Source organism: Micromonospora sp. LZ37, assembly GCF_059359015.1.
On sequence record NZ_JCADBL010000001.1, the window covers coordinates 225,817 to 335,869 of the forward strand.

Below are 110,053 nucleotides of genomic sequence, written 5' to 3' on the forward strand. Positions count from 1 at the left end.
GACCCCGTCCGTCGGGCAGGCCGGGCCGGGCCGCCACGCCGGCAGGTCGACGCGGGCGGCGGCCAGCTGCTCCCGGCTGATCCGCCCGTCCGGAGCCGTCCGGCTCGGGCTGGCGGTCGTCGGCGAGGGCGCCCCGGTCGGGTTCGGCGAGCCGCTGGGCGTGGGTGTCGGGCTCGCGCTCGGCGTGGGGCGTACCGGCTCGGGTGGTGGACCGGAGCGGTCCAGGGCCGCGTACCCGACGGCGGGCCCGCCGAGCAGCGCCACGGCCGTCGCGGCGGCCGTGGCGAGATGGTGGCGCCGCCGGCGCCGTACCGTCCGACGGACCTCCGCCGGCCCCGGCACCTCGACCTCGGCCAGCATCGTCCCGCGGTACCGGGTGAACTCCCCGGCGAGGTCGACGTTCCCCGACTCAGACATCTCCCACCTCCTCGGCGCTGTCGCGCAGGTGCGCGGCGAGCGCCAGTCGACCCCGGTGCAGCCAGGACTTGACCGTGCCCTCGGCGACCCGTTCCTGGGCGGCGATCTCGGCGACCGAGAGGTCGGCGAGATAGTGCAGCACCACGGCCCGGCGCTGCCGGTCCGGCAGCTTCGCCAACGCGGTGTCGATCGCCACCCGGTCCGGCGTCGGTCCGGCGACGTGCGTCTCCCGCTGCCGCAGCAGGTACGCCTGCGCGGTGCGCAGCCGTCGCCACCGGTTGTGGCCGAGGTTCCAGGCGACCCGCCGTACCCAGGCCAGCGGATCGTCGTAGCCGGCCACCCGGTCCCACCGCGCGAACGCCTTGCAGAAGGCCTCCTGCACCAGGTCCTGCGCATGGCCGCGGTCCCCGGTGTAGGCGGCGAGCTGAACGACCAGACCCCGGAAGTGGGCGTGGTAGAAGTCGTCGAAGATCAGCTCGGACCGGTCGGACGCCGCCTCCCGAAGTGGGTCCGGCGGCGGCTCGCCCACCCGCACGTCTTTCGTCACACTCATTCGTCCTCCCCGTGGCGGTCGCGGCGCCGTGCACCTCGACGAAGGTCAGACAACCGGACGGTGGGGAAGGTTGCGGGCTCCTGCCGTCGGACTCGGGCTGTCCCTCCGCGCGACCCACTGCGCGGAGAGGGTGCGGCAGCTGTGATTGACTGTCCGTGAGGGTCAGGAAGGGGGCGGTCGTGCAGGTGCCGGGAGTGCTCGGCGAGCCGATCCGGTTCGTGCTGAACTGGGGCCGTCGCTACTCGCTCTGGGTGTTCAACTTCGGCCTGGCGTGCTGCGCGATCGAGTTCATCGCGACCAGCATGGGCCGGCACGACTTCATCCGGCTCGGCGTGATCCCGTTCGCGCACGGCCCCCGGCAGGCCGACCTGATGGTGGTCTCCGGCACGGTGACCGACAAGATGGCGCCGGCGATCAAGCGGCTCTACGACCAGATGCCCGAGCCGAAGTACGTGATCTCCTTCGGCTCCTGCTCCAACTGCGGCGGCCCGTACTGGGACTCGTACTCGGTGACCAAGGGGGTCGACCAGCTCATCCCGGTCGACGTCTACGTGCCCGGCTGCCCGCCCCGGCCGGAGGCGCTGCTGCACGGCATCCTCAGCCTCCAGGAGAAGATCGCCGCCGAGCAGTCGGGCGTCGGTGGGGTGCCCCGCCCCGACCCGCTCGCCGCGCCGGCGGACGTCGCCCCGGCCGACGGCGCGCCGCGCCCGGTGGAGTCGCTGACCGCCCCGCCGGTACGCCCACCCGCTGGCTGAACCGCCGTACCCGACCTGCCTGCCGACCTGCCCGCTCGGCGGAGCGCCACGGTGGCGGGCGGGGGTTAGCCTGCGCTCCATGACCCAGCCCGCGGACCGGCGGTCCGCCCACATCGTCGACGTGCTCACCGAGGAGTTCGGTGAGTCGATGGCGCTCGACCCGGCGGCGTTCCGCCGCAAGTTCCGCAAGATGGCGGCCTCCCCGTTCGCCTTCTACCGGGGCAGCGCGGCGCTCTTCTACGCCGACCAGCGCGGCGACTTCGCCGACGACGCGTTCCTCGACGAGCGGACCAGCCGGGTGTGGATCCACGGCGACCTGCACGCGGAGAACTTCGGCACCTACATGAACGCCTCCGGGCAGCTCGTCTTCAACGTCAACGACTTCGACGAGGCGTACGTCGGGCCGTTCTCCTGGGACCTGAAACGCTTCGCCGCCAGCGTGGCGCTGCTCGGCTACGCGAAGGCTCTCTCCGACCGGGCGATCAGCGACCTGGTCGACGTCTTCGCCCGGTCGTACCTGGCGGAGCTGCGGGGGATCGCCACCGGTGGGGACGACGCGATCGGCTCGATCACGCTGGACACCGCCGACGGCGTGCTGCTCCGGGTGCTCCAGCAGGCCCGGCTGAACACCCGGGTCGAGCTGCTCGCCACGCAGACCACGATCGACAACTACGAACGCCGGTTCTCTCTGGTCGAGGGCGTATTCGAGATCGACTCCGAGACCCGGGAGCGGGTCTGCGCCGCCTACCGGGACTACCTCGCCACCCGGCCGGAGTCCGCCCGGCGGCTGCGCCCGGTCGCCGCCGTCATCAAGGACGTGGTGCTGCGCAAGGGGGTGGGCATCGGCTCGGCCGGGCTGCCCTCGTACAACCTGCTGCTGGAGGGGCACACCCAGGCCTTGGAGAACGACGTCGTGCTCTACATGAAGCAGGCGCAGGTACCCGCGGTGGCGCGGCACATCGACGACGAACGGGTCCGCGGCTACTTCCGGCACCAGGGGCACCGCACGGCCGAGTCCCAGCGGGCCCTCCAGGCGTACGCCGACCCGTGGCTGGGCTTCACCGAGCTGGACGGGGTCGGCCAACTGGTCGCCGAGATCTCCCCGTACGCGGCCGACCTGGAGTGGGCCGACGTCAACGAGGCGGAGGAGCTCAGCGGCGTGCTGTCGCACCTGGGTCGGGCGGTGGCCCGGATGCACTCGGTCGCCGACGACGAGTCCAGCCACGACCTGGTCGACTACTCCACGGAGGAGGCGATCGTCGCGGCGGTCGACGCCGACAGCGACGGCTTCGTCGCGCACCTGGTCGACTTCGCGCACGCGTACGGCGTCCGGACCCGGGAGGACCACCAGCTCTTCGTGGACCTGTTCCGCAACGGCCGGCTCCCCGGCATCTGAGCGGCCCGACGCGGCGGCTCAGGCGGTGAAGTCCAGCACCACCTTGATGTCGTCGCTGGCGTGGGTGTACGCGTCCAGGTACCCCGACACCGGCACCCGGCGGGTGACCAGCGCGTTCAGCCAGGACTGGTCGCCCTGGGCTAGCGCCTGGGCGGCCAGCTCCCAGTGCCGGCGGTTGGCGTTGACCGAGCCGAAGACGACGCTGTTCTCCAACACCATCGAGCGGCTGAACGCACCGGCGTCGAAGTCGATGGCCCGGCCGCCGCTGGAGACGCCGGTCAGGCAGACGATGCCGGTCGGCCCGACCTTGCACATCGCGTCCAGCACCACGACGGGGGCGCCGGTGCACTCCACCACCACGTCCGGTTGGAGATCCAACTCGGCCACCGGCACCGTGTGGTACGTCGCGCCGAGCCCCCGCACCAGGTCCGGCTTCGGCCCGGTGGTGTTCCGGTCGAGCACGTGCACGGTCAGCCCGCGCTGGGTGGCGAGCAGCGCGGCGAGCAGGCCGATCGGTCCTGCCCCGGTGATCAGCGCGGTCTGCGGCTGCCACAGGGCGCGGGCGCCGATCTGATCGATGTGGTCCCACGCCTTCGCCACCACGCTGGTCGGTTCCAGCAGCATCCCGACGGAGGCGAGGGCCGGGTCCAGTGGAATGGCGTACTTCGGCTGGATCCGCCACCGGTCCCGGACGAAGCCGTGGAGGCCCTTGATGCCGTGCTCGGTGTACTGCCCGTTGCGGCACATGTCCCACTCGTCGACCGCGCAGTTCGGGCAGGGGACCGGGTCGGGGCGCCGCACCACGCCGGCGACCAGGTCGCCGGGTTGCAGGGTGCCGGTCGGGTCCTCCAGCACGCGGCCCAACGCCTCGTGCCCCAGCACGAGGCGGTCCTGGTCGGGCGGGGCCTCCCCGTAGGCGCCGGAGACGATCTCGAGGTCGGTGCCGCAGATCCCCACCGCCAGGGCTTCGACCAGGATCTCGCCCTCCTCGGTGGGCGGTTCCGGCCAGTCCTCGACCAGCCGCAGCGAATCGGGCATGCCGGGAGAGACAGTCACAGCTCGCACGCCCTCATCCTTCCCGGTCGGGCGGTCGCCCGCCGGGCAAAGCGGCAGATGCTCCCGCCGGGCGGCCCGACCCGGTCCCGGGCCGTCGGCCCTAGGATCAGCGGCATGACTCCGGAAGAGGTCGGCCAGCGGATGGTCGCGCTGCTCGCGCCGGTGGAGGCCACCGCGTCGGTCTCCGGCGGCCAGGGGTACGCCCGCGCCACCGTCGACGTACCCCCCGCCGCCTGGGCGGACGCGCTGCGCGCGGCGCGCGACGACGCCGAGCTGGGCTGCGACTTCTTCGACTGGCTCTCCGCCGTCGACGAGCTGGCCGCCGGCTTCGACGTGGTGGCGCACCTCTGGTCGACCACCCGCCGGCACGGGGTGCTGCTGCGCACCCGGGTGCCCCGCGAGTCGCCGACCGTGGCGTCGGTGGTCGACGTCTACCCCGGCGCCGCCTGGCACGAGCGGGAGACGTACGAGATGTTCGGCATCGACTTCGCCGGCCACGGCGACCTGGCGCCGCTGCTGCTGCCGCCGGAGTTCGAGGGGCATCCGCTGCGCAAGGAGTTCGTCCTCGCCTCCCGGGTGGCCAAGCCGTGGCCGGGCGCGAAGGAGCCGGGCGAGTCGGAGGCGGGCGGCGGTCGCCGCCAGATCCGGCCGCCGGGCGTGCCCGCACCCGGTGAGTGGGGTGGCACGCCCACCCCGGCCGGCGCGGCGGGGGTGGGCGAGGGGCCGCGCGGCGGCGCCCCGGCCCGCCCGGCCCGGGAGCGGCCCGCTCGGCCCGCCCCGGGGGCGGCGCGTACCCCGCGCCCCGCGGCGACCGGCGACGGCCCGGCTCCCGACGGCGGCCCGGCCGGGGAACGGCCGGCGGGCGACGAGGGGGGTGCGGCCTGATGCCGCTGTGGTTGGAGCTGGTGATCCGGGTCGGCGGCGTGCTGGTCGCCTTCCTCACCCTGCCGCTGCTGGTCGGCCAGGCCGAGCACAAGGTGATGGCGCACATGCAGGGCCGGCTCGGTCCGATGTACGCCGGCGGCTTCCACGGCTGGGCGCAGCTCATCGCCGACGGGGTGAAGTTCGTGCAGAAGGAGGACGTCACCCCGCGCGAGGCGGACCGGGCGGTGTTCCGGCTCGCCCCGGTGGTGGCCCTGGTGCCCTACCTGCTGGTGCTGCTGGTGATCCCGCTCGGCCCGGACGACCTGGTCGGGCAGCCGCTGGACATCGGCCTGTTCTTCGTGCTCGCCGTGGTGGGCGTGGGCGTGGTGGCGGTGCTGATGTCGGCCTGGGCGTCGGCCAACAAGTACAGCCTGCTCGGTGGCCTGCGCGGGGCGGCTCAGCTGCTCGGTTACGAGCTGCCGCTGGTGCTGGCCGCCGCCTCGGTGGCGATGGCGGCGGGCACGCTCAGCCTCTCGGGCATCGTCGAGGCGTGGCAGCCGTGGTGGCTGATCTGGCAGGCGCCGGCGATGTTCGTCTTCTTCGTGGCCGGGCTGGCGGAGATCCGGCGACCCCCGTTCGACATGCCGGTCGCCGACAGTGAGCTGGTCTTCGGCTACATGACCGAGTACACCGGCCTGCGCTTCGCGTTCTTCCTGCTCGCCGAGTACGTCGGCATCGTGGTGATCGCCGCGCTGACCACGGTGCTCTTCCTCGGTGGCTGGCAGGGTCCGTTCGCCGACGGCCAGCTCGGCTGGCTCTGGACGCTGCTGAAGGTGTTCGCGGTCTCCTTCGTGATCATCTGGCTGCGGGTGTCGTACCCGCGGCTGCGCGAGGACCAGCTGCAACGCCTCTGCTGGCTGGTGCTGGTGCCGCTCTCCCTCGCCCAGCTGGTCCTCACCGCCGCCGTCCGCGTGGCCCTCTGACCGGTCCCGCCCCGCCCGCTGGCCCGGCCGGCGGCCCGCCGCACCGCGCCCGAGATCCACTCGCCTTGCGGCGGGTCGGGGTGTCCGAGCGCCCGGACACCCCGACCCGCCGCAGAGCGTGCGTGCCGGCAACGCGCCCCGCGCCGCCGTCAGCGCAGCGGGGTGTGGGCGGGGTCGACCCGTTCGGCGGGCGGCGGGGGCGGCGGGGGAGTGCCGTCGCCGAAGGGGCGGCCGCCGAGGGTCTCCCGGCCGTGCGGGGTGAGCCAGTTCGACAGGTCGGGGCCGAGCGGCACCACGCCCGTCGGGTTGACGTCCCGGTGCACCTCGTAGTAGTGCCGCTTGATGTGGTCGAAGTCGACCGTGTCACCGAACCCCGGGGTCTGGAACAGGTCCCTCGCGTACGCCCAGAGCACCGGCATCTCGCTGAGCTTCTGCCGGTTGCACTTGAAGTGGCCGTGGTAGACCGCGTCGAAGCGGACCAGCGTGGGGAAGAGCCGTACGTCCGCCTCGGTGATCGTGTCGCCGACCAGGTACCGCTGCCCGGCCAGCCGCTCGGTCAGCCAGTCCAACCGGTCGAAGAGCCGGTGGTACGACTTCTCGTACGCCTCCTGGCTGCCGGCGAAGCCGCACCGGTACACGCCGTTGTTGACGTCCCGGAACACCACGTCGTTGACCTCGTCGATCTCGGCGCGTAGCGGCTCCGGGTAGAGCTGCGGCGAGCCCTGCCGGTGGTGCTCGGTCCACTCGGTGGACAGGTCGAGACTCATCTGGGCGTAGTCGTTGGTGACCACCTGCCCACTCGGCACGTCCACGATCGCCGGCACGGTGATGCCCCGCTCGTAGCCCGGGAAGCGTTTGAAGTACGCCTCCTGGAGGCGTTCGATGCCGAGCACCGGGTCGCGCCCGCCCGGGTCGAGGTCGAACGTCCAGCTCCGGGCGTCGTGCGTGGGCCCGGCCACCGCCATCGACATCGCGTCCTCCAGCCCGAGCAGCCGCCGGACGATGATCAGCCGGTTGGCCCACGGGCAGGCGCGGCTGACCACGAGCCGGTACCGCCCGGTCTCCACCGGCCAGCCGTCCCGGCCGTCGGCGGTGACCCGGGTGGCGATGTAGCGCTGGTCGCGGGTGAACTCCTTACCCGGCTCGACGTACTTGCCGCCGGTCGTCGTACCTGTTTCCTCGCCCACGTCGCCCCCTTGTTGTGCCGGTCTCTCCCGCCCATCTTCGCGGATCACCGGCCGCTTGGTCCGGGGAGTGCCGACTAGGCTGCGCGGATGGCGGACGTGGAGGCGGCGGCGCGGCGGTTCGTCGCCGACGTGTGGAACGGCGGGCGGGAGGAGTCCGCGTACGAGCTGGTCGGCGAGGAGTGCCCGGGGCTGGGCGGGACCGGCCCGGAGGCGACGCTGGCCTGGCACCGGGACCGCCGGGCGGCCTTCCCCGACCTGCGCTACAAGCTGGTGGACGTGGTGGCCGCCGGGGACCGGGTGGCGCTGCGCTGGCGGGCCGCCGGCACCCAGGTCGGCCGGTTCGGGCCGGTGCCGCCGACCGGCCAGGTGGTCAGCTACTCGGGCGCGACGTTCCTGCGCTTCGACGGGCGGGGGCGGATCGTGGACGTGTGGAGCGCCAACGAGCTGTTCCAGCTCCTCCAGCAGCTCGGCGTCGAGCTGCTTCCTCCGCTCAGCGGCCGCGCGGAGTGAGCCGACTCAACGGGATGTCCATCTCCCACGGCTCGGGCAGCAGGATGCCGTCGGTCATCCGGGCCCGCTCGACGTAGACCCGCTTCATCGGATCGAGCTTGTGCGCGTGTACGACGATGCCGTTCTCGGTCTCGATCCGCCAGAAGTACGGGATGTCCGCCTCGGCGTACAGGGCGGGCTTGAGGACCCGGTCGACACTGCGGGAGCCCTCCGACACGATCTCGACCACCAGCAGCACCTCGTGCGGGCGGTAGTGCGACGGATTCCGCGCGGCGGCGTCGAGCTCGGTGACCAGCACGTCCGGGATGAAGGACCGGGTCCGGGAGAGCCGCACCTCGACGGCCTGGGTGACGTCGAGGTCGGCGGGGCAGCTCTCTTGCAGGGCTGCGCCAAGCTGCAGCGCGATGGACTGGTGGAGTCGCGTGGGGGAGCGCGACATGAGCAGGGTTGCGTCCAGGAGTTCGTGACGGCGGCCGTCGACGGGCAGGCGGTCGAGGTCGTCGGTCGTCCACTCGCCCGACGGCGGAAAGTCGTCGTGCAGCGCGGCGGTCATCGACGGGCCCTTCCCGGTCGGTCGTTCTCCCCGTCCGTAGGGTACCGCCGCCAAGAGGTGGGTGGCGCTCGCGCGCGCCGGGGTCACAGGGCAGGATGAGCGGCATGACTGAGCGCAGCGGCTTCCCCGGCGAGGGGCTGGTGAAGGGGCTGGCGGTCACGTTGAAGACGATGACCAGCCGGTCGACCACCCAGCAGTATCCGGACGTCGCCCCCGAGCTGCCGCCCCGGTCGCGCGGCGTGATCGCGCTGTTGGCGGAGAACTGCACGGTCTGCATGCTCTGCGCCCGGGAGTGCCCGGACTGGTGCATCTACATCGACTCCCACAAGGAGGAGGTGGCGGTGCCCGGCGCCGCCCGCCCCCGCCAGCGCAACGTGCTCGACAAGTTCGACATCGACTTCTCGCTCTGCATGTACTGCGGCATCTGCGTCGAGGTCTGCCCCTTCGACGCGCTCTACTGGTCCCCGGAGTTCGAGTACGCCGAGTACGACATCAAGAACCTCCTGCACGACAAGGACCACCTCGGCCAGTGGATGGGGACCGTTCCGCCGCCGCCGGCGCACGACCGTAACGGCGAGCCGGCCAAGGAGGAGGCGACCGCCGCGCGCAAGGCCGGGGCCCCGACCAGCTCCGCCGCCCGTCCCACCGTGGTACGCCCCGAGCCCGGCCCCGCCGCCGACGGAGGTACGACCCCATGACGGGTGCGGACGTGCTGCTGCTCGCGCTCGGCGTGGTGGCGGTCGGGGCGGGCGTGCTCGTGGTGAGCACGAAACACCTGGTCCGGGCGGGCCTCTACCTGGTGGTCTGCCTCGGCGCGCTGGCCGGCGACTACCTGGTGCTCACCGCCGAGCTGGTGGCCTGGGTGCAGGTGCTGATCTACGTCGGCGCGGTGGTGGTGCTGCTGCTCTTCGCGGTGATGCTCACCCGCGCCCCGATCGGCGCCTCCGACGACCTGGACCGCCCCGGCTGGCCGGCCGCGCTGATCGGTGGGGGCAGCGGGCTCGGCCTGGCGGTGCTGCTGGTCGACGCGTTCCGCTGGTCCCGGGTGGAGCTGCCGGCCGCGGGCACCGCCGAGCGCCTGGGCGAGCAGGTCTTCCGCTCCTGGGTGCTTCCCTTCGAGGTGCTCTCCGTGCTGCTGCTGGCCGCCCTGGTCGGGGCGATCATCCTGTCCCGCCCCGACATCGGCCGCCGCCCCGACCGGGCCGCCACCGAGCAGGGCGGTCGCCGGTGAGACCGGTCATCCCGTACGTCACCGCCGCGCTGCTCTTCGGCCTCGGCGGGTACGGCGTGCTGCGCCGCCGCAACGCCGTGCTGGTGCTGATGGCCGTGGAGTTGATGCTCAACGCGGTCAACCTGATCCTGGTCACCGCCGACACCACCGTCCGGGCCCAGTTGCCGCACGGCGGGCAGGTCTTCGCGCTCTTCGTGATCGTGCTGGCCGCCGCCGAGATCGGCGTCGGCCTCGCCATCGTGCTCCAGCTCTACCGGCTCAAGGCGAGCGTGGCGGTGGACGAGGTGCCGCTGACCGAGGCGCCGACCCCGGCGCTGGCGGCGGCCGGGGACGCCGACCGGGCGGAGGGGGAGCGGTGACCGGGCTGCTCGGGGCCGCGCTGCCGGTCGTACCCCTGCTCGCCGGCCTGATCGGCCTGCTGCTGCCGCCGTCACCGCGCGGCGCGACCACCGGTGAGGACCGGGCCCGGCGGGCGGCGATCGCGCTCGGCGTGACCGGCGCGGCCGGCGCGCTGCTGATCGCGCTCGCCCTGCTGGCCCGGGTCGGCGACCCGGTCGACACCGCCACCACCTGGGTCGACCTGGGCGGGCTGCGGGTCACCCTCGGGGTGCGGCTGGACGGCGCCACCGCCCTGGTCGCGGTCGCCGTGACCACGGTGGCCCTGGCCGTGCAGGTCTACTCGACCGCCTACCTCAGGCGCGGCCCGCACGACGACGTCGAGGTCGACCACCGCTACCCGCCGTACGCGGCGCAGATCAGCCTCTTCACCGCGGCGATGCTGCTGGTGGTGGTCGCCGGTGACCTGGTGCTGCTGCTGGTGGGCTGGGAGGTGATGGGTCTCTGCTCCTACCTGCTCATCGCGCACGACCGCCGGCTGCCCGAGGCGCCGGCCGCCGCGATGAAGGCGTTCCTGGTCACCCGGGTGGGTGACGTCGGTTTCCTGCTCGGCATCGCGCTGCTCGGCGTCTCGGCGGGCAGTTTCCGGATCGCCGACGTGCTCGCCCACGACCACGCCGCCGGCACCCTCACCGCCGCCTGCCTGCTGCTGCTCGCCGGGGTGGCCGGCAAGAGCGCCCAGTTCCCGCTGCACACCTGGCTGCCGGACGCGATGGCCGGTCCCACCCCGATCTCCGCGCTGATCCACGCCGCCACCATGGTCGCCGCCGGCGTGTACGCGGTGGCCCGGCTCTTCCCGCTCTTCGCGGCCGCCCCGACCGCGCTGGCCGTGCTCGGGGTGATGGCCTCGGTCACCCTGCTGCTCGGGGCGTTCGCGGCCACCGCCCAGGACGACCTCAAGCGGGTGCTGGCCTGGTCGACGGTCTCCCAGATCGGCTACATGACCGGGGCGCTCGCGGTGGGCGCGCCCGCCGCCGCACTGTTCCACCTGCTCACCCACGCGGCCTTCAAGGCGCTGCTCTTCCTCGCCGCCGGCGCGGTCATCCACGCCGTCGGCACCACGCTGATGTCCCGGATGGGTGGGCTGCGCCGCGACATGCCGGTCACCTTCTGGTGCACGCTGGTCGGTCTCGGGGCGCTGGCCGGGGTGCCGCCGCTGTCCGGCTTCTGGAGCAAGGACGGTGTGCTCGCCGTCGCGGAGGCCGCCGCGCTGGATGGCGCCGGCCCGGCCCCGGCCTGGGTGGGCTGGCTGGTCTGGCTGGCCGGGCTGGTCGGCGTCGCCGTCACCGCCTGGTACGCCACCCGGCTGCTGCTGCGCACGTTCCTCGGCGAGGCCCGGACACCGCTGCTCGCGCCGCACGACCCGCCGGCGGCGATGCGCTGGCCGGTGCTGCTGCTGGCGGTTCCGGCCGCGCTGCTGGGGCTGGCCGCCTTCCTGCCCGCGTTCGCCGATCGGCTTCGCGCCCCGGCGACCGGGACGGAGAGCGACGTCGAGCTGGTGCACCTGGGGCTCGCGCTGCTGCTGCCGACCCTGCTGCTGCTGGTCGGGGCGGGGCTGGCGTGGGCCGGCTGGCGGCGCGACCCGGCCGCCGACCCGGCCCGCGCGCTGGGCCCGCTGCGGCCGGTCCTCGCGGCCGCGTTCCGGCTCGACGACGTCCAGCACGCCCTGGTCGTACGCCCGGCGACGGCGCTGGCCCGGGTCACCCGTACCGGTGACGAGGTGGTGGTGGACGGCGCGGTGGAGGGCAGCGGTCGGGGTGCTGTCGGCCTCGGCGGTGGCCTGGCCGCGCTGCACCGCGCGGCGCTGCCCCGCGCGGCGGCGGCGGTGCTGGCCGGCGCGCTGCTGGTCGGCCTGGCCGCCGTCCTGATCGGAGGGCAGCCGTGAGCGCGAGGAGTGAGCCGGGTCTGCGAGCCCCGCAGTCGCGAACGAAGGTGGCGCCGTGAGCGCGAGGAGTGAGCCGGGTCTGCGAGCCCCGCAGTCGCGAACGAAGGTGGCGCCGTGAGTCTCGGAGAACTCCTGCTGGTCGCGGTCCTGGCGCTGCCGGCGGTCGGTGCGGTGCTGGTGGCCGCCACGCCCCGGGACCGGGCGGCCCGGATCGTGGGCACGGCGGTGGCGGCGCTGACCCTGGTGGCGGCGGTACTGCTGCTGGTCGGGGAGCACGGCTGGTTCGGCTACGGCCCGGCCCCGGCGGTGCGGCCCTGGCACCGGCTCGACCTGCCCTGGGTACCCGGCCTCGACCTGCGCTTCCACCTCGGCGTCGACGGGATCTCCTGGCCGTTGGTGGCGCTGACCGCCCTGCTCACGCTGCTCTGCTGCGGCTACACGGTGTGGAAGGTGCCCGCCGGCGGGAGAGGGCGCACCCTGGTGGCGCTGCTGCTGGTGGTCGAGGTGGGCATCCTCGGCACCTTCCTCGCCCTCGACCTGGTGCTGTTCTTCCTCTTCTTCGAGGTCGTCCTCCTGCCGATGTACGCGATCATCGCGGGCTGGGGCGGCGGGGACCGGCGCCGGGCGGCCCGGAAGTTCGCGCTCTACACGCTCCTCGGCTCGGTGCTGCTGCTGGTCGGCGTATACGTGGTGGTGGCCGCCGCCGGCACCGCCGACATCGTCGCGCTCACCGGCGGGACGGGGCTGTCCCGGGGCACCCAGTTGGCCGCGTTCACCCTGCTGGGGCTCGCCTTCGCGGTGAAGGCCCCGCTCTGGCCGCTGCACTCCTGGCTGCCCGACGCGCACACCCAGGCACCCACCGTCGGCAGCGTGATCCTCGCCGGGGTACTGCTCAAGATGGGCACGTACGGCCTGATCCGGGTCGCCGTCGGGGTCGCGCCCGAGGGCGCCCGCTGGGCCGCGCCGGTGCTGGGTGTGCTCGCCGTCGCGGCGATCCTGATCGGCTCGCTGGTCTGCCTGGCGCAGGACGAGTTGAAACGGCTGATCGCCTACTCCAGTGTCGGGCACATGGGCTTCGTGCTGCTCGGAGTGGCCACCCTGACCGCGACCGGCATCCAGGCGGCGCTGATCGGCAACATCGCGCATGGCGTGATCACCGGTCTGCTCTTCTTCGTCGCCGGGGCGGTCAAGGACCGTACCCACACCGGATCGCTGGCCGAGCTGTCCGGGCTGCGGGAGACCGCGCCCCGGCTGGCCGGTCTGCTCGGCTTCGCCGCGGTCGCCTCGCTCGGCCTGCCCGGGCTGGCCGGGTTCTGGGGGGAGGCGTTCGCCGTGTTCGCCGCCGTCCGGCGGGGCGGACCGCTCTGGACCACCCTGGCGGTGCTGGCCGCGGTCGGCGGAGCGCTCACCGCCGCGTACTTCCTGCGGCTGCTGCGGCAGGTCACCCACGGCCGGCCCAGCCCGGCGGTGGGGCGGCTCACCCCCGGCCTGGCCGGGGCCGAGCTGACCGCCTGGGCCCCGCTGGTGCTGCTCGCCCTGGCGGTGGGCCTGGCGCCGACCCTGGTGCTCGGCTTCGCCACCGGCCCGGTGGACGCCCTGGTGGAGGTGCTCCGGTGAGCGCGAGGAGTGCAGCGCAGCGGAGCCCCGCAGTCGCGAACGAAGGTGGGCTTCCAGTGAGCGCGAGGAGTGCAGCGCAGCGGAGCCCCGCAGTCGCGAACGAAGGTGGGCTTCCGGTGAGCGCGAGGAGTGAGCTTGCGAGCCCCGCAGTCGCAAACGAAGGTGGGCTCCGGTGAGTCTCGTGCAGAGCGTGGACAGCGTGGCGTTGCTGCCGGCGTACCTGGCCGCCGGCACCGCCGTACTCGTGCTCCTGGCCGACCTGCTGGTCGCGCGGGCCGGCGCGACGGTGGCGGTGGCCGCCGCGGGCGCCACCGCCACCGCGATCGGGTCGGCGCTGGTGGGCGCGGGGGGGACCCGGCGGACGTTCTGCGTCGGGGGCGACTGCTCGTGGATGTTCGACGGCCGGGCGGCCCTCGTCGCCGTGGTCTTCGCGTTGCTCACCCTCGGCGTGCTGGGGCTCTCCGGTCCGCTGCTGCGCCGTGGACCGACGCCGGTGGGGGAGTACTGCTTCCTGCTGGCCTGCTCGATGACCGGCGGCGTGGTGCTCGGCGCGGCCGGGGACCTGATCACCCTGATCGTCGCGCTGGAGACGCTCACCCTGCCGATCTACGTCCTGGTCGGGCTGCGTCGGGGCAGCCTGGCCAGCGCGGAGGCCGCGGTGACGTTCTTCGTGGTGAGTGTGGTGGCGACCACCCTGACCCTGCTCGGGGCGGCGCTGCTCTACGCGGCCACCGGCGGGCTGCACCTGGACCGGCTCGGCGTGCTTCTCGCGCCCCGGCCCGACCTGCCGCTGGTCACCGCCGCAGTGGTGCTGGTGGTGCTCGGGCTGGCCTTCAAGGTCGCCGCGGTGCCGTTCCACGCCTGGGCCCCGGCCACCTACGACGGCGCTCCGCTGCCGGTGGCCGCGTACCTCTCCACCGCCTCCAAGCTGGGCGGGGTGGTGGCCCTGCTGGCGGTCGTCCAGCGGGCGCTGCCGGCGGATATCACCGGTCCGGCGCTCGCCCTGCTCGCCGTGCTGACCATGACCGTCGGGAACCTGGTGGCGCTGCGCCAGCGGCGGACGGTCCGGCTGCTCGCCTGGTCGTCGGTGGCGCAGGCCGGCTACATCCTCGCCCCGCTCGGCGCGCTGGCGCTGACCGCCGGACGCACCGAGGAGGCCCGCACCGGGGCATACGCGGCCGCGGTGGCGTACGCGGTCTTCTTCGTCCTGCTGGAGCTGGCCGCCTTCGCGGCGCTGGTGGCGCTGCGCCCGGCCGGCGCGGACGGCGGCACGGTGGACGACCTGCGCGGCGCGGCCCGCCGGCACCCGTGGGTGGGCGCGGCGCTCGCGCTGGCGTTGATCGGGTTGGCCGGGCTGCCGCCGGGCCTGGCGGGGCTCTTCGCCAAGGTGACCGTGGTCCGCTCGCTGCTGGACGGCGGTGCCGGCTGGCTGGCCCTGGTGGTGGCGGTCAACGCGGTGATCGGCCTGGCCTACTACCTGCGCCTCACCGCCACCCTCTACGCCGCCCCCGACGGGGCTCCCGCGACCGACCCGGCCGGTGCGCCGGTCCCGGCCGTCGGTTCGGCCGTCGCGCGCCCGGCCTGGACGGTCACCGTGGCCCTGGCCGCCGCGACGGCGGTGGCCGTGGTGGTCGGCTTCGCTCCGCAGCTCGTGCTGGACCTCGCCGCCCGCTGACCCCGTCCCCACCCGATCTGCCCCGCCGCCCCGGTTTGCGGCGTGTCGCGGTGTCCCGGGGGAGGGATACCCCGACACGCCGCAAATGGCGCCCGCCAGCCGCGCCCGCCTGGCGCCAGGGCGGTGCTGGCAGCGCGCCCGCAGCGACCTCCAGCCAACTCACAGTCATGAGCAGGATGGTTGCCGGGTACCGGAGTGTTGGACCGGTCAGCGGACCCCGCGTGGTTCGCGCACCGAAGGAGCGATCGTGCATCACAACCGTCTGAAGACCGCAGCCCTGCTGGGCCTGCTGACCTCGCTGATCATCGCGGTCGGCTACTGGTTCGGTGGGAGCGGCGGCCTCGTCATCGCCGTCGTCGTCTCGTTGCTGATGAACGGTGTGACCTATTTCTTCTCCGACAAGCTCGCGCTGCGCTCGATGCGGGCGCAACCGGTCAGTGAGGCGGAATTCCCCGAGCTGTACCGGATGGTCCGCGAGCTGGCCACCGAGGCGCGGCAGCCGATGCCCCGCCTGTACGTCAGTCCGACCGCGCAGCCCAACGCCTTCGCGACCGGGCGTAACCCGGCGCACGCGGCGGTCTGCGTCACCCAGGGCATCACGGAGATTCTGGACTACCGCGAGCTGCGCGGGGTGATCGGTCACGAGCTGTCGCACGTCTACAACCGGGACATCCTCATCTCCAGCGTGGCGGCCGGTCTGGCCGGCATCGTCACCGCCCTGGCGAACATCGCCTGGTTCATCCCGCTGGGCGGCGGGGACGACGAGGACGCCCCGAACCCGGCGGTGCTGCTGCTCACCCTGATCCTCGGTCCGATCGCGGCCACCGTGATCCAGCTGGCGATCAGCCGGAGTCGGGAGTTCCAGGCCGACGCCTCGGGCGCCCAGCTCACCCGGGACCCGCTGGCCCTGGCCAGCGCACTGCGGAAGATCCACATGGGTACCCAGAGCCGGCCGCTGCCCGCCCAGGGCCAGCTGACCAGCACCGCCCACCTGATGATCGACAACCCGTTCAAGCGGGGCGGCGGGGTCGCCGCGCTCTTCTCCACCCACCCTCGAATGGAGGAGCGGGTGGCCCGGCTGGAGCAGTTGGCCGGCAACACCGGCCCCGTGCAGTTCCAGCGCTGACGCCCCACGCACGACCCGTCCGCCCGTGTCCGGTCCGCCGGACACGGGCGGATCCCTGTGTACGGGGTGGACGTCATAACCGTTTTCCGCGCGTACCCGTGCGGCATTAGGGTCGGATTGTCTCCCACCCGTCACATCCTCCGGAGGTCGACCGTGGCCGCACTGCGCCAGTACCTGACGGTCTGGCGGATCCCCGGCGCGCCGATGCTGCTGATCCTCGGCATGGTCGGGCGGCTCGGCATCGGCATGACCCCCCTGGCCCTGCTGCTGGTGGTCGAGCAGGTGACCGGCCGGTACTCGCTCGCCGCGGTCGCCGGCGGCATCTACGCGCTGTGCGGCGCGGCGCTCAGCCCGGTCGCCGGCCGGATCGCGGACCGGGCCGGACCCAGCCCGGTGCTGCTCGCCACCGCCGTCGCCCACCCCCTCGCCCTGCTCGGACTGCTCTGGGCCAGCCGCGCCGAGGCGGGCAACCTCGGCCTGATCTACCTGGCCGCGGGTGTCGCCGGGGCCACCTTCCCGCCGCTGACCGCCGCGATCCGGGGCACCTGGAACGACCTGACCGGCCCGGCCTCCGGGCGGTACCACCTGCGCAACACCGCGCTGGCCGCCGAGACCTCGCTCTTCGAACTCGTCTTCGTACTCGGGCCGCTGCTGGTGGCCGCCTTCGTGCTGGTCGCCGACGCGGCGGCCGCGCTGGTCGGCGCCGCCGTGGTCACCCTCGTCGGCACCGGCGCGGTGGCGCTCGGCCGGGTGATGCGCGGTTGGCGGCCGCACCCGCACGGGCACCACACCAAGGGTCTCGGTCCGCTGCGGGTGGGTGGCTTCCCCGCGCTGCTGGTCTGCGTCGCCAGCCTCGGTATCTCGTTCGGCGCGGCCGGGGTGATCGTGCCGGCGTTCGCCGGCGGCCAGCCCACCGACGACCCGGAGAGCCTGGCCGGCCTGCTGCTGGCCGTCTGGGGCGTGGGCAGCGCCGCCGGGGGCGTCTGGTTCGGGGTACGGAAGCCGGCGGCGAACATGACCCGTCAGTTCGCGGTGCTGCTCGGCGGGGTGGCCGGCAGCTTCGCCGTCTTCGCGGTGATGCCCAACGCGTGGGGGCTGGGCGTCGCGCTGCTGATCGGCGGGGCCACCATCGCGCCCGCGCTGATCCTGGAGAACACCCTGGTCGGGCGGATCGCCCCGACCAGCATGCTGAACGAGGCGTACACCTGGGTGGTCACCATGTCGGTGGCGGCCAGCGCCGCCGGCGGCGCGGTGGCCGGCCTGATCGTGGACCACGCCGGTGGCGTGCCGTGGGCGTTCCTCTTCGCCGGTGCGGCGGTCGCGGTCGGCGCCGCGGTCGCCGCGCTGCCCGGCGGCCCGATCACCCGCGCGGAGGCCGTCGCGGTCCGCGCCGAACAGCCCACGCTCGTCTGACCGTCACCGTCGTCCCGGGTACGCGTCGAGCGGCCCTCCCCGACCGGGGAGGGCCGCTCGACGGGTGATCGTCGCCACCGGGTGCCTCATCCGCGGCGGGGTGGGTACAGCGCTGTCATGTTCCTCTTCTTCTCGAACCGGGTCGGATGCCTCGGCTCGATCCTGATCAGCGTGATCCTGACCGTGGTGCTGCTGTTGATCTTCGCGACCTGAGCTGCGGGGCGGAGGGGTGTTCCGCTCCGCCCGTCCCGCGCTACCTGTAGTTGGTGAACTGGAGGGATACCGCCCACTAGCAGCCACATCGCCACCATGATCGCCGCTAGGCCGTCGCCAGGCCGTCCGAGGATGACCCGAGCATCTTGTCCACAGCCCGTCGCGTGCGGTCCTCACTGGTGGGCATCAGGTGGGTGTAGGTGCGCGGGCTCGGTGGCTCCCCGCTGTCGCGGGGCGGCCGGAGAGGCTGGCGGCGCGGACGGTTCCCTGGGATTAGCGTTCGTTGTACCGACTGGGCAAGCCGCCTTGGGATGCTGCCCAATCACGGCTGGGCGCAAGGGGCCGAGCGTACCGCGCTCACCCGCCCGCGTTGATCTATGTCCTGTCGGTTCCCGACACGACGGCGCGTCCTTGTCGCCATGCCGGCGAACCTCTTACCTCTAGTCGAGGGCGGTGTTCGGCAGATCGCACTCGCCTAGACCAGCGTCGTGATTTACTGCACGCATGGAGTGGCGCCGGTCACGGGATGTGGGGGCAACTCCTCGGGAGATTCTCAACATCGAGACCCTACCCGCAGATCGATGATGGAGGCAGTGCCCGGATCCGGCGGAGACGCCACGAAGCGTAAACGCGGTCCCTTCGCCATCATTTTGACGCTTGGTGGTTTGGCGACCGCCGTGGCCGCCATCGTTGGGCTGGTCTTCCTCCTTAAGCCCGCTTGGAAACCTGGCTACTCCCCACCACCAAAGTCCGGCGAGGTAGGACTGGTCACCGTCGCACGAGGAAATCCTGCGACGATGCACGTTCGCCTTCAAATAAAGGGATTCCACAGGGAGAAGTGCAAGCTGCACTACTCGGTCCTCTATAAAGATCCTATGGGAGGGGTGCCAGTCGAAGGCTTCAAAGAGTTGCCGGGAGCAGAGGTGACGCCCAAGAGCGACGATGACAGCCGCACCGTGGCGTTCAAAATTAGTCACCCAGGCGTGAAGGGCGCGTACAGGACATTCGTTCAATTGCGTGATCCTGACGGTGGTGTGCTGGACCAAGATTACGGTCCTGATCTTTGGGTCTACTAGCTCAGGTGACCCGCTCCGGGAATCGTCGTATGGGCGGCTTGCTGATCAGGCTTTGTCTTTTTATACCGCGCCCTTGCGGCGTGACCATGTTGGTCCTGACCGACAAGGATCAGCGTCACCTAGCACTAAGGCAAGGTGCGACTCACCGCCATTGAGGCGCCGTGACAAGACGTCCTAACGTGCCGCTGACCGCGCCTCTGACGAGCCATCGTGTCCGCCCGGCTGAGTAGTAGCTCGATGTAACAGCGGCAGTCCATCGAGCGGAAACCCGTAACGCGTCAAGTGGAACCAATCTGTCACGCATCTAGTGGACGACAGCCGGCTGCCGGCGGAGTTGTTCAAAGTTTCTGTACGTCTTCAAGGCGGCCCTGAACGGGCCGCACGCGCCGCCGCCTGGGCGCGCGTCCGACGCTCCGCTGTCGCTCCACGCCGGCCACGCAACACGCCCGGCGGCTGGCGCGGGGAGCGGAAGCCCGGAGGGGCCGCCGCAGACGGAGTGGCTCAGAGAGTGGTGGAGGTCCGTCGCCGGCAGCCGGCCGCGCCGCGCCCGAGCAGCGCGGCGCACAGAGGGCGCGCGCCGGGTCCGCGCGGCAAGCCCCAAGCATGGGGGCGGTGTCCGCGCGGCGGCATGCCGGTCGCCCAGGAGCCGGCTCCACAGCCGCTCAGGGTCAGGTCAACTGCTCACCTGGGAGGGGGAGGGGTGGCCGCCGGTGGCCACCTCCGACCCCAGGAGCCGGGTCCGCGCCTGGCGAGGTTAGGTCAACTGCGCCACTGTGGCGGTGTCCGCGGGGGGCGCGGTCCGCGACACGAGAGCCGACTACTCAGTCTGTTCCGGCAGCGTCCGTACGTGCGTCAAGGTCCGCTTGACGTCGCAGGCCGGGCGGCGGCCCGCTCCATGGGAGGGCGGATCGGCGGCAGACAGGATGGGGACATGGCCGGACTAATACTGGGGGTGTGGAGATGAGCTCGTACGCGGACGTGAACGTGGTCTGGGCGGGAACGTCGCCGACCTCGGGGCGGTTCCTCCTGGCCGAGATCAAGTCGACGGCGGCTGAGCTGTTCGACCGCTTCGGGGAACTCAGGTCCCGAGGGGAGGGGTATCTGGAGGTCCGGATGCCTGATCGAGACTTCCCACTGCTCACCGTGGGCTTCCGGGGGGAGCATGCAGTGATCCACCTTGCTGATGCGCCAGAGTCAATGTCGCTCCTTCAGGGGGATAACTCGGTGCCCTTCGATGAGGCTGTCGAGGTCCCCGTCATGGACGATCCCGTCGAGTTCACCGGCCATTTCGTGTCATCGGTGGACCATGCGTGCTGGATCTTGCAGGAGTTCGTGCGAACCAGTGGGTGCCCAACTGGGTGACGATCGGTGCGAACAACGACGGACGACCTTGGACGACAGCGGACCCTTGCAGCAGGTCATCCGGCCTTGGGATGCTGTTTGCCGCCCGTGGTGGTTCGTTCACACAGAACGGGTCAAGACACACCCGGCTGCCCTAGCTCATGCTTGCGCGCCATACTCCCGGGGTGAGTTACGACTTGGCGGTGTGGGAGGGTGAGCGGCCCACGGACGACGCAGCTGCGGCCCTGAGACGCAGCTGCGGCCCTGATCTTCGAGTAGCTGTACAGCAAGTACCTTGAGGATGAGTGGCAGACGCCGCCCACGCCCCGCATCGCCGCTTACGTAGAGGCGTTGCTCGAACGCTGGGTGGATCTGACCCAGGACGACGAAGAGGACGCAAGCCCGTTCGCTGCAGGCCCCGTCCGGGACGAAGCCTCCGGCCCGATCATCTACTTCGCCATGAGCTACAGCCGCGCTGATGAGGTGTCGGCTGACGCCGCACGGCTGGCAGCCGAGCACGGACTCATCTGCTTTGATCCTCAGTTCAGTCGATTGCGGCCCACGCCTGACGCGGGCTGAGTGACTAACTGGGTGACGATCACGACGGACGCCGGTGGACATGCATGCACTGCCGGGGACCATCGCAGCGGCTCGGGCGGGGCACCCCCGCTGGTCAACGGGCTGTGTTGGTTGCCTGGGGGTCAAGGAGTCGGTGGCTCTGGTGCTAGGTCGGGGCAGGCCAAGAGGTAGCGTGACGCCTCGCCCGATGGTCGCAGGGGCGACGCTGTTTGCTTAGGGGAAAAATAAATCAACCGCCATCGACCAAAGGGCATGCAATGGTCCAGCGTCACCATGATGACCCCGAAGTGACGATCTCCCTCGACCGTGCCATCGAGATCGCCCGCGACCTGGAGTGCATCGTCGTCTCGCTCGACAGAATCGGATCCCGCCAAGCAGGCGGCGTGGCTGACGCGGAGACGGTGGACCGCTTTCTCACGGATTGGCGAGTTGCGCAGCGCCTTGCGCGGGCACGTGGGGTCATGTGGGACGCCATCGCAACGGTAGTCGGTGAAGAGGTCGTTGAGGAGATCGCCGGTAGGGTGCTGCGGTTCCCAGGGCAGCCTCCGTACGACGAAGGGCTGAGCTCCCGATCCAGTCACGGCCAACATGCCAGGCCGTCGCCAGGCCGTCGAGCGCCAAACAAGAGCGACCAATGACGACCAGTGGCGACGGTGTCTGCCTAGGTGACAAGGCGTGGCCGGCCGATGACCAGGCCGGCCGGGGCCTGCTTACCTGTAGTTGGTGAACTGCAGGGCGACCCCGAAGTCCTCGCCCTTGAGCAGGGTGATGACGGCCTGGAGGTCGTCCTTCTTCTTGCCGGTGACCCGGAGCTGGTCACCCTGGATCTGCGCCTGGACGCCCTTCGGGCCCTCGTCGCGGATCTTCTTGCTGATCGCCTTCGCCTTGTCCGTCTCGATGCCCTGGATCACCTTGGCGTCGATCTTGAAGATCTTGCCGGAGGCGCGGGGGTCGCCGGCGTCCAGCGACTTCAGCGAGATGTTCCGCTTGACCAGCTTCTCCTTGAAGACGTCCAGCGCGGCCAGGACCCGCTCCTCGGTCTCCGCCTGGAGGCTGATCGCCTCCTCGCCCGACCAGGAGATCTCGGCGCCGGTGCCGCGGAAGTCGAACCGCTGCGCGAGCTCCTTCTCCGCCTGGCGGAGGGCGTTGTCGACCTCCTGGCGGTCGACCTTGCTCACGATGTCGAACGACGGGTTCGCTGCCATGCTCATGCTCCTGCTGTCCGGCGGTCAAGGCTGTTCCGTCGTGCGCTGACCAGCGGCACGACCCCCTGACGGTACCCGGTTGCGACGCCCCGGGGGGCGACCGCTATCCTTGCTTCCGCTGCCGCGTTGCGACGCGGTGGTGACGCCCTGGCGGGTTGCCCGAGCGGCCAATGGGAGCGGACTGTAAATCCGTCGCGAAAGCTACAGAGGTTCGAATCCTCTACCCGCCACCAGGTGCGAAAGCGGCCCCTGATCAGCAGAAATGCGATCAGGGGCCGATTTTGTTGAGTCCTTCGTAGAGGCCTCCGACCACGCGGAATCACCCACGAGTGGCGAGAAGTCGCAGCCCGGGCTTGCAGCTGGTACCCAGGTACAGGCTTACCGTCGGGGTATGGGTGACCACCACACCACGACGGACGACGCCTGGGCGCCGGATGCCTGCACGCTGCCGACGGCTGAACGGCCGCTGCGGCTCGCCGAGTTCGATCAGTTCTTCACCGAGGCGGTACGGGGCGTCGACCGGCTGTCGGCGCGGCATCTGCGGTTGCAGCTCGACGGCGCGGAACAGGTCGAGAAGACAGCCCGGGATCTGACGGAGCGGGAGTCGTCCTGCTGCTCGTTCTTCGCTTTTGACCTCTCCCGGTCCGGACCGGATGCGCTGGCGTTGGACATCCGGGTACCGGCGGCCCACGTCGACGTGCTCGACGCCCTCGCCGAGCGGGCGGTGTCTGTTCGGAATCAGAGGTGACCGGGTCGGGACTGCGGAGCGGCCAGCTCGCCGACGCCGCCGGGGTCAACCAGCAGACGCTGCGCTACTACGAGCGCCGGGGCCTGCTCGACCCACCGCCGCGGTCGCCGGGTGGGCACCGGCTCTACCCGGCCGAGTCGGTCACCCTGCTGCGGGTCATCAAGACCGCGCAACGCCTCGGCTTCACCGCCAACGAGGTCGCCGACCTGCTCGACGCCGGCCGGCACCAGCATCGCGGTCGGCCGGACAGCGGCCTACCGGCGAGTGCCAGGGAAAAGCTCGTCGAGGTGGAGCGGAAGCTGGCCGACCTGACCGTCATCCGTGACACCCTGCGGGCCGCCATCTCGGCCGGTTGTGACGACCTGACCACCTGCGCCGGCAGCTCCTGCTGCCCCCTGCCCTTCGCTGAACTCGGGTGCGCCGAAGTACCGGCCGGCCAGGGTGTCGAAGACTCCGCCTGATCGCCGATGATCTCCACGGGTCGGGAGATGGCATGGTTGACGCCGCATGAACGACCGATCGGCCATGCGCTGGGGTGACCCGTGGCGGTGAGGAGCGGTGGGGCTCACGGCGGGGTCACCTGAAGCCCCGGAAGACACCGTCGCTGCGGTGCGCTGCCCTCGCGAACTCGAAGAAGTCCATGTTGGCGATCGACAGGTTGTTCTCTATCGAGTGCAGCTCCTCGGGCACGACCCGGAACGGTTCCGCGGCGTCCCGCTCGTTGAGGCCGATGGCGAGGATGGGATGTTCCGGTGACGAGACGGTCACCGCGTCGACGACGAACACCACCGGGTGCTCGTACTCGTGGGGGTATGCGCGGGGGAAGGCGCGGACCAGCGCCGGCACGTCGAGGCGGACCAGCGTCCGGTCCTCGACAAATTCGACGTTGGCGGCGAAGCCTTCCTCCGTCTCCTCGGAGATGTCCTCCTGAAGTCGGGCCCAGAGCGCATCGTCGCTGAAGTCCGCACGGATCACCGGAACGCGGTCTGTGTCGGGCAGGCGGGCCATGGAGGCACTCCAAGCTGGTCGGGGTGGGTTCGACCTACGCCGCGACCGCTGATGCCCGCGGTTCGCGCCGGTCTCCGGGGAGGGTCGGGGTTCAGGGTTCGGGAGACTGAAGAGTTCGCAGGTCATGTTGTAGTACCGGTCGGTCGCCTCGTGGTGTCTCATCTCCAGCCGGCGGCAGACGCCCTGCGAGGCGACATTGTCGGGGTGGGTCACGGCGAGGACCGTCTGCAACCCGGCCTCGAAAGCGTGGCGCAGCACCAGCGCCGCCGCCTCACTGGCGTACCCGTGACCCCACGGCGAAAGTGTCGCGGGTGCGGTCTGGCGTTCTTGCCGTCACCCGAGGCATGCTGATGGCCGCGATTGTCGCCGGCTGCCCGCCGCTGGTGACGGTTCGTGACCGGCTGCGCTGTTCCGGTCCGGTGTCGCCGACCTGCTAGAGGGCGTCGTCCGGTGAGGGGAGATCAATCCGATCCGACCCGTTGCGTTGGCCGTCGAGGTGTCTGCGGCAATAGCCCGGCTCGCCGGTCCGGGAGGGGATCGCGGCTAAAGGCCGAACCCGCAGCATCTGTCTGCTGGTCGTACTACAGGGCCGCCCGTCTGGAGACCTGTCACCCGCCGTGTGATTCGGTCCGTGGGGGCTGTCCTGATGGGCCGTCCGTCCGCTTTGCGGGTCAGTCCGGTTGTGGCACCATCGTGGAATCTCCACCTCGCCGTGACACCCCTTTTGTCGACAGGAGTACCCATGTCTGGTCGAATGCTTGGCCGGCTGCTTGGCTCGCTTCTCGTGCTGGCCGCCCTCGTCGGCGGCTTCGGCGGTGTCGACCTGGGCGTTCCGGCGGAACCGCAGACGCTCGACATCATCTGGAACTGACCGGTTCCGGCCCCATCCCTTGCCTCGGGCGTCAGGGCGACCATGCGTCGGTGACGCCGCGTCACGACGCGAGACCCAAGGAGTTGGATGACCGGGCGTGACCGCTCACGACGCAGGTCCTCAGAGGACGCCTGGATCATCACGGCTCCACTGGCCCTGCTGGCGGTCGTGTGCGCCACGGTGACAGGGATCACCGCTGACCGACCGTTCGGTGAGTGGCCGTTGGCGGCTCTGCTGCTCGTTCTGATGATCGCGGCGGGGCTCCCGCTGCTGAGCCTGGTCGTCCGCCGGCAGACACTCGCCGTCACATTGACCGAGTTGCCACTCGTCTTCGCCCTCTACTACCTCCCGCCGCTGACGGTCGTGACCATCTACGCGGTGGCCTCCTACGCGACGTCCATCCGGCACGGGATGTCCGCGCCGAAAATCTGGTTCAACGTCGCGCGGTCCGCCGCCGGTACGTCCCTGGCCACCCTGGCCCTCCAGGCGTTCCCGCCGTTGGAGGGGGTGGGCCCACGCACCTGGGGCAGCATCTTCGCCGCGATCAGCCTACTGCTGGTGGTGAGCATCACCGCCGTTGCCGCGGTGCACACTCTGCTGGGCGGTTGGGAGACCGGTCGTGGAGCGCTACGGACGGCAAGGCCGGGAGTGCTGACTGCGGCGATCAACACCTCGGTCGCCCTGATCGTGTTGATCGTGGTGCAGAGCACCTGGTGGTCGCTCGTGCTGCTCGTCGCACTGGCCGCCGGGCTCGCCCTGGTCTACCGCTCGTACGCGCAATTCTTCCGCCAGCACCGCACCCTCGCCGATTTGTACGACCTGACCCGGGCGGTGATGGAGAGCGGGCAGAGCGGGGCGATCGCCGACGCCCTGCTCGGCCGGGTCCGCGCCTTGATGCAGTCGGAGTACGCCACTCTCTGGCTCCCGGCCCAGGGGCCGTACCCCGAGACGCTGCTGACCGCGAGGGTGGACGATCCGGCCCTGCTCGACATCGCTCGCACCCCGTCGAGCATCAGGCACCGTGCCCGGGAGACCGGCCGTACCATCGCCGTGGGTCGAGGGGTCACCAGCGATCCCAAGTTGCGTGGTGAACTCGCCGAGCACGGCATCAAGGACGCCGTGGTCGTGCCCCTGCGGTCGGGACAGTTCATCATCGGCACGCTGGAGATCACCAACCTGCTCGGGGACGGCACCCAGTTCGCTCCGGGTGACATCGAGGTCTTCGAGACCGTGGCCGCGCACGCCGCCGTCGCTCTGGAGAACTCCCGGCTGGTCGACCGCCTCCGCCACGACGCGTACCACGACACCCTCACCAAGCTGCCCAACCGCCGGCGGATTACGGCGGCGCTCGGGGAAGCCGTCAAGATCCGGGCGCCCGGCGAGGTCGTCGCGCTGCTCCTCTTCGACGTGGACAGCCTGCGCCAGGTCAACGAGTCCCTCGGCCACGCCGCGGGCGACAAGGTCCTGGTCGAGGTGGCCGAGCGGCTGCGGGCCTGCGCCCCCTCCTCGGCGCTGGTGGGTCGGGCCGGCGGGGACGAGTTCCTGGTCACCCTCCGGCTGGAGAACGCCGAGGCGGCGCTGGAGCTCGCCGCCGAGCTGCGCGAGCAGATCCGCGACGAGATGATCTTCGACGCGCTCACCCTCGACGTGGACACCGCCGTCGGAGTGGCCGTGTACCCGGACCACGGCAGCGACGCGGCCGCCCTGCTGCAACGGGTGGACCTGGCCGCGACGGCCGCGAAGTCGGTGCCCGGCGCCGTGCAGCTGTTCAACCCGGCGCTGGAGTCCCGTTCGCTGCGCCGGCTCGGCCTCGCCGGTGACCTGCGCCGCGCCCTCGAAGAGGGTGGGCTGGAGGTCTACTTCCAGCCCAAGGTCACCCTCCGGGACCGGCGACTGGTGGGGGTCGAGTGTCTGGCGCGCTGGGAGCACCCGACGCACGGCACGGTGGCTCCCGAGGACTTCGTCGCGGTCGCGGAGCACACCGGCCAGCTGGACCGGCTCACCGAGCTCGTGCTCCGGGAGGGCCTGCGGCGCAGCCGCGACTGGGGTGACGGCGCCCAGTCGCTCGCCGTCGCGGTCAACATCTCCGTCCGGTCCCTCACCGACCAGCACTTCCCGGCCCGCGTCCAGGAACTGCTCGACGAGTACGGCGTGCCGCCGCAGCGGCTCACGCTGGAGATCAAGGAGTCGGGGGTGATGGACGGCACCGACCGGCCGATCCCCACCCTGCACCGGCTGCGTGACCTCGGGGTGCGGCTCTCGGTGGACGACTTCGGCACCGGTGACTCCTCCCTGGCCCACCTGCGCCGGCTCCCGGTGCACGAGGTGAAGGTGGACCGCTCCTTCGTGCAGGGGATGGCGACCGATCCGGGTGACCTGGCGATCGTCAACGCGGTGGTGACCCTGTCCCAGCAGTTCGGCCTCGCGGTGGTGGCCGAGGGCGTGGAGAGCGAGCTGACCCTGGAGCTGCTCCAGGACATCGGCTGCGAGATCGGCCAGGGATTCCTCTTCAGCCGCCCGCTGCCGTACGAGCGGCTGGAGGCCTGGTTCGGGGCCCAGGTGGACCCGGAGACGATCTCCGCCGGCGAGCTGCCGCGGCTGCGAGTGGTGCCCTGACCTGCGCCGACACGGGTAGGGGGGATCTGATTTCGTCCACCGCGCGGGGCCGTGTAATGTATCCCCTGCGCGACGCCCTCCGGGGTGATCGGGTAGGCCCCCTTAGCTCAGTCGGCAGAGCGTCTCCATGGTAAGGAGAAGGTCTACGGTTCGATTCCGTAAGGGGGCTCAGAGGGTCCGGCTGGACCCGCCTGCGGCGGTGTAGCTCAGATGGCAGAGCAAGCGGCTCATAATCGCTGTGTCGCCGGTTCAAGTCCGGCCACCGCTACTCTCGTCCTCCGGGCCCGGTCCCGGCGGTCGGTGGGACGGGCGCCACAGGCGCCCGCTTTGCATGTCCGCGCATTGACCGCGTAGGCTCATGCGTCGTAGTTGTTATCCGTAGCGAGGAAGGCACTCCGCCGTGGCGAAGGCGACCGATGTCCGGCCGAAGATCACTTTGGCGTGTGTGGAGTGCAAGGAGCGCAACTACATCACGCGCAAGAACCGTCGTAACGACCCGGACCGCATCGAGCTGAAGAAGTTCTGCCCCCGGGACGGTCGGCACACCGTCCACCGCGAGACCCGCTGACCGGCGGCCGGCATCAGCCGGCCCGCCCCTGAGCAACTCCCGAACGCCGATCCGCACGGATGGCGCGGCTCTTCGCCGCCCGTCCCGTACGGATCGGCGTTCGTGTTTCCGTGTAGGTTCGGCGGCATGTCCCTGGACCCGTCCTTCGTCGGCCGGACGTATCCGCCGACCGCCCCCTACCAGGTGGGCCGAGAAAAGATCCGCGAGTTCGCCGCCGCCATCGGCGCCACCGAGCCCGCCCACCACGATCCGGAGGCGGCCCGCGCGCTCGGCCACCCGGACGTGGTCGCCCCGCCGACCTTTCCCGTGGTGGTCACCATGGCCGCCAGCCGGCAGATCATCGAGGATCCGGCGCTGGGCGTCGACTACAGCCGGGTGGTCCACGGCGACCAGCGCTTCGCGTACACCCGTCCGGTGGTGGCGGGGGACGAGCTGGTCTGCGTGAACACCGTCGAGGAGGTCACCAACCGGGGTGGGCACGGCTTCCTGACCACCCGCACCGACGTCAGCACCACCGCCGGCGAGCCGGTGGTCGCCGTCTGGACCAAGATCGTCGTACGCGGGGAGGCCTGAGATGGAGCTGCCGACTCAGACGTTCCGGGTGACCCGGGCGGACCTGGTCCGCTACGCCGGCGCCTCGGGCGACTTCAACCCGATCCACTGGAGCGACCGGACCGCCACCAAGGTGGGGCTGCCCGGGGTGATCGCCCACGGCATGTTCACCATGGCGCTGGTCGGCCGGGCGGTGACGACGTGGGCCGGGGCGGCCGACGCGGTGGTCGACTTCGGCGTCCGGTTCACCCGGCCGGTGGTCGTCCCGGACGACGACCAGGGCACCGAGATCGAGGTGGCCGCAGTGGTGAAGGAGGTCACCGAGGCGGGCCTGACCAGGCTCGACGTGACCGCCACCTGCCTGGGGGAGAAGGTCCTCTCGCAGGCTCGGGCGACCATCCGGACGGCCCGCTGAGGTCCGGTCCGGACGTGATGGGTGGTGCCGGTTGGGAAAGTCGCCGCACTACCCGTACACTGGTCCGCCGTGGGGCAAGTGACCCCTGCGCGACCACTCGTGGTCGAGCGGGGCGAGCGTTGCCGCACAGGGGTGTAGCTCAATTGGCAGAGCAGCGGTCTCCAAAACCGCAGGCTGCAGGTTCAAGTCCTGTCACCCCTGCGCCTCAGGCCTGACCGTTCCCGTGGGTCGCGCCGCCGAACGGCGGCGTCCGGCCCGTGGTGGTGGCATCGGCGGGGTGGTCCCGAGGCTTCGGGTTCCCTTCGTCCGGTCCGCCGGCCGCGGCCCGTCGCGGGACGGTTGGTCCGGCCGGCGTGACCAGCGCCGCGCACGCCGATCGGCGTGCGACCCGACATCCCGCGACGGAGGGCGAAGTGGCCGAGAACAAGCGGCGCGGCGAGGACGCCGGCGACGACGTTCCGCGCGACGAGAACGTCGACGAGGTGGCCGCCGACGACGCCACCGACGCGGACGAGCCGGTTTCCCGGGGCGGCACCGCGACCCGCGCGCGGACCCGTGCCGAGTCGGCCGACAGCAAGCCGAAGACCCGCACCGAGACCGATCGGGTGGGGCTGTTCGCCCGCATCGCGCGTTTCTTCCGCGAGGTGGTCGCCGAACTGCGTAAGGTCATCTGGCCGACCCGCAAGGAACTGCTGACCTACACCGCCGTGGTGGTCGCCTTCGTCGCCGTGATGCTGACGATCGTGGGCCTCCTCGACTTCGGCTTCGCCAAGGGCGTGCTGTGGGTCTTCGGCAACTGACCGGCCGGCTGAGCCGATAGTGACGGAAGTGAGCAAGCGTGCCTGAGTACGACGAGACCGCCGAGACCACGGACGAGCAGTCCACGGTGGCGACGGCGGCCAGTGACGAGTCGGTCGAGGCCGCCAGCGAGCCGGAGTTCCCGACCACGGAGCCCGCACCGGAGGAGGACTACGACCCGGTCGCCGAGCTGCGGCAGAAGCTGCGCTACGCGCCCGGTGACTGGTACGTGGTGCACTCCTACGCCGGCTACGAGAACAAGGTCAAGACCAACCTCGAGACCCGGATCACCTCCCTCGACATGGAGGAGTTCATCTACCAGGTCGAGGTGCCGACCCGGGAAGAGGTCGAGGTCAAGAACGGCAAGCGGTCCCAGGTCCAGGCCAAGGTCTTCCCCGGCTACATCCTGGTCCGGATGGAGCTGACGGCCGAGTCCTACTCCTGCGTGCGCAACACGCCGGGGGTCACCGGCTTCGTGGGGGCGACCGACCGGGCCGACCGCCCGGCGCCGCTCTCCCTCGACGAGGTGCTCAAGTGGCTGGCGCCGGCGGTCGAGACCGAGCAGAAGAAGGCCAAGCCCGAGATCAAGGTCCTCGACTTCGAGGTCGGCGACTCGGTCACCGTCACCGACGGCGCGTTCGCGTCGCTGCCGGCGACGATCAGCGAGATCAACGCGGACCAGCAGAAGCTCAAGGTGCTGGTGTCGATCTTCGGCCGGGAGACCCCGGTCGAGCTGAACTTCAACCAGGTCACCAAGATCTGACGTACCGGTCGCCGGCGGTGGGCAGGCAGCCCGCCGCCGGCGTACTCGTTCCACCGCCCGTCGGACCTCGACGGAGGGGTGGGAGGACGCTGCGCTACGCTAGAACGTCGCCGCTGTCGTGATCGCGCTGACCGTGCGCGCCCGCGGCCGGCGACGGTGAGCACCTTTCCCAGTTCCAAGCCCCAGGAAGAGACATGCCTCCGAAGAAGAAGCTCGTCAAGACGTTCACGCTTCAGCTGAAGGCGGGCCAGGCCACGCCGGCCCCGCCGGTCGGCCCCGCGCTGGGCCAGCACGGCGTCAACATCATGGAGTTCTGCAAGTCCTACAACGCGCAGACCGAGGCTCAGCGGGGCGACATCGTCCCGGCCGAGATCAGCGTCTACGAGGACCGCAGCTTCACCTTCGTGCTGAAGACCCCGCCCGCCGCCCGGCTGCTGATCAAGGCCGCCGGCGTCGAGAAGGGCTCCGGTGTGCCGCAGAGCCAGAAGGTCGGCTCCGTCACCCGCGCCCAGGTGCGTGAGATCGCCGAGAAGAAGATGGTCGACCTCAACGCCAACGACCTCGACCAGGCCGAGAAGATCATCGCCGGCACCGCCCGGTCGATGGGCATCGTCGTCAACGACTGACGTCGTCGACCACTCACCAGATCAGTTCGTGGGAGGGCGCGCGTTCGTCGCGGCCCGCCATAGACCACAGGAGTAACCCGAAAATGCAGCGCAGCAAGAGCTACCGCAAGGCCGCCGAGGTCATCGACCGGTCGAAGCTCTACACCCCGGCCGAGGCGGTCAAGATCGCCAAGGACACCACCACCGCCAAGTTCGACGCCACGGTCGAGGTCGCGATGCGCCTCGGCGTCGACCCCCGCAAGGCGGACCAGATGGTCCGCGGCACGGTCAACCTGCCGCACGGCACCGGTAAGACCGCCCGCGTGATCGTCTTCGCCGCCGGCGCGAAGGCCGAGGAGGCCGCCGCGGCGGGTGCGGACGAGGTGGGCACCGACGAGCTCGTCGCCCGGATCCAGGGCGGCTGGCTGGACTTCGACGCGGCGATCGCCACCCCCGACCAGATGGCCAAGATCGGCCGGATCGCGCGGATCCTGGGCCCGCGCGGCCTGATGCCGAACCCGAAGACCGGCACGGTGACCATGGACGTCACCAAGGCCGTCTCGGACATCAAGGGCGGCAAGATCACCTTCCGGGTGGACAAGCACTCCAACCTGCACCTGATCATCGGCAAGTCCTCGTTCTCCGAGAACCAGCTGATCGACAACTACGCCGCGGTCCTCGACGAGGTGCTCCGCGCCAAGCCGTCCGCGGCCAAGGGCACGTACCTCAAGAAGGTCACCCTCACCACCACCATGGGCCCGGGCGTTCCCGTCGACCCGAAGCTGGTGAAGAACCTGAACGAGGCTCCGGCCGAGAGCTGAGCACGACCCGCGCAGGGGCCCCGCCACGTACTCGTGGCGGGGCCCCTGCCGTTCGTCCGGCTGTGGCAGGCTCGCGGGCATGCGGCTGGAGGACGTCTGGCTCCGGTACCACCGGCGCGGCCCGTGGGTGCTGAGGGCGGCTCAGGCCCGGATCGAACCGGGCGAGGTGGCGGTCGTGCTCGGCCGCAACGGGGTCGGCAAGTCCACCCTGCTCCAGCTCGCGGCGGGGGTGCTCCGGCCGGATCGCGGTCGGGTCGCCGACCGGCCGCGGCGGGTCGGCTGGGTGCCGGAGCGTTTCCCCGCCGACCAGCCCTTCACCGTCGAGCGGTACCTGACCGGCATGGGGCGCGCCGCCGGCCTGGGCCGGGCCGCGGCCGACCGGGCCGTCGCGCACTGGACCGACCGGCTGGGCCTGGCCCGGTTCCGCGCGATCCGGCTGCCCGAACTCTCCAAGGGCACCGCGCAGAAGGTCGGTCTCGCCCAGGCCATGCTCCGCACGCCGGGTCTGCTGGTGCTGGACGAGCCCTGGGAAGGGCTGGACGTCGCCGCCCGGGAACTCGTCCCGGAGCTGGTCGACGAGGTGCTGGCCGCCAGCGGGGCGGTCCTGGTCAGCGATCACCGTGGGGAGACCGTGCGGCTTCCCGGCGCCCGGCACTGGCGGCTCGCCGAGGGCGCCGTGGTCGAGGAGCCGGCCGCCGGGGCGGAACCGCTGGCGGTGGTCGAGGTCGCGGTGCCCGCCGCGCGGGTCGCGGGCACCGTCGCCCGGTGGCGCGCCGAGGGCCACCAGATCCTCGGGGTACGCCCCGACGACCGCCGCGTCCCCGCCGGGACGTCCGGGCCGGCGGACGGGGCGCCGGGGCGGGGCGACGGCCGGGCCGGGCTCGCCGGCGGGGTGCCGGGAGAGGTCGGCGAGGTGCCGGGGCAGGGTGACGGGGTGGACCGGTGATCGCGCTGGTCCGGCTGCGGCTGGCCGGCTTCCTGCGTACCGGACGGGCGCTCGCGCCGGTGCTGGCCGGCCTGCTCGCCCTCGGCGTCCTGTACGGCGGCGGCCGGGCCCAGCCGGCGGAGGCGTACGGCGTCTCCGCGGTGGTGCTCTTCCCGGTGCTCGCCTGGCAGACGAAGATCCTGCTGGACGTCGAGCCGGACACCCAGCGCCGGTTGGCCCGGGTGCTGGTCGGCCCGGCGCGGGAGTGGGCGGCGGGGTTGCTCGCGGCCGTGCTCGCCGGGCTCGGCACGGTGGCCGTCGCGCTGGTTCTGCCCTGGGTGCTCGGCGGGGTGACCGGCCCGGTCGCGCCGGGGGACCGGTCGGTGGCGGCGGGGGTGGCCCTGGGGCTCTGGGCCCACCTGCTGGCCCTCCCGGCGGCGGTGGCGCTGGGCGCCCTGGCCAGCAGGGCGGTCACCGGCAGCGCCGGCTACGGCGTGGCGGTGCTGGCCCTCGGCGGGGTCGGCGCCCTGGTGCTCGGCCTCTCGGGCTCGGTCGCCCCCTGGCTGGCGCCGCCGGTGATGGCCACCGCCCGCGCGCTCACCGGGCCGCTGGCCGTGTCCACCGCGCTGCTCCTCTCGGGCTGGGCGGCGGCCTGGGCCGCGGCGGCCCTGACCGGCTACCTGTGGTGGCGCCGACGCCGCGCCTGAGGGGACGTGACCGGGGCCACCACGGGGGCGATTTGGAGGTACGGGGACACGTCCCGTAACCTCGTCAAGTAGTTCCACCCAGAGACCGCTGGTCACCGTGCTTCGGCACGGTCGAAGGTCCCGCGACGACGGGCGACCCGCGTAGGGCGGCAAGCGTAACTCGGCTCCTCCTGTGGTCCGCCGACCATGGTGATCGTGCCGGCCCTCGCCCCGTGCGCCCTGCGCCGGGGCTTTTTCGTTGTCGTGTTGCCTCCGCCGCCGTCGAGGAGCATTCCGCTCGTCGATGGCGACCAGCCTCGAGTAACGAGAGAGGAGGGACATGGCGGACAAGCCGATCCGGGCCGACAAGGCCACGGCCGTCGCTGAGCTGACCGACAGCTTCCGCAACGCGGGCGCTGCGGTGCTCACCGAGTACCGTGGTCTGACGGTTTCCCAGCTCACCCAGCTGCGGCGCTCGCTCGGCAAGGAGACCACCTACACGGTCGCGAAGAACACGCTGGCCAAGCGTGCCGCGGCCGAGGCGGGCATCTCCGGCCTCGACGAGCTGTTCACCGGTCCTACCGCGCTGACTTTCGTTTCGGGCGACGTCGTCGAGGCGGCGAAGGGGCTTCGTGACTTCGCGAAGGCCAACCCGAAGCTCGTCATCAAGGGCGGTGTCTTCGAGGGCAAGGCCATTACCGCGGCCGAGGTCACGAAGCTCGCCGACCTGGAGTCCCGTGAGGTGCTGCTGGCCAAGCTGGCCGGCGCCATGAAGGGCAACCTGAGCAAGGCCGCGGCCCTGTTCCAGGCTCCGCTCTCCAAGACCGCCCGTCTGGCGGCTGCCCTGCAGGACAAGCGCGAGAAGGAGGGCGCCGAGGCGGCCTGAGGCCCCCCGGCGCACCCAGTTCTTACTTAACAGATTCAGGAAAGGACGCCAGACATGGCGAAGCTCAGCACCGACGAGCTCCTCGACGCGTTCAAGGAGATGACGCTGATCGAGCTCTCCGAGTTCGTGAAGCAGTTCGAGGAGACCTTCGAGGTCACCGCCGCGGCCCCGGCCGCGATGATGATGGCCGGCCCGGGTGGCGGCGGCGCCGCTGCCGAGCCGGAGGCCGAGAAGGACGAGTTCGACGTCGTCCTCGAGAGCGACGGCGGCAAGAAGATCCAGGTCATCAAGGTCGTGCGTGAGCTGACCGGCCTGGGCCTCAAGGAGGCCAAGGACGTGGTCGAGTCCGCGCCGAAGGCCATCCTGGAGAAGGTCAACAAGGAGACCGCCGACAAGGCCAAGGCCAAGCTCGAGGGCGAGGGCGCCAAGGTCACCCTCAAGTAATTGAGGTTCGACCAGGCGCGCGTCCGGCTCACGTGAGCCGGGGCACACCGCATCGCGGCGGGCGGTGATCCGGGAACGGATCACCGCCCGCTGTGGTTGACGGGCTCCGAAGGCAGCGGCGTGAGCAGGGCGTCCCGCGCCCGCGGTACGGCCCACAGTGGTGCCCGGTGGTAGCTCGTCGGTGGGAAAGACGACGGCGACCCGGCAGGAGGCCCTTGACGCGGCACCGGCCTCCCAGGCACGCTGACACCAGCAAGACCTTCCGCGCTTGCGACGGCCACCTCTCGGGTAATGGCAGCGGCAGCACCAACGGTCGCGGCCCCCCCGAGCGGCCCGCCAGGAACGACGCGTTCCGAGCGGCCCGGTAGACCCGGTTTCCAGGGGTCCCGAGGCACGTTCCGCGACGACCTGCGGGGTGGGCTGGACAGCGGTTAGCCTCTCGGCTACACTGCTAGTTTGCGCTGCCTTCCGACTTGACCCCTGCTCGGAAATGTCCGTTTACGGATATTTCTGGTGGGGTCATTGGAGTGCACGCGTACCAGCCGTTCTGCAGCACCGGTCCTCGGAAGGACGCATCTTGGCAGCTTCCCGCCCTGCGAAGACCAGTCGTACGTCGAGCGCTTTCGCTCCCCGCCGAGTTTCTTTCGGCAGGATCACCGAACACCTCGAGGTCCCCAACCTCCTCGCCATTCAGAACGAGTCCTTCGACTGGCTCGTCGGCAACGAGGCTTGGCAGGGCCGGTCGGCGGACGACCCGCACGCACGCTCGGGTCTCGCGGAGATCCTCGAAGAGATCAGTCCCATTGAGGACTTCTCCGGCACCATGTCGCTCTCCTTCTCGGCTCCGCGCTTCGACGAGGTCAAGGCCTCGATCGAGGAGTGCAAGGAGAAGGACCTGACCTACTGCGCCCCGCTCTTCGTGACCGCGGAGTTCACCAACAACACCACCGGCGAGATCAAGAGCCAGACGGTGTTCATGGGTGACTTCCCGATGATGACGCCGAAGGGCACCTTCATCATCAACGGCACCGAGCGCGTCGTGGTCAGCCAGCTCGTCCGGTCCCCGGGCGTCTACTTCGACAAGCAGCCGGACAAGACCTCCGACCGCGACCTTTCCAGCGTCAAGGTCATCCCCAGCCGGGGTGCCTGGCTGGAGTTCGACATCGACAAGCGCGACACGGTCGGTGTCCGCATCGACCGCAAGCGTCGGCAGGCCGTCACGGTCCTGCTCAAGGCCATCGGATGGTCGGCCGAGCAGATCCGTGAGCGGTTCGGCTGGTCCGAGCTGATGATGACCACGCTCGAGAAGGACCACATCGCCGGCCAGGACGAGGCGCTCCTCGACATCTACCGCAAGCTCCGCCCTGGCGAGCCGCCGACCCGTGAGAACGCCCAGACCCTGCTCGACAACCTCTTCTTCAACCCGAAGCGGTACGACGTCGCCAAGGTCGGTCGGTACAAGTTCAACAAGAAGCTCGAGGTGGACGTCCCGATCACCACGGGCACGCTCACCGAGGACGACATCGTCGCCACCGTGGAGTACCTCTGCCGGCTGCACGCCGGCGAGGACGGCTACGAGGCCGACGACATCGACCACTTCGGCAACCGGCGCCTGCGCACGGTCGGCGAGCTCATCCAGAACCAGGTCCGCGTCGGCCTGTCCCGGATGGAGCGGGTCGTCCGTGAGCGGATGACCACGCAGGACGTCGAGGCGATCACGCCGCAGACCCTGATCAACATCCGCCCGGTGGTGGCGGCGATCAAGGAGTTCTTCGGCACCTCGCAGCTGTCCCAGTTCATGGACCAGACCAACCCGCTGGCGGGCCTGACCCACCGGCGCCGGCTGAGCGCGCTCGGCCCGGGTGGTCTGTCCCGGGAGCGGGCCGGCTTCGAGGTCCGCGACGTGCACCCGTCCCACTACGGCCGGATGTGCCCGATCGAGACGCCGGAAGGCCCGAACATCGGCCTGATCGGCGCGCTCTCCACCTTCGCCCGGGTCAACCCGTTCGGCTTCATCGAGACGCCGTACCGGAAGGTCGTCGAGGGTCGGGTCACCGACCAGATCGACTACCTGACCGCGGACGAGGAGGACCGGTTCGTCAAGGCGCAGGCCAACGCCCCGCTGAAGGCGGACGGCACGTTCGCCGAGGACCGGGTCCTGTGCCGGCGTAAGGGCGGCGAGACCGAGGACGTGGTTCCCGGCGCCGTCGACTACATGGACGTCTCGCCGCGGCAGATGACCTCGGTCGCGACCGCGATGATCCCGTTCCTCGAGCACGACGACGCCAACCGGGCGCTGATGGGCGCGAACATGCAGCGCCAGGCGGTGCCGCTGGTCAAGGCCGAGGCGCCGCTGGTGGGTACCGGCATGGAGTACCGCGCCGCGGTCGACGCCGGTGACGTGGTGGTCGCCGAGGTCGGCGGTGTCATCGAGGACCTCTGCGCCGACTACATCACCATCCACCAGGACGACGGCCACCGCCGGACGTACCTGCTGCACAAGTTCCGCCGCTCCAACGCCGGCTCCTGCGTCAACCAGAAGCCGGTCGTCTTCGAGGGCGACCGCGTCGAGGCCGGTCAGGTCATCGCCGACGGTCCGTGCACCGACGAGGGCGAGATGGCGCTCGGGCGCAACCTGCTCGTGGCGTTCATGTGCTGGGAGGGCCACAACTACGAGGACGCGATCATCCTGTCGCAGCGCCTCGTGCAGCAGGACGTGCTCACCTCGATCCACATCGAGGAGCACGAGGTCGACGCCCGGGACACCAAGCTCGGCCCGGAGGAGATCACCCGCGACATCCCGAACGTCAGCGAGGAGATGCTCGCCGACCTCGACGAGCGCGGCATCATCCGGATCGGCGCCGAGGTCGTCCCCGGCGACATCCTGGTCGGCAAGGTCACGCCGAAGGGCGAGACCGAGCTGACCCCGGAGGAGCGGCTGCTCCGCGCGATCTTCGGTGAGAAGGCGCGTGAGGTCCGGGACACCTCGCTGAAGGTGCCGCACGGCGAGACCGGCACGGTCATCGGCGTGCGTACCTTCTCCCGCGAGGACGGCGACGAGCTGCCCCCGGGCGTCAACGAGCTGGTCCGGGTCTACGTCGCCCAGAAGCGCAAGATCCAGGACGGTGACAAGCTCGCGGGCCGGCACGGCAACAAGGGCGTCATCTCCAAGATCCTGCCGGTCGAGGACATGCCGTTCCTGGAGGACGGCACCCCGGTCGACATCGTGCTCAACCCGCTGGGTGTGCCGAGCCGGATGAACATCGGCCAGGTGCTGGAGACCCACCTCGGGTGGGTGGCCAAGACCGGTTGGCAGGTCGACGGTGACGACGCCGACTGGAAGCGTCAGCTCCGCTCGATCGACGCGCACGAGTCCGAGCCGGACACCAACGTGGCCACGCCGGTCTTCGACGGTGCCCGCGAGGAGGAGATCTCCGGTCTGCTCTCGTCGACCCTGCCCAACCGGGACGGCAAGCAGCTGATCGGTGCCTCCGGCAAGGCGCAGCTGTTCGACGGTCGTTCCGGCGAGCCGCTGCCGGACCCGATCGCGGTCGGCTACATCTACATCCTGAAGCTCAACCACCTGGTCGACGACAAGATCCACGCCCGGTCGACCGGCCCGTACTCGATGATCACGCAGCAGCCGCTGGGTGGTAAGGCGCAGTTCGGTGGTCAGCGCTTCGGTGAGATGGAGTGCTGGGCGATGCAGGCGTACGGCGCCGCCTACGCCCTGCAGGAGCTGCTGACGATCAAGTCCGACGACGTCCTGGGCCGGGTCAAGGTCTACGAGGCGATCGTCAAGGGCGAGAACATCCCCGAGCCGGGCATCCCGGAGTCGTTCAAGGTGCTGCTCAAGGAGCTGCAGTCGCTGTGCCTCAACGTCGAGGTGCTCTCCAGCGACGGTGTGGCCCTGGAGATGCGCGAGACCGACGACGAGGTGTTCCGGGCCGCGGAGGAGCTGGGCATCGACCTGTCCCGGCGCGAGCCGAGCTCGGTCGAAGAGGTCTGAGGTGAGCGGTCGGAGGCCGGCTCGCCGGCCTCCGACCCCACCCGCTAGCTAAGCAGTACAGACGACGACATAGGGGACATAGTGCTCGACGTCAACTTCTTCGACGAGCTGCGCATTGGTCTCGCCACCGCCGACGACATCCGTCAGTGGTCGCACGGCGAGGTCAAGAAGCCTGAAACGATCAACTACCGCACCCTGAAGCCGGAAAAGGACGGGCTCTTCTGCGAGAAGATCTTCGGTCCGCAGCGGGACTGGGAGTGCTACTGCGGTAAGTACAAGCGCGTCCGCTTCAAGGGCATCATCTGCGAGCGCTGCGGCGTCGAGGTGACCCGTTCCAAGGTCCGTCGTGAGCGGATGGGGCACATCGAGCTCGCCGCTCCGGTGACCCACATCTGGTACTTCAAGGGCGTGCCGAGCCGGCTGGGCTACCTGCTGGACCTCGCCCCCAAGGACCTCGAGAAGATCATCTACTTCGCCTCGTACGTCGTGACGAGCGTGGACGCCGAGTCGCGTCACCGTGACCTCTCGACCATCGAGAACGAGATCCTGGCCGAGAAGCGGCAGTCCGAGAACAGCCGCGACTCGGAGATCGAGAAGCGGGCCGCCAAGCTCGAGGCCGACCTGGCCGAGCTGGAGGCCGAGGGCGCGAAGGCGGACGTCCGGCGCAAGGTCAAGGAGGGCGGAGAGCGCGAGATGCGCCAGATCCGCGACCGGGCCCAGCGCGAGATCGACCGCTTGGACGAGGTGCTCGACACCTTCCGCAAGCTGGAGCCGAAGCAGCTGGTCACCGACGAGCTGCTCTACCGCGAGCTGCGCGACCGGTTCGGCGAGTACTTCACCGGCGGCATGGGCGCCGAGGCCATCAAGGCGCTGGTCCAGAACATGGACCTCGACGCCGAGGCCGAGAGCCTGCGCGAGACCATCCGCTCCGGCAAGGGCCAGCGGAAGATCCGGGCGCTCAAGCGGCTCAAGGTCGTTGCGGCGTTCCTGAACACCCGCAACTCGCCGCTCGGCATGGTGCTGGACTGCGTCCCGGTCATCCCGCCGGACCTGCGCCCGATGGTGCAGCTCGACGGTGGCCGCTTCGCGACCTCCGACCTGAACGACCTGTACCGCCGCGTGATCAACCGGAACAACCGCCTCAAGCGGCTGATCGACCTCGGCGCGCCCGAGATCATCGTCAACAACGAGAAGCGGATGCTCCAGGAGGCCGTCGACGCGCTGTTCGACAACGGCCGTCGCGGCCGGCCGGTCACCGGTCCGGGCAACCGCCCGTTGAAGTCGCTGTCGGACATGCTCAAGGGCAAGCAGGGTCGGTTCCGTCAGAACCTGCTCGGCAAGCGCGTCGACTACTCCGGCCGTTCGGTCATCGTGGTCGGCCCGAAGCTGAAGCTGCACCAGTGCGGCCTGCCCAAGCAGATGGCGCTGGAGCTGTTCAAGCCGTTCGTGATGAAGCGGCTGGTCGACCTCAACCACGCGCAGAACATCAAGTCCGCCAAGCGGATGGTCGAGCGGCAGCGGCCGGTCGTGTGGGACGTGCTGGAAGAGGTCATCGGCGAGCACCCGGTGCTGCTCAACCGGGCACCGACCCTGCACCGCCTGGGCATCCAGGCCTTCGAGCCGCAGCTGGTCGAGGGCAAGGCGATCCAGATCCACCCGCTGGTCTGCACCGCGTTCAACGCGGACTTCGACGGTGACCAGATGGCGGTGCACGTGCCGCTCTCCGCCGAGGCCCAGGCCGAGGCGCGGATCCTGATGCTGTCGTCGAACAACATCCTCAAGCCGGCCGACGGCAAGCCGGTCACCATGCCCACCCAGGACATGGTCATCGGCCTCTACCACCTCACCCACCTCACCCCGGGTGGCAAGGGCGAGGGCCGGGCGTTCAGCTCGGACGCCGAGGCGCGGATGGCGTTCGACGCCGGCGAGCTGCACCTGCAGACCCCGGTCAAGATCCGGCTGCGCGGCGTGGTCGGTGTCGACAACGGCGCCGGCGCCGAGGCGTGGGTCGCGCCCGAGGGCTGGGTCGAGGGTGAGCCGCTGACCGTGGAGACCACGCTCGGCCGGGTCCTGTTCAACGAGACGCTGCCGCAGGGCTACCGCTTCGTGAACTACGAGATCCGCAAGGGCCAGCTCTCCGCGATCGTCAACGACCTCGCCGAGCGCTTCCCGAAGGTGGCCCTCGCGGCCACCCTGGACGGGCTCAAGGAGGCCGGCTTCCACTGGGCCACCTGGTCCGGCGTCACCATCGGCATGGAGGACGTCATCGCGCCGCCGCGCAAGCGGGAGATCCTGGCGAAGTACGAGAAGGACGCCGACCAGATCGACAAGCAGTACCAGCGTGGTCTGATGACCGCCGAGGAACGTCGCGGCGAACTCATCGAGATCTGGACCAAGGCGACCAACGAGGTCGCCAAGGAGATGGACACCGCGCTGCCGCAGGAGAACCCGCTGTGGAAGATGATCAACTCGGGTGCCCGCGGTAACCTGCTCCAGCTCCGGCAGATCGCGGCGATCCGTGGTCTGGTGGCCAACCCGAAGGGCGAGATCATCCCGCGGCCGATCAAGGCCAGCTACCGGGAGGGTCTGTCCGTGCTGGAGTACTTCATCTCCACGCACGGTGCCCGTAAGGGTCTCGCCGACACCGCGCTGCGGACCGCCGACTCGGGTTACCTGACCCGTCGTCTGGTGGACGTCTCGCAGGACGTGATCATCCGCGAGGAGGACTGCGGCACCGACCGGGCGATCCCGATGCAGATCGGCGAGCGGCTGGACAGCAAGCTGGTCGTGCACACGCACGCCGAGACCAGCGTGCACGCCCGGACCCTGGCCGACGACATCAAGGGGCCGGACGGCACCGTGGTGGCGCAGCGCGGTCAGGACCTCAACTCGATCCTGGTCGACAAGATCGTCGCCGCCGGGGTGGAGACGGTCCGGGTGCGCAGCGTGCTCACCTGCGAGTCGAAGCTGGGCGTCTGCGCGGCCTGCTACGGCCGCTCGCTGCCGACCGGCAAGTCGGTCGACATCGGCGAGGCGGTCGGCATCATCGCCGCCCAGTCGATCGGTGAGCCGGGTACGCAGCTGACGATGCGTACCTTCCACACCGGTGGTGTCGCGGGTGAGGACATCACCCAGGGTCTGCCCCGTGTCCAGGAGATCTTCGAGGCCCGGATCCCGAAGGGCAAGGCGCCCATCGCCGACACCCCGGGCCGGGTCCGGATCGAGGACGGCGAGCGGTCCCGGAAGATCATCGTGGTGCCGGACGACGGCAGCGACGAGATCGTCTACGACAAGATCTCCAAGCGGGTCAAGCTGCGGACCCACGACGGGGACCACGTCGAGGTCGGCGAGAAGCTCACCGAGGGCACCATCGACCCGCACGAGCTGCTGCGCATCCTCGGCCCGCGCGCGGTCCAGGTCCACCTGACCCAGGAGGTCCAGGAGGTCTACCGCTCGCAGGGTGTGCTCATCCACGACAAGCACATCGAGATCATCATCCGCCAGATGCTCAAGCGGGTGACGGTCATCGACTCCGGCTCGACCGAGTTCCTGCCGGGTGTGCTGGTCGACCGGGCGCTGTTCGAGTCGGAGAACCGCCGGCTCGTCGGCGAGGGTGGCGAGCCCGCCGCCGGTCGCCCGGTGCTGATGGGTATCACCAAGGCCTCGCTGGCCACCGACTCCTGGCTCTCGGCGGCCTCCTTCCAGGAGACCACCCGGGTGCTGACCGACGCGGCGATCAACTCGCGCAGCGACTCGCTGGTCGGCCTCAAGGAGAACGTGATCATCGGTAAGCTCATCCCGGCCGGTACCGGCATCAGCAAGTACCGCAACGTCCGGGTCGAGCCGACCGAGGAGGCGAAGGCCAAGGTCTACTCGATGACCGGCTACCCGGAGACGGACTACGGCTTCGGGCCGGCCAGCGGCCAGGCGGTTCCGCTGGACGACTTCGACTTCGGGTCGTACCGCTAAGCAGTGCCGAACGACGAGGCCCCCGGCGTCCTGCCGGGGGCCTCGTCGCGTCCGGGGACCGGACCCGGACGGCCGTGGACGGGCATGATGGGGGCATGACGACCGCTCCCGGGCCGCTGCCCGTGGCGCACCAGCCGCCACGCCACCCGCTCGACCCCGATCCGGCCCGCGCGACGAAGGCCCGTGCCGTCTTCGCCCTGGGCCTGATGGCGGCGTTGACCGGGATCTTCGTCGGCGGGGTGGTGCCGGCGACGGTGGCGCTCCAGCTGGCCCGGCAGGCCCGGCGTGAGGCGTACGCCTCGGGTGGTTTCCTCACCGGCGCGGCCTGGCTGCAGCGGGGGGAGCGGCTGGCCTGGGCCGGTCTGGGGCTCGTCGCGGTGGCCGTGGTGACGCTCGTGGTGATCGGTGTGGTCCGGCTCGCCGAGGCCCCGCTGGGGCGGGATTTCGCCCCGAACGTGGACTGAGCGTCCCGTGATCGTGCGCGTGTGCGCCGCCGGTGCCCGCCGGCGGTAGCCTGACCGGTGTCCGTCGCGCGGCGGTGGACCGACTTCTCGACAGGAGGACCCCGTGACGGAGCCGGCGCCGCCGTCGGGAGGTGAACCGGGCGGGCGTTCCCCGGGTCTGCCGGAGGGCGGCCCGTCCGGCCCGGGCGGCTGGGGCCACCCCGCGCCGTCGTACCCCGGTCCGTCCCCGGCGGCGTACCCCGTTCGCCCGCCGGCCGCCGGGTGGCCGCACGCCCCGCTGCCCCCGCCGCCGCAGGAGCCGCCCCGCCCGCCCCGGCGGGTCGACCCCGTCCCGGGTACGCCCTTCGGCGTGGTCCACCTGGACGTCCCGGCGGTCACCTCCGGCCCGGCCGTGGGCGCGCTGGTCGCCGGGGTGGTCTCCATCCTGGTGTCGCTGCTGGTGATCTGCCTCGGCATCGGCGGTGCGCAGTACGGCGGGGGAGCGCTGGCGGCGGGTGCGTTCACCGTGCCGGGGGCCCTGGCCGGGGCGGCGGCGATGGTCGCCGGCCTCCTGGCCCGCCGGCAGATCCGTCGGGCGGCCCCGCCGCCGGCGGTCCGGTTCACCGGCCGGGGGCTGGCCACCGCGGGGATGAGCTGCGGCGCGGCGGGGCTGCTGCTCAGCCTGTTGGGGCTGGCGTTGGCGCTGGCGCTGCAACTGGCCTGAGGGTGTCCGACCGGGGCCGACGGGCCGCTCCGGGGAGCAGCCGGTACACTTGGATCCGTAGGTGCCCATCGCGGGTGAGCAGGCAGGACGGCACGGTCGGCCGGCGGGTGTGAGATCCGTCGGACCACTCCGTTTTGACCTGTGAGGTTGTGGTAGGTACTCTTTCCCCTTGTGCCCGGGCCTGCCCGGGCAACTCGTGCGTGCGCGGGGATCGGCCAACCGACGATCACGCGACAGCACGACACAGTCAAAGACCCGGCGCGCGGTCGACCGCGTGCCGGTGACAGAAATCCGGTGCACGCGCGAGCGATGGCGCCGGGACCGTGAGCCGGGCGACACGCCCGACCGCGGGTGCCGGGACCTCCACCAGGTGGCCCTGGCCGGAATGTAGGAGAGCCGACCATCAGGGCGGCTAACGAGCAGACGGCGCGGCCGCGGAAGCGGCCGAAGGGAGCGGAGAAACCCGGTGCCCACGATCCAGCAGCTGGTCCGAAAGGGCCGCCAGGCCAAGACGACCAAGACCAAGACCCCGGCGCTGAAGGGCAGTCCTCAGCGGCGCGGTGTGTGCACCCGCGTGTACACCACCACCCCCAAGAAGCCGAACTCGGCGCTCCGCAAGGTCGCTCGCGTCAAGCTCAGCAGCCAGATCGAGGTGACCGCCTACATCCCGGGCGTCAAGATCGTCCGCGGTTCGCTGGACACCCAGGGTGTCCGTAACCGCAAGCAGGCGCGCAGCCGTTACGGCGCGAAGAAGGAGAAGAGCTGACATGCCGCGTAAGGGACCCGCTCCGCGGAAGCCGCTGGTCGCTGACCCGGTGTACAACTCGCCGTTGGTCACCCAGCTGGTGAACAAGATCCTGATGCGGGGCAAGCGTCAGCTCGCCGAGCGCATCGTGTACGCCGCCCTGGAGGGCTGCCGCGAGAAGAGCGGCACCGACCCGGTCGTCACGCTCAAGCGCGCGATGGACAACGTCAAGCCGACCCTCGAGGTCCGCAGCCGCCGCGTCGGTGGCGCGACCTACCAGGTGCCGGTCGAGGTCCGTCCGGCCCGCGCGACCACCCTCGGTCTGCGCTGGCTGGTGACCTACTCCAAGGCCCGTCGTGAGAAGACCATGGTCGAGCGGCTGATGAACGAGCTGCTGGACGCGAGCAACGGTCTGGGTGCCGCCGTCAAGCGGCGCGAGGACACGCACAAGATGGCCGAGTCCAACAAGGCCTTCGCGCACTACCGCTGGTAACACCCTGGTTCCGGCGCCGGACCGGCGCCGGAACCGCCACCAGTTGTGTCGAGACGACGATAAGTAGGGATTGAAGTGGCCGCCGCAGACGCGCTCGCCAACGTACGCAACATCGGCATCATGGCGCACATCGATGCCGGTAAGACCACGACCACCGAGCGGATCCTGTTCTACACCGGTATCACGTACAAGATCGGTGAGGTCCACGAGGGCGCTGCCGTCATGGACTGGATGGAGCAGGAGCAGGAGCGTGGTATCACCATCACCTCCGCTGCTACCAAGTGTGAGTGGAAGGGCCACACGATCCAGATCATCGACACGCCCGGTCACGTCGACTTCACGGTCGAGGTCGAGCGGTCGCTGCGGGTGCTGGATGGTGCGGTCGCGGTCTACGACGGTGTCGCCGGCGTGGAGCCGCAGACGGAGAACGTCTGGCGTCAGGCCGACAAGTACCACGTCCCGCGGATGTGCTTCGTCAACAAGCTCGACCGGACCGGCGCCGACTTCTTCCGCTGCGTGCAGATGATGATCGACCGGCTCAACGCCACCCCGCTGGTGCTCCAGATCCCGATCGGCCTCGAGGGCGACCACATCGGTGTCGTGGACCTGATCGGCATGCGCGCCCTCACCTGGCGCGGGGAGACCCAGAAGGGTGAGGACTACGCGATCGAGGAGATCCCGGCCGAGCTGGCCGACTCCGCGGCCGAGTGGCGCGAGAAGCTGATGGAGACCCTGGCCGACGTCGACGACGCGGTGATGGAGAAGTACCTGGAGGGCGACGAGATCTCCGTCGAGGAGATCAAGGCCGCCATCCGTCGGGCCACCATCGCCAGCAAGGCCAACCCGGTGCTCTGCGGCTCGGCGTTCAAGAACAAGGGCGTGCAGCCCATGCTCGACGCCGTCGTCGACTTCCTGCCGTCGCCGCTGGACGTTCCGGCGATCGAGGGTACGGCCACCGACGGCGAGACCCCGATGCAGCGGAAGCCGTCCAAGTCGGAGCCCTTCTCCGGCCTGGCCTTCAAGATCCAGACCGACAAGCACCTCGGCAAGCTCACCTACGTCCGGGTCTACTCCGGCGTGGTCGAGACCGGTACCCAGGTGGTCAACTCCACCAAGGACCGCAAGGAGCGGATCGGCAAGATCTACCAGATGCACGCCAACAAGCGGGAAGAGCGCAGCTCGGCCCAGGCTGGCGACATCATCGCGGTGCAGGGTCTCAAGCAGACCACCACCGGTGACACCCTGTGCGACCCGGCGAACCCGGTCATCCTGGAGTCGATGACCTTCCCGGAGCCGGTCATCGAGGTCGCCATCGAGCCGAAGACCAAGGCCGACCAGGAGAAGCTCAGCACCGCCATCCAGCGGCTGGCCGAGGAGGACCCGACCTTCCGCGTCAAGCTGGACGAGGAGACCGGCCAGACGGTCATCTCCGGCATGGGCGAGCTGCACCTGGACATCCTGGTCGACCGGATGCGCCGCGAGTTCAACGTCGAGGCGAACATCGGTAAGCCGCAGGTGGCGTACCGCGAGACGATCCGCCGCAAGGTGGAGAAGATCGAGTACACCCACAAGAAGCAGACCGGTGGTTCCGGCCAGTACGCCCGCGTCATCGTGAGCATCGAGCCGCTGCCGCTGGACAACGAGTCGCCGACCTACGAGTTCGCGAACGCCGTCACCGGTGGTCGTATCCCCCGGGAATTCATCCCGTCGGTGGACGCGGGTGCGCAGGACGCGATGCAGTACGGCATTCTCGCCGGCTTCCCGCTGGTGGGTGTCAAGCTGACGCTGCTGGACGGCCAGTACCACGAGGTCGACTCGTCGGAAATGGCATTCAAGATCGCCGGCTCGATGGTGATGAAGGAGGCGGCCCGCAAGGCCGACCCCGCGCTCCTCGAGCCGATGATGGCCGTTGAAGTCACCACTCCTGAGGAGAACATGGGTGACGTCATCGGCGACCTCAACTCCCGGCGGGGCATCATCCAGGCGATGGAGGAGCGCAGCGGCGCTCGCATCGTCCGGGCCCTGGTGCCGCTGTCGGAGATGTTCGGCTACGTCGGCGACCTGCGGTCGAAGACCCAGGGCCGGGCTAGCTACAGCATGCAGTTCGACTCCTACGCCGAGGTTCCGCAGAGCGTGGCGAAGGAGATCATCGCCAAGGCGACGGGTGAGTGACGCTCATCTGAGTTTGATCCGATGATCCGGGGCCGGTCGCGGGAGGGAATCCCCGCCCGCGGCCACCTCGGTCGGGTTGTGTGAGACCGGGCCTGTAGGCTTCATCGCCGCAGAACCCACCAAAGCTCTCCGGCCGTCAGGCCGGAAAGGCTGTCGACAGAGTCCTAAGCGCCGTCCGGCGCGCCGGGGCGAACGAACCAAGAAGTCCACAGGAGGACACCAGTGGCGAAGGCGAAGTTCGAGCGGACTAAGCCGCACGTCAACATCGGCACCATTGGTCACATCGACCACGGTAAGACGACGCTGACGGCGGCCATCACCAAGGTCCTGCACGACCAGTTCCCGGACCTGAACCCGTACACGCCGTTCGACGAGATCGACAAGGCGCCGGAGGAGAAGGCCCGCGGCATCACGATCTCGATCGCGCACGTCGAGTACCAGACCGAGGCGCGTCACTACGCGCACGTCGACTGCCCCGGTCACGCCGACTACATCAAGAACATGATCACCGGTGCCGCGCAGATGGACGGCGCGATCCTGGTGGTGGCGGCGACCGACGGCCCGATGCCGCAGACCCGCGAGCACGTGCTGCTGGCCCGTCAGGTCGGTGTGCCGTACATCGTCGTGGCGCTCAACAAGAGCGACATGGTCGACGACGAGGAGCTCCTGGAGCTCGTCGAGCTCGAGGTGCGCGAGCTGCTCTCCTCGCAGGAGTACCCGGGTGACGACCTGCCGGTCGTCCGGGTCTCGGCGCTGAAGGCCCTCGAGGGTGACCCCGAGTGGACCGGCAAGCTCCTGGACCTGATGACCGCGGTCGACACCGCGATCCCGCAGCCGGAGCGCGAGACCGAGAAGCCGTTCCTCATGCCGATCGAGGACGTCTTCACGATCACCGGTCGTGGCACCGTCGTCACCGGTCGCGCCGAGCGCGGCATCCTCAAGCCGAACGAGGAGGTGGAGATCGTCGGTATCCGCGAGAAGTCGCAGAAGACGGTCTGCACCGGCATCGAGATGTTCCGCAAGCTGCTCGACGAGGCCCGCGCGGGCGAGAACGTCGGTCTGCTGCTGCGTGGCATCAAGCGCGAGGACGTCGAGCGCGGCATGGTGGTCGTCAAGCCGGGCACCACGACCCCGCACACGGAGTTCGAGGCGACCGTCTACATCCTCTCCAAGGAGGAGGGCGGCCGGCACACCCCGTTCTTCCAGAACTACCGTCCGCAGTTCTACTTCCGGACCACGGACGTCACCGGCGTCGTCACGCTGCCCGAGGGCACCGAGATGGTCATGCCGGGCGACAACACCACCATGACGGTGAAGCTGATCCAGCCCATCGCCATGGAGGAGAACCTCAAGTTCGCGATCCGCGAGGGTGGTCGTACGGTCGGCGCTGGTCGCGTCACCAAGATCATCAAGTGAGCTAGGTAACCCCGATTAGCGTTGCCGCCGGTAGTGCGGCATACTAGTCAGGTTGCGTAACGACGGTTAGTCACCTGCGTCCGGTGAAATGCTGGACCTCCGGGAGGCCAACAGTCGCGCGTAGGGTGGTTGATCGCCCCTGGCGGTCAACCACCCTCGCACGGCGTCCAGATCGCTGTGATGCGATCGGCGTCTAGACCCACCGCGAGGTCTGAGAATCGCTCCGGAGTCCCGGGGCGGAGCCTGACCCGAGGGCGCGACACGCCCGACCGCGGGGGTCGGCGAAGTGGGCCTGTGCCAGCCGGTACAGGCGCCCGCAACACAGCGGCATCGAGAGAAGGAACAGAAGCCACCATGGCGGGACAGAAGATCCGCATCCGGCTCAAGGCCTATGACCACGAGGTCGTCGACTCCTCGGCTCGGAAGATCGTCGAGACGGTGACGCGTACCGGGGCGCAGGTCGCGGGCCCGGTGCCGCTGCCCACGGAGATCAACCGTTTCTGCGTTATCCGCTCGCCGCACAAGTACAAGGACTCGCGCGAGCACTTCGAGATGCGCACGCACAAGCGGCTGATCGACATCATCGACCCGACCCCGAAGACGGTCGACTCGCTCATGCGCCTCGACCTGCCGGCTGGCGTCGACATCGAGATCAAGCTGTAGGGACCGGACAAATGGACAGGCAAGTCAAGGGGATCCTGGGCGCAAAGCTCGGCATGACCCAGGTCTGGGACAACAACCGTGTTGTCCCGGTGACCGTGGTTCAGGCCGGCCCGTGCGTCGTCAGCCAGGTTCGTAGCGCCGAGAAGGACGGTTACTCCGCGGTCCAGCTCGCCTACGGCACGATCGACCCGCGCAAGGTCAAGAAGCCGATCAGCGGGCACTACGCGAAGGCGGACGTGGCGCCGCGCCGGCACATCGTCGAGCTGCGCACCGCGGACGCCGCGGACTACTCGCTGGGCCAGGAGGTCACGGTCGAGGAGTTCCCGGCCGGCGTCACCATCGACGTCACCGGCAAGACCAAGGGCAAGGGCTTCGCCGGCGTCATGAAGCGGCACGGCTTCCACGGTCTGCGCGCGAGCCACGGTGTCGAGCGCAAGCACCGCTCGCCCGGCTCCATCGGCGGAGCGTCGACCCCGGGTCGCGTCTTCAAGGGCGTCCGGATGGCCGGTCGGATGGGTGGCGTCCGCTACACCGTCCAGAACCTGACCGTCCAGGCGATCGACACCGAGAACAACCTCCTGCTCGTCCGTGGCGCCATTCCCGGCCCCAAGGGCGCGCTGGTCCTGGTCCGTACCGCGGCCAAGACCAAGGCGAAGAAGGGCGGTGCGGCCAAGTGACCACCGTTGACGTCCTCACCGTCGAAGGCGGCAAGAGCGGCTCGGTCGAGCTGCCCGCTGACATCTTCGACGTCCAGGCCAACGTCGCGCTGATGCACCAGGTCGTGGTGGCCCAGCTCGCGGCGGCCCGGCAGGGCACCCACAAGGTCAAGACCCGCGGCGAGGTCGCCGGTGGCGGCAAGAAGCCGTACAAGCAGAAGGGCACCGGTCGTGCCCGGCAGGGCTCGATCCGCGCGCCGCAGTTCGCCGGCGGTGGCGTGGTGCACGGCCCGGTCCCGCGCGACTACAGCCAGCGCACCCCGAAGAAGATGAAGGCCGCCGCCCTGCGTGGCGCCCTCTCCGACCGGGCGCGCGCCGGCCAGGTGCACGTCGTCGAGGCGTTCGTCTCGGGCGAGAAGCCGTCGACCAAGGCCGCGCTGGCCACGCTGGCGAAGCTGACCGAGGCCCGCCGGGTCCTGGTCGTGCTGAGCAGCACCGACGAGCTGAACTGGGTGTCGCTGCGTAACGAGCCGCGGGTGCACCTGATCGAGGCCGGCCAGCTCAACACGTACGACGTGCTGGTGGCCGACGACGTGGTCTTCACCAAGGAGGCCCTGGACGAGTTCCTGGGCGTTCCCGCCGAGACCACCGAGGAGGGTGGCAAGTGAGCACGATCGCCGATCCGCGCGACATCATCTTCGCGCCGGTCGTCTCGGAGAAGAGCTACAGCGAGCTGAACCGGAACTGGTACACCTTCCTGGTGCACCCGGACGCGAACAAGACCGAGATCAAGATCGCTGTACAGCAGATCTTCAACGTCCGCGTCCTGACGGTCAACACGCTCAACCGCGAGGGCAAGCGCAAGCGCACCAAGACCGGCTTCGGTCAGCGCAAGGCGACCAAGCGGGCGATCGTCAAGCTGGCTGACGGTGACCGTATCGAGGCCTTCGGCGGCCCGGTCAGCTGAGGGGTGTAGACAATGGCTATCCGTAAGTACAAGCCGACGACGCCGGGCCGGCGTGGCTCCAGCGTCGCCGACTTCGCCGAGATCACCCGGTCGACGCCGGAGAAGTCGCTGCTGGCTCCGCTGCCGAAGAAGGGCGGACGCAACGCCCACGGCCGGATCACCACCCGACACCACGGTGGCGGCCACAAGCGCCAGTACCGCCTCATCGACTTCAAGCGGGTCGACAAGGACGGCATCCCGGCGAAGGTCGCGCACATCGAGTACGACCCGAACCGCACCGCGCGCATCGCGCTGCTGCACTACGCCGACGGCGAGAAGCGCTACATCCTCGCGCCGAAGGACCTGAAGCAGGGCGACCGCGTCGAGTCGGGTCCGGGCGCGGACATCAAGCCGGGCAACAACCTGCCGCTGCGCAACATCCCGGTCGGTACCACGATCCACAACGTGGAGCTCCGTCCGGGTGGCGGCGCCAAGCTGGCCCGCTCGGCCGGCGTCGGCATCCAGCTGCTCGGCCGGGAGGGCGTGTACGCGACCCTCCGCATGCCGTCCGGCGAGATCCGGCGGGTCGACGTGCGCTGCCGCGCGAGCGTCGGCGAGATCGGCAACGCCGACCAGTCGAACATCAACTGGGGCAAGGCCGGCCGGATGCGGTGGAAGGGCAAGCGCCCGACCGTCCGTGGTGTCGCGATGAACCCGGTCGACCACCCGCACGGTGGTGGTGAGGGCAAGACCTCCGGTGGTCGCCACCCGGTCAACCCGCAGGGTAAGCCCGAGGGCCGCACCCGTCGTAAGGGCCAGCCGAGTGACCGGCTGATCGTCCGCCGCCGCTACGCCACGCGTAAGCGCGGCTGAGGGAGATAAGACATGCCTCGCAGCCTGAAGAAGGGCCCGTTCATCGACGACCACCTGCTCAAGAAGGTGGAGACGCAGAACGAAAAGGGCTCGAAGAACGTCATCAAGACCTGGTCGCGGCGCTCGACGATCATCCCGGAGATGCTGGGTCACACGATCGCCGTGCACGACGGACGCAAGCACGTCCCGGTGTTCGTGACCGAGGCGATGGTCGGGCACAAGCTCGGCGAGTTCGCGCTGACCCGCACGTTCAAGGGTCACGAGAAGGACGACCGGAAGAGCCGTCGGCGCTGACGCCGCGGGCATACGGATAGAGGAACAAGGGGTTACAGCGATGCCAGGAAAGGGCGACGCTCCGGTGCTTCCGGGCGCGCGGGCGGTTGCGCGGCACGTGCGCATCTCGCCGATGAAGGCGCGCCGGGTGGTCAACCTCGTCCGCGGCCTGCCCGCGAAGGAGGCGCTCACGGTGCTGCAGTTCGCGCCGCAGGCTGCGAGCGAGCAGGTGTACAAGGTGCTCGCGAGCGCGATCGCCAACGCGGAGAACAACGAGCGGCTGGACCCCGATGCGCTGCTCGTCAGCGAGGCGTTCGTCGACGAGGGCCCGACCATGAAGCGGTTCCGGCCGCGGGCGCAGGGCCGGGCGTACCGGATCCGCAAGCGCACCTGCCACATCACCGTGGCGGTCGAGGCGGTCGCGCCGGCCGCGCCGAAGAAGTCCGCGGCGAAGAAGGCCGCCCCGGCGAAGCAGGCCGAGGCCGCTGAGACGGAGAGCAAGACGGAGGGCGCCGAGTAATGGGTCAGAAGGTTCACCCCACTGGATTCCGGCTCGGCATCTCGACCGACTGGAAGTCCCGCTGGTTCGCGGACAAGCTCTACAAGGACTACATCGGCGAGGATGTCAAGATCCGCCGCATGATGTCCAAGGGCCTCGAGCGTGCCGGCATCTCCAAGGTCGACATCGAGCGCACCCGGGACCGGGTCCGCGTCGACATCCACACCGCCCGGCCGGGCATCGTCATCGGCCGTAAGGGTGCGGAGGCCGACCGGATCCGCGGCGAGCTGGAGAAGCTCACCGGCAAGCAGGTGCAGCTGAACATCATCGAGGTGAAGAACCCCGAGTCGGACGCGCAGCTGGTCGCCCAGGGCGTTGCCGAGCAGCTCTCCAGCCGGGTCAGCTTCCGTCGGGCGATGCGCAAGGCCATGCAGTCGGCCATGAAGAACCCGGTCTGCAAGGGCATCCGCGTCCAGGTCTCGGGTCGCCTCGGCGGCGCCGAGATGAGCCGCACGGAGTTCTACCGCGAGGGTCGGGTCCCGCTGCACACGCTGCGGGCCAACATCGAGTACGGCTTCTTCGAGGCCCGTACCACCTTCGGCCGGATCGGCGTGAAGGTCTGGATCTACAAGGGCGACGCCGTCCCGGGCCGGGAGGCTCCGGCCGAGGCCGGTCCGTCCCGCCCGCGCCGTGACCGCGGCGACCGCCCCGAGCGGCCGCGCCGTGGCCGGTCGGGTTCGTCCGGCACGACCGCCGGCGGCACCGAGGCCGGCCGGGCTGCTGCGACCACCATCGCTCAGCAGGCCGAGACGCCGAGCGGCGAGCCGATCGACAGCGCTGCTGTCGCCTCGGCCGCGGCTGCTCCGGCAGAAACGCAGCAGGAGGGCTGACAGATGCTGATGCCGCGCAAGCCCCCGAAGGGCTTCCGCAAGCCGCACCACCCGGACCGCAGTGGCGCGTCCAAGGGTGGTAACCGGGTGGTGTTCGGCGAGTTCGGGATCCAGGCTCTCGAGCCGGCGTACGTGACGAACCGCCAGATCGAGTCGGCGCGTATCGCGATGACCCGCCACATCAAGCGTGGTGGCAAGGTCTGGATCACGATCTTCCCGGACCAGGCGCTGACCAAGAAGCCGGCCGAGACCCGGATGGGTTCCGGTAAGGGTTCGCCCGAGTGGTGGGTCGCCAACGTCAAGCCGGGGCGGGTTCTCTTCGAGATGTCCTTCCCCAACGAGCAGATCGCGCGAGAGGCGATGCGTCGCGCGATCCACAAGCTCCCGATGAAGTGCCGCATTGTTACGCGCGAAGTGGGTGAATCCTGATGGCAGCTGGCGTCAAGCCTTCCGAGCTGCGTGAGCTCTCCGAGGAGGAGCTGGTCACGAAGCTGCGCGAGGCCAAGGCGGAGCTGTTCAACCTCCGCGTGCAGGCCGCAACCGGGCAGCTGGACAACAACCGGCGGCTGCAGGTCATCCGTCGGGAGATCGCCCGGATCTACACGATCATGCGTGAGCGCGAGCTGGGTCTCTCGGCCGCGCCGACTGAGGTGACTGCATCATGAGCGAGAACACCACCGCCACCGCGCGGGCCCGCCGCAAGGTGCGTGAGGGCCTCGTGGTCAGCGACAAGATGGAAAAGACCGTCGTGGTCGAGGTCGAGGACCGGGTCAAGCACGCGCTGTACGGCAAGATCATGCGCCGGACCAGCAAGCTGAAGGTCCACGACGAGCAGAACGCCGCCGGCATCGGCGACCGGGTCCTGATCATGGAGACCCGGCCGCTGTCCGCCACCAAGCGTTGGCGGATCGTGGAGATCCTGGAAAAGGCCAAGTAGCGAAGGCTCGAGCTCGCCCGGCGTCTGTCGGGCGCAGGTTCCGCCAGGCTCCGGCCGCCCGCGAGGGCGGCCGGAGAACCGGCAGACATAGGAGATAGACGTGATTCAGCAGGAGTCGCGACTGCGCGTCGCCGACAACACGGGTGCCCGGGAGATCCTGTGCATCCGGGTTCTCGGTGGCTCCGGTCGGCGCTACGCGAGCATCGGCGACGTCATCGTGGCCACGGTCAAGGACGCGATCCCGGGTGCCGGTGTGAAGAAGGGCGACGTCGTCAAGGCGGTCGTCGTCCGCACCGCCAAGGAGAAGCGGCGGCCGGACGGCTCGTACATCCGCTTCGACGAGAACGCCGCCGTCATCATCAAGGACGGTGGGGACCCGCGCGGTACCCGCATCTTCGGCCCGGTGGGCCGGGAGCTGCGGGACAAGCGGTTCATGAAGATCATTTCCCTCGCGCCGGAGGTGTTGTGACCGTGAAGGTCAAGAAGGGCGACACGGTCGTCGTCATCGCCGGCAAGGACAAGGGTGCCAGGGGCAAGGTCATCGCGGCCTACCCGCGGCAGGACAAGGTCCTGGTCGAGGGCGTGAACCGGGTCAAGAAGCACACCCGCATCAGCACCACTCAGCGTGGCGCCAAGACCGGTGGCATCGTCACCCAGGAGGCCCCGATCCACGTTTCCAACGTGCAGGTCCTGGACTCCGACGGTAAGCCGACCCGCGTCGGGTACCGGATCGACGACAACGGCCAGAAGGTCCGCATCGCGCGTAGCACCGGTAAGGACCTGTGATGACCACGGCTACCGAAACCAAGACCATGCCGCGCCTCAAGGAGCGGTACCGTAACGAGATCGTGGCGCAGCTGCGCGAGCAGCACAGCTTCGCGAACCCCATGCAGGTTCCGCGGCTGGTCAAGATCGTCGTCAACATGGGTGTCGGCGAGGCTGCTCGCGACGCCAAGCTGATCGACGGCGCGGTCCGCGACCTCGCCACGATCACCGGCCAGAAGCCGCAGGTGCGGCGGGCGACCAAGTCCATCGCGCAGTTCAAGCTGCGTGAGGGCATGCCGATCGGTGCGAAGGTGACCCTGCGCGGCGACCGGATGTGGGAGTTCCTGGACCGGCTGCTGTCGATCGCGTTGCCGCGTATCCGCGACTTCCGCGGTCTCGACGGGCGCAAGCTCGACGGTCACGGCAACTACACGTTCGGTCTGACCGAGCAGTCGGTGTTCCACGAGATCGACCAGGACCGGATCGATCGTCAGCGGGGCATGGACATCACGGTGGTCACGACCGCCACGACCGACGACGAGGGCCGGGCGCTGCTCAAGCTCCTGGGCTTCCCGTTCAAGGAGAACTGAGATGGCCAAGAAGGCGCTGATCATCAAGGCGGCCGCGAAGCCGAAGTTCTCGGTTCGCGCGTACACCCGCTGCCAGCGGTGCGGGCGTCCGAAGGCGGTCTACCGCAAGTTCGGTCTCTGCCGGGTGTGCATCCGGGAGATGGCCCACCGCGGTGAGCTGCCGGGCGTGTCCAAGGCTTCCTGGTAAGGGCGACCACGCCCCGGCTCACGGCCGGGGCCCCGTTGCACCGATCATGTATTGCTCTTCGCCGTAGGCCCGGGGCGCATCGCCCCGGGAACCCCGGCGAGAAAGGCTGACGAAATCCATGACGATGACCGACCCGATCGCAGACATGCTCACGCGTCTGCGTAACGCCAACCAGGCGTACCACGACCGGGTGACGATGCCCTACTCCAAGATCAAGGCGAACATCGCCGAGGTCCTGAAGGCCGAGGGCTACATCGCCACCTGGGCGGCCGAGGAGCCCGAGGAGGGCGCCGTCGGCAAGCGACTGGTCGTCGAGCTGAAGTACGGCCAGAACCGGGAGCGGAGCCTGGCCGGCATCAAGCGCGTGTCCAAGCCCGGTCTCCGGGTTTACGCCAAGTCGGACGAGCTCCCGCGGGTGCTCGGCGGGCTGGGCGTGGCGATCATTTCGACGTCCCAGGGGCTGCTCACCGACCGGCAGGCCCGCAAGCGGAGCGTTGGCGGGGAAGTCCTCGCCTTCGTCTGGTAACGGGAGACAGGTAGAAATGTCGCGTATTGGACGTAAGTCGATCCCGGTGCCTTCCGGCGTCGACATCACGATCGACGGCCAGACCGTCAAGGTCAAGGGCCCGAAGGGCGAGCTCAAGCACACGCTCGCGGAGCCGATCACCGCGGAGCGGGCCGAGGACGGCCAGCTGCACGTGAACCGGCCGAACGACGAGCGCAAGGCCAAGGAGCTGCACGGCCTGAGCCGTACCCTGGTCGCCAACATGATCGTCGGCGTGACCGAGGGCTACCGCAAGAGCCTGGAGATCGCCGGCACCGGTTACCGGGTGACCGCCAAGGGCAAGGACCTGGAGTTCGCGCTCGGGTTCTCGCACCCGGTGCTGGTCCCCGCGCCGGAGGGCATCACCTTCACGGTGGAGAAGCCGACCCTGTTCCACGTGGCCGGCATCGACAAGCAGCAGGTCGGCGAGGTCGCCGCCAACATCCGGAAGATCCGCCCGCCGGAGCCCTACAAGGGCAAGGGCGTGAAGTACCAGGGCGAGGTCATCCGCCGCAAGGCTGGAAAGGCAGGTAAGAAGTGAGCGCCACGCTGCTCAAGCGCCGCCGCGGCGTCGCCGCCAAGCGTGCCGTCGGGCGTGCGCGCCGGCACTTCCGGGTCCGCAAGAACGTCAGCGGCACCGCCGAGCGGCCCCGCCTGGTCGTCACCCGTTCCCTGCGGCACATGGTCGCCCAGATCGTGGACGACACCAAGGGTCACACCCTTGCGTCTGCCTCGACCCTGGACGCCTCGCTGCGCGGCACGGAGGGCGACAAGAGCGCCCTGGCCGGCAAGGTCGGCGCCCTGCTCGCCGAGCGGGCGAAGGCCGCCGGCGTCTCCAAGGTCGTCTTCGACCGCGGTGGCAACCGGTACGCGGGGCGGGTCGCCGCGCTTGCCGACGCCGCCCGCGAAGCCGGGCTCGAGTTCTAGAAACCCCGTCACGAGAGATAAGGAAGGCTGCTGATGCCAGGTCAACAGCGCCGTGGCGGCGGGTCCGGTGGCAACGAGGGTGGTCGCCGCGACAACCGCCGTGAGGGCGGCCGCGGAAACGCGCCCGTCGAGAAGACCCCGCACCTCGAGCGGGTCGTCGCGATCAACCGCGTCGCCAAGGTCGTGAAGGGTGGTCGTCGCTTCAGCTTCACCGCCCTCGTGATCGTGGGCGACGGCGACGGCACCGTCGGCGTGGGTTACGGAAAGGCCAAGGAGGTGCCCGCGGCGATCGCCAAGGGTGTCGAGGAGGCCAAGAAGCACTTCTTCAAGGTGCCGCGGATCGGCCAGTCGATCCCGCACCCGATCACGGGTGAGGCCGCCGCCGGTGTGGTGCTGCTCAAGCCGGCCTCGGCCGGTACGGGTGTCATCGCCGGTGGTCCGGTGCGTGCCGTGCTGGAGTGCGCGGGCATCCACGACGTGCTCTCCAAGAGCCTCGGCTCGTCCAACCCGATCAACATCGTGCACGCCACGGTGGCGGCGCTGAAGGGGCTCGAGTCCCCGGAGGCCGTCGCGACCCGTCGTGGTCTGCCGGTCGAGGACGTCGCGCCGGCCGCCATGCTGGCGTCTCGGGCGGGGGTGACGTCCTGATGGCGCGCCTGAAGGTCACCCAGGTCCGGTCCGAGATCGGTACCAAGCAGAACCAGCGTGACTCGCTGCGTTCGCTCGGTCTGAAGCGGATCAACGACGTGGTGGTCAAGGAGGACCGGCCGGAAATTCGCGGCATGATCTTCGCGGTCAACCACCTCGTGAAGGTCGAGGAGGTCGAGTAATGACGATCAAGGTTCACCACCTGCGCCCGGCCCCGGGTGCCAAGACCGCGAAGACCCGGGTGGGTCGCGGTGAGGGCTCCAAGGGCAAGACCGCCGGTCGCGGTACCAAGGGTTCCAAGGCCCGCAAGAACATCTCGCCGGCGTTCGAGGGTGGGCAGATGCCCATCCACATGCGCCTGCCGAAGATGAAGGGCTTCAAGAACAAGTTCAAGGTCGTCTTCCAGGTGGTCAACCTGGACCGGCTCGCCGAGCTCTTCCCGAACGGCGGCCAGGTCGGCCCGCTGGAGATGGTCGAGGCCGGCGCGGTCCGCAAGGGCCAGCTGGTCAAGGTCCTCGGGACCGGCGACGTCAACGGTGTGGCTCTCCAGGTGTCGGCGCACGCGTTCAGCGCGTCGGCCAAGGAGAAGATCACCGCTGCCGGTGGCTCCGTCACCGAGCTGTAGGACAGAACCCATGGCGCCCGCTCAGTTGTCCCCAACTGGGCGGGCGCCATGGTCTACCTGGCCCGTGTGCGCCGGGTAACATCGGATTCGGTTTATGTAGCCGGGCACGTCTGCCCGGACCGGGATCGGGCTGTTAGAGTCCCATCCCAGCTATGGATATCGGGCACTCGCCCGACACCCACCCCGCCCCGCCAGGGTTCACCGGCGGCCCGCCTCGCGCAGGAGGAAGAAGTTGCTGTCCGCCTTTCTCAGTGCGTTCCGTACGCCTGACCTGCGCAAGAAGCTGCTGTTCACAGTAGGCATCATCGCGGTCTACCGGCTCGGCGCCGCACTGCCCAGCCCCGGCGTCTCGTACGGCAACGTGCAGAAGTGTCTCGACACCATCCAGGACGGTGGCAGCACCGGGGTGCTGAACCTGCTGGACCTCTTCTCCGGGGGCGCGCTGCTGCAGCTCTCGGTCTTCGCGCTGGGCATCATGCCCTACATCACCGCGTCGATCATCCTGCAGCTGCTGACGGTGGTCATCCCCCGGCTGGAGCACCTCCGCAAGGAGGGGCAGGCCGGCCAGGCGAAGATCACCCAGTACACCCGGTACCTCACCCTCGGCCTGGGCGTGCTCCAGTCGTCGGCGTTCGTGGCGCTGGCCCGCTCCGGGCAGCTCTTCCAGAACCGCTGCGACCAGTTCCCGATCATCCCGCAGGGGACCGGCATCCCGGACTGGCTGACCCTGTCCCTCGTGGTCATGACGATGACCGCCGGCACCGGCATGGTGATGTGGCTCGGTGAGCTGATCACCGACCGCGGCGTCGGCAACGGCATGTCCGTCCTCATCTTCACCTCGATCGCGGCCCGCCTCCCCAGCGAGGGCTGGAAGATCAAGGCCAACGAGGGCTGGGCCAAGTTCGCCCTGGTGCTCGTTCTGGTCCTGCTGGTCATCACGGCGGTCTGCTTCATCGAGCAGGCGCAGCGCCGCATCCCGGTGCAGTACGCCAAGCGGATGATCGGCCGGCGGATGTACGGCGGCACCTCGACCTACATCCCGCTGAAGGTCAACCAGGCGGGTGTCATCCCGGTCATCTTCGGCTCGTCGCTGCTCTACCTGCCGCAGCTGGCGCTGCAGTTCTTCGACCAGAACAACCCGGGCAAGACCCAGGCGTGGATCCAGAACAACCTGGTCGACCCGAGCAGCCCGATCTACATCGCGCTCTACTTCCTGTTGATCATCTTCTTCACGTACTTCTACGTGTCGATCACGTTCAACCCGACCGAGGTCGCGGACAACATGAAGAAGTACGGCGGCTTCGTGCCGGGCATCCGCCCCGGCAAGCCGACCGCCGACTACCTGGACTTCATCCTCAGCCGGATCACCCTGCCGGGCGCGCTCTACCTGGGCATCGTGGCGATCCTGCCGAACTTCTTCTTCATCTGGCTGAACAGCGAGCAGTTCCAGAACTTCCCGTTCGGCGGCACCGCTGTGCTCATCATGGTCGGCGTCGGTCTGGAGACCGTGAAGCAGATCGAGAGCCAACTGATGCAGCGGAACTACGAAGGGTTCCTGCGGTAGATGCGACTCGTTCTGGTTGGCCCGCCGGGCGCGGGCAAGGGCACACAGGCGGAGTTCATCGCCGCGCACCTCTCGGTGCCGAAGATCTCGACCGGAGACATCTTCCGGGCGAACGTCTCGCAGGGCACGCCGCTGGGCGTCGAGGCCAAGCGGTACATGGACGCCGGCAAGCTGGTCCCGGACGACGTCACCATCAACATGGTGCGGGACCGGCTCGCCGAGCCGGACGCCGGTGAGGGCTTCCTCCTCGACGGTTTCCCGCGGACCACGCCGCAGGCCGCCGAGCTGGACAAGCTCCTCGCCGACCTGGGCACCGCGCTGGACCTGGTGCTGGAGCTGGTCGTCGACGACGACGAGGTGATCCGGCGGCTCTCCGGCCGGCGCACCTGCCGGGGTTGCGGCAAGATCTGGCACGTCGAGTTCGACGCGACGACGCGCGAGGGCATCTGCGACCGCTGCGGCGCCGAGCTGTTCCAGCGCGACGACGACAAGCCGGAGACCATCGCGGCCCGGCTGCGGGAGTACGCCGAGAAGACCGCGCCGCTGGTGGACTACTACGGCGCGCAGGGCAAGCTGGTCGGCATCGACGCGACCGGTCCGGTGGAGGACGTCACGGTCCGCGCCATCGACGCGCTGCGCTCGTACGGCGGCTGACGTCCCGCCGGGATCCGGCGGATAGAGTGGCAACAGCGGGGTACGTGCGACGTGCCCCGCTGTTCGCTGTCCGGCAACGAAAGGTAATCGCTCCATGCGCCGTCCCCAGCTGGACATCCAGCTGAAGACCCCTGACCAGATCGAGAAGATGCGGGCCGCCGGCCTGGTGGTCGCCGAGGCCCTGCGCCGGATGCGCGAGGCCGTCGCCCCCGGGGTCAGCACCGCCGACCTGGACGAGATCGCCGAGTCGACGATCCGTGCGGCCGGGGCGGTCCCCTCGTTCAAGGGCTACCACGGCTTCCCCGCCTCGATCTGCTCCTCGGTCAACGAGCAGGTGGTGCACGCCATCCCGTCGGCGCAGCAGGTGCTCCGCGACGGGGACCTGATCTCCATCGACTGCGGCGCGGTGCTCGACGGCTGGCACGGCGACGCCGCGATCACCGTCGGGGTGGGCGAGGTGGACCCGGCGCTGCTGAAGATGGCCGCGGTCGCCGAGGACTCGATGTGGGCCGGTATCGCCGCCGCGGCGCGCGGCGCGGCCAACGGCCGGGGACGGCTCACGGACATCTCGCACGCGGTGGAGAACGCGGTCCGCAAGGGCGGCCGGTACGGCATCGTCGACGGGTACGGCGGGCACGGCATCGGCACCGAGATGCACCAGGACCCGCACGTGCTCAACCACGGCCGCCCCGGCAAGGGCCCCCGCCTCGTGCCGGGCATGGCGCTGGCCATCGAGCCGATGATCACCATGGGTTCGCCGCGTACGGTCGAGCTGGCCGACGGCTGGACCGTGGTCACCCGCGACGGGTCGATGGCAGTGCACGTGGAGCACACCATGGCCCTGCTCCCCGACGGCGTGTGGGTGCTGACCGCGGCGGACGGCGGTCGCGCGCGGCTCGGCGACCTGGTCACCGCCCGCCAGCCCGCCGACTCCCCGGCCATCTGACCAACCCCGGTCGCCTCGGTGGCCTCGGTGGCCCCATTCGCCCCGGAGGGTCCGGCGCTCCCTGGTCGCCCTGGCGGGTCCCGGCCGTCCCGACCACCGCGGCAGCCCTGGGGCCAAGGCGGCCTCGGCCCCCGACCCCCGGACCCGGGCGCCGGCGGGAGCTGCGACAAGATCGTGCTCGATCCGGGAAAGAGTGGCTTCGGGTCCGGTGGGAGGCCACTCCTTCCGGGATCGAGCGTGATCTCCGACTGGCGGGGCGGGCCGTGGGGTGTCTTCGGACACAGCCGGCCCGAAGGGCCGGGGGCCGTGGCGAGGATGGAAGGGGTGTCGGACCCGGAATGTCGCCTTTCAGGTGGTCCGGCGCGGCGACGGGCGGCCGGTTTGGCGACGGCCCGCACGCGGGCGTACACTTTCAGATCGGCGCACAGCGTCCACTCCGGCATGCCCACCCTGCGCTTCGGTGGGAGCCGGAGCCGCGGCTGGCTCGGATGGTCGATCTCGATCGGTCATCCGTGTAAGACGTTGTGGGCCGTCCGGAGTAACCGACGTCAGGACAGCGGAGGACATGCCGAAAAAAGACGGAGCCATTGAGATCGAGGGTCGGGTCATCGAGCCCCTGCCGAACGCTATGTTCCGGGTGGAGCTCGCGAACGGCCACAAGGTGCTGGCTCACATCAGTGGCAAGATGCGGCAGCACTACATCCGCATCCTGCCGGAGGACCGGGTCGTCGTCGAACTCTCGCCGTACGACCTGACCCGCGGGCGCATCGTCTACCGCTACAAGTAATCCTGACGGCGGCCGGGACGTCCCCGTGTCCGTCTTCGACGTCCGGTGTCGCGCATCGTCGCGCCGCCGGGCCAGATGGGAAGTAAGGCAACCGTGAAGGTCAAGCCGAGCGTCAAGAGGATCTGCAACAAGTGCCGGGTTATCCGCCGGCACGGCCGGGTCATGGTCATCTGCGCCGACCCGCGCCACAAGCAGCGCCAGGGCTGAGCCGTACCGCCGACCGCGACGAGCGGACGGCGGCACAGGCCCGGGCCGCGGATCCCGCGACACACACATCACCAACTCGTCCCAGCCGCGAGCGGTACGCAGCGCGTACTTCATCGTGGTTGACCCCCGGTCGGAGGCCGGGGCCCGCTCGGGCACGACCGTTCCCGGTCGCCGGCGCTGACAGCGCCGGAAGGACGGGACGGCCGGTAGCGGGGTGGGACGGGTCCACACCTCCGCCACACATCACGAGGAGTACGCCCGCACATGGCACGTCTAGTCGGCGTCGACCTCCCCCGCGAGAAGCGGATGGAGATCGCGCTCACCTACATCTTCGGGGTCGGTCGTACCCGCGCCCTGGAGACGCTCACCGCTACCGGCATCTCGCCGGACAAGCGCGTTCGGGACCTCACGGATGAGGAGCTGGTCCAGCTCCGCAACCACATCGAGGGCAACTACAAGGTTGAAGGCGACCTGCGCCGCGAGGTCGCCGCTGACATCCGCCGCAAGGTCGAGATCGGCTGCTACGCCGGCATCCGGCACCGCCGGGGCCTGCCCGTGCGTGGCCAGCGGACCAAGACCAACGCGCGGACCCGCAAGGGCCCGAAGCGGACCGTCGCCGGCAAGAAGAAGCCCGGCAAGAAGTAACTAGGAGCGCACAGACTTATGCCACCGAAGGCTCGTGCCGGAGCCGCCGTCAAGAAGGTCCGGCGCAAGGAACGCAAGAACGTCGCCCACGGGCAGGCGCACATCAAGAGCACCTTCAACAACACCATCGTGTCCATCACGGACCCGACCGGTGCGGTCATCTCCTGGGCCTCTTCCGGCCAGGTGGGCTTCAAGGGCTCGCGCAAGTCGACCCCGTTCGCCGCGCAGCTGGCCGCCGAGGCCGCCGCGCGTCGGGCGATGGAGCACGGCATGCGCAAGGTCGACGTGTTCGTCAAGGGACCCGGCTCCGGCCGGGAGACCGCCATCCGTTCGCTGCAGGCAGCCGGGCTCGAGGTCGGTCAGATCTCCGACGTCACCCCGCAGCCGCACAACGGTTGCCGTCCGCCGAAGCGTCGCCGGGTCTGAGAGGTTAGAGAGAGATGGCTCGTTACACCGGTGCTGACTGCCGCCGTTGCCGGCGGGAGAAGATGAAGCTGTTCCTCAAGGGCAGCAAGTGCGATGGTCCGAAGTGCCCGTTCGAGTCCCGGCCGTTCCCGCCCGGGCAGCACGGCCGCGGCCGCACCAAGGAGACGGAGTACCTGCTCCAGCTCCGTGAGAAGCAGAAGGCCCGTCGTGTCTACGGCGTGCTGGAGAAGCAGTTCCGCGGCTACTACGAGGAGGCCGTGGGCAAGAAGGCCAAGACCGGCGAGGTTCTCCTGCAGATCCTCGAGTCGCGGCTGGACAACGTGGTCTACCGGGCTGGCTACGCCAGCTCGCGCGACCAGGCCCGCCAGCTGGTCAAGCACGGCCACTTCACCGTGAACGGCAAGAAGGTCGACATCCCGTCGTTCCGCGTCAAGGAGCACGACATCATCGAGGTCCGGGGCAAGAGCAAGGAGCTCACCCCGTTCGTCGTGGCGCAGGCCCAGGCCGGTTCCCGGTCCGTGCCGGCCTGGCTGGAGGCTATCCCCAGCCAGATGAAGATCCTCGTGCACTCCCTCCCGGCCCGGCAGGTCATCGACACGCAGGTCCAGGAGCAGCTGATCGTCGAGCTCTACTCCAAGTAAGCAGGGCTCGTTGCGGTGGCCCGCCTTCCGGGGCGGGCCACCGGAACAGTTTGTGTGGCGGGCGTCAAATAGCGGGCGCCCCGGAAGAGAAGAGAAGAAATGCTCATCAGCCAGCGACCGTCTCTCTCCGAAGAGTCGATCAACGAGACCCGCTCCCGGTTCACCATCGAGCCGCTGGAGCCCGGCTTCGGCTACACCCTGGGCAACTCGCTGCGGCGCACGCTGCTGTCGTCCATCCCGGGTGCCGCGGTCACCTCGATCAAGATCGACGGTGTGCTGCACGAGTTCACCACGATCCCCGGGGTCAAGGAGGACGTGGTCGAGCTCGTCATGAACATCAAGGAGCTGTGCGTCAGCTCCGAGCACGACGAGCCGGTCAGCATGTACCTGCGCAAGCAGGGCCCGGGCGACGTGACCGCGGGTGACATCCAGCCCCCGGCCGGCGTGTCGGTGCACAACCCGGACCTGAAGCTCGCCACCCTCAACGGCAAGGGCCGGCTCGACATGGAGCTGACCGTCGAGCGGGGTCGCGGCTACGTGACGGCGGCGCAGAACAAGCAGGCCGGCGCCGAGATCGGCCGGATCCCGGTCGACTCGATCTACTCGCCGGTGCTGAAGGTGACGTACCGCGTCGAGGCCACCCGTGTCGAGCAGCGCACCGACTTCGACCGGCTGATCATCGACGTCGAGACCAAGCCGTCGATGGGCCCGCGTACCGCGCTGGCCTCCGCCGGCTCGACGCTGGTGGAGCTCTTCGGCCTGGCCCGGGAGCTGGACGAGACCGCTGAGGGCATCGACATCGGGCCGTCCCCGCAGGACGCCCAGCTCGCGGCGGACCTGGCCCTGCCGATCGAGGAGCTGGACCTCACCGTCCGCTCCTACAACTGCCTCAAGCGCGAGGGCATCAACTCCGTTGGTGAGCTGATCGGGCGCACCGAGGCCGACCTCCTCGACATCCGGAATTTCGGTCAGAAGTCGATCGACGAGGTCAAGATGAAGCTCGCCGGGATGGGACTCGGGCTGAAGGACTCGGCCCCGAACTTCGACCCGGCGCACGTCGTGGACGCCTTCGGCGAGGCCGACTACGACACCGACGACTACCGCGAGACCGAGCAGCTCTAGTCCGCGCTGCCGCCACACCTGAGGAGCACCAAGCATGCCCACGCCCACCAAGGGCCCCCGCCTCGGCGGCAGCCCCGCGCACGAGCGGCTGATGCTGGCCAACCTGGCCACCGCGCTGTTCCAGCACGGCAAGATCAAGACCACCGAGACGAAGGCCCGGCGGCTGCGTCCGCTGGCCGAGCAGCTCATCACCAAGGCCAAGCGCGGTGACCTGGCCGCGCGGCGGCGGGTGCTGGGCGTCGTGAAGGACAAGGACACGGTCTACGCCCTGTTCGACCAGATCGCGCCCCGGTACGCCAACCGCCCCGGCGGTTACACCCGGATCGTGAAGACCGGTCCGCGCAAGGGTGACAACGCGCCGATGGTCGTCATCGAGCTGGTCGAGGAGCTTCAGGTCGCCGAGCCGAAGGTGAACAAGAAGACCGCCGCCCGCAAGGCCGCGCAGCAGGACAAGGTCGAGGCGCTCGCCCCGGCCGAGGAGAACCCGGCCCCGGCCGACCAGGACGCCGAGCCGCCGATCTCGGCCTCCGGTGACACCGACGCTGCCCGCGAGGACAGCGACGAGGCCAACGAGAACAAGGCCTGATCAAGGGCAACGTCGGGCCCGGCACCCCCACGGGGGTGCCGGGCCCGACCCGTAACTGGAGGTACGAGGTGGACGAGCGGACCCGGCTGCGGCTGGACGTCTCCTACGACGGCACCGGCTTCTCCGGCTGGGCCGCCCAGCCGACCCGGCGTACGGTCGCCGGGGTGCTCGTCGAGACGCTGGACCTGGTCCTCGGGGCGGGCACCGCGACCGGGCTGACCGTGGCCGGCCGGACCGACGCCGGGGTGCACGCCACCGGTCAGGTCTGCCACCTCGACCTGCCCACCACGGTCTGGCGGGAGCACGACGGCCGGCTGCTGCGCCGGTTGGCCCGGCTGCTCCCCACCGACGTCCGGGTGCGGGCGATGACCGAGGTGCCGGCCGACTTCGACGCCCGGTTCTCGGCGACCTTCCGCCGCTACGAGTACCGGGTCACCGACGCCTCCTGGGGCGCCGAGCCGCTGCGCCGGCACGACACCCTGGCCTGGCCCCGGCCGCTGGACCTGGCGGCGTTGAACGTCGCCGCCGCCGGCCTGGTGGGGGAGCACGACTTCGCCGCGTACTGCCGGCGCAAGGAGAACGCCACCACGCTGCGCGAGGTGACCCGGCTGGACTGGCGGCGCGACCCGGACCGGATCCTGGTCGCCACCGTCCAGGCCGACGCGTTCTGCCAGGCGATGGTGCGCAGCCTGGTGGGCGCGATGCTGGTCGCCGGGGACGGCCGACGGCCGGTCGACTGGCCGGCCGGCCTGCTGACCCGGCGGGAACGCTCGAGCGAGGTGACCGTCGCCCCCGCGCACGGCCTCACCCTGGTCGCCGTCGGCTACCCGGACGACCCGGCGGAGTACGCCCGCCGCGCCGACCTCACCCGCCGGCTGCGGGTGCCCGCCGAGTCCTGAACGGCCGCCGGCCCGGATCCGTCGGGTCCGGACCGCCGCCGGCCGAGGCTCCGCGGAATCCCGGACCTTGCGCTCGGCCGGGGTCGACGTCGGGTGGGCGACGTGACGAGGGCCCGGTCCGTGCTCCGGACCGGGCCCTCGTCGCGCGTGCCGGCTCAGTTGCCGGGCAGCTCCCCGTCGCTGGTCGGGTCGGTGCCGCGCGGCGTCGAGGTGGGCTCCGACGCCTCCGCGCCGGGCTGGACCGCGACGCCGGCCGCCGCCCGCCGGTCCAGCACGCCCTTGTTCAGGTGCAGCTCGATCATGTCGTAGATCACCTCGCGTACCGCGTTGTCGCCGGCCGGTACGGCACCGCCGTCGGCCCGGGTGACCACGGAGTAGGCGAGGTAGTGGCCGCGTACCTGCCAGCCGACCCGGGCGGCGGCGGTGGCTACCGACTCGGTGTCCTCGCCGGCCGGCATGCCGCGGAAGCGGCCCTCCCGGTCGTCGAGCAATTCCCGGATCCGGTCCCGGGCGCGCTGCGCGCCGGCCAGGTCGGTCAGGTTGAACAGACCGGCGGTGACCAGGTGCTCGTCGTCGGGGGAGCGCAGCGTGCCGCGGACCACCTGACTGCACCCCAGCCGGTCCAGCAGGTCGGCGATCTCGCCGGTGGCCGCCACCGCGCAGTTGCCGCTGGACTGGGTCCTCAGCACGTCGTACGCCGGCTCCCCGTCGGCCACCACCAGCTTCCGGCCGGGGAAGACCTCCTTGGCGGTGAGCGGCTGCCGGTCGGTGTCCCGGGAGTCGAGGTCCTGGCCGGGCGGCCCGGTCGTCGGGGCGGCGGCGCCGGGCTGCTGGGCGATCGGGGCGGTCGGCTCGGCATCGGGGTCAGCGGTGCGGTCGCCCAGCAGGGCGGTCGCACCGATCCCGCCGAGCGCGAGCAGCACCAGCACGGCGGCGCCGCCGACGAGCACCTGCCAGAACCGGCCTCCGCCGCGTCCGGAGTCGGGTCGGCGGGACCGGGGCAGGTCCGGCGGTTCGGTCGGGGCGTCCCCCGGGGTGGTGGGCTCGGGTGGGAGCTGGACGGACGCGCGGACCGGAACCGGGACCGGTTCGACCGCCGGGGGCGCCGGTGGCGCCGGGGGCGCCGGTGGCGCCGGTGGGACGGCCCGTGGCAGCGACGGGGTGGGGAAGCGGGACGGGGAGGGCCCGGCGGGCGGTGGCGAAACCGGGGTGATCTCCGGCAGGTCCGACCCGGACCGCGGGTACTCCACGAAAGCGTCCTCATCGGACTCGTACCGATACACCATGTCGCCAGAGTATGACTCATTGTCCCTTTAGGGGGTAATAATGGGAAATTCCGGCGCGTGGCGCGTCGTCGCGCCCGCCGAGGCGGCCGCGACCGGCCCGAACGCCGATGGGAGAATGCCGGACGTGACCGGCGACCACTACTTCACCGCTGAACCGACCACCGCGGCCCACCCGCGGGAGGTCGAGTTCTCCGTCGCCGGGCGCGACTACACCCTCGCCTCCGCCGGCGGCGTCTTCTCCGCCGCCCGACTCGACCCCGGCACCGCCGTGCTGCTGCGCAAGGCGGAGCTGCCCACCGGCGCCACCGGTGACCTGCTCGACATCGGCTCCGGCTACGGGCCGATCAGCTGCGTGCTGGCCGATCTCGCACCCGGCGCCACCGTCTGGGCGGTCGACGTCAACGAGCGCGCCCGCGCCCTCACCGCCGCGAACGCCGCCCGGGTCGGCGCCGCCGACCGGGTCCACGCGGTCGCCCCGGACGAGGTGCCGACGGACGTCACGTTCGCCCAGATCTGGTCCAACCCGCCGATCCGGATCGGCAAGGACGAGCTGCACGAGCTGCTGCGCCGCTGGCTGCCCCGGCTCGCCCCGGACGGCGTCGCCTGGCTGGTGGTCGCCCGTCACCTCGGCGGCGACTCGCTGCACCGCTGGCTGGTCGACGCCGGCTGGCAGGTCGAGCGGCACGCCAGCCAGAAGGGCTACCGGGTGCTGCGCGTCACCCGGTAATCGAGTGTCGCCCGGCCCGCCCGCTCGGGCAGGATGCCGGCGTGGGATACGTGGACGTGGCAGGGGTCGGGCACATGCTGCCCGACGGTCGGGAGCTCTTCGCCGACGTGTCGTTCCGGGTCGGTGAGGGCGCCAAGGTCGCCCTGGTCGGCCCGAACGGCGCAGGGAAGACCACGCTGCTGCGGATGGTCTCCGGCGACCTGCCGGTGAAGACCGGGGCGATCGCCCGGTTCGGCGGGCTCGGCGTCATGCGGCAGTTCATCGGCATGATCGGCGACGAGTCCACGCTCGCCGACCTGGCGCTCTCGCTGGCCCCGGCGGCGCTGCGCGACGCCGGCCGTCGGCTCGCCGACACCGAGGCCGCCATGCGGGCGGCCGAGGTGCGCGGCAAGTACAGCACCGCCGCGGGCAAGGCCCAGCTCGCGTACGCCGACGCGCTCGCCGCCTGGGGCGAGACCGGCGGGTACGACGCCGAGGTGCTCTTCGACACCGTCACCACCATCGTCCTCGACCTGCCCTGGGACGCCGCCCGGGACCGTCCCGTCCGGACCCTCTCCGGCGGCCAGCAGAAACGCTTCGCCCTGGAGCTGCTGCTGCGCGGCCCCGAGGAGGTGCTGCTCCTCGACGAACCGGACAACTTCCTCGACGTGCCGGGCAAGCGCTGGCTGGAGGCGCGGCTGAAGGAGTCCGGCAAGTCGGTGCTCTACGTCTCGCACGACCGGGAACTGCTGGCGCAGACCGCCGACCGGGTCGTCGCTGTCGAGGGCGGCAGCGCCTGGGTGCACCCGGGCGGCTTCGCCAGCTGGCACAGCGCCCGGGTGGCCCGGCACGACCGCCTCGACGAGCTGCGCAAGCGGTGGGACGAGGAACACGAGAAGCTGCGCGAGCTGATGCTGATGTACAAGCAGAAGGCCGCGTACAACTCGGGGATGGCGTCGCGGTACCAGGCCGCGCAGACCCGGCTGCGCAAGTTCGAGGAGGCCGGGCCGCCGCCCGTACCCCCGAAGGACCAGGACATCCGGATGCGCCTGGCCGGCGGGCGGACCGGCAAGCGCGCGGTGATCTGCGACCAGCTCGAGCTCGACGGCCTGACCTACCCCTTCGACCTGGAACTCTGGTACGGCGACCGGGTCGCCGTGCTGGGCGCCAACGGGACGGGCAAGTCGCACTTCCTGCGGCTGCTGGCCCGCGGCGGCACCGACCCCGACCCGGCGCAGACCCCGGTCGGCGCGGCGGCGCTGGCCCCCGTCGCCCACGGCGGGGTGGCCCGGCTCGGCGCCCGGGTCCGCCCCGGGCACTTCTCGCAGACCCACGACCGGCCGGAGCTGATGGCGAAGACCCTCGTCGAGATCCTCTGGCGGGGCGACGAGCACCGGGCCGGGATGGACCGGCACGCCGCGATGGCCGCGCTCAGCCGGTACGAACTGGCCGCGCAGGGCGACCAGCGCTTCGGCACCCTCTCCGGCGGCCAGCAGGCGCGCTTCCTGGTGCTGCTGCTGGAACTCTCCGGGGCGACGCTGCTGCTCCTGGACGAGCCGACCGACAACCTCGACCTGGCTTCCGCCGAGGCGCTGGAGGCGGGGCTGGCCGCGTTCTCCGGGACGGTGGTCGCGGTCACCCACGACCGCTGGTTCACCCGCTCCTTCGACCGCTTCGTGCTGTTCGGCGGCGACGGCGAGGTGGTGGAGACGCCGGAGCCGGTCTGGGACGTGCGCTGACCTTCCCCGCCCGGCGCGGCGGCCGACCGGGGCGGGGCGGTCGCCCGTCCGGCGGGTCCCCGTCGGCATAGGGTGGATCTCGTGACTGAGATGACCTACCGCCGACTGGGCGACTCCGGGCTCGTGGTGTCCGTGGTCGGCATCGGCTGCAACAACTTCGGCCGCAAGCTCGACCTCGACGAGACCCGGGCGGTGGTCGACGCCGCGCTCGACGTCGGGATCAACTTCTTCGACACCGCCGACATCTACGGCGAACCGCAGGGCGCCTCCGAGGAACTGCTCGGCCAGGCGCTCAAGGGACGCCGGGACGACGTGGTGGTGGCCACCAAGTTCGGCATGGACATGCACGGGCTCAACGGGCCCGACCACGGCGCCCGGGGCGCCCGCCGCTACATCGCCCGCGCCGTCGAGGCGTCGCTGCGCCGGCTCGGCACCGACCACATCGACCTGTACCAGATGCACGAGCCCGACCCCGGCACCCCGATCGACGAGACGCTCTCCGCGCTGGACGACCTCGTCCGCGCCGGCAAGGTGCGCTATCTCGGCAACTCCAACTTCGCCGGCTGGCAGATCGCCGACGCCGACTGGGTCGCCTCCTCCACCGGGCGGGCCCGCTTCATCTCGGCGCAGAACCACTACTCGCTGCTGGAACGCTCCGTCGAGACCGAGGTCATCCCCGCCTGCGAGCGCTTCGGCCTCGGCATGCTGCCCTTCTTCCCGCTCGCCAACGGCCTGCTCACCGGCAAGTACCGGCGCGACCAGGCCCCGCCCGCAGGCAGCCGGCTCTCCGGCGGCGGCCGGTACGCCCAGCGCCTCGCCGCCGCGGACTGGGACACCATCGAGGCGATCGGGTCGTACGCCGCCGACCGGGGGCTGAGCATGCTCCAGGTGGCGATCGGCGGGCTGGCCGCCCGCCCGGCGGTGACCTCGGTGATCGCCGGTGCCACCACCCCGGAGCAGGTGCGCGCGAACGCCGAGGCCGGCACCTGGCAGCCCACCGACGAGGACCTGGACGCCCTCGACGCCGTCCTCTGACCGCCAGCCCGCCGGACACGCCACCCGCCGCCCCGGGCGGCTGGCGGCGAGCGGCCCGCACCCGCGAGTGGAACACCATGGACGTCATGGCGGGCGTTTGACAGCAATGGCGTTCCACCCGTGCAGCCGACGGCCCTCACGACGCCCGCCGCGCGCCGCCCGGGCGCCGTCCTGCCAGCGCGCCGGCACTCGCACGGGGGCGTGCGGCGGCGCCTGGTACCGCGCCGGTGGTCCGGGGCGCGGGTGGTACGCCATGGACGTCAACGGGGGCTGTTGGCGTGCATGGTGTGCCACTCGTCCCGGCGCTCGCGGAGGGCGGCGGCGACCATGTCCACCGTCTGCGACGGCTGGCGGAAGACGTCGTCGGCGGTGAAGCGGAGGACGATCCAGCCGGCCGCGCGTAGCGCGTTGAGGCGGGCCACGTCCTGCCGGAAGTGCACGCGATCGCGGTGGTGGTCGCCGTCGTACTCGACGGCTACGCGGAGCGCCGGCCAGGCCAGGTCGACCCGTCCCACGAAGCGGCCCCGGGCATCGAGCACGTCGTGTTGCGCCGTGGCCGGCGGCAGCCCGGCGTCGAGCAGGAGCAGCCGCAGGCGGGTCTCCATGGGGGACTCGCTCAGCGGCTCCGCCAGCGCCAGCACCTGCCGCAGCAGCGGGAGCCCGGGCCAGCGGGTGTGCGCCTCGGCGTACGCACGCAGTGCCGGCAGCTTCACCACCCGGCGGTGCAGCAGCGCGTCGACGGCGACCAGCGCCTCGTCGCGGGGCACCTGCCGGCCAAGGTCGAAGGCGGTGCGCAGGGCGGTGGTGACGGGCAGGCCGGCGAAGCGGGTGCGGTCCGACGGCGGCAGCGCCGACCGGGTCACATGGACCCGGGGGTGGGCGCGCAGCCGCGCCGCCCGGGGCAGCAGCACGGACACCGGCGCGTCCCGCCGGAGCAGGTCGACACCCCAGAGGTACGCCGCGCTGTGCCCGGCGATCGCCGCGTCCGGCGGCAGCAGCAGTGCCACCGCGTCGCACCAGAGCCGGTGATCCGCCGTGCGCAGGCTGTCGCGGTGCACGTAGACGTCGGGCAGCAGCCGGTGCCAGGCCGGGCCGCGCAGCATCGCCCAGGTGACCGACCCCTCCGCGACGGCGCGGCTGCCCCGGAAGGGCAGGAACGCGAGGCGGCGCGGAACCCGGGGCGGCGAGGGCATCCGGACAGCATGCGGTGAGCGGAGTGTCACCCGCTGCCCCCGCCGTCGGCGCCGGACGGTGGGTGGAAAAAGCGAACCCGCGCTCTTGGCGGGACGGCGGATCCGTCGTACGGTATGGCCGCAAGTGACCCACGGGAGCCCGGTGCACCGGGCTGAGAGGGGGGCTGAAGCCCCCGACCGTCGAACCTGATCCGGGTAATGCCGGCGCAGGGAGGAGTGTTGCCGTGCCGTCCCTGGGACGACTGCATCTGATCACCGACACCCGGCCGGGGCGCGACCCGCTCACCGTGCTCCGGGCCGCCCTGCCGGTGGCCCGCGCCGAGCTGGTCGTACAGGTCCGGGTGGGCGACGACGCCACCGACCGGCAGGCGTACGAGCTGGCCCGCCGGGTGGTCGCGCTCTGTGCGCCGTACGGGGCGACGTGCCTGGTCAACGACCGGCTGCACGTGGCGCTCGCGGTCGGCGCCGCCGGCGGCCACGTGGGCGCGGACGACCTGCCGGTCGGTGCGGCCCGCCGGGTGCTCGGCCCGGCCGCCGTGCTCGGCGCCACCGCCCGGGAACCGGTCGCCGCCGTCGGGGCCGTCGCCGCCGGGGCCGGCTACCTGGGCGTGGGCCCCTGCCACGCCACCACCACCAAGGCCGGGCTGCCGGCGCCGATCGGCCCCGACGGGGTACGCGCCGTCGCCGCGGCCGTCACCGTGCCGGTGATCGCCATCGGCGGGGTCACCGCCGCGTCGGTGCCGGCGCTGCGCGCCGCCGGGGCGTACGGGGTGGCGGTGGTCGGGGCGCTGTCGGGAGCTGACGATCCCGGGCGGGCCACCGCTGAACTGCTCGGGGCCCTGACGTGCTGACCCGACCGGACGTCGCCGTGGTGGGGGCGGGACCGGTCGGGCTGGCGATCGCGTGGCGCTGCGCCGCGCGCGGGCTGCGCGTCGTCGTGCACGATCCCGCCCCCGGCTCCGGCGCGTCCCACGTCGCCGCCGGGATGCTGTCGCCGGTCGCCGAGGCGTACTTCGGGGAGCACGAGCTGACCGGGCTGCTCGCCGAGTCGGCCGCCCGCTGGCCCGGCTTCGCCGCCGAGCTGGCCGAGGCCGCCGGCACCGACCTCGGGTACCGGACCGAGGGCACCCTCGTCGTCGGGCTGACCGGTGACGACCTGGCCGAGGCGGGCCGGCTGTGGTCGTACCAGCAGGGGTTGGGGTTGCCGATCACGCCGCTGCGCCCCTCGCAGCTGCGGGAGCGCGAGCCGGCGCTGGCGCCGCGGGTGCGCGGCGGCGCGGTCGCGCCGGACGACCACCAGGTCGACCCGCGCCGGCTGGTCGCCGCGCTGCGGACGGCGGCCGAGCGGGCCGGCGCGGTGCTGGTGCCCGGCGCGGTCACCCGGCTCGCCGAGGTCGACGCCCGGCTCACCGTGGTGGCCGCCGGCTGCGGCGCCGCCGCGCTCACCGGCCTGCCGGTCCGGCCGGTGAAGGGGCAGGTGCTGCGGCTGCGCGCCCCCGGTCGCGGCACGCCGGACCTGCGGCACGTGATCCGGGGGTACGCCGACGGCGAGTCGGTCTACCTGGTGCCCCGCACCGACGGCGAGGTGGTCGTCGGGGCGACCGTCGAGGAGCGGGCCGACACCGAGGTGACCGCGGGGGCGGTGCTGCGGCTGCTCCGCGCCGCCGTCGACCTCGTGCCCGACCTGGCCGAGTACGAGCTGGCCGAGGCGTCCGCCGGGCTGCGCCCCGGCACCCCCGACAACGCCCCGATCCTCGGGGCGCTGCCCGGCCGGCCCGGCGTGCTCGCCGCCACCGGGCACCACCGGCACGGCATCGTGCTCACCCCGGCCACCGCCGACCTGATCACCGAGCTGGTCGTGACCGGCGCGGCGGACCCGTTGCTGGCGCCCTTCACGCCGGCCCGGTTCACCGCGCGCGACGGCGACGGGCGGGCGCCCGCCGTCGCGGCCCGCCGCCCGCGTCCCGACCGATCCGCATCCGAGGAGGAGCGCACGTGGAGTTGACGGTGAACGGCGCCGGGCGGACGCTGCCCGGCGGTGCGACGGTGGCGGACGTGGTGCGGGAGGTGACCCCGCAGCAGCGCGGGGTGGCCGTCGCGGTCAACGGCGAGGTGGTGCCCCGGTCCCGGTGGTCGTCGAGCCCGGTGCGCGACGGCGACCGGGTCGAGGTGCTCAGCGCCGCGCAGGGCGGGTGACCGGGATGGCCTTCGAGCTGGCCGGGGTGACCCTCGGGTCGCGGCTGATCCTCGGCACCGGCGGCGCGGCCAACCTGCACGTGCTGGAGCAGGCCGTCCGGGCCTCCGGCACCGAGCTGGTCACCCTGGCCCTGCGCCGGGTCGACACCGCCGCCACCGCAGGCGGGCTGCTGGACCTGCTGGACCGGTGCGGGGTGCGGCTGCTGCCGAACACCGCCGGCTGCTACACGGCCGGCGAGGCGGTCAAGGTGGCCCACCTGGCCCGGGAGGCGTTCGACACCGACTGGGTGAAGCTGGAGGTGATCGGCGACGAGCGGACCCTGCTGCCCGACGGGGTGGAGCTGCTGCGCGCCGCCGAGGAGCTGGTCGCCGACGGGTTCACCGTGCTGCCGTACACCTCGGACGACCCGATCCTGGCCCGCCGGCTGGCCGACGTGGGCTGCGCCGCCGTGATGCCGGCCGGCGCGCCGATCGGCTCCGGGCTCGGCGTGAACAATCCGCACCACATCCGGCTGATCCGGCAGAGCGTCGACGTGCCGGTGATCCTCGACGCCGGCATCGGCACCGCCTCCGACGCCGCGCTCGCCATGGAACTCGGCTGCGACGCGGTGCTGCTGGCCAGCGCCGTCACCCGGGCCGCCGACCCGGTGGCGATGGCCACCGCGATGCGGTACGCGGTCGAGGCCGGCCGGCTCGCTCACGCCGCCGGCCGGATCACCCGCCGCTTCCACGCCCTCCCCTCCACCTCCGACGAGGGAAGGCCCGAGCTGTGACGGCGACGCGGGCGCAGCGGCGCACCGCCGGCGGGCCGGTGGCCGGGGCCCCACAACCGGGCGGGCCGCTGACCGACTCGTGGCGAGCCGGTTCGGGGCGGCTCGCCGCGCCCGACGCCCCGCCGGTGCGCCCCGGCCCGGCGGGACCGTCGGGGCTGGTGGTGCTCACCGACCGCTGGCAGGCGCGGCGACCGCTGCCCGAGGTGGTGGCGGCGGCGGTGGCCGGGGGAGCGCGCTGGGTGGTGCTGCGGGAGAAGGACCTGCCCCGCGCCGAACGCGCCGCCCTCGCCGCCGCGCTGCGTCCCCTCCTCGCCGAGGCGGGCGGCACCCTGATCGTCGCCGGCCCCGATTCCCTCGACGGCGACGCCGTCCACCTGCCCTCGGCCGGCCCCTATCCGCCGCCGGCCCTCGGACTGGTCGGCCGCTCCTGCCACGACCGCGCCGAGCTGGTCCGACTCACCACCGAGGACTACGCCACCGTCTCGCCCGTCTTCCCCAGCAGGACGAAGCCCGGCTACGGCCCACCCCTGCACCGGGCTGGGCTCGCCGAGCTGATCCGGGTCAGCCCCGTGCCGGTCCTCGCCCTCGGCGGCATCGACACCCCCGACCGGGTGCACGCCTGCGTCGAGGCGGGAGCCGCCGGCGTGGCCGTGCTCGGCGCGGTCATGCGGGCCGAGGACCCCGCCGCGGCAGCCGCCACCCTGACCGAGGCCGTCGAGGCGGCGCGGCCGCCCGCAGCGACCACGGGAGACGCGCGATGACACCCACGACCGTGCTCACCATCGCCGGCTCCGACTCCGGCGGGGGCGCCGGCATCCAGGCCGACCTGAAGGTCTTCGCCGCCCTCGGCGCGTACGGCACCAGCGTGCTCACCGCGGTGACCGCGCAGAACACCCGGGGTGTGGACGCCGTCCTGCCGCTGCCCCCGCGCACCGTCAGCGAACAGCTCGACAGCGTGCTCGACGACTTCGCCGTCCGCGCGGTCAAGACCGGGATGCTCGGCACCCCGGCGGTCGCCGACGCCGTGGCCGAGGCGGCGAAGGCGGGCCGGTTGCCGCACCTCGTCGTCGACCCGGTGCTGGTCGCCACCAGCGGGCACCGGCTCGGTGTGGTGGAGGCGGTCGAGCGGCTCCTGCCGTACGCGGAGGTGGCGACGCCGAACTGCGCGGAGGCCGCGGCCCTCACCGGACGCCCGGTTACCACGGTCGAGGAGATGGTCGCCGCGGCGGAGGCGCTGGTGGCCGGCGGCGCGGCGCACGTGGTGGTGACCGGCGGCGACGTGGACGCCGACTGCGAGTCGGTGGACGTGCTCAGCGGCGGCGGCACGACCACCCTGCTGCGCGCGCCCCGGGTCGACACCCGGCACAACCACGGCACCGGCTGTTCGTTCTCGGCGGCGGTCGCCGTCCGGCTGGCGGCGGGCGATCCGGTGCCGGTCGCGGTCGCCGCCGCCAAGGAGTACGTCACCCGCGCGCTGACCGGCGCGCGGGATTGGGAGCTGGGGGCGGGCCGCGGCCCGCTGGACCACTTCGGCTGGTCCCGTTGATCACCAGGGAGGCTGTCATGCAGGCACGTCGCAAGGTCTACGTCGAGGGGTCACGGCCGGACGTCCGGGTGCCGTTCGCCGAGGTCGAGCTGACCGGGGACAACCCGCCGCTGCGCCGCTACGACACCTCCGGGCCGGGCTCCGACCCGGAGGTCGGGCTGCCCCCGCTGCGCGGGGAGTGGATCGCCGAGCGCGGGGACGTGGCCCCGGTGCGGGGCGCGGGCACCCCGCTCGCGGGCACGGACGGGAAGCGCCCCACCCAGCTCGCCTACGCCCGGGCCGGCGTGGTCACCCCGGAGATGGAGTTCGTGGCGATCCGGGAGGGGATGGCGCCGGAGTTCGTCCGGGACGAGATCGCTGCCGGGCGGGCGGTGCTGCCGCTCAACGTCAACCACCCGGAGTGCGAACCGGCGATCATCGGCAAGGCGTTCCTGGTCAAGGTGAACGCCAACATCGGCACCTCGGCGGTCACCTCCTCGGTCGCCGAGGAGGTGGAGAAGCTGACCTGGGCCACCCGGTGGGGCGCCGACACCGTGATGGACCTGTCGACGGGCAGGCGGATCCACGAGACCCGGGAGGCGATCGTGCGCAACTCGCCGGTGCCGATCGGGACCGTGCCGATCTACCAGGCGCTGGAGAAGGTCGGCGGCGACCCGGTGAAGCTGAGCTGGGAGGTGTTCCGGGAGACCGTCGTCGAGCAGGCCGAGCAGGGCGTCGACTACATGACCGTGCACGCCGGGGTGCTGCTGCCGTACGTGCCGCTGGCGGTGGACCGGGTCACCGGGATCGTCTCCCGGGGCGGGTCCATCATGGCGGCCTGGTGCCTGGCCCACCACGAGGAGAACTTCCTCTACACCAACTTCCGCGAACTGTGTGCGCTGCTCGCGCGGTACGACGTCACGTTCTCCCTCGGCGACGGGCTGCGGCCCGGCTCGATCGCGGACGCCAACGACGAGGCGCAGTTCGCCGAGCTGCGCACCCTCGGCGAGCTGACGAAGATCGCCTGGGAGTACGACGTGCAGGTGATGATCGAGGGCCCGGGCCACGTGCCGATGCACAAGATCAAGGAGAACGTGGACCTCCAGCAGGAGTGGTGCCACGAGGCCCCGTTCTACACGCTCGGCCCGCTGACCACGGACATCGCGCCCGCGTACGACCACATCACCTCGGCGATCGGCGCCGCGATGATCGGCATGTTCGGCACCGCGATGCTCTGCTACGTCACCCCGAAGGAGCACCTGGGGCTGCCCGACCGGGACGACGTGAAGGCGGGCGTGATCGCGTACAAGATCGCGGCGCACGCGGCCGACCTGGCCAAGGGCCACCCCGGCGCGCAGGCCTGGGACGACGCGCTCTCCAAGGCCCGGTTCGAGTTCCGCTGGTCCGACCAGTTCAACCTCTCGCTGGACCCGGAGACCGCGCGGTCGTACCACGACGCGACGCTGCCGGCCGAGCCGGCGAAGACCGCGCACTTCTGCTCGATGTGCGGGCCGAAGTTCTGCTCCATGAAGATCACCCAGGAGCTCAAGGAGTACGCCGCACGCGGCATGAAGGACAAGTCCGAGGAGTTCCTCTCCTCCGGCAGCCGCGTCTACCTGCCGCTCGCCTGACGATCGTGCCTTGTGGTGCCCCACGAACGCCTCGATCCGGCACCGATCGCCCACCACAACTGCATGATCGGCGCGGCGCCGACGGTCAGTCGCGGTGGTGGCGGCCGGAGGAGCGGAGTGAGCGGCGGGCGCTCTCCGTCTCCGGTTCGTTGTCGGCCAGCGGCCGGCTCAGCCCGGTCACCCAGTCCACGAACTCCTCGTCCTGCGCGGCCAGCGGCTCCGACCCGTCCGGCGTCTCGGCGACCGGTTCACCATCCCGGGAACCCTTGCGGCGGAACAGGCTCCGCCGGCCCCGGGACTTCCCGGACGCCGGCTCGGCTCCTTCCGGCGACCGGCTCGCCGCGCCGGTGGCGTCCGCCTCCGGTCCGCCGTCCGCCGGAGCCGGCTCGTCCCACCGGAAGTTGACGGGCGTGGGGACCTCCCGCGGTGTCGGCGGGAGGGGCTGCTCGCCGTCCGGCGCCGGAGTGGCCCGGGAGGTGGTGAAGGCCTGCCAACTGCCCGCGCTGCTCAGGTCGGGGAGGGGTGCCCGGTGCCGCGGGCGCGGCGCCGGCTCGACGGCCGGCGGGGGTTCCGGGGCGGCCGGCGTCCCGGCGACTGCGGCCGGCGGTGGCGTGAGCACGGCCGGCACGGCGGCGTCCGGACGTGACTCCTCGGGGAAGAACAGCGGCGGGGTGGGTGCCCCCGCACCGCTGGCCGGCGCCGGCTGGGCCGGCGCGGCGGTCGGCGACGGCGGTGCCGCCGGGGTGGCGTCCGTCCCGTCCGCGGCGGCGGGCGCCGGCTCTCCCGGGGTGCCGGCAGGGCGGCCGGCCGGATCGTCGGGGCCGGTGGAGCGGGGCTTGCGGGTGCGCTTAGGTCGCGGCTTCGGGGCGGTGGCCGCCGCTCTCGTCGTGGCGGCCGGCGCCGCCGGCGTGCCGCCCTCCTCCACCACCGCGTCGGGCGCGCCGCCGGCCGGCGCCGCCGGGTCCGCCGCGATGGTGCCGGGGGCGGTGGTGTCGGCCGGGATGGTGTCGGCTGCGGTGGTGTCCGCCGCGGCGGTGCCCCGATCCGCCGGAAGGCCTGCGGCGTCGGGCTGTGTCGTCGGGTCCGGCGCGGTGGTGCCGTCGGCGCGGGGTGCCGGGTCCGGGGCGGGGATCACCGGACCCGGGATCGTCGTGGCCGCGGCAGCCGCGTCCGGGGTCGCGGCATTCGCGTCCGGGGTCGCGGCATTCGCGTCCGGGGTCGCGACATCCGCGTCGGAGGTCGCCACATCCGCGTCGGAGGCCGCCGAGGGAGCGGGGGTGACCCGCGTCGCCGGGCGGCCGGTCGGCTCGGGTGCCGAGTCGGTCGACGCGGCCGGGGCGGCGACCGGGAACGCCGCCACGGGGCTCGCCGGGCCGGGCGCCGGAACGTCCGTGGCCGGGTCGGGGGCGGTCGGCGTCGCACCGGGTTCCGGGGCGGTGGCCGGGGGCGGTAGCCGGTCGGCCCGCGGCAGGTCGTCCGTTTCCGACTCCACCGGTCGGGCCGGCGCGGCGTCGTCCAGCCGGGCCGGTGCGTCGCCCGCCGCCGGCACCCCGGTCGGCTCACCGGTCGGGACCGGGGGGACCACCGAGAGGTGTCGTCCCGCCGGGGAGAGGCGGTCGAACGGGTCGGCCGGGCGGACGTCGCGGGACGGGCCGACGGTGGACTCCCGGGTGGCGGCGGGACCGGGCGCCGGCGCGGGGGTGCCCGGCGCCACCGGCCAGTCCCAGTGGGCCGGGGTCGCCGGACCGGTCCGGGTCGCGACGGCGTCGTCGGCCGGCGCGACACCGGTCGGGTCCACCCCGGCGCGGCTCCCGGTCGCGGCGGCCGGCACGTCCGGCCCGGCGGGCAGCGGGGCCAGGATGTCGGTCGGGGTGAGCGCGTCGCCGCCGGTGGCGCGGCCGGGCAGCAGCGGCCACCGCAGCAGGGTGGCGGCGGCCGAACCGAGCACACCGGCCGCCACCGCGATCACCGCGCCGTAGTACGGAGCCAGTTGGTAGCGGTCGACGGAGTTACCGGGACCGGCGGTGAGGTAGGCGAAGGCGAGCAGCACCGGACCGGTCGCCCCGGCGGCGCCACCGACCAGCGGCGCGTGCCCCCGCCACCGGGCCAGCCCACCGGTCAGTGCGCCGGCCAGCAGCGCCAGCGTGGGCAGCAGCAGCATCGCCAGCCGCTGGGCGGTGTCGGCGTCCAGCCAGGTCGGCTCCAGCACGCCGAGGCGTACGGTGCGCAGCGGGCCGGTGGAGAGCAGCGTCGGCGCGGCGGAGACCAGTGCGATCAGCCAGACCACGCCGGTCAGCATCGCGACGTTCCAGCCCAGCGGCGGTCGGAGCAGCACGGCCGACGCGGCGCCCGCGCCGACGACCGCGCCGACGACCGCGCAGATGCCCACCGCCCAGACCGGGTCTATGGTGCTCAGCTCGGCGGCCCGGGCGGGCTGCATGCAGAGCGGGGCGACCACGAAGGCGCCCAGCGCGGCGACGCCGGAGATCGCGAGCTGCACGCCGGTGGTGTCCGGCAACCCCTCCCGCCGGGCCAACCGTCCGGTCACGACGGCGCCGGCCACGGCCGCGCTCACCGCGAACCAGCCGACCCAGGCCAGCTGGGCCGGCCACCGGTTGACGTCGGTGAAGGCGCCGGTGAGCCGGACGATGCCGAACCCGTACGCGATGCCGAGCTGGCCGGCCCCGGCCAGCACGCTCACCCCGAGTGCCGTGAGCAGCAGTCTGCCCCACGTCCGAAAGGCCATGTCGGGCACGTTACGGCCCGGTGCGCCCGATCGCCACTGTGGCGCGGCGGGGCGGCAGCCTGGGGTTACTTCAACTCCACCAGGCGCGCCAGGTAGGTCGTGTCGCCGACATTGGTCAACATGTGAACGGCTCCGGGGTCGCGGTAGACCACACCGCCGGTGGGTTCGTCGGCGTCGATCCGGGTGCCGTCGATGGTCTGCACCACGTTCTTCGCGCCCTGGACGGCCACCACCAGATACGGGTGGTCGTGCCGGTGCAGCGGCTGCCGCTCGCCCGGCTCCAGCCGGATGTGCCACACCCGCACCCGGTCGTTCTCGAAGACGATCTCCTGGCCCACGGGACCGAGTTCGAGGTCGGTGTCGGTCATCGGGTTCCGTCCAGTTGGGGGAGCACCTCGGCGGCGATGAGCTCCAGGTGGTCGAGGTCGGAGAAGTCGATCAGGCGCAGGTGCACCCGGGTGGCGCCGATCGCGGCGAACTCGCCGAGCCGGTCGACCAGCTGGGCGGGGGAGCCGACCACCGGGTCCTCCGGCGGCAGGGCGCTCTTGACGTGCAGCGGCGCGGCCCGGTGCCGGGCCTCGGCGTCGGTACGGCCGATCGCCACCACCACCCCGGCGGAGAGCACCAGCGGCGCCCGCCCCGACTCCGCCCGGCCGATCCGGTCGCACGCCTCGCGCACCCGCTCGTACGCCGCGGCGGTCTCCTCGACCGACTTGAACGGCATGTTGAACTCGTCGGCGTACCGGGCGGCCAGCTCGGGCGTGCGCTTCGGGCCGCGCCCGCCGACGATCACCGGCGGGCCGGGCACCTGCACCGGCTTCGGCAGGGCGGGGGCGTCGACCAGCCGGTAGTGGTCGCCGGCGTGGCTGTAGGTCTGCCCGGCGGGGGTGCGCCAGAGGCCGGTGATGATCTCCAGCTGCTCGGCCAGCCGGTCGAAGCGTTCGCCGACGGCGGGGAACGGGATGCCGTACGAGGTGTGCTCGCGCTCGTACCAGCCGGCGCCGATGCCCAGCTCGACCCGGCCGCCGCTCATCCGGTCCACCTGGGCCACCATCACGGCCAGCGGTCCGGGCAGCCGGAAGGTGGCCGAGGTGACCAGCGTGCCGAGCCGGATCCGGGAGGTCTCCCGGGCCAGCGCGGCCAGGGTGAGCCAGGCGTCGGTCGGGCCGGGCAGCCCAGCATCCCCCATCGACTGGTAGTGGTCGGCCCGGAAGAAGCCGTCGAACCCGCCGGTCTCGACCGCCTGGGCGAAGCGGAGCTGGTCGGAGTAGTCGGCGCCCCGGTGCGGCTCGGTGAACACGGTCACCCGCATGGTCATCGTCCTTCCGAACCTGCGGGCGCCGGCGCCTCGCGCTCCATCAGCAGTTCGTGCAGCTCGGCGCTGATCCGGGCGACGTCGGCGAGGTGCTCGTGGCGGCCGAGGGTGCGGGGCCGGGGCACGGCCACCTCGACGATCTCGCGGATCCGGCCGGGGCGCGGGCTGAGTACCACCACCCGGTCGGCCAGCAGCACCGCCTCGTCGATCGAGTGGGTGACGAAGACGACGGTCGCCCCGGTCTCCATGTGCACCCGTTGCAGCTCGCCGGAGAGCTCCTCGCGGGTGAGCGCGTCCAGGGCGGAGAACGGCTCGTCCATCAGCATCACCCGGGGCTCGCCGAGCAGCGACCGGCACAGCGACACCCGCTGCTGCATGCCGCCGGAGAGCTCGTGCGGCAGCCGCCTCTCGAAGCCGCCGAGGCCGGTCATCTCCAGCAGTTGGTGGGCCCGTTCGCGGTGCTTGGCCCGGCTCCAGCCGAAGATCTCGGCCGGCAGCAGGACGTTGTCCAGCACCGTGCGCCAGGGCAGCAGGGCGGGCCGCTGGAAGAGCATCGCGATGTCCCGGCGGGGCCGGGTGATCGGGGTGCCGGCGACGGTGATCTCCCCGCTGGTGACCGGGAGCAGTCCGGCGATCATGCGGAGCAGGGTGGACTTGCCGCAGCCGGACCGGCCGAGCACGGCCACGAACTCGCCCTCGGCGACCTCCAGGTCGATCCCCCGCAGCGCCTCGACCCGACCGGAGCGGCCGTCGAACGTCCGCGACACATCCGCGAGTCGGATCATCTCCGGCGGGCCTCCGCTGAGTGGGCAATCAGGAATCCGACAAAGGCTATCCGGCGTGGGTCACTTGCCGACAGTCCGGGGTGGACTACGGCGTTGCCGTTCCGCAACACGATGCGACTGGCGTCGTCACGGTGCGGCTCTCGTACGCTGTGCCCGCGAAGAGTCCCCTTACGACGGTGGCGCCGGCTCCCCCCTCACGCCGGCGCTCCGGACCGACAACCCCTTCCGGGTGGCATGACCCGGTCGGAAAGGACATGGTGCACTGATGAGAAGGCTGACCCGCACGGTCGCCGCGGCCGCCCTGGCCACCGCCCTCGCCCTGGTCTCGGGGTGCAGCGGCGGCGATGACAGCTCCGACGCCAAGGGCGGCGACGGCAAGGCGCTGGAGAAGGTGACGTACCTCACCTCGTTCGGCAACTTCGGCCGTGACTCGTACGCCTGGGTGGCGAAGGAGAAGGGGTTCTTCAAGGAGGCCGGCTTCGAGGTCGAGATCAAGCCCGGCCAGGGCACCGGCTCGGTCATCCAGACCATCGTCGGCGGCCAGGCCGACTTCGGCCCGATCGACCTGACCGGCGGCCTGCTCCAGCTCGGCAACGGGGTGGCGAAGGACTTCGTCGCGGTGGCGGCCATCCAGCAGCGCACCATGGCCGCCGTCGTCACCGTCGAGGGCAAGAACATCGCCTCCCCGAAGGACCTGGAGGGCAAGAAGCTCGCCGACACCCCGACCTCCGTGGTCCGGCAGCTCTTCCCGACGTACGCCCGGCTCGCCGGCGTCGACGCCACCAAGGTGACCTGGGTCAACGGCGAGGCGCAGACCCTGATCGGCACGCTCGCCTCCGGCGCCGTCGACGGCATCGGGCAGTTCGTGGTCGGCCAGCCCACCGTCGAGGCGGTGACCAAGAAGAAGCCGGTCGTGCTGCCGTACAGCAACGTGATGCAGGACCTCTACGGCAACGTGCTGATCACCTCCAGCAAGATCGCCAAGGAGAAGCCGGAGATGGTCAAGCGCTTCTCCGGCGCGCTGCTCAAGGGCCTGGAGTACAGCCTGGCCAACCCGCAGGAAGCCGCCGACATCCTGAAGAAGAACGTCCCGGCGACCGTTCCCGCGGCGGCCGCCGCCGAGCTCCAGCTGATGGCCGGGTACGTCCGGTCCAGCAACTCCGGCACCGCGCTGGGCACCCTGGACAGCGACCGGGTCGCCAAGAGCATCGCCATCCTGCAGGGCGCGGGCGCGCTCAAGCAGAACCTGACGCCGGACCAGATCATCGACTTCAGCCTCGCGCCGAAGGCCTGATCGACGCGCGAGGAGTGCCACGGGGGTGCGGCCGGCCGGGACCACCGGCGGTCGTACCCCCGTCGCGTGCCGGCCCCGGGGCCGGCGAGAGAGGAGAGATCGTGACGGAGATCCGTACCCGCCCGGAGCCCGCCGCCGGGACGGATGCCGCGGGGGCGGTGGCGACCCCGACCACGCCGCCGGCCGGCGCGGCCGGGCGCCGGCCGGGCCCGGCGACCGTCGGCCTGCCGCTGCTCGGCCTGCTGGTCGCGGTGACGGTCTGGTGGCTGGTCACCTCGGGGCTGGGGCTGGTGCACCCGGCGTCCCTGCCGCCCCCGCAGGAGGTGTGGCGGGCCCTGACCGCCGCGGCCGACGTGCTGCTGCCGGCCCTGCGCATCACCGCGACCATGACGCTTGTCGGCTTCGTGCTCTCGGCGGCCGCCGGGATCCTGATCGGGATGGCGCTGGCCGCCTCCCGGACCGCGGAGCGGATGTTCGCGCCGCTGCTGGTGGCGGTGAACGCGGTGCCGAAGATCGCCCTGGGGCCGCTGCTGGTCGTCTCGGTCGGCTTCGGTGAGAAACCGATCCTGACCATGGTCTTCCTGCTCTGCTTCTTCCCGATCGTGCTCTCCACCGCGACCGGACTCTCCACCACCCCGGCCGACCTGGCCGAGCTGGCCCGGTCGCTGAACGCCTCCTGGTGGCAGTCGTTCCGCAAGGTGCGCTTCCCCGCCGCGCTGCCGCAGATCTTCGTCGGGCTCAAGGTGGCGATGCCGCTGGCCGCGATCGGCGCGGTGATCGGCGAGTTCTACTCCGACAAGCCGGGGCTGGGCTATCAGATCCTTCAGTACAACGGGATCGGGGAGTACCCGACCGCCTGGGCCGCGATCGTGCTGATCGCGGTGATGAGCATCCTGTTCTATTCGGCGCTCTCCCTGGTCGAGCGGCTGGCGCTGCCGTGGATCCGGGAGACCACCTCGGCCCGGTGAACCGGTGTGGCCCCGCCGCTCGGCGGGGCCACACCGCCGCTCAGCCGGCCAGGCGCCAGCGGCCGCCGCGGGCGACCAGGGTGGTCAACGCCTGGGGCATCAGGCCCGAGTGGTTGTCCGGGGTCATCCGGATCGGCCCGGAGAGGCCGTCCAGCTGGGACGTCTCCAGCACGTCCCGGATGCCGTCCCGGTTGACCGCGCCCTCCGTGCGGCGGGCCCGCAGCGCCGCGTCGGCGATCAACTGCACCGCGTCGGCGGCGAAGGACGAGAACCCGTTGTAGCCACCGAACTGGGCGGTGTAGTCCTGGAACCACTGCCGCCGGGCCGCCTTGGCCGGGGTGGTGGCGATCACGTCGTCGATCACCATGGTCTGGGTGAAGATCAGGGTGGCCTTCTCGGTGGACCGGGCGGCGGAGCCGAGGAACAGGTCGCCGGCGGCGGCCGCGTCGAGGAAGAGCGACCCGGAGAAGCCGGCCTGCCGCGCGCTGGTGGCGGCGAGCGAGGCCTGCTCCGGCGGGGTCCAGACGATCAGCGCGTCGGGCTTGCGGGCGGTCAGCAGGCGGACCGGCTGGCTCACCTCGGTGTCGGTGCCCCGGACGGACTCGCTGCGCAGCAGCTTGATGCCGGCCTTCTCCAGCTCCTTGTCGAGCGCGCTCAGCCCTTCCCGGCCGTAGTCGTCGTCGCTGTGCAGCACCCCCACCTCGCGGATGTTGCGACGGCGCAGCTCCGAGGTGAGCGCGCCGGCGCTGTCGGCCGCGTTCGGGGCCAGCTTGAAGACGTACCGCCGCTCGGCGACCGGGTTGGAGACCGCGCTGGACGGGGCGAGCGCGATGGTCGGAATGCGCTTCTCGTTGATGGTCCGGGCGGCGCCGACCGCGCATTCGTTGCAGCCGCCCATGATGATCGCGCTGACCTTGGAATTGCTGCTGAAGTCACCGATGTTGCGCAGCGACTCACTGGCGTCGGAACGATTGTCCTTGATCTCCAGCCGCATCTTCCGTTCGCCGAGCGCGCCGGAGGAGTTGAGCTGCTCGACCTTCAGTTTCAGGGCCCTTTGGTACGCCTTGCCGATCGGAGCCGCGGCCCCGGAGAGTTCGAGGTCGACCGCGACGACGATCGGGCTGGTGTCCTCCTGTCCCGCGCCGAACGAGCAGCCGGTGAGCGTGGTGGCCAGTACGGCCGATGCGAGCGCCACGATGGTCGCGGAGCGGATGGGGCTCAACTCTCTCCTCCAGGTGCGGCGCGGGCGCTGCCCGGTCACCGCCGCTAAGCCGTCCTCTGTGGAGAAACGGGATCGTCTGCCGTACGGTGTGCGCGAAAGCCTGCAAAACCTTGCCAATGCCGGCCGCTGCGGTCAAGCGCGGAAGGTCACGGCGTTTTCGGGATCGCGATCCCACATCGTGGGGTCATCAGATGTTTACGAACGCTCACTCCGCAGAGGCGGGCGACCACTCTGGAGTGACATGGCCTGTTCAGAGCGTACGCGGCAATGAGGGCAAATCGCGTGCAGGTCGTCGGTTGACCGTTTCCTGCCTCACTGCGGCTTCCCAAACAGGATCTCGTCTGATGAAATCGCGGCCGTGCCGCGCGTGGCGGTGTCCGCTGCACCAGGCACGGGTTGGCGGGTCAGGCGTGGAAGAAACGACGGAGGCGATGTCGTGAGCACCGGACCGACGACCCTGCCCGAATTCGGTGAGGCCGCCGAGAGTGACCGGGGGCGACGGCTGCCCCGGCTGCGGGACGCCCGGATCCGCTCCAAGCTCGCCCTCATTCTGGTCGTCCCGGTCGCCGCGGTCATCGCTCTGGCAACTATCCGACTGGTCTCCACCGGCGAGGGGGCGTACGACGCCACCCGGATCCGCTCGCTGACCGCACTCTCCGTCGACGTCTCCGCGCTCGCCCAGGACCTGCACAAGGAGCGGATGGCGGCGGCCGGCTACCTGGCCAACCCGCAGCAGAAGGCCGACGACTACAACCTGCGGGTCCGGGCCACCGGGCAGCGGATCGACGAGTACCGGGCCGAGCGGGGCCGGATCGGGGAGGTTCCCCCGGCCGTCCGCGACCAGCTCGCGGTCATCGACGACCACCTGGAGACGCTCGACGGCACCCGCCAGGAGGTCCTCGACCGCCGGCAGATGCCCGTCGCCGAGGCCACCCTCCGGTACGGGATCATCCTCACCGACCTCGTCGGGTACGGCGACACCCTGGCCCAGCTCGCCGGCCAGGAGAGCCTGGCCGACGCCCGCCGCGCGGTCGCCGCGTTCAGCCGGGCCAAGGCGGCGGTCGCCGAGGAGGAGGCGGTCGCCTACACCGCCCTGAGCGCCGGCCGGCTCGACGAGGAGCAGTTCTCCTCGTTCGTCGCCACCCTGACCAGCCAGCAGGAGGCGCTGGTCTCGTTCACCCTCACCGCCGAGCCCGACCAGCGGGCCCTGGTGGACAGCGCCGTCTCCGGCGACGCGGTCGGGCTCGCCGACCGGGTGTCCGCCGACATCACCCGGTCGGTCGGGCAGCGTCCGCTGGTCAGCGCGGCCGACGCCACCGCCTCGATCGGGGCCGTCAACGACCTGATGCGGTGGGCCGAGCTCCAGCTCCAGGAGCGCCTGCTCACCCGGACCGAGGAGGCCCGCGCCGACGTCGTGCGGCAGGCCGTCATCGAGTCGTTGCTGGTGCTGCTCACCCTGGTCATCGCCGTCACCCTCGCGGTGGTGCTGGCCCGCTCCCTCAACCACTCGCTGCGCCGGCTGCGCGAGGGCGCCCTCTCGGTGGCCAACCACGACCTGCCGGACGCGGTCAAGCGGTTGCAGAGCATGGGCAACCTCGGCGACGGCGGCGTGGAGGAGATCGTCCGCCAGGTGCGGGACCCGATCCGGCTGAAGAACCGCGACGAGGTGGGGCAGGTCGCCCTGGCCTTCAACGTGGTGCACCGGGAGGCCGTCCGGGTCGCCGCCGAGCAGGCGGCGCTGCGGACCAGCGTCTCGGCGATGTTCCTCAACCTGGCCCGGCGCAGTCAGACCCTGGTCGACCGGATGATCGGCGAGCTGGACGCGATCGAACGCGGCGAGGAGGACCCGAAGCGCCTCGCCCAGCTCTTCGAACTCGACCACCTCGCCACCCGGATGCGCCGCAACGACGAGAACCTGCTCGTCCTGGCCGGCGCCGACTCGGCGGTGCCGCGGCGGGAGGACGCGCTCCTGGTGGACGTGCTGCGGGCCGCCCAGTCCGAGGTGGAGCTCTACAACCGGATCGAGTTCGGCACCGTCGACACCGACATCTCGGTGGCCGCGCACGCCGTCAACGACGTGGTCCGGCTGGTCGCCGAGCTGCTCGACAACGCCACCCGGTTCTCGCCCCCGACCACCGCCGTGGTCGCCGACGGCCGCCGGATCCGCGACTACGTGCTGATCCAGATCGAGGACCGTGGCCTCGGCCTGACCGAGGAGCAGCTCGACTCCCTCAACCGCCGGCTGGCCGCGCCGCCGAGCGTCGACGTCGCCGCCTTCCGGCTGATGGGTCTGGCCGTGGTGAGCCGGCTCGCCTCCCGGTACGGCATCCGGGTGGAGCTGCGTCGCAACGTCGACGGGGGCACGGTCGCCCAGGTGACCCTCCCCAACACCACCGTGGTGCTGCCGGCCAACCGGGGCCGCGACCAGGTGCCGTCCCGGCCGCGCCAGCCCCTGCCGGTGGAGCCGGGCCCGCTGGCCCCGGCCGGCCACGGCGATCCGCTGACCGGGGGGCGCAACGGCGCGGCCACCCTGACCGACCAGTGGCGTACCCCCGCCCCGACCCCGGTGCCGTGGCAGCCACCGGTCGACGCCCGGGACACCGCCCCGGCGGTGCACCTCGGTGGAGCGGTTCCCGGCGTGTCGGCCACCCCGACCTCGGCGGTACCGGCGTCGTCCGTGCCCACCTCCTCCGGGCCGGCGGAGTCCGGGTACGGCTTCTCGGTGAACGCGCCGACCACCGCTAACCCCACCCTGCCGCGGTTGCCGAAGCGCAGCCCGAACGGCGACACCGCCGGGGTGCTCCCGGCCGGGCCGGTCGCCGGCGTGCCGGCCGAACCGATGGTGCCCGCACCCGCCCCGACGCCGTTCGCCGCGGCGCCGAGCGCACCGCCGGCGCCCTTCGCCGCGGCGCCGACCGCCCCGACCGCCCCGACCGTCCCGGCGGCGCCGTTCGCCGCGGCGCCGGCCGTACCGGCGGCGTCGTACTCGGCGCCGGCCGCCCCGGTGGTCTCCCGGCCGAGCCCGCCGGCCGACTCGCCGATCTTCCGGGAGATGGAGGCGGTCTGGTTCCGGTCCCACGGCGACGACGCCACCGCGATCTTCAAGCGGCCCAACTTCGACGAGCCGCCCGCCCCCGCGCCCCGCCAGCCGGAGAGCACCGCCGCGTCGACGCCCACCCGGGCGCCGCTGCCGACCCGGGTCCCGGCCGCGGCGGCGACCGCCGGCACGACGCCGGCCACGCCCGCGCCGGCCACGCCGCCGCCCTCGTACGTCCCGCCGGCGGCGCCGCCCGCGCCGCCGGTGACCCCGGAGCAGCCGGCCCCGACCGCCCCCCCGGCGGCGGCGCCGGACCCGCAGGCGTGGCGGACCGCGGCGGACGACGGCTGGACCCGGGCCACCCGGGCCGCCGAGCCCGCCACCGGCGGCACCACCCGATCCGGCCTGCCCAAGCGGGTGCCGCAGGCCCAACTCGTACCCGGCGGCATCGAACCGAAGGGCGGCCGGGACCGCAGCCGTCGCACCCCCGACGAAGTACGCGGCCTGCTCTCCGCCTACCACCGCGGCGTGCAGCGCGGTCGGTCGGCCGGTACGGACCAGAACAGCACCTCGACCAAGGAGACGAGCCGATGAACAGGCCAGCGGCCATGCAGGACATGGGTTGGCTGCTCACCAATTTCGCCGACAGCGTGGCGGGCATCGCCCACGTGGTGGCGGTGTCCGCGGACGGGCTGCTGCTCGCCTCCTCCCGGGACCTCCCGGGGGACCGGGCGGACCAGTTGGCCGCGATCACGTCCGGCGTGGTGAGCCTGACCGAGGGTGCTGCCCGGATGTTCAGCGCCGGCGGGGTGTTGCAGACCGTGATCGAGATGGACAGCGGCTACCTGTTCCTGATGTCGATCAGTGACGGGTCGTCGATGGCCGTGCTCGCGGCCCGCAGCTGCGACGTGGGCCAGGTCGGCTACGAGATGGCGCTGCTGGTCGAGCGGGTGGGCGCCGCGCTGGTCCCGCTACCGCGGGACGCGGTGCGCTCGTAGCGCACGACGGGGTGGGGCCGGGCGTGACCACGCCCGGCCGGGAGACGAATTCCGGGGCCGGTGACCCCGGGTGGGGAGGAGGTGATCGCGGATGGAGCCACGGCGGGACCCGCGCGGGGCGTTGGTGCGCCCGTACGCGGTCACCCGGGGCCGGACCGAGCCCAGCCGGGACATCGCCCTGGAAGCGGTGCTGTCGGCGACTCCAACTCAGGTCGCCGAATCGCGGTTCGCCGGGCACGACAAGTACCGCATCGCCACGGTCTGCGAGGGCCGGGCACAGTCGCTGGCGGAGATCGCCGCGTACACCCGGATGCCGCTGGGCGTCACCCGGGTGCTGGTCGCCGACCTGGTGGCCGAGGGCCTGCTGACGCTACACACTGCCGCTCCCGCCGAAGGCTACGAGGAGCGGATGAACCTGCTGGGAAGGGTGCTAAGTGGACTTCGCGAACTATGACCCCGCCGGGGCGCACCGCAGCCGGGAGATCATCTCCGCGAAGATCGTGATCGCGGGTGGCTTCGGCGTGGGCAAGACGACCCTGGTCGGGGCGATCTCCGAGATCACACCGCTGACCACCGAGGCGCTGATGACGGCGGCCGGGGTGGGCATCGACGATCCGTCGAAGGTGCCGGGCAAGGAGACCACCACGGTCGCCATGGACTTCGGCCGGATCACCATGGCGCAGGACCTGATCCTGTACCTCTTCGGCACACCGGGCCAGACCCGTTTCTGGTTCATGTGGGACGAGATCATCCGGGGTGCGGTCGGTGCGGCGGTGCTGGTCGACACCCGGCGGATCACCGACGCCTTCGCGCCGCTGGACTACTTCGAGAACCGCAACCTGCCGTACGTGGTGGCGCTGAACCGGTTCGACGACGCGCCGCACTACGAGGTGGAGGAGATCCGGGAGGCGTTGGCGATCTCGCCGGACGTGCCGCTGGTGATGTGCGACGCCCGGCAGCGGGAGTCGGTCAAGCAGGTGCTGGTGACGGTGGTCGAGCACGCCATGCTCCGCCTCCAGGCCGAGCACGGGCGCGGCTTCCCGGCCCCGGTGGGCTGACGGCCCCACGCCCCCGGGCACCGGTCGACGGCCCGGCGCCGCCTCCGCACCACGGAGACGGGGCCGGGCCGGCGTCCTACTCGACCCGGAGTCGGTAGCCGCGCTTGACGACGGTCTGCACGACGCGGGGGGCCTGCAGGCCCACCCGCAGCCGGGCCACCGCCATCTCCACCGCGTGCTCGTCCGCGCCGCGCGGCAGGGTACGCAGCAGCGCGGTGCGGGACAGCACCCGGCCGGGGGTGGCGGCCAGCGCCCGCAGCACCGCCATCGGCGCGGGGGCGAGTGGGCGCAGCTCCCCGTCGACCACGGCGGCGTGCCCGCGCAGGGTCAACAGGTACCCGGCCGCCTTGACGGTCACCGTGCGCCGGGGCAGCTCGTCGACGATCTGCCGGACCAGTGCCCCGAGCCGGGCACGGGCCGGCGCGCTGACCGGTACGCCGCGCCGCACCAGCGGTTCCGCGGTGACCGCGCCGACGCAGCTGGCCAGCACGTCCCCGCGCAGCGCCGCCAGCACCGTCTCGGTGCGGTCCCCGGCCGCCCGCAGCAGCGCCTCCGCCGCGGGCGCCGAGGTGAAGGTGACGGCGTCGACCATCCGGCCGGCGACCAGGTCGATGAGCCGGTGCAGCGGGGCCGGGTCGGTCGGCGGGGCCCACCGGTAGACCGGCACCTCGATCACCGTCGCCCCGGCCGCCTCCAGCGCCTCGGTGCACTCCGGCTGGCGGTCGCCGTGCAGCTGCATGGCGATCACCTGCCCGGCCACCCCGCGCCGGCACAGGTGGTCGACCACCTCCTCGCAGCTCTCCGAGGAGGGGGACCACTGGTCGTGCAGGCCGGCCGCCCGGATCGCGCCGCGCGCCTTCGGCCCGCGCGCCACCACGTACGACCGGGCGAGGACGGCGCGCAGCGGCTCGGCCAGCCCCCAACCCTCGGCCGCCTCCAGCCATCCGCGCATCCCGATGCCGGTGTTCGCCATCAGGATGTCCGGCGGCCGGTCCAGGCAGGCCCGGGTGGCCTCGCGCAGGTCGGTGTCGTCGGCCAGCGGCACGATCCGCAGGGCCGGGGCGAGCACCACCCGGGCGCCACGCCGCTCCAGCAGCGCGGCCAGCTCGTCGCGCCGCCGGTCGGCGGTCACCCCGACGGTGAACCCGGCCAGTTCGTCCCGCATCACTCCTCCTGTCGTAGCCGCACCTCGACGACGCCGTCCCGGCAGCGGACCTCGTGCCGGCGCAGGGTCACCTCGGCGAGGTCCAGGCAGCGCCCGGTGCGCAGGTCGTAGACCTGCTTGTGCAGGGGGGAGGCGACGGTCGGCGCGCCGCCGCGGCTGCCGACGATGCCCCGGGACATCACGTACGCGCCGCCGACCGGGTCGAGGTTGTCGACCGCGAACAGCTCGTCGCCGGTGGAGAAGAGCGCCACCTGCACCCCGTCGACGAGGGCGGCGACGCCCCGGTCGGGCTCCAGCCGGTCCAGGGGGCAGACCGGCGTCCAGGTCAGCGTCATCGCCGCGGTCATCGCCGTACCTCCGGCAGGCCCAGCGTGACCGGTTGCCGGCGGCGGGGCGGCGAGTCGGCCGGGTCGACCGGCGCGGCCGGGCCGGGTGGGGCAGCGGCGCGACCGGCGGGCACCGGCTGACCGCGTTCGACGGCGAAGGTGATCGACGGGTCGGGCACGTCCGGGGCGTTGACGAAGGAGGTGAAGCGGCGCAGCCGCTCCGGGTCGTCGAGCACGTCGCGCCACTCGTCGGAGTAGGACGAGACGTGCCCGGCCATCGCGGCGTCGAGCTCGGCGCAGAGCCCGAGCGAGTCGTCCACGATGACCGCGCGCAGGTGGTCGAGGCCGCCGTCGAGCGCCTCGATCCAGGCGGCGGTGCGTTGCAACCGGTCGGCGGTGCGGATGTAGTACATGAGGAACCTGTCGATCAGCGTGATCAGTGCTTCTGTGGACAGATCAGTGGCGAAGAGGTCGGCGTGCCGGGGCCGGAAGCCGCCGTTGCCACCGAGGTAGAGGTTCCAGCCGGTGTCGGTGGCGATGATGCCGAAGTCCTTGCTGCGGGCCTCCGCGCACTCCCGGGCGCAGCCGGAGACCGCCGACTTGATCTTGTGGGGGGCGCGCAGGCCCCGGTAGCGCAGCTCCAGGGCGACGGCGAGGCCGACCGAGTCCTGTACGCCGTAGCGGCACCAGGTCTCGCCGACGCAGGACTTCACCGTGCGCAGCGCCTTGCCGTACGCGTGGCCGGACTCGAAGCCGGCGTCGACCAGCCGGCGCCAGATCTGCGGCAACTGCTCGACCCGCGCCCCGAACAGGTCGATCCGCTGCCCGCCGGTGATCTTGGTGTAGAGCCGGAAGTCCCGGGCCACCTCACCGATCACGATCAACTTTTCCGGGGTGATCTCCCCGCCGGGGATCCGGGGCACCACCGAGTAGCTGCCGTCGCGTTGCAGGTTGGCCAGGAAGTGGTCGTTGGTGTCCTGCAACGACGCCCGCTCGCCGTCGAGCACGTGCCCGGTGCCGAGCGTGGCGAGGATCGAGGCCACCACCGGCTTGCAGACGTCGCAGCCCCGCCCCCGCCCGTGCTCGGCGACGAGCTGGGAGAAGGTGCGGACGCCCCGCGCCCGGACGATGTCGAACAGCTCCTGCCGACCCACGTCGAAGTGCTCGCAGAGCGCGCTGGACTGCCGCACCCCGGCCGCGTCGAGCAGCTGCTTCAACATCGGCACGCAGGAGCCGCAGCTCGTCCCGGCCCGGGTGCACGCCTTCAGCGCCGGCACGTCCGCGGCGCCACCGGCGATCGCCGCGTCGATGTCGTCCCGGGTCACCGCGTTGCAGGAGCAGACCTGCGCCGCGCCCGGCAGCGCGGCCACCCCGCCGCCGCTCTCCCCGGCCGGCGCCAGCAGCGCCAGCGGGGGAGCGGGCAGCGGCCCGCCGACGCTGGCCCGCAGCGTCGGGTAGGCGCTCGCGTCCCCGACCAGCACCCCGCCGAGCAGCGTCCGCGCGTCGTCGGAGAGGACCAGCTTCGCGTACGACCGGGTGGCCGGGTCGGTGAAGGTGACGTCCAGGCAGCCGGGGGTGGCGCCGTGCGCGTCACCGAACGAGGCGACGTCCACCCCGAGCAGCTTCAGCTTCGTCGCGGTGTCCGCCCCGGGGAAGGTCGCCGAGCCGCCCAGCAGCCGGTCGGCCACCACCTCCGCCATCGCGTACCCGGGGGCGACCAGGCCGTGGCAGGTGCCCTCGACCGCCGCGCACTCGCCCACCGCCCAGATCCGCCCGTCCCCGGTGCGGCAGCCGGCGTCGACCAGCACCCCGCCGCGCGGGCCGAGCGGCAGGCCGGCGGCCCGGGCCAGCTCGTCGCGGGGGCGGATGCCGGCGGCCACCACGACCAGCTCGGCGTCGACCGTGCCGCCGTCGGAGAGCTCCAGCGCGGCGACCACGCCGTCCGGGCCGGGGCGCAGCGCCGTGGTCGCCACCCCGAGGTGGGTGGTGACGCCCAGCTCCTCGACCCAGCGGCGGAGCATCGCGCCGCCGGCCTCGTCGACCTGGACCGGCATCAGCCGGGGCGCGAACTCCACCACGTGGGTGCCCAGGCCGAGCAGCCGCAGCGCGTTCGCCGCCTCCAGGCCGAGCAGTCCACCGCCGATCACCGCCCCGACCCGCCGGCCCCGGGCGTGCTCCCGAATCGCCTCCAGGTCGTCCAGGGTCCGGTAGACGAAGACCCCGGGCAGGTCCGCTCCCCGCACCGGTGGCACGAAGGGGTACGACCCGGTCGCCAGCACCAGCACGTCGTACCGGTGCTCGCCGGTCGCCGTGGTGACCACCCGCCGCGCCCGGTCGATGCCGGTGGCCGGCTCGCCCAGGCGCAGCTCCACCCCGTCGTCGGGGGTGTGCAGGTTCAACTCGTCGGCGCCGACCCCGTCGAAGAACGCCGAGAGCCGCACCCGGTCGTACGCCGGCCGGCGCTCCTCGGCGAGCACCGTGACCCGCCAGCGGCGCTGGTGGTCGCGGGCGCGCAGCGCCTCGACGAACCGCTGCCCGACCATGCCGTTGCCGACGACGACCACTCGTCCGCCGGTCATCGCGCCACCTCCTCGGGGTGTCTGTTCGGTCATCCGGTCACCTCCACCGAGTCCACCTCGGACAGCCAGCCGACGATGCCGGCGACCGCCTCCCGGCAGCCGCCGCAGCCGGTGCCGGCCCGGGTCGAGGCGACCACGTCGTCGACCGTCCGGGCCCCGGCGCGCCAGCAGCCCACCAGCGCTCCCTTGCTGACGTCGTTGCACTGGCAGACGGTCGCCGCGTCCGGCATCAGCGCCGGGGACTGCGCGGGGGCCGCCGCGGTCGCGCCGAGGGAGCGGCCGAGCAGCAGCGCCCGGCGGTCCGTCGGGACCGGCCCGCCCCGGTCGAAGAGCTGCACCACCGTGCCGACCGACGGGTTGTCGCCGAGCAGGATCGCGGCGGTGAGCCGCTCGTCGTGGATGCGGAGCCGGGCGTACGTGCCCCGGGCCGGGTCGGTGAAGGTCAGCTCCTCGCCGGGCCCACCGGTCGGGTCGCCCATCGCGGCCAGGTCGACGCCGGCCGCCTTGAGCCGGGTCACCACCGGCCGGGGCCGGTACCGGGCCGTCGGGTCCTCCCCGGTGACCAGTTGCGCCACCACCCGGGCCTGGGCCCAGGCCGGGGCTACGAGCCCGCTCACCGCGCCGTCGTGCTGGGCGCAGTCGCCGATCGCCGAGATGTGCGGGTCGCTGGTGCGCAGCCGGTCGTCGACCACCACGCCCCGCTGCACCGCCAGTCCGGCGGCGGCGGCCAGGGCGGTCTCGGGGCGTACCCCGCAGGAGATAACCAGGAGGTCGGCGGTGAGCGAGCGGCCGTCGGCCAGGTCGAGGCGGACCTGGTTGCCGGCCGCGGCCACCCCGGTGGCCGCGACCGCCAGGTGGGTGGTCACCCCGAGGCCGGCGAGGGTGCCGGCCAGGACGGCGGCGCCGGCCGGGTCGAGCTGGCGTTCCATCAGGTAGGGCAGGGGGTGCACCACGCCGACGTCGAGCCCCCGGGCGGCGAGCCCGCGGGCCGCCTCCAGCCCGAGCAGTCCGCCGCCGAGCACCAGCGCCCTGCGTGCCCCGTCGGCCGCGGCGAGGATCCGCCGGCAGTCGGCCAGGGTGCGGAAGGGGACCACCCGCTCCGGCAGGTCGGCCGGGTCCAGGCCGGGCAGCGGTGGCACCACGGCCCGGCTGCCGGTGGCGAGCACCAGGTGGTCGTAGGAGATCCGGTCGCCGTCGTCGGTGCGGACCTCGCGGGCCGCCCGGTCGACCGCGACGGCGGTGATCCCGGTCCGCACGTCGGTGCCCTGCCCGGCGACCTCGGCCAGCTCCACGTCCGGCTCGCCGACCTTCCCGGCCAGCAGGGTGGAGAGCATGATCCGGTTGTACGCCCGGTGCGGCTCCGCCCCGAGCACGGTGACCTTCCGGTCGCCGTCGCGGGCGTGCAGCTCCGCGGCGAGCCGGGAGCCGGCCATGCCGTACCCGACGATGACCACGTTTCCGCTCATGCCTTCTCCACCCGGACGGCGCAGATCTTGAATTCGGGCATCCCGGAGACCGGGTCGACCGCGTCGTTGGTCACCGAGTTCGCCCGGGCCGCGCCGGCCCAGTGGAACGGCGCGAAGACGGTGTCCGACCGGATCCCGGTGCTGAGCCGGGCCGGCGCGCGCAGCTCGCCGCGGCGGGAGGTGACCCGCACCTCGTCGCCGTCGGCCACCCCGAGCCGGTCGGCCAGGTCGGGGTGCAGCTCGACGAAGGCGCCCGGGGCGGCCCGGCGCAGCGCCTCGACCCGCCGGGTCTGGGTGCCGGACTGGTACTGCGCCAGCACCCGCCCGGTGGTGAAGTGCAGCGGGTACTCCGCGCAGACCTCCTCGGCGGCGGGCCGGTGGGTCACCGGGTGGAACCGGGCCCGGCCGTCCGGGGTGGGGAAGGTGTCGGCGAAGAGCCGGGGCGTGTCCGGCCCGTCCGGGTCCGGGCAGGGCCAGAAGACACCCTCGTCCCGCTCGATCCGCTCCCAGCTCACCCCGGCGTAGTCGGCCGGGCCGCCGGCCGAGGCCCGCCGCAGCTCGGCGAAGACCACCCGTGGGTCGGTCGGGAACGGCTCCGCCGCCGGCCCGCCTGCTGCCGTCCCGCCCGGGCGGGGTGACTCGCCCCGGGCGAGGGGAGCGCCGGGGGCTCCCGCTTGCAGGCGGGCGGCGAGGTCGGCGAGGACGGCCAGGTCGGTGCGGACCCCGGGGGGCGGGGGGCGCAGCGCGCGGCGGCGCAGCACCCGACCCTCCAGGTTGGTCATCGTGCCGTCCTCCTCCGCCCACTGGGCGACCGGCAGCACCACGTCGGCCAGCGCGGCCGTCTCGGAGAGCAGGAAGTCGGCGACCACCAGCAAATCCAGCCCGCGCAGCCGGTCGGTGATCCGGGCGGCGCGGGGCGCCGAGACCACCGGATTGGAGCCGAAGACCAGCAGGGCCCGGGGTCCGTCCGGGGTGCCGAGCGAGTCCAGCAACCGGTACGCCGGCACGCCGGGGCCGGGCAGCTCGTCGGGCTCGACGCCCCAGACCCCGGCCACGTGGGCGCGGGCCGCCGGGTCGTCGATCCTCCGGTAGCCGGGGAGCTGGTCGGACTTCTGCCCGTGCTCCCGGCCGCCCTGGCCGTTGCCCTGACCGGTGAGGCAGCCGTACCCGGAGCCGGGGCGGCCGGGCAGGCCGAGGGCGAGCGCCAGGTTGACGAAGGCGCTGACCGTGTCGACGCCCTTGGCGTGCTGTTCCGCGCCCCGGGCGGTCAGGATGATCGCGCTGTCGGCGGTGCCCAGCGCCCGGGCGGTCGCCTCCAGGTCGGCGACCGGGACCCCGGAGAGCCGCTCGACCTCTGCCGGCCAGTACCCGGCCACCGTGCGCCGCACCTCCGCGAAGCCCGCCGTACGGGCGGCGACGTAGGCCCGGTCGACCAGCCCTTCGGTGAGCGCGATGTGCAGCAGCGCGTTGGCCACCGCGAGGTCGGTGCCGGGCAGCGGTTGCAGGTGCAGGTCGGCCTGGCGGGCGGTGGCGGTCACCCGGGGGTCGATCACGATCAGCCGTCCGCCGCGCTGCCGCTGGTCGGCCAGGTGGCGCATCAGCGGCGGCATGGTCTCCGCCGGGTTGGCCCCGACCAGCAGGAGGGTCCGCGCCCGGCCGAGGTCGGCCAGCGGGAACGGCAGGCCGCGGTCGACGCCGAAGGCGCGGATGCCGGCTGCGGCGGCCGAGGACATGCACCACCGGCCGTTGTAGTCGATGTGCCGGGTCCGGAGCGCGACCCGGGCGAACTTGCCGAGCGCGTACGCCTTCTCGTTGGTGAGCCCGCCGCCGCCGAAGACGGCGACGGCGTCCCGCCCGTGTCCGGTCTGGACGGTGCGGATGCCCTCGGCGACCCGCGCCATCGCCTCGTCCCAGCCGGCCGGGCGCAGCTCGCCGCCGGGCTCGCGCAGCAGCGGGCTGGTCAGCCGTTCGGGGTGGTCCAGCAGCTCGGCGGCGGTCCAGCCCTTCTGGCAGAGCCCGCCCCGGTTGGTGGGGAACTGCCGGGGGAGCACCTCGACCCGCTCACCGGTGTCCCGCAGGACCATCCCGCACTGCAACGCGCAGTACGGGCAGTGCGTCTCCGCCTCCCGGGGTGCGGCCCCGGGCTGCGTCGCGGAGCGGGCACGTTCTGTCATGCCTGGGAAGCGTGCCGCCGGGCGGTTTCCGCTCCGGGTCCCCGCTGTTTCGGTCCTGTCAAGAGCGGCTCACACCGTGCGGGGGCACGGTTCCGGTCCGCAGCACCTAAAATCTGAGACACCTTTCTCATTTCTTGGGAGGCTCGGATGGACGTGGCGGCGGCGTTCGACGCGGTGGCGGGCAGCTACGACGAGGCACGGCGGCGCCTCGTGCCCTGCTTCGACGACTTCTACGGCACCGCGGTCGAGGTGGCCGCGCCGCCGCTGCGGGCGGCGCTGGAGTCCGGGCGTACCCCGTGGGTGCTGGACCTGGGCGCGGGTACCGGGCTGCTCTCGCTGCTGCTGACGGCGGCGGTGCCGGGAGTGCGGGTGACCCTGGTGGACGCCGCGCCGCGGATGCTCGCGGCGGCCGCCGACCGGTTGACCGCCCGGGGCGTGGCGCACCGCACGGTGCTGGCCGACCTGACGGACCCGCTGCCCGAGGGCCGGTACGACGCGGTGGTCTCCGCGCTCGCCATCCACCACCTCGACGACGCCGGCAAGCGTGCGCTCCACCGCCGGGCGGTCGACGCGCTCGTGCCCGGCGGGGTGTTCGTCAACGCCGAGCAGGTGGCCGGTCCCACCCCGGCCCTCGACCGCCGGTACGACGAGGTCTGGGTGGCCCGGGCCACCGCCCTCGGTTCCGACGATGCCGAGCTGGCCGCCGCCCGGGAGCGGATGCGGCACGACCGGCCGGCGCCGGTGGCCGACCAGTGCCGGTGGCTCGCCGAGGCCGGGCTGGTCGACGTCGACTGCTTCTTCAAGTCGTGGCGCTTCGCCGTCCTCGGCGGCCGGCGACCCTGACCGCCACCTGCCTCGCCCCCCGGCCGCCTCGCGCCCCCTCAGCGCGGTTTGCGGCGTGTCGCGGTGTCCCGGCGGCCGGACACCGCGACACGCCGCAAACGGAGACAGGGGGCAGGGGGCAGGGGGCGAGGGCGTTTTGGGCCGTTGGCCGACCGGCGCGAAGCGGGATGACTGGCGGTCATACCAATGGGTAGTCTTCCCGGCATGACTGCCAAGGTGACACTGTCGTTCTCCGACGAGACGATCGAGGAGGCACGCCGGTTCGCCAAGCGCGAGGGGCTGTCCCTCTCCGCCTGGATGGACCAGGCGGCCCGGGAGAAGGCGCTCCGCGAGGTCTTCACCGCGCACGCCGCGGCGGTCGCCCGGGCCGGACTGGACCTGGAGTCCGCCGCGATCGCCGACGCCCGCGAGGTCGGCATGGTCGACGACGTCCTCTTCGGCGGTCGGCCGCGTGCTGCGTAGGGGCGAGATCTGGCGCATCGAGGGCGCTCGTGAACGGCTCGGGCTGGTGGTCAGCTCCGACGTCTACAACTCCACCGACGTGCCGATCGTGATCGTCGTCGAGGTGGTCGACGAGTCGTTGCTGCGCGACTCCCCGCTGGCCGTCCCGATGGGCCGGTGGGTGGTGATGCCCGACCGGCTCTCCTCGCCGATGAAGAAGTGGTTCACCGAGTGCGTCGACGTCACCGACGCCGAGACCATGCAGCGGGTCGACCGGGCGCTGCGCATCCTCCAGCAGCTCTGACCCTCACCACCGCCCGCCGGCCGTCGTGCGATTCCCGTTTCCGGAACGACCCGTCACGGGCACGGCCGGGTAATCCGGCGTTCCTAGCCTCCTCGGCACACCGACGAGGAGGAGCCGCCGTGAGCACGCTCGCCCCCACGACCATCGTCACCGCCGACCCACCCGCCGCCGGGCGCCCGCACCGCATCGAGCAGTGGCGCCCCGAGGACCCCACGTTCTGGCGTACGACCGGAGCCCGGATCGCCCGCCGCAACCTCTGGGTGTCGATCTTCGCCGAGCACGTCGGGTTCTCCGTGTGGAGCCTGTGGTCGGTCACGGTCCTCTTCCTCGGCCCCGCCTACGGCATCGACCCGGCCGGGAAGTTCCTGCTCACCGCCGTGCCGGCCGCGCTGGGGGCGGTGCTGCGGCTGCCCTACACGCTGGCCGTGGCGCGCTTCGGCGGGCGGAACTGGACGATCGTCAGCGCCCTGATGCTGCTGCTGCCGGCGGTGCCGATGACGATCCTGCTGGAACCGGGGGTGTCGTATCCCACCCTGATGGTGCTGGCCTGCCTCACCGGCGTCGGCGGCGGCAACTTCGCCTCCTCCATGGCCAACATCAACCTCTTCTTCCCGGACCGGCTCAAGGGGCGGGCGCTCGGGCTCAACGCCGGCGGCGGCAACCTGGGCGTGCCGGCGGTGCAGCTGGTCGGGCTGGCGGTGCTGGCCACCGCCGGGGCGGCGTACCCCCGGCTGGTGCCCGCGGTCTACCTGCCGCTGATCGTGCTGGCCGCGCTGGCCTCGGCCCGCTGGCTGGACAACCTGCCGAACGCCCGCAACGAGCCGGGCGCGCTGCGGGAGGCCGCCCGGGAGCCGCACACCTGGGTGATGTCGCTGCTCTACATCGGCACCTTCGGCTCGTTCATCGGGTTCGGCTTCGCCTTCGGGCAGGTGCTCCAGCTCCAGTTCGCCGAGCGCTTCCCCACCCCGATCGACGCCGCCTGGCTGACCTTCCTCGGCCCGCTGATCGGCTCGCTCATCCGGCCGGTGGGTGGGCAGCTCGCCGACCGCCTCGGTGGCGCCCGGGTCACCTTCTGGAACTTCGTCGCGATGGCGGCCGGCGCCGGGCTGGTGCTGTACGCCGCCCGCGAGCGCTCCTTCCCGCTCTACCTGACCGGGTTCCTGTCGCTCTTCGTCTTCTCCGGGGTGGGCAACGGGTCCACGTACAAGATGATCCCGGCGATCTTCCGGGCCCGGGCGGCCGGCGAGGCGGAGCTGACCGGTGACCCGGAGGCCGCCGCCCGGCGGGCCCGACGGCTCTCCGGGGCGCTGATCGGCATCGCCGGCGCGGTCGGGGCCTCCGGTGGCGTCCTGGTCAACGTGGCCTTCCGGCAGTCCTTCCTAACCTCCGGCAACGCCGAGGCGGCCTACCTGGCCTTCATCGGCTGGTACGCGCTCTGCTTCGGTCTGACCTGGGCGGTGTACCTGCGACCGGGCCCGCGTCGGCTGACCGGGGTGTGACCTGTACCATCGACACAACGCAAGCCACGCTGGGTGACCCCCCGTTTTGACCTGCCGACGGGGCGGCGGGTATCGTTGCCTGCTGTTGTACGACATCCAGAGGCGTGCCGCATCAGGTACGCTTGGTCGTTCGTGCGCGCCTGGTCACCTCGGCGCGCGACCCCAGACCGACGACGAGACAAGGTAGACCTGTGCGTACGTACAGCCCGAAGCCGGGTGAGATCGAGCGTCAGTGGCACGTTATCGACGCCTCTGATGTCGTGCTGGGCCGCCTGGCCACCCACGCCGCCACGCTGCTGCGCGGCAAGCACAAGCCGACTTTCGCGCCGCACGTCGACACGGGCGACTTCGTCGTCATCGTGAACGCGGGCAAGGTCGCGTTGACCGGCAACAAGCGTCAGACCAAGGTTGCCTACCGCCACTCCGGTTACCCGGGTGGTCTCAAGCAGGTCGGCTACGACGAGCTGCTGACCAAGCGCCCCGAGCGGGCCATCGAGCTGGCCGTCAAGGGCATGCTCCCGCACAACAAGCTCGGCCGTCAGCTGATCAAGAAGCTGAAGGTCTACGCCGGTGCCGAGCACCCGCACGGCGCGCAGCAGCCGGTGCCGTTCGAGATCAAGCAGATCGCGCAGTGAGCGCGGGCGAAGGAAGCAGCATGACCGACATCACCGAGACCGAGGTTGCCCCCGAGGCCACCGAGGCGCCGGCGCCCGTCGCCCGCGCGCCGCGTGGTGACCGCCCGATCCAGACCGTGGGTCGGCGCAAGGAGGCCATCGTCCGGGTCCGCATCGTCCCGGGCAGTGGCAAGATCACCTGCAACGGACGTGACCTCGAGGCCTACTTCCCGAGCAAGGTGCACCAGCAGCTCATCAAGGACCCGCTGGTCACCGCCGAGAAGCCCGAGGCGTTCGACGTCATCGCCAACCTGCGTGGCGGCGGCACCACCGGCCAGGCCGGTGCGCTGCGGCTGGCCATCGCCCGGGCGCTGATCGTCAACGAGCCGGACGACCGTCCGGCCCTGAAGAAGGCCGGCTTCCTGACCCGTGACGCCCGGGTCAAGGAGAGCAAGAAGTACGGCCTCAAGAAGGCCCGTAAGGCTCCTCAGTACTCGAAGCGCTGATCATCAGCGGCACGTTGTACTTCTGACGGAACGGCCGGGTCCGCCTCCCTTCGCGGGAGGTGGGCCCGGCCGTTCCGCTTTCGCCGTTACATCGGCATTGTCATCTCATCGGCAGTTTCACCGGAGGTTGGCGGGTATGGGGCGGTTGTTCGGCACGGACGGCGTACGCGGGCGGGCGAACGTGGATCTCACCCCCGAGTTGGCGCTCGCGGTGGCGGTGGCCGCCGCCCACACGTTGGCCGAGTCGGACCGGAGTCATCCCCCGCTGGCGGTGGTCGGGCGGGACACCCGGGCCAGCGGCGAGATGCTGGAGGCCGCGGTGGTGGCCGGGCTCACCAGCGCCGGCGCCAACGTGGTCCGGGTCGGCGTGCTGCCCACCCCGGCGGTGGCGTTCCTCACCGCCGAGGCCAAGGCCGACCTGGGCGTGATGCTCTCCGCGTCACACAACCCGATGCCGGACAACGGCATCAAGCTCTTCGCCGCCGGCGGGCACAAGCTGCCGGACGAGATCGAGATGCGGATCGAGGCCGCCGTCGAGGCGAACGCCACCACCGCCTGGGAGCGGCCGGTCGGCGCGGGCGTCGGCCGGGTGCACGACCTGCTCGACGGCGCCGACCACTACGTGCAGCACCTGACCAGCACGCTGCCGCACCGCCTCGACGGGATCAAGGTCGTGGTGGACTGCGCCAACGGCGCGGCCGCCGAGGTGGCGCCGGTGGCGTACCGCGAGGCGGGCGCCGAGGTCATCGCCATCAACGCCGAGCCCGACGGCCTCAACATCAACGACGACTGTGGCTCCAACCACACCGACGCGCTGCGCGCCGCCGTGGTCGAGCACGGCGCCCACCTGGGCATCGCCCACGACGGCGACGCCGACCGCTGCGTCGCGGTGACCGCCGACGGCGAGGAGATCGACGGCGACCAGCTGATGGCGATCCTCGCCCTCGCCATGCGGGAGGCCGGCACGCTCACCCAGGACACCCTGGTCGCGACCGTGATGAGCAACCTCGGCCTGCGCCTGGCGATGTCCGCCGAGGGCATCCGGCTGGTCGAGACCAAGGTCGGCGACCGGTACGTCCTGGAGGAGCTGCGCGCGGGCGGCCTCGCCCTGGGCGGCGAGCAGAGCGGGCACATCGTGATGCCGGCGTACGCCACGACCGGCGACGGGGTGCTCACCGGCCTGCACCTGATGGCGCGGATGGCGGCCACCGGCAGGTCCCTGGCCGAGCTGGGCGCCGTCGTGGCCAAGCTGCCGCAGGTGCTGATCAACGTGCCGGTCGGTGACCGTACCGCCGGCGCGGCCGCGCCCGCCGTGCGGGCCGAGGTCGAGCGGGCCGAGGCCGAGCTGGGCGAGACCGGCCGGGTGCTGCTGCGCCCCTCCGGCACCGAGCCGCTGGTGCGGGTCATGGTGGAGGCCGCGACCGAGTCGACCGCCCGTTCGGTGGCCGAGCGGATCGCCGAGCAGGTCCGCACCGCCAGCCCGGCCGCCTGACCTCCGCGCGCCGGCACCACCGGCGCGGCCGGGTGTCGACGGTCAGGCCGTCGTCGACACCCGGCGCAGGAAACGCTCACCCAGCTCGACCACCTGGCCGGCGTCGAACTCCAGGGCCGGGCCGGCGACCGTCACCTCCGCCATCGCCAGGCCCGGCACCTCGGTGTCCCGCCAGCCCCCGACGAACCAGGTCTTCTCCTCCTCGGCCAGGGCGAGGTTGACCTCGTCCAGCAGCTCGGCCGGGTACGGCAGCCAGAACCGGAACTGGTGGGTGTGCGGAGGCGTCGGGAACACCCGGGCGCCGGGCAGCTCCGCCAGGGCCGCGGCGACGGTTCGCGCGTGCGTCACGTATTCCGGCAGCCGAGGCAGCTCGTGCTCCAGCCCGGCGAGCGCGGCCAGCGCGGCCGGCCACTGCTGGAACAGCTGCCCGCCGTACCGGTGCCGCCAGACGCGGGCGTAGCGGACCAACTCGTCGTCGCCGGCCAGCGCCGCGCCGGAGATGCCGCCGAGGGACTTGTAGAACGAGACGTAGACGCTGTCCGCCAAGGCCGCGACCTCGGCCGGCGACCGCCCCAGGTGCGGGGTGGACTCCCACAGCCGGGCGCCGTCCAGGTGCACCCGGGCACCTCGGGCCCGGGCCGCCGCCACGGTGGCGACCAGCTCGTCCCAGTCCGGCAGCACGAAACCGGCGTCGCGCAACGGCAACTCCAGCAGCAGCGTGCCGATCGGCTCGGCGAGCGCCGCCACCTCCCCGGCGTCCGGGTTGCGCGCCGCCCGGGTGGTCAGCACCGCACGCAGGCCGCCGAGCACCGCGTACGCGTCACCCTCGTGCACCAGGGGATGGCTGAGCGGGTGCAGGCCGACCGCGTCCCGGCCGGTCACCTCCGCGCCGTAGCGCATCGCGACCTGCTGGGCCATCGTGCCGGTGGGGAAGAAGGCCACCGCCCCGGCGCCGAGCAGTTCGGCGACCCGACGCTCCACCGCCGGCACCGCGCCGCCCTCGCCGTAGAGGTCCGGCAGGGCGTCCGGCTCGGCGGTGGCCCGCAGGACGGCGAGCTGCTCGGCGACCGTCACCGGCCGCTTCCCGGCCAGCGCCCGGTCGCAGCCGCGCAGCGCGCTCAGCCGGCGCAGCCGCGCGGTGGACGGTTCGCTCATCGGGCGCCCGCGAGGCCGCGCAGCCGGGTGACCGCCTCGGTGAGCACGTCGGGGCGCTTGCAGAACGCGAAGCGGATGAGCCGCCGGCCGGCCTCCGGGTCGTCGTAGAAGACCTGGGTGGGCACCGCGACCACCCCGCACCGCTCCGGCAGCGACCGGCAGAACTCCACCCCGTCCCGACCGCCCAGCGCGGTCACGTCGGCGGTGACGAAGTACGTCCCCTCCGGGGTCAGGACCTCGAAGCCGGCGTCGGTGAGACCGGCCACCAGCTGGTCCCGACGTCGTTGCAGGTCGTCCCGGAAGCCGGTGAAGTAGGCGTCGGGCAGGGCCAGCGCGACGGCGACCGCCGGTTGCAGCGGCGCCGCGTTGACGAAGGTGAGGAACTGCTTGACCCGCAGCACCGCCGAGACCAGCGCCGCCGGCCCGCTCACCCAGCCCACCTTCCAACCCGTGCAGGAGAAGGTCTTGCCGGCCGAGGAGATGCGCAGGGTCCGCTCCCGCATCCCCGGCAGCGTGGCCAGCGGCACGTGCGGCGCTGCGGCGTCGGTGAAGACCAGGTGCTCGTACACCTCGTCGGTGACCGCGTACGCGTCGTGCTCCCGGCAGAGCTCGGCGACCAGCGCCAACTCCTCGCCGGTGAACACCTTGCCGGTCGGGTTGTGCGGGGAGTTGAGCAGCACCAGCCGGGTCCGGGGACCGAACGCGGCGCGCAGCGCCGCCGGGTCGAAGGCGTACCGGCCGTCGCCGCCCGGGCGCAGCGTCACCGGCCGCCGCACCGCGTCGGCCAGCGCGATCGAGGCGGCGTACGAGTCGTAGTACGGCTCGAAGCAGATCACCTCGTCGCCCGGCTCGCAGAGCGCGAGGATGGCGGCGGCGACCGCCTCGGTGGCGCCGGCGGTGACCACGATCTCGCCGTCCGGGTCGTACGTCAGGCCGTGGAAGCGGCGCTGGTGGTCGGCGACGGCCGCGCGGAGCGCGGGGATGCCCGGGCCGGGCGGGTACTGGTTCTGCCCGGTGCGCAGCGCCTCGGCCGCGGCGGCGAGCATCTCCGGCGGGCCGTCGCTGTCCGGGAAGCCCTGCCCCAGGTTGACCGCGCCGGTGCGGACGGCGAGCGCGGACATCTCGGCGAAGATCGTCGTCCCGAACGGACGCATCCGGGCCACGAGCGGGTCGACATCGGTGGGCGTCGTCACCTGCGCCAGCCTACGGTCCGAGCACGCCGGTCACGAGCCCGCACAGGTGACCCGCCAGCCCGAGCCCTCCGCCGTCTCGACCACCGGCGGCCGACCCGCCACCGTGGTGGAGCAGCGCACCCGCCGGCCGTCGTCCTCCGCCGTCGCGATCACGATCACCCGGTTCGGGTCGTCCGTGCGGATCGACCTGCGCCAGGGCAGCGGGACCGCCTCCAGGTGGATGAAGTCGCCGTTGGCGTCGTAGTACTGGATGTCGGCCCGCGTCGCCCCGGTGACCTCGTACCGCACGCCGAACCGGCCCCGGCCGTTGGACGGGGTGACGGCCGGCTGGGCGGGTTGGACGGGCGGGGGCGGGGTCCAGGTCGCCTCGGGGACGTCCTCCTCCTCGTAGTCGTACGGGTCGGGGTAGGGCTCCTCGGCGACCGGATCGGCGTACCGGCCCAGCAGCACGCCGCCCACCGGGAGGCAGCCGCAGACGGCAAGGGTGAGCGCCACGACGACGCCGACCACCACGCCCACCACCCGTCCGGAAGAGCCGGAGCCCCCCGCCGGGGGCCCCGAGGCGTACGGCGGCGGGTAGCCCGGTGGTGGCCAGCCCGGGCGTCCCGCCACCGGTCCGACCGGGCCGCCCGGTAGCGGCAAGCCCGGGCGGCCCGGCGCGGGCGGCGCCCCGACGCCGATCCAGTCCTGGGGCCGGGCCGGTCGGACCGGGCGCGCTGCGGGCGACGACGGCCCCGTCGGGGCCGGTGCCGCGGGAGCGGCCGTCCACGGCTTCCCTTGAGCGGGGGCCGGGCCGGTCGACGGCGGCGTCCAGGGCGTTCCGAGGGCGGCCGGGTCCGTCGACGGCGCCGTCCACGGCGTGCCGGCGGTGGCCGGGTCGGGCAACGAGGGTGTCCACGGCGTGCCGGGGGTGGCCGGGGTGGGGCCGCTCGACGGTGCCCACGGCGTGCCCGGGTTCAGCGGCGGCGGGTCGAGGGGCGGTCCGGCGGGGGCGCCCGTGGCGGCGGGGGGCGGCGCGGCCGTCGGGCCGGTCGGCGGGGGCGGCATCCACGGCACGGGCGCGGCCCAGGGCGCGCCGCCCGCCAGTGGATCCGGCGCGGCCAGCGGGTCCGGGGGCGTCCAGGCGTACGGCGAGCTGGTCGGCGGGGCGGTCGGGTCCGGCGGTGGAGCCGCCGGGGACGGCTCCGGGCCGGTGGACGCGTCGGACATGGCGGCTCCGGGAGGCGGGAGGGATGGGACGAGCGGGCCGTCCCAGGGACGTGCCGGATCGGTCGAGAGCGTGTCGCACGGGTGTCCGCCCCCGCAACCCCGTCGGCCCCGGCCCGCCCCGTACCCGATCGCGCCGATCGTCCTCGGGGCGCTCCTCCCGCGCTGATCGCTCAAATTCAGTGCTTGTTTACCCGACTTCTGCGCACGCGAGATGAGCGGAACTGGGTTAGGCTGCTGGCCATGTGTGGAATCGTGGGTTACGCCGGCTCGCGCCCGGCGCTCGGCATCGTGCTCGACGGACTGCGGCGGCTGGAGTACCGCGGCTACGACTCGGCCGGCGTGGCGATCGTCTGCGACGACGAACTGCTCACC

The 110,053-nt window shown here is 71.9% G+C and carries 117 protein-coding genes, 4 tRNA genes, 1 pseudogene and 1 riboswitch (2 of these 123 running past the window's edge); of the genes and pseudogenes, 99 read left to right on the forward strand and 23 right to left on the reverse strand.

Annotation, left to right across the window (positions count from 1 at the left end):
* Window positions 1–417, reverse strand: the 5' portion of a protein-coding gene (locus tag AC5L3Z_RS01005; RefSeq protein ID WP_494838822.1) for a hypothetical protein. 801 nt of this gene lie to the left of the window's left edge; only the first 417 of its 1,218 coding nucleotides appear in the window; it begins with the start codon at window positions 415–417; the stop codon falls past the left edge of the window.
* Window positions 410–970 (reverse strand): RNA polymerase sigma factor, encoded by a 561-nt coding sequence (locus AC5L3Z_RS01010; protein ID WP_494838824.1) that lies wholly within the window; start codon window positions 968–970, stop codon window positions 410–412. Before AC5L3Z_RS01010 ends, AC5L3Z_RS01005 begins: the two co-directional genes overlap by 8 nt.
* Before the next feature lie 179 nt (window positions 971–1,149).
* Between AC5L3Z_RS01010 and AC5L3Z_RS01015 the strand changes: the two genes are divergently transcribed.
* Both AC5L3Z_RS01015 and AC5L3Z_RS01020 read left to right on the forward strand, forming a co-directional pair.
* A complete protein-coding gene (locus tag AC5L3Z_RS01015; RefSeq protein WP_494839566.1) occupies window positions 1,150–1,725 on the forward strand; it encodes an NADH-quinone oxidoreductase subunit B in 576 nt (191 codons plus the stop codon).
* A gap of 79 nt (window positions 1,726–1,804) precedes the next feature.
* Window positions 1,805–3,121 carry a DUF2252 domain-containing protein gene (locus tag AC5L3Z_RS01020; RefSeq protein ID WP_494838825.1) on the forward strand — a complete coding sequence of 439 codons (1,317 nt, stop codon included), beginning with the start codon at window positions 1,805–1,807 and terminating at the stop codon, window positions 3,119–3,121.
* 18 nt (window positions 3,122–3,139) lie between these two features.
* Here the strand turns inward: AC5L3Z_RS01020 and AC5L3Z_RS01025 are convergent, their stop codons facing one another.
* The gene (locus AC5L3Z_RS01025) at window positions 3,140–4,186 is read right to left on the reverse strand and encodes a glucose 1-dehydrogenase (protein ID WP_494838827.1); all 1,047 of its coding nucleotides are present in this window, start codon (window positions 4,184–4,186) and stop codon (window positions 3,140–3,142) included.
* Between the two features lie 105 nt (window positions 4,187–4,291).
* On the opposite strand from AC5L3Z_RS01025, the gene AC5L3Z_RS01030 reads away from it, so the two are divergent.
* Together AC5L3Z_RS01030 and nuoH are read left to right on the forward strand one after the other, a co-directional pair.
* Window positions 4,292–5,062 (forward strand): NADH-quinone oxidoreductase subunit C, encoded by a 771-nt coding sequence (locus AC5L3Z_RS01030; protein WP_494838829.1) that lies wholly within the window; start codon window positions 4,292–4,294, stop codon window positions 5,060–5,062.
* Window positions 5,062–6,024 carry an NADH-quinone oxidoreductase subunit NuoH gene (nuoH, locus tag AC5L3Z_RS01035; RefSeq protein WP_494838831.1) on the forward strand — a complete coding sequence of 321 codons (963 nt, stop codon included), beginning with the start codon at window positions 5,062–5,064 and terminating at the stop codon, window positions 6,022–6,024. The genes AC5L3Z_RS01030 and nuoH overlap by 1 nt, the downstream gene beginning before the upstream one ends.
* A 149-nt stretch (window positions 6,025–6,173) precedes the next feature.
* Here nuoH and AC5L3Z_RS01040 read toward each other — a convergent pair whose 3' ends face one another.
* Window positions 6,174–7,211 (reverse strand): glutathione S-transferase family protein, encoded by a 1,038-nt coding sequence (locus AC5L3Z_RS01040; RefSeq protein ID WP_494838833.1) that lies wholly within the window; start codon window positions 7,209–7,211, stop codon window positions 6,174–6,176.
* An 87-nt stretch (window positions 7,212–7,298) separates the two neighbouring features.
* On the opposite strand from AC5L3Z_RS01040, the gene AC5L3Z_RS01045 reads away from it, so the two are divergent.
* Window positions 7,299–7,721 carry an ester cyclase gene (locus tag AC5L3Z_RS01045; RefSeq protein ID WP_494838834.1) on the forward strand — a complete coding sequence of 141 codons (423 nt, stop codon included), beginning with the start codon at window positions 7,299–7,301 and terminating at the stop codon, window positions 7,719–7,721.
* Here AC5L3Z_RS01045 and AC5L3Z_RS01050 read toward each other — a convergent pair.
* Window positions 7,702–8,274: a Uma2 family endonuclease gene (locus AC5L3Z_RS01050; protein ID WP_494838836.1), complete on the reverse strand. Its 573-nt coding sequence runs from the start codon at window positions 8,272–8,274 to the stop codon at window positions 7,702–7,704. The two genes, AC5L3Z_RS01045 and AC5L3Z_RS01050, sit on opposite strands and share 20 nt — an antisense overlap.
* 95 nt (window positions 8,275–8,369) lie before the next feature.
* Here AC5L3Z_RS01050 and AC5L3Z_RS01055 point away from each other — a divergent pair, with 95 nt between their 5' ends.
* The 11 genes from AC5L3Z_RS01055 to AC5L3Z_RS01105 all read left to right on the forward strand — a co-directional run bounded on the left by AC5L3Z_RS01055 (window position 8,370) and on the right by AC5L3Z_RS01105 (window position 20,826).
* Complete coding sequence (locus AC5L3Z_RS01055; RefSeq protein WP_334615404.1) at window positions 8,370–8,972, forward strand: NuoI/complex I 23 kDa subunit family protein; 603 nt, start codon at window positions 8,370–8,372, stop codon at window positions 8,970–8,972.
* The gene (locus AC5L3Z_RS01060) at window positions 8,969–9,505 is read left to right on the forward strand and encodes an NADH-quinone oxidoreductase subunit J family protein (protein ID WP_494838838.1); all 537 of its coding nucleotides are present in this window, start codon (window positions 8,969–8,971) and stop codon (window positions 9,503–9,505) included. Before AC5L3Z_RS01055 ends, AC5L3Z_RS01060 begins: the two co-directional genes overlap by 4 nt.
* On the forward strand, window positions 9,502–9,864 hold the full coding sequence (nuoK, locus tag AC5L3Z_RS01065; protein ID WP_494838840.1) for an NADH-quinone oxidoreductase subunit NuoK: 363 nt from the start codon (window positions 9,502–9,504) through the stop codon (window positions 9,862–9,864). The genes AC5L3Z_RS01060 and nuoK overlap by 4 nt, the downstream gene beginning before the upstream one ends.
* The gene (locus AC5L3Z_RS01070) at window positions 9,861–11,786 is read left to right on the forward strand and encodes an NADH-quinone oxidoreductase subunit 5 family protein (RefSeq protein ID WP_494838842.1); all 1,926 of its coding nucleotides are present in this window, start codon (window positions 9,861–9,863) and stop codon (window positions 11,784–11,786) included. Before nuoK ends, AC5L3Z_RS01070 begins: the two co-directional genes overlap by 4 nt.
* A gap of 114 nt (window positions 11,787–11,900) precedes the next feature.
* On the forward strand, window positions 11,901–13,403 hold the full coding sequence (locus tag AC5L3Z_RS01075) for a complex I subunit 4 family protein (protein WP_494838843.1): 1,503 nt from the start codon (window positions 11,901–11,903) through the stop codon (window positions 13,401–13,403).
* Between the two features lie 172 nt (window positions 13,404–13,575).
* On the forward strand, window positions 13,576–15,078 hold the full coding sequence (locus AC5L3Z_RS01080) for an NADH-quinone oxidoreductase subunit N (RefSeq protein WP_494838845.1): 1,503 nt from the start codon (window positions 13,576–13,578) through the stop codon (window positions 15,076–15,078).
* A gap of 247 nt (window positions 15,079–15,325) precedes the next feature.
* The gene (htpX, locus tag AC5L3Z_RS01085) at window positions 15,326–16,204 is read left to right on the forward strand and encodes a zinc metalloprotease HtpX (RefSeq protein ID WP_494838847.1); all 879 of its coding nucleotides are present in this window, start codon (window positions 15,326–15,328) and stop codon (window positions 16,202–16,204) included.
* 153 nt (window positions 16,205–16,357) lie between these two features.
* Entirely contained in the window at window positions 16,358–17,617 is a 1,260-nt protein-coding gene (locus AC5L3Z_RS01090; protein ID WP_494838848.1) for an MFS transporter, read from the forward strand.
* Window positions 17,618–18,411: 794 nt separating this feature from the next.
* Window positions 18,412–18,906 (forward strand): hypothetical protein, encoded by a 495-nt coding sequence (locus AC5L3Z_RS01095; RefSeq protein ID WP_494838849.1) that lies wholly within the window; start codon window positions 18,412–18,414, stop codon window positions 18,904–18,906.
* A 960-nt stretch (window positions 18,907–19,866) separates the two neighbouring features.
* Window positions 19,867–20,268 carry a hypothetical protein gene (locus AC5L3Z_RS01100; RefSeq protein ID WP_494838850.1) on the forward strand — a complete coding sequence of 134 codons (402 nt, stop codon included), beginning with the start codon at window positions 19,867–19,869 and terminating at the stop codon, window positions 20,266–20,268.
* A 330-nt stretch (window positions 20,269–20,598) separates the two neighbouring features.
* Complete coding sequence (locus AC5L3Z_RS01105; RefSeq protein ID WP_494838851.1) at window positions 20,599–20,826, forward strand: hypothetical protein; 228 nt, start codon at window positions 20,599–20,601, stop codon at window positions 20,824–20,826.
* A 710-nt stretch (window positions 20,827–21,536) separates the two neighbouring features.
* Here AC5L3Z_RS01105 and AC5L3Z_RS01110 read toward each other — a convergent pair.
* Window positions 21,537–22,031 carry a YajQ family cyclic di-GMP-binding protein gene (locus AC5L3Z_RS01110; RefSeq protein WP_494838852.1) on the reverse strand — a complete coding sequence of 165 codons (495 nt, stop codon included), beginning with the start codon at window positions 22,029–22,031 and terminating at the stop codon, window positions 21,537–21,539.
* Between the two features lie 149 nt (window positions 22,032–22,180).
* Between AC5L3Z_RS01110 and AC5L3Z_RS01115 the strand changes: the two genes are divergently transcribed.
* The 3 genes from AC5L3Z_RS01115 (at window position 22,181) to AC5L3Z_RS01125 (ending at window position 23,240) form a co-directional block, all read left to right on the forward strand.
* Window positions 22,181–22,264 (forward strand) — tRNA-Tyr (locus tag AC5L3Z_RS01115).
* Between the two features lie 158 nt (window positions 22,265–22,422).
* Complete coding sequence (locus AC5L3Z_RS01120; protein ID WP_494838853.1) at window positions 22,423–22,779, forward strand: hypothetical protein; 357 nt, start codon at window positions 22,423–22,425, stop codon at window positions 22,777–22,779.
* Window positions 22,776–23,240 carry a MerR family transcriptional regulator gene (locus tag AC5L3Z_RS01125; RefSeq protein ID WP_494838854.1) on the forward strand — a complete coding sequence of 155 codons (465 nt, stop codon included), beginning with the start codon at window positions 22,776–22,778 and terminating at the stop codon, window positions 23,238–23,240. Before AC5L3Z_RS01120 ends, AC5L3Z_RS01125 begins: the two co-directional genes overlap by 4 nt.
* Before the next feature lie 115 nt (window positions 23,241–23,355).
* Here AC5L3Z_RS01125 and AC5L3Z_RS01130 read toward each other — a convergent pair whose 3' ends face one another.
* Both AC5L3Z_RS01130 and AC5L3Z_RS01135 read right to left on the reverse strand, forming a co-directional pair.
* Window positions 23,356–23,787, reverse strand: a complete 432-nt coding sequence (locus tag AC5L3Z_RS01130; protein ID WP_494838855.1) for a DUF6924 domain-containing protein — start codon at window positions 23,785–23,787, stop codon at window positions 23,356–23,358.
* Between the two features lie 168 nt (window positions 23,788–23,955).
* Window positions 23,956–24,069 (reverse strand): annotated as a pseudogene (locus tag AC5L3Z_RS01135) (GNAT family N-acetyltransferase); the annotation flags it as partial.
* Window positions 24,070–24,529: 460 nt separating this feature from the next.
* Here AC5L3Z_RS01135 and AC5L3Z_RS01140 point away from each other — a divergent pair.
* The 56 genes from AC5L3Z_RS01140 (at window position 24,530) to truA (ending at window position 67,208) form a co-directional block, all read left to right on the forward strand.
* A complete protein-coding gene (locus AC5L3Z_RS01140) occupies window positions 24,530–24,658 on the forward strand; it encodes a hypothetical protein (RefSeq protein ID WP_494838856.1) in 129 nt (42 codons plus the stop codon).
* A gap of 87 nt (window positions 24,659–24,745) precedes the next feature.
* Window positions 24,746–27,274 carry a putative bifunctional diguanylate cyclase/phosphodiesterase gene (locus AC5L3Z_RS01145; RefSeq protein ID WP_494838857.1) on the forward strand — a complete coding sequence of 843 codons (2,529 nt, stop codon included), beginning with the start codon at window positions 24,746–24,748 and terminating at the stop codon, window positions 27,272–27,274.
* 96 nt (window positions 27,275–27,370) lie between these two features.
* A tRNA-Thr gene (locus AC5L3Z_RS01150) sits at window positions 27,371–27,443 on the forward strand.
* 26 nt (window positions 27,444–27,469) lie between these two features.
* Window positions 27,470–27,542, forward strand: a tRNA-Met gene (locus AC5L3Z_RS01155).
* A 132-nt stretch (window positions 27,543–27,674) separates the two neighbouring features.
* Window positions 27,675–27,842 (forward strand): 50S ribosomal protein L33, encoded by a 168-nt coding sequence (rpmG, locus tag AC5L3Z_RS01160; protein WP_007073056.1) that lies wholly within the window; start codon window positions 27,675–27,677, stop codon window positions 27,840–27,842.
* A 126-nt stretch (window positions 27,843–27,968) separates the two neighbouring features.
* On the forward strand, window positions 27,969–28,415 hold the full coding sequence (locus tag AC5L3Z_RS01165; protein ID WP_494838859.1) for an FAS1-like dehydratase domain-containing protein: 447 nt from the start codon (window positions 27,969–27,971) through the stop codon (window positions 28,413–28,415).
* Window position 28,416: 1 nt separating this feature from the next.
* Window positions 28,417–28,809, forward strand: coding sequence for a MaoC family dehydratase (locus AC5L3Z_RS01170; RefSeq protein ID WP_334528561.1), 393 nt, complete (start codon window positions 28,417–28,419; stop codon window positions 28,807–28,809).
* A 128-nt stretch (window positions 28,810–28,937) separates the two neighbouring features.
* Window positions 28,938–29,010 (forward strand) — tRNA-Trp (locus tag AC5L3Z_RS01175).
* A 212-nt stretch (window positions 29,011–29,222) separates the two neighbouring features.
* Window positions 29,223–29,609, forward strand: a complete 387-nt coding sequence (gene secE / locus AC5L3Z_RS01180; RefSeq protein ID WP_334528558.1) for a preprotein translocase subunit SecE — start codon at window positions 29,223–29,225, stop codon at window positions 29,607–29,609.
* Window positions 29,610–29,647: 38 nt separating this feature from the next.
* Window positions 29,648–30,370, forward strand: coding sequence for a transcription termination/antitermination protein NusG (nusG, locus tag AC5L3Z_RS01185; protein WP_494838861.1), 723 nt, complete (start codon window positions 29,648–29,650; stop codon window positions 30,368–30,370).
* 194 nt (window positions 30,371–30,564) lie between these two features.
* Complete coding sequence (gene rplK / locus AC5L3Z_RS01190) at window positions 30,565–30,996, forward strand: 50S ribosomal protein L11 (protein WP_250791726.1); 432 nt, start codon at window positions 30,565–30,567, stop codon at window positions 30,994–30,996.
* Between the two features lie 83 nt (window positions 30,997–31,079).
* Window positions 31,080–31,796, forward strand: a complete 717-nt coding sequence (gene rplA, locus AC5L3Z_RS01195; RefSeq protein WP_494838862.1) for a 50S ribosomal protein L1 — start codon at window positions 31,080–31,082, stop codon at window positions 31,794–31,796.
* A gap of 79 nt (window positions 31,797–31,875) precedes the next feature.
* A complete protein-coding gene (locus AC5L3Z_RS01200; RefSeq protein WP_494838864.1) occupies window positions 31,876–32,742 on the forward strand; it encodes an ABC transporter ATP-binding protein in 867 nt (288 codons plus the stop codon).
* Window positions 32,739–33,428 (forward strand): hypothetical protein, encoded by a 690-nt coding sequence (locus tag AC5L3Z_RS01205; RefSeq protein WP_494838866.1) that lies wholly within the window; start codon window positions 32,739–32,741, stop codon window positions 33,426–33,428. The genes AC5L3Z_RS01200 and AC5L3Z_RS01205 overlap by 4 nt, the downstream gene beginning before the upstream one ends.
* Before the next feature lie 319 nt (window positions 33,429–33,747).
* Entirely contained in the window at window positions 33,748–34,293 is a 546-nt protein-coding gene (gene rplJ, locus AC5L3Z_RS01210; protein ID WP_494838868.1) for a 50S ribosomal protein L10, read from the forward strand.
* A 54-nt stretch (window positions 34,294–34,347) separates the two neighbouring features.
* Window positions 34,348–34,737 (forward strand): 50S ribosomal protein L7/L12, encoded by a 390-nt coding sequence (rplL, locus tag AC5L3Z_RS01215; protein WP_334528534.1) that lies wholly within the window; start codon window positions 34,348–34,350, stop codon window positions 34,735–34,737.
* A 577-nt stretch (window positions 34,738–35,314) separates the two neighbouring features.
* Complete coding sequence (gene rpoB / locus AC5L3Z_RS01220) at window positions 35,315–38,746, forward strand: DNA-directed RNA polymerase subunit beta (RefSeq protein ID WP_494838869.1); 3,432 nt, start codon at window positions 35,315–35,317, stop codon at window positions 38,744–38,746.
* Window positions 38,747–38,827: 81 nt separating this feature from the next.
* Window positions 38,828–42,715, forward strand: coding sequence for a DNA-directed RNA polymerase subunit beta' (locus AC5L3Z_RS01225; protein ID WP_494838871.1), 3,888 nt, complete (start codon window positions 38,828–38,830; stop codon window positions 42,713–42,715).
* A gap of 95 nt (window positions 42,716–42,810) precedes the next feature.
* On the forward strand, window positions 42,811–43,179 hold the full coding sequence (locus AC5L3Z_RS01230) for a hypothetical protein (RefSeq protein WP_494838873.1): 369 nt from the start codon (window positions 42,811–42,813) through the stop codon (window positions 43,177–43,179).
* Window positions 43,180–43,456: 277 nt separating this feature from the next.
* The gene (locus tag AC5L3Z_RS01235; RefSeq protein WP_494839568.1) at window positions 43,457–43,882 is read left to right on the forward strand and encodes a hypothetical protein; all 426 of its coding nucleotides are present in this window, start codon (window positions 43,457–43,459) and stop codon (window positions 43,880–43,882) included.
* Between the two features lie 466 nt (window positions 43,883–44,348).
* Window positions 44,349–44,648 carry a 30S ribosomal protein S12 gene (locus tag AC5L3Z_RS01240; RefSeq protein ID WP_494838874.1) on the forward strand — a complete coding sequence of 100 codons (300 nt, stop codon included), beginning with the start codon at window positions 44,349–44,351 and terminating at the stop codon, window positions 44,646–44,648.
* Window position 44,649: 1 nt separating this feature from the next.
* The gene (rpsG, locus tag AC5L3Z_RS01245; RefSeq protein ID WP_088647009.1) at window positions 44,650–45,120 is read left to right on the forward strand and encodes a 30S ribosomal protein S7; all 471 of its coding nucleotides are present in this window, start codon (window positions 44,650–44,652) and stop codon (window positions 45,118–45,120) included.
* Between the two features lie 75 nt (window positions 45,121–45,195).
* On the forward strand, window positions 45,196–47,292 hold the full coding sequence (gene fusA, locus AC5L3Z_RS01250) for an elongation factor G (protein ID WP_334528520.1): 2,097 nt from the start codon (window positions 45,196–45,198) through the stop codon (window positions 47,290–47,292).
* 222 nt (window positions 47,293–47,514) lie between these two features.
* The gene (gene tuf / locus AC5L3Z_RS01255) at window positions 47,515–48,708 is read left to right on the forward strand and encodes an elongation factor Tu (RefSeq protein WP_334528517.1); all 1,194 of its coding nucleotides are present in this window, start codon (window positions 47,515–47,517) and stop codon (window positions 48,706–48,708) included.
* Between the two features lie 354 nt (window positions 48,709–49,062).
* Window positions 49,063–49,371 (forward strand): 30S ribosomal protein S10, encoded by a 309-nt coding sequence (gene rpsJ / locus AC5L3Z_RS01260; protein ID WP_007073037.1) that lies wholly within the window; start codon window positions 49,063–49,065, stop codon window positions 49,369–49,371.
* An 11-nt stretch (window positions 49,372–49,382) separates the two neighbouring features.
* On the forward strand, window positions 49,383–50,048 hold the full coding sequence (gene rplC / locus AC5L3Z_RS01265) for a 50S ribosomal protein L3 (protein ID WP_334528513.1): 666 nt from the start codon (window positions 49,383–49,385) through the stop codon (window positions 50,046–50,048).
* A complete protein-coding gene (rplD, locus tag AC5L3Z_RS01270; RefSeq protein WP_334528511.1) occupies window positions 50,045–50,695 on the forward strand; it encodes a 50S ribosomal protein L4 in 651 nt (216 codons plus the stop codon). The genes rplC and rplD overlap by 4 nt, the downstream gene beginning before the upstream one ends.
* Entirely contained in the window at window positions 50,692–50,994 is a 303-nt protein-coding gene (gene rplW / locus AC5L3Z_RS01275) for a 50S ribosomal protein L23 (protein WP_334528509.1), read from the forward strand. Before rplD ends, rplW begins: the two co-directional genes overlap by 4 nt.
* 12 nt (window positions 50,995–51,006) lie before the next feature.
* Entirely contained in the window at window positions 51,007–51,846 is an 840-nt protein-coding gene (gene rplB / locus AC5L3Z_RS01280; RefSeq protein ID WP_494838877.1) for a 50S ribosomal protein L2, read from the forward strand.
* Between the two features lie 12 nt (window positions 51,847–51,858).
* Window positions 51,859–52,140: a 30S ribosomal protein S19 gene (rpsS, locus tag AC5L3Z_RS01285; RefSeq protein WP_013735950.1), complete on the forward strand. Its 282-nt coding sequence runs from the start codon at window positions 51,859–51,861 to the stop codon at window positions 52,138–52,140.
* A gap of 40 nt (window positions 52,141–52,180) precedes the next feature.
* The gene (gene rplV / locus AC5L3Z_RS01290) at window positions 52,181–52,639 is read left to right on the forward strand and encodes a 50S ribosomal protein L22 (RefSeq protein WP_334528503.1); all 459 of its coding nucleotides are present in this window, start codon (window positions 52,181–52,183) and stop codon (window positions 52,637–52,639) included.
* A complete protein-coding gene (rpsC, locus tag AC5L3Z_RS01295) occupies window positions 52,639–53,508 on the forward strand; it encodes a 30S ribosomal protein S3 (protein WP_088960256.1) in 870 nt (289 codons plus the stop codon). Before rplV ends, rpsC begins: the two co-directional genes overlap by 1 nt.
* Before the next feature lie 3 nt (window positions 53,509–53,511).
* On the forward strand, window positions 53,512–53,937 hold the full coding sequence (gene rplP, locus AC5L3Z_RS01300) for a 50S ribosomal protein L16 (protein WP_007465292.1): 426 nt from the start codon (window positions 53,512–53,514) through the stop codon (window positions 53,935–53,937).
* The gene (gene rpmC / locus AC5L3Z_RS01305) at window positions 53,937–54,173 is read left to right on the forward strand and encodes a 50S ribosomal protein L29 (protein ID WP_013288628.1); all 237 of its coding nucleotides are present in this window, start codon (window positions 53,937–53,939) and stop codon (window positions 54,171–54,173) included. The genes rplP and rpmC overlap by 1 nt, the downstream gene beginning before the upstream one ends.
* Window positions 54,170–54,445 (forward strand): 30S ribosomal protein S17, encoded by a 276-nt coding sequence (gene rpsQ, locus AC5L3Z_RS01310; protein WP_091608855.1) that lies wholly within the window; start codon window positions 54,170–54,172, stop codon window positions 54,443–54,445. The genes rpmC and rpsQ overlap by 4 nt, the downstream gene beginning before the upstream one ends.
* 100 nt (window positions 54,446–54,545) lie before the next feature.
* Window positions 54,546–54,914 carry a 50S ribosomal protein L14 gene (rplN, locus tag AC5L3Z_RS01315; RefSeq protein WP_007073026.1) on the forward strand — a complete coding sequence of 123 codons (369 nt, stop codon included), beginning with the start codon at window positions 54,546–54,548 and terminating at the stop codon, window positions 54,912–54,914.
* Complete coding sequence (rplX, locus tag AC5L3Z_RS01320; protein WP_344355648.1) at window positions 54,911–55,231, forward strand: 50S ribosomal protein L24; 321 nt, start codon at window positions 54,911–54,913, stop codon at window positions 55,229–55,231. Before rplN ends, rplX begins: the two co-directional genes overlap by 4 nt.
* Complete coding sequence (rplE, locus tag AC5L3Z_RS01325) at window positions 55,231–55,800, forward strand: 50S ribosomal protein L5 (RefSeq protein WP_334528495.1); 570 nt, start codon at window positions 55,231–55,233, stop codon at window positions 55,798–55,800. Before rplX ends, rplE begins: the two co-directional genes overlap by 1 nt.
* A gap of 1 nt (window position 55,801) precedes the next feature.
* Complete coding sequence (locus tag AC5L3Z_RS01330; protein ID WP_007465272.1) at window positions 55,802–55,987, forward strand: type Z 30S ribosomal protein S14; 186 nt, start codon at window positions 55,802–55,804, stop codon at window positions 55,985–55,987.
* Between the two features lie 118 nt (window positions 55,988–56,105).
* Window positions 56,106–56,513 carry a 30S ribosomal protein S8 gene (rpsH, locus tag AC5L3Z_RS01335; RefSeq protein ID WP_334528493.1) on the forward strand — a complete coding sequence of 136 codons (408 nt, stop codon included), beginning with the start codon at window positions 56,106–56,108 and terminating at the stop codon, window positions 56,511–56,513.
* A gap of 16 nt (window positions 56,514–56,529) precedes the next feature.
* Window positions 56,530–57,072 carry a 50S ribosomal protein L6 gene (rplF, locus tag AC5L3Z_RS01340; protein WP_334528491.1) on the forward strand — a complete coding sequence of 181 codons (543 nt, stop codon included), beginning with the start codon at window positions 56,530–56,532 and terminating at the stop codon, window positions 57,070–57,072.
* Window positions 57,069–57,458, forward strand: a complete 390-nt coding sequence (gene rplR / locus AC5L3Z_RS01345; RefSeq protein ID WP_110563093.1) for a 50S ribosomal protein L18 — start codon at window positions 57,069–57,071, stop codon at window positions 57,456–57,458. The genes rplF and rplR overlap by 4 nt, the downstream gene beginning before the upstream one ends.
* A 33-nt stretch (window positions 57,459–57,491) precedes the next feature.
* Window positions 57,492–58,106 carry a 30S ribosomal protein S5 gene (gene rpsE / locus AC5L3Z_RS01350; RefSeq protein WP_334528488.1) on the forward strand — a complete coding sequence of 205 codons (615 nt, stop codon included), beginning with the start codon at window positions 57,492–57,494 and terminating at the stop codon, window positions 58,104–58,106.
* Entirely contained in the window at window positions 58,106–58,288 is a 183-nt protein-coding gene (rpmD, locus tag AC5L3Z_RS01355) for a 50S ribosomal protein L30 (protein WP_007073018.1), read from the forward strand. The genes rpsE and rpmD overlap by 1 nt, the downstream gene beginning before the upstream one ends.
* The gene (gene rplO / locus AC5L3Z_RS01360) at window positions 58,288–58,731 is read left to right on the forward strand and encodes a 50S ribosomal protein L15 (protein ID WP_334528483.1); all 444 of its coding nucleotides are present in this window, start codon (window positions 58,288–58,290) and stop codon (window positions 58,729–58,731) included. Before rpmD ends, rplO begins: the two co-directional genes overlap by 1 nt.
* Before the next feature lie 232 nt (window positions 58,732–58,963).
* On the forward strand, window positions 58,964–60,295 hold the full coding sequence (gene secY / locus AC5L3Z_RS01365) for a preprotein translocase subunit SecY (RefSeq protein ID WP_494838881.1): 1,332 nt from the start codon (window positions 58,964–58,966) through the stop codon (window positions 60,293–60,295).
* Window positions 60,296–60,949: an adenylate kinase gene (locus AC5L3Z_RS01370; RefSeq protein WP_334528477.1), complete on the forward strand. Its 654-nt coding sequence runs from the start codon at window positions 60,296–60,298 to the stop codon at window positions 60,947–60,949.
* 94 nt (window positions 60,950–61,043) lie between these two features.
* The gene (map, locus tag AC5L3Z_RS01375; RefSeq protein ID WP_494838882.1) at window positions 61,044–61,895 is read left to right on the forward strand and encodes a type I methionyl aminopeptidase; all 852 of its coding nucleotides are present in this window, start codon (window positions 61,044–61,046) and stop codon (window positions 61,893–61,895) included.
* 565 nt (window positions 61,896–62,460) lie between these two features.
* A complete protein-coding gene (infA, locus tag AC5L3Z_RS01380; protein WP_007073013.1) occupies window positions 62,461–62,682 on the forward strand; it encodes a translation initiation factor IF-1 in 222 nt (73 codons plus the stop codon).
* A 93-nt stretch (window positions 62,683–62,775) separates the two neighbouring features.
* Entirely contained in the window at window positions 62,776–62,889 is a 114-nt protein-coding gene (gene rpmJ / locus AC5L3Z_RS01385) for a 50S ribosomal protein L36 (RefSeq protein WP_012015104.1), read from the forward strand.
* A gap of 264 nt (window positions 62,890–63,153) precedes the next feature.
* Window positions 63,154–63,534 carry a 30S ribosomal protein S13 gene (gene rpsM / locus AC5L3Z_RS01390; protein WP_091079342.1) on the forward strand — a complete coding sequence of 127 codons (381 nt, stop codon included), beginning with the start codon at window positions 63,154–63,156 and terminating at the stop codon, window positions 63,532–63,534.
* An 18-nt stretch (window positions 63,535–63,552) separates the two neighbouring features.
* Entirely contained in the window at window positions 63,553–63,960 is a 408-nt protein-coding gene (gene rpsK / locus AC5L3Z_RS01395) for a 30S ribosomal protein S11 (RefSeq protein ID WP_014440747.1), read from the forward strand.
* A 14-nt stretch (window positions 63,961–63,974) separates the two neighbouring features.
* Window positions 63,975–64,601: a 30S ribosomal protein S4 gene (gene rpsD, locus AC5L3Z_RS01400; protein WP_334528466.1), complete on the forward strand. Its 627-nt coding sequence runs from the start codon at window positions 63,975–63,977 to the stop codon at window positions 64,599–64,601.
* A gap of 99 nt (window positions 64,602–64,700) precedes the next feature.
* Window positions 64,701–65,723 carry a DNA-directed RNA polymerase subunit alpha gene (locus tag AC5L3Z_RS01405; protein WP_007073009.1) on the forward strand — a complete coding sequence of 341 codons (1,023 nt, stop codon included), beginning with the start codon at window positions 64,701–64,703 and terminating at the stop codon, window positions 65,721–65,723.
* 34 nt (window positions 65,724–65,757) lie between these two features.
* Complete coding sequence (gene rplQ, locus AC5L3Z_RS01410; protein WP_334528463.1) at window positions 65,758–66,309, forward strand: 50S ribosomal protein L17; 552 nt, start codon at window positions 65,758–65,760, stop codon at window positions 66,307–66,309.
* A 68-nt stretch (window positions 66,310–66,377) separates the two neighbouring features.
* A complete protein-coding gene (gene truA, locus AC5L3Z_RS01415; RefSeq protein ID WP_494838885.1) occupies window positions 66,378–67,208 on the forward strand; it encodes a tRNA pseudouridine(38-40) synthase TruA in 831 nt (276 codons plus the stop codon).
* A 155-nt stretch (window positions 67,209–67,363) separates the two neighbouring features.
* On the opposite strand, the gene AC5L3Z_RS01420 is transcribed toward truA, so the two are convergent.
* A complete protein-coding gene (locus AC5L3Z_RS01420; RefSeq protein WP_494838887.1) occupies window positions 67,364–68,494 on the reverse strand; it encodes a hypothetical protein in 1,131 nt (376 codons plus the stop codon).
* Window positions 68,495–68,618: 124 nt separating this feature from the next.
* Here AC5L3Z_RS01420 and AC5L3Z_RS01425 point away from each other — a divergent pair, with 124 nt between their 5' ends.
* From AC5L3Z_RS01425 to AC5L3Z_RS01435, 3 genes are all read left to right on the forward strand, one after another.
* Entirely contained in the window at window positions 68,619–69,221 is a 603-nt protein-coding gene (locus AC5L3Z_RS01425; RefSeq protein WP_494839570.1) for a class I SAM-dependent methyltransferase, read from the forward strand.
* Between the two features lie 41 nt (window positions 69,222–69,262).
* Window positions 69,263–70,939, forward strand: coding sequence for an ATP-binding cassette domain-containing protein (locus tag AC5L3Z_RS01430; protein ID WP_334528455.1), 1,677 nt, complete (start codon window positions 69,263–69,265; stop codon window positions 70,937–70,939).
* A gap of 72 nt (window positions 70,940–71,011) precedes the next feature.
* Complete coding sequence (locus tag AC5L3Z_RS01435) at window positions 71,012–71,974, forward strand: aldo/keto reductase (protein ID WP_494838889.1); 963 nt, start codon at window positions 71,012–71,014, stop codon at window positions 71,972–71,974.
* Between the two features lie 260 nt (window positions 71,975–72,234).
* On the opposite strand, the gene AC5L3Z_RS01440 is transcribed toward AC5L3Z_RS01435, so the two are convergent.
* Entirely contained in the window at window positions 72,235–73,167 is a 933-nt protein-coding gene (locus AC5L3Z_RS01440; RefSeq protein WP_494838891.1) for a DUF559 domain-containing protein, read from the reverse strand.
* Window positions 73,168–73,289: 122 nt separating this feature from the next.
* Window positions 73,290–73,397, forward strand: a riboswitch (TPP riboswitch).
* Between AC5L3Z_RS01440 and AC5L3Z_RS01445 the strand changes: the two genes are divergently transcribed.
* From AC5L3Z_RS01445 to thiC, 7 genes are all read left to right on the forward strand, one after another.
* A complete protein-coding gene (locus AC5L3Z_RS01445; RefSeq protein ID WP_494838892.1) occupies window positions 73,392–74,018 on the forward strand; it encodes a thiamine phosphate synthase in 627 nt (208 codons plus the stop codon). It overlaps the preceding riboswitch by 6 nt.
* Window positions 74,012–75,172, forward strand: coding sequence for a glycine oxidase ThiO (gene thiO, locus AC5L3Z_RS01450; RefSeq protein ID WP_494838894.1), 1,161 nt, complete (start codon window positions 74,012–74,014; stop codon window positions 75,170–75,172). Before AC5L3Z_RS01445 ends, thiO begins: the two co-directional genes overlap by 7 nt.
* Window positions 75,163–75,363, forward strand: a complete 201-nt coding sequence (gene thiS, locus AC5L3Z_RS01455) for a sulfur carrier protein ThiS (RefSeq protein WP_334528446.1) — start codon at window positions 75,163–75,165, stop codon at window positions 75,361–75,363. Before thiO ends, thiS begins: the two co-directional genes overlap by 10 nt.
* On the forward strand, window positions 75,360–76,136 hold the full coding sequence (locus AC5L3Z_RS01460; protein WP_494838895.1) for a thiazole synthase: 777 nt from the start codon (window positions 75,360–75,362) through the stop codon (window positions 76,134–76,136). The genes thiS and AC5L3Z_RS01460 overlap by 4 nt, the downstream gene beginning before the upstream one ends.
* A 125-nt stretch (window positions 76,137–76,261) precedes the next feature.
* Window positions 76,262–76,897, forward strand: coding sequence for a thiamine phosphate synthase (locus tag AC5L3Z_RS01465; RefSeq protein WP_494839571.1), 636 nt, complete (start codon window positions 76,262–76,264; stop codon window positions 76,895–76,897).
* Window positions 76,894–77,682: a bifunctional hydroxymethylpyrimidine kinase/phosphomethylpyrimidine kinase gene (gene thiD / locus AC5L3Z_RS01470; RefSeq protein ID WP_494838897.1), complete on the forward strand. Its 789-nt coding sequence runs from the start codon at window positions 76,894–76,896 to the stop codon at window positions 77,680–77,682. Before AC5L3Z_RS01465 ends, thiD begins: the two co-directional genes overlap by 4 nt.
* A gap of 17 nt (window positions 77,683–77,699) precedes the next feature.
* The gene (thiC, locus tag AC5L3Z_RS01475; protein WP_494838898.1) at window positions 77,700–79,292 is read left to right on the forward strand and encodes a phosphomethylpyrimidine synthase ThiC; all 1,593 of its coding nucleotides are present in this window, start codon (window positions 77,700–77,702) and stop codon (window positions 79,290–79,292) included.
* Window positions 79,293–79,377: 85 nt separating this feature from the next.
* Here thiC and AC5L3Z_RS01480 read toward each other — a convergent pair whose 3' ends face one another.
* The 4 genes from AC5L3Z_RS01480 to AC5L3Z_RS01495 form a co-directional block, all read right to left on the reverse strand.
* Complete coding sequence (locus tag AC5L3Z_RS01480) at window positions 79,378–82,038, reverse strand: hypothetical protein (protein ID WP_494838900.1); 2,661 nt, start codon at window positions 82,036–82,038, stop codon at window positions 79,378–79,380.
* Between the two features lie 65 nt (window positions 82,039–82,103).
* Complete coding sequence (locus AC5L3Z_RS01485) at window positions 82,104–82,406, reverse strand: cupin domain-containing protein (protein WP_334528431.1); 303 nt, start codon at window positions 82,404–82,406, stop codon at window positions 82,104–82,106.
* Complete coding sequence (locus tag AC5L3Z_RS01490; protein WP_494838901.1) at window positions 82,403–83,350, reverse strand: LLM class F420-dependent oxidoreductase; 948 nt, start codon at window positions 83,348–83,350, stop codon at window positions 82,403–82,405. Before AC5L3Z_RS01490 ends, AC5L3Z_RS01485 begins: the two co-directional genes overlap by 4 nt.
* 2 nt (window positions 83,351–83,352) lie before the next feature.
* Window positions 83,353–84,138 carry an ABC transporter ATP-binding protein gene (locus AC5L3Z_RS01495; protein ID WP_494838903.1) on the reverse strand — a complete coding sequence of 262 codons (786 nt, stop codon included), beginning with the start codon at window positions 84,136–84,138 and terminating at the stop codon, window positions 83,353–83,355.
* Between the two features lie 265 nt (window positions 84,139–84,403).
* On the opposite strand from AC5L3Z_RS01495, the gene AC5L3Z_RS01500 reads away from it, so the two are divergent.
* On the forward strand, window positions 84,404–85,432 hold the full coding sequence (locus AC5L3Z_RS01500; protein ID WP_494838904.1) for an ABC transporter substrate-binding protein: 1,029 nt from the start codon (window positions 84,404–84,406) through the stop codon (window positions 85,430–85,432).
* 101 nt (window positions 85,433–85,533) lie between these two features.
* On the forward strand, window positions 85,534–86,400 hold the full coding sequence (locus tag AC5L3Z_RS01505) for an ABC transporter permease (RefSeq protein ID WP_494838905.1): 867 nt from the start codon (window positions 85,534–85,536) through the stop codon (window positions 86,398–86,400).
* A 40-nt stretch (window positions 86,401–86,440) separates the two neighbouring features.
* Here AC5L3Z_RS01505 and AC5L3Z_RS01510 read toward each other — a convergent pair whose 3' ends face one another.
* A complete protein-coding gene (locus tag AC5L3Z_RS01510; RefSeq protein ID WP_494838906.1) occupies window positions 86,441–87,622 on the reverse strand; it encodes an ABC transporter substrate-binding protein in 1,182 nt (393 codons plus the stop codon).
* Between the two features lie 436 nt (window positions 87,623–88,058).
* Here AC5L3Z_RS01510 and AC5L3Z_RS01515 point away from each other — a divergent pair, with 436 nt between their 5' ends.
* The 4 genes from AC5L3Z_RS01515 to AC5L3Z_RS01530 all read left to right on the forward strand — a co-directional run bounded on the left by AC5L3Z_RS01515 (window position 88,059) and on the right by AC5L3Z_RS01530 (window position 92,715).
* Window positions 88,059–91,253, forward strand: coding sequence for a sensor histidine kinase (locus AC5L3Z_RS01515; RefSeq protein ID WP_494838907.1), 3,195 nt, complete (start codon window positions 88,059–88,061; stop codon window positions 91,251–91,253).
* The gene (locus AC5L3Z_RS01520; protein ID WP_007465177.1) at window positions 91,250–91,657 is read left to right on the forward strand and encodes a roadblock/LC7 domain-containing protein; all 408 of its coding nucleotides are present in this window, start codon (window positions 91,250–91,252) and stop codon (window positions 91,655–91,657) included. Before AC5L3Z_RS01515 ends, AC5L3Z_RS01520 begins: the two co-directional genes overlap by 4 nt.
* Before the next feature lie 91 nt (window positions 91,658–91,748).
* On the forward strand, window positions 91,749–92,111 hold the full coding sequence (locus tag AC5L3Z_RS01525) for a DUF742 domain-containing protein (RefSeq protein WP_334529430.1): 363 nt from the start codon (window positions 91,749–91,751) through the stop codon (window positions 92,109–92,111).
* Window positions 92,092–92,715 (forward strand): GTP-binding protein, encoded by a 624-nt coding sequence (locus tag AC5L3Z_RS01530; RefSeq protein ID WP_334529433.1) that lies wholly within the window; start codon window positions 92,092–92,094, stop codon window positions 92,713–92,715. Before AC5L3Z_RS01525 ends, AC5L3Z_RS01530 begins: the two co-directional genes overlap by 20 nt.
* Window positions 92,716–92,791: 76 nt before the next feature.
* Here the strand turns inward: AC5L3Z_RS01530 and AC5L3Z_RS01535 are convergent, their stop codons facing one another.
* The 5 genes from AC5L3Z_RS01535 to AC5L3Z_RS01555 are packed head-to-tail and all read right to left on the reverse strand — an operon-like array spanning window position 92,792 to window position 100,425.
* Window positions 92,792–93,880 carry a uroporphyrinogen-III synthase gene (locus AC5L3Z_RS01535; protein WP_494838908.1) on the reverse strand — a complete coding sequence of 363 codons (1,089 nt, stop codon included), beginning with the start codon at window positions 93,878–93,880 and terminating at the stop codon, window positions 92,792–92,794.
* A complete protein-coding gene (nirD, locus tag AC5L3Z_RS01540; RefSeq protein WP_494838909.1) occupies window positions 93,880–94,227 on the reverse strand; it encodes a nitrite reductase small subunit NirD in 348 nt (115 codons plus the stop codon). Before nirD ends, AC5L3Z_RS01535 begins: the two co-directional genes overlap by 1 nt.
* A complete protein-coding gene (nirB, locus tag AC5L3Z_RS01545; RefSeq protein WP_494839573.1) occupies window positions 94,224–96,785 on the reverse strand; it encodes a nitrite reductase large subunit NirB in 2,562 nt (853 codons plus the stop codon). The genes nirD and nirB overlap by 4 nt, the downstream gene beginning before the upstream one ends.
* A 29-nt stretch (window positions 96,786–96,814) precedes the next feature.
* Complete coding sequence (locus AC5L3Z_RS01550; protein WP_494838910.1) at window positions 96,815–98,251, reverse strand: FAD-dependent oxidoreductase; 1,437 nt, start codon at window positions 98,249–98,251, stop codon at window positions 96,815–96,817.
* On the reverse strand, window positions 98,248–100,425 hold the full coding sequence (locus tag AC5L3Z_RS01555) for a molybdopterin oxidoreductase family protein (RefSeq protein WP_494838912.1): 2,178 nt from the start codon (window positions 100,423–100,425) through the stop codon (window positions 98,248–98,250). Before AC5L3Z_RS01555 ends, AC5L3Z_RS01550 begins: the two co-directional genes overlap by 4 nt.
* A 147-nt stretch (window positions 100,426–100,572) precedes the next feature.
* Here AC5L3Z_RS01555 and AC5L3Z_RS01560 point away from each other — a divergent pair, with 147 nt between their 5' ends.
* From AC5L3Z_RS01560 to glmM, 7 genes are all read left to right on the forward strand, one after another.
* Window positions 100,573–101,268, forward strand: a complete 696-nt coding sequence (locus tag AC5L3Z_RS01560; RefSeq protein ID WP_494838913.1) for an SAM-dependent methyltransferase — start codon at window positions 100,573–100,575, stop codon at window positions 101,266–101,268.
* A gap of 204 nt (window positions 101,269–101,472) precedes the next feature.
* On the forward strand, window positions 101,473–101,730 hold the full coding sequence (locus tag AC5L3Z_RS01565) for a DUF6364 family protein (protein ID WP_334529451.1): 258 nt from the start codon (window positions 101,473–101,475) through the stop codon (window positions 101,728–101,730).
* Window positions 101,720–102,013, forward strand: coding sequence for a type II toxin-antitoxin system PemK/MazF family toxin (locus AC5L3Z_RS01570; RefSeq protein ID WP_334529453.1), 294 nt, complete (start codon window positions 101,720–101,722; stop codon window positions 102,011–102,013). Before AC5L3Z_RS01565 ends, AC5L3Z_RS01570 begins: the two co-directional genes overlap by 11 nt.
* A gap of 119 nt (window positions 102,014–102,132) precedes the next feature.
* On the forward strand, window positions 102,133–103,512 hold the full coding sequence (locus AC5L3Z_RS01575) for a nitrate/nitrite transporter (RefSeq protein ID WP_494838915.1): 1,380 nt from the start codon (window positions 102,133–102,135) through the stop codon (window positions 103,510–103,512).
* Window positions 103,513–103,703: 191 nt separating this feature from the next.
* Entirely contained in the window at window positions 103,704–104,147 is a 444-nt protein-coding gene (rplM, locus tag AC5L3Z_RS01580) for a 50S ribosomal protein L13 (RefSeq protein WP_121399851.1), read from the forward strand.
* A 20-nt stretch (window positions 104,148–104,167) separates the two neighbouring features.
* A complete protein-coding gene (gene rpsI / locus AC5L3Z_RS01585; RefSeq protein ID WP_088998399.1) occupies window positions 104,168–104,632 on the forward strand; it encodes a 30S ribosomal protein S9 in 465 nt (154 codons plus the stop codon).
* A gap of 136 nt (window positions 104,633–104,768) precedes the next feature.
* Window positions 104,769–106,124, forward strand: coding sequence for a phosphoglucosamine mutase (glmM, locus tag AC5L3Z_RS01590; RefSeq protein ID WP_494838917.1), 1,356 nt, complete (start codon window positions 104,769–104,771; stop codon window positions 106,122–106,124).
* Between the two features lie 42 nt (window positions 106,125–106,166).
* Here the strand turns inward: glmM and AC5L3Z_RS01595 are convergent, their stop codons facing one another.
* From AC5L3Z_RS01595 to AC5L3Z_RS01605, 3 genes are read right to left on the reverse strand one after another with little or no spacing between them, the layout of a single operon-like run.
* Window positions 106,167–107,279: a threonine aldolase family protein gene (locus AC5L3Z_RS01595; protein WP_494838919.1), complete on the reverse strand. Its 1,113-nt coding sequence runs from the start codon at window positions 107,277–107,279 to the stop codon at window positions 106,167–106,169.
* A complete protein-coding gene (locus tag AC5L3Z_RS01600; RefSeq protein WP_494838921.1) occupies window positions 107,276–108,472 on the reverse strand; it encodes a pyridoxal phosphate-dependent aminotransferase in 1,197 nt (398 codons plus the stop codon). Before AC5L3Z_RS01600 ends, AC5L3Z_RS01595 begins: the two co-directional genes overlap by 4 nt.
* A gap of 30 nt (window positions 108,473–108,502) precedes the next feature.
* Window positions 108,503–109,681, reverse strand: coding sequence for an MmpS family transport accessory protein (locus tag AC5L3Z_RS01605; protein ID WP_494838922.1), 1,179 nt, complete (start codon window positions 109,679–109,681; stop codon window positions 108,503–108,505).
* 240 nt (window positions 109,682–109,921) lie between these two features.
* On the opposite strand from AC5L3Z_RS01605, the gene glmS reads away from it, so the two are divergent.
* On the forward strand, window positions 109,922–110,053 hold the beginning of the coding sequence (gene glmS / locus AC5L3Z_RS01610; RefSeq protein WP_494838923.1) for a glutamine--fructose-6-phosphate transaminase (isomerizing). Its footprint extends 1,782 nt past the window's final position; only the first 132 of its 1,914 coding nucleotides appear in the window; the start codon lies at window positions 109,922–109,924; the stop codon falls past the right edge of the window.

Excerpts from the sequence above, each read along its gene's own strand:
- rpsG (WP_088647009.1), top strand. The coding sequence starts at position 44,650 with ATGCCGCGTAAGGGACCCGCTCCGCGGAAGCCGCTGGTCGCTGACCCG.
- thiC (WP_494838898.1), top strand. The coding sequence starts at position 77,700 with ATGCAGGCACGTCGCAAGGTCTACGTCGAGGGGTCACGGCCGGACGTC.
- rpsJ (WP_007073037.1), top strand. The coding sequence starts at position 49,063 with ATGGCGGGACAGAAGATCCGCATCCGGCTCAAGGCCTATGACCACGAG.
- infA (WP_007073013.1), top strand. The coding sequence starts at position 62,461 with ATGCCGAAAAAAGACGGAGCCATTGAGATCGAGGGTCGGGTCATCGAG.
- rplL (WP_334528534.1), top strand. The coding sequence starts at position 34,348 with ATGGCGAAGCTCAGCACCGACGAGCTCCTCGACGCGTTCAAGGAGATG.
- AC5L3Z_RS01420 (WP_494838887.1), bottom strand. The coding sequence starts at position 68,494 with ATGGTGTATCGGTACGAGTCCGATGAGGACGCTTTCGTGGAGTACCCG.
- AC5L3Z_RS01130 (WP_494838855.1), bottom strand. The coding sequence starts at position 23,787 with ATGGCCCGCCTGCCCGACACAGACCGCGTTCCGGTGATCCGTGCGGAC.
- AC5L3Z_RS01565 (WP_334529451.1), top strand. The coding sequence starts at position 101,473 with ATGACTGCCAAGGTGACACTGTCGTTCTCCGACGAGACGATCGAGGAG.
- AC5L3Z_RS01230 (WP_494838873.1), top strand. The coding sequence starts at position 42,811 with ATGACGACCGCTCCCGGGCCGCTGCCCGTGGCGCACCAGCCGCCACGC.
- rpsQ (WP_091608855.1), top strand. The coding sequence starts at position 54,170 with ATGAGCGAGAACACCACCGCCACCGCGCGGGCCCGCCGCAAGGTGCGT.
- nirD (WP_494838909.1), bottom strand. The coding sequence starts at position 94,227 with ATGACCGCGGCGATGACGCTGACCTGGACGCCGGTCTGCCCCCTGGAC.
- AC5L3Z_RS01495 (WP_494838903.1), bottom strand. The coding sequence starts at position 84,138 with ATGATCCGACTCGCGGATGTGTCGCGGACGTTCGACGGCCGCTCCGGT.
- glmM (WP_494838917.1), top strand. The coding sequence starts at position 104,769 with ATGGGGCGGTTGTTCGGCACGGACGGCGTACGCGGGCGGGCGAACGTG.
- AC5L3Z_RS01100 (WP_494838850.1), top strand. The coding sequence starts at position 19,867 with ATGAGCTCGTACGCGGACGTGAACGTGGTCTGGGCGGGAACGTCGCCG.
- rpsD (WP_334528466.1), top strand. The coding sequence starts at position 63,975 with ATGGCTCGTTACACCGGTGCTGACTGCCGCCGTTGCCGGCGGGAGAAG.
- AC5L3Z_RS01200 (WP_494838864.1), top strand. The coding sequence starts at position 31,876 with ATGCGGCTGGAGGACGTCTGGCTCCGGTACCACCGGCGCGGCCCGTGG.
- AC5L3Z_RS01485 (WP_334528431.1), bottom strand. The coding sequence starts at position 82,406 with ATGACCGACACCGACCTCGAACTCGGTCCCGTGGGCCAGGAGATCGTC.
- AC5L3Z_RS01525 (WP_334529430.1), top strand. The coding sequence starts at position 91,749 with ATGGAGCCACGGCGGGACCCGCGCGGGGCGTTGGTGCGCCCGTACGCG.
- AC5L3Z_RS01490 (WP_494838901.1), bottom strand. The coding sequence starts at position 83,350 with ATGCGGGTGACCGTGTTCACCGAGCCGCACCGGGGCGCCGACTACTCC.
- rplQ (WP_334528463.1), top strand. The coding sequence starts at position 65,758 with ATGCCCACGCCCACCAAGGGCCCCCGCCTCGGCGGCAGCCCCGCGCAC.
- rpsE (WP_334528488.1), top strand. The coding sequence starts at position 57,492 with ATGCCAGGTCAACAGCGCCGTGGCGGCGGGTCCGGTGGCAACGAGGGT.
- AC5L3Z_RS01535 (WP_494838908.1), bottom strand. The coding sequence starts at position 93,880 with ATGCGGGACGAACTGGCCGGGTTCACCGTCGGGGTGACCGCCGACCGG.
- AC5L3Z_RS01140 (WP_494838856.1), top strand. The coding sequence starts at position 24,530 with ATGTCTGGTCGAATGCTTGGCCGGCTGCTTGGCTCGCTTCTCGTGCTG.
- AC5L3Z_RS01030 (WP_494838829.1), top strand. The coding sequence starts at position 4,292 with ATGACTCCGGAAGAGGTCGGCCAGCGGATGGTCGCGCTGCTCGCGCCG.
- rpsC (WP_088960256.1), top strand. The coding sequence starts at position 52,639 with ATGGGTCAGAAGGTTCACCCCACTGGATTCCGGCTCGGCATCTCGACC.
- AC5L3Z_RS01170 (WP_334528561.1), top strand. The coding sequence starts at position 28,417 with ATGGAGCTGCCGACTCAGACGTTCCGGGTGACCCGGGCGGACCTGGTC.
- AC5L3Z_RS01145 (WP_494838857.1), top strand. The coding sequence starts at position 24,746 with ATGACCGGGCGTGACCGCTCACGACGCAGGTCCTCAGAGGACGCCTGG.
- AC5L3Z_RS01605 (WP_494838922.1), bottom strand. The coding sequence starts at position 109,681 with ATGTCCGACGCGTCCACCGGCCCGGAGCCGTCCCCGGCGGCTCCACCG.
- AC5L3Z_RS01010 (WP_494838824.1), bottom strand. The coding sequence starts at position 970 with ATGAGTGTGACGAAAGACGTGCGGGTGGGCGAGCCGCCGCCGGACCCA.
- AC5L3Z_RS01165 (WP_494838859.1), top strand. The coding sequence starts at position 27,969 with ATGTCCCTGGACCCGTCCTTCGTCGGCCGGACGTATCCGCCGACCGCC.
- map (WP_494838882.1), top strand. The coding sequence starts at position 61,044 with ATGCGCCGTCCCCAGCTGGACATCCAGCTGAAGACCCCTGACCAGATC.
- rplK (WP_250791726.1), top strand. The coding sequence starts at position 30,565 with ATGCCTCCGAAGAAGAAGCTCGTCAAGACGTTCACGCTTCAGCTGAAG.
- AC5L3Z_RS01110 (WP_494838852.1), bottom strand. The coding sequence starts at position 22,031 with ATGGCAGCGAACCCGTCGTTCGACATCGTGAGCAAGGTCGACCGCCAG.
- AC5L3Z_RS01555 (WP_494838912.1), bottom strand. The coding sequence starts at position 100,425 with ATGACAGAACGTGCCCGCTCCGCGACGCAGCCCGGGGCCGCACCCCGG.
- AC5L3Z_RS01440 (WP_494838891.1), bottom strand. The coding sequence starts at position 73,167 with ATGCCCTCGCCGCCCCGGGTTCCGCGCCGCCTCGCGTTCCTGCCCTTC.
- AC5L3Z_RS01095 (WP_494838849.1), top strand. The coding sequence starts at position 18,412 with ATGATGGAGGCAGTGCCCGGATCCGGCGGAGACGCCACGAAGCGTAAA.
- rpmD (WP_007073018.1), top strand. The coding sequence starts at position 58,106 with ATGGCGCGCCTGAAGGTCACCCAGGTCCGGTCCGAGATCGGTACCAAG.
- rplP (WP_007465292.1), top strand. The coding sequence starts at position 53,512 with ATGCTGATGCCGCGCAAGCCCCCGAAGGGCTTCCGCAAGCCGCACCAC.
- AC5L3Z_RS01020 (WP_494838825.1), top strand. The coding sequence starts at position 1,805 with ATGACCCAGCCCGCGGACCGGCGGTCCGCCCACATCGTCGACGTGCTC.
- nuoH (WP_494838831.1), top strand. The coding sequence starts at position 5,062 with ATGCCGCTGTGGTTGGAGCTGGTGATCCGGGTCGGCGGCGTGCTGGTC.
- AC5L3Z_RS01500 (WP_494838904.1), top strand. The coding sequence starts at position 84,404 with ATGAGAAGGCTGACCCGCACGGTCGCCGCGGCCGCCCTGGCCACCGCC.
- nirB (WP_494839573.1), bottom strand. The coding sequence starts at position 96,785 with ATGACCGGCGGACGAGTGGTCGTCGTCGGCAACGGCATGGTCGGGCAG.
- AC5L3Z_RS01060 (WP_494838838.1), top strand. The coding sequence starts at position 8,969 with ATGACGGGTGCGGACGTGCTGCTGCTCGCGCTCGGCGTGGTGGCGGTC.
- rplO (WP_334528483.1), top strand. The coding sequence starts at position 58,288 with ATGACGATCAAGGTTCACCACCTGCGCCCGGCCCCGGGTGCCAAGACC.
- AC5L3Z_RS01050 (WP_494838836.1), bottom strand. The coding sequence starts at position 8,274 with ATGACCGCCGCGCTGCACGACGACTTTCCGCCGTCGGGCGAGTGGACG.
- rpmC (WP_013288628.1), top strand. The coding sequence starts at position 53,937 with ATGGCAGCTGGCGTCAAGCCTTCCGAGCTGCGTGAGCTCTCCGAGGAG.
- AC5L3Z_RS01560 (WP_494838913.1), top strand. The coding sequence starts at position 100,573 with ATGGACGTGGCGGCGGCGTTCGACGCGGTGGCGGGCAGCTACGACGAG.
- AC5L3Z_RS01550 (WP_494838910.1), bottom strand. The coding sequence starts at position 98,251 with ATGAGCGGAAACGTGGTCATCGTCGGGTACGGCATGGCCGGCTCCCGG.
- rpsK (WP_014440747.1), top strand. The coding sequence starts at position 63,553 with ATGCCACCGAAGGCTCGTGCCGGAGCCGCCGTCAAGAAGGTCCGGCGC.
- rpsM (WP_091079342.1), top strand. The coding sequence starts at position 63,154 with ATGGCACGTCTAGTCGGCGTCGACCTCCCCCGCGAGAAGCGGATGGAG.
- AC5L3Z_RS01405 (WP_007073009.1), top strand. The coding sequence starts at position 64,701 with ATGCTCATCAGCCAGCGACCGTCTCTCTCCGAAGAGTCGATCAACGAG.
- AC5L3Z_RS01330 (WP_007465272.1), top strand. The coding sequence starts at position 55,802 with ATGGCCAAGAAGGCGCTGATCATCAAGGCGGCCGCGAAGCCGAAGTTC.
- AC5L3Z_RS01370 (WP_334528477.1), top strand. The coding sequence starts at position 60,296 with ATGCGACTCGTTCTGGTTGGCCCGCCGGGCGCGGGCAAGGGCACACAG.
- AC5L3Z_RS01480 (WP_494838900.1), bottom strand. The coding sequence starts at position 82,038 with ATGGCCTTTCGGACGTGGGGCAGACTGCTGCTCACGGCACTCGGGGTG.
- rpsH (WP_334528493.1), top strand. The coding sequence starts at position 56,106 with ATGACGATGACCGACCCGATCGCAGACATGCTCACGCGTCTGCGTAAC.
- rplJ (WP_494838868.1), top strand. The coding sequence starts at position 33,748 with ATGGCGGACAAGCCGATCCGGGCCGACAAGGCCACGGCCGTCGCTGAG.
- AC5L3Z_RS01045 (WP_494838834.1), top strand. The coding sequence starts at position 7,299 with ATGGCGGACGTGGAGGCGGCGGCGCGGCGGTTCGTCGCCGACGTGTGG.
- rplE (WP_334528495.1), top strand. The coding sequence starts at position 55,231 with ATGACCACGGCTACCGAAACCAAGACCATGCCGCGCCTCAAGGAGCGG.
- rplV (WP_334528503.1), top strand. The coding sequence starts at position 52,181 with ATGCCAGGAAAGGGCGACGCTCCGGTGCTTCCGGGCGCGCGGGCGGTT.
- AC5L3Z_RS01120 (WP_494838853.1), top strand. The coding sequence starts at position 22,423 with ATGGGTGACCACCACACCACGACGGACGACGCCTGGGCGCCGGATGCC.
- rplC (WP_334528513.1), top strand. The coding sequence starts at position 49,383 with ATGGACAGGCAAGTCAAGGGGATCCTGGGCGCAAAGCTCGGCATGACC.
- rplA (WP_494838862.1), top strand. The coding sequence starts at position 31,080 with ATGCAGCGCAGCAAGAGCTACCGCAAGGCCGCCGAGGTCATCGACCGG.
- rplF (WP_334528491.1), top strand. The coding sequence starts at position 56,530 with ATGTCGCGTATTGGACGTAAGTCGATCCCGGTGCCTTCCGGCGTCGAC.
- AC5L3Z_RS01520 (WP_007465177.1), top strand. The coding sequence starts at position 91,250 with ATGAACAGGCCAGCGGCCATGCAGGACATGGGTTGGCTGCTCACCAAT.
- thiD (WP_494838897.1), top strand. The coding sequence starts at position 76,894 with ATGACACCCACGACCGTGCTCACCATCGCCGGCTCCGACTCCGGCGGG.
- rplB (WP_494838877.1), top strand. The coding sequence starts at position 51,007 with ATGGCTATCCGTAAGTACAAGCCGACGACGCCGGGCCGGCGTGGCTCC.
- rpsS (WP_013735950.1), top strand. The coding sequence starts at position 51,859 with ATGCCTCGCAGCCTGAAGAAGGGCCCGTTCATCGACGACCACCTGCTC.
- rpsI (WP_088998399.1), top strand. The coding sequence starts at position 104,168 with ATGACCGACATCACCGAGACCGAGGTTGCCCCCGAGGCCACCGAGGCG.
- AC5L3Z_RS01595 (WP_494838919.1), bottom strand. The coding sequence starts at position 107,279 with ATGAGCGAACCGTCCACCGCGCGGCTGCGCCGGCTGAGCGCGCTGCGC.
- AC5L3Z_RS01055 (WP_334615404.1), top strand. The coding sequence starts at position 8,370 with ATGAGCGGCATGACTGAGCGCAGCGGCTTCCCCGGCGAGGGGCTGGTG.